The 115,343-nt window shown below is 54.4% G+C and carries 103 protein-coding genes and 1 riboswitch (2 of these 104 only partly in view); of the genes, 53 read left to right on the top strand and 50 right to left on the bottom strand.

Annotated features, from left to right (window positions below; genetic code table 11):
* Positions 1–642 carry the 5' portion of an alpha/beta fold hydrolase gene (locus tag HFD94_RS09120; protein WP_181955361.1) on the bottom strand. 210 nt of this gene lie to the left of the window's left edge, so 642 of the gene's 852 nt are visible here — the first part of the coding sequence; it begins with the start codon at positions 640–642; its stop codon lies off the left edge, out of view.
* 101 nt (positions 643–743) lie between these two features.
* Here HFD94_RS09120 and HFD94_RS09125 point away from each other — a divergent pair, with 101 nt between their 5' ends.
* The gene (locus HFD94_RS09125) at positions 744–1,607 is read left to right on the top strand and encodes a LysR family transcriptional regulator (protein ID WP_167433051.1); all 864 of its coding nucleotides are present in this window, start codon (positions 744–746) and stop codon (positions 1,605–1,607) included.
* 167 nt (positions 1,608–1,774) lie between these two features.
* Here HFD94_RS09125 and HFD94_RS09130 read toward each other — a convergent pair whose 3' ends face one another.
* Positions 1,775–2,947, bottom strand: a complete 1,173-nt coding sequence (locus HFD94_RS09130; RefSeq protein WP_167433052.1) for an EAL domain-containing protein — start codon at positions 2,945–2,947, stop codon at positions 1,775–1,777.
* Positions 2,948–3,765: 818 nt separating this feature from the next.
* Between HFD94_RS09130 and HFD94_RS23145 the strand changes: the two genes are divergently transcribed.
* Positions 3,766–4,941, top strand: a complete 1,176-nt coding sequence (locus HFD94_RS23145; RefSeq protein ID WP_167433053.1) for a PAS domain-containing protein — start codon at positions 3,766–3,768, stop codon at positions 4,939–4,941.
* A gap of 514 nt (positions 4,942–5,455) precedes the next feature.
* Here the strand turns inward: HFD94_RS23145 and HFD94_RS09140 are convergent.
* Positions 5,456–6,055, bottom strand: a complete 600-nt coding sequence (locus tag HFD94_RS09140) for a hypothetical protein (RefSeq protein ID WP_122889403.1) — start codon at positions 6,053–6,055, stop codon at positions 5,456–5,458.
* Positions 6,056–6,360: 305 nt separating this feature from the next.
* Here HFD94_RS09140 and HFD94_RS09145 point away from each other — a divergent pair, with 305 nt between their 5' ends.
* The 4 genes from HFD94_RS09145 (at position 6,361) to fetB (ending at position 10,371) form a co-directional block, all read left to right on the top strand.
* Entirely contained in the window at positions 6,361–7,719 is a 1,359-nt protein-coding gene (locus HFD94_RS09145; protein ID WP_060679398.1) for an esterase-like activity of phytase family protein, read from the top strand.
* 430 nt (positions 7,720–8,149) lie between these two features.
* Complete coding sequence (locus HFD94_RS09150) at positions 8,150–8,638, top strand: hypothetical protein (protein WP_033787078.1); 489 nt, start codon at positions 8,150–8,152, stop codon at positions 8,636–8,638.
* Between the two features lie 298 nt (positions 8,639–8,936).
* Positions 8,937–9,605, top strand: coding sequence for an iron ABC transporter ATP-binding protein FetA (gene fetA, locus HFD94_RS09155; protein ID WP_122889402.1), 669 nt, complete (start codon positions 8,937–8,939; stop codon positions 9,603–9,605).
* Positions 9,592–10,371 carry an iron export ABC transporter permease subunit FetB gene (fetB, locus tag HFD94_RS09160; RefSeq protein ID WP_111534218.1) on the top strand — a complete coding sequence of 260 codons (780 nt, stop codon included), beginning with the start codon at positions 9,592–9,594 and terminating at the stop codon, positions 10,369–10,371. Before fetA ends, fetB begins: the two co-directional genes overlap by 14 nt.
* 205 nt (positions 10,372–10,576) lie before the next feature.
* Here the strand turns inward: fetB and HFD94_RS09165 are convergent, their stop codons facing one another.
* On the bottom strand, positions 10,577–10,978 hold the full coding sequence (locus HFD94_RS09165) for a VOC family protein (RefSeq protein WP_033773415.1): 402 nt from the start codon (positions 10,976–10,978) through the stop codon (positions 10,577–10,579).
* Between the two features lie 175 nt (positions 10,979–11,153).
* Here HFD94_RS09165 and HFD94_RS09170 point away from each other — a divergent pair, with 175 nt between their 5' ends.
* The 4 genes from HFD94_RS09170 to HFD94_RS09185 all read left to right on the top strand — a co-directional run bounded on the left by HFD94_RS09170 (position 11,154) and on the right by HFD94_RS09185 (position 13,432).
* Positions 11,154–12,020, top strand: coding sequence for an alpha/beta fold hydrolase (locus HFD94_RS09170; protein ID WP_122889401.1), 867 nt, complete (start codon positions 11,154–11,156; stop codon positions 12,018–12,020).
* Positions 12,021–12,131: 111 nt separating this feature from the next.
* Complete coding sequence (locus HFD94_RS09175) at positions 12,132–12,443, top strand: antibiotic biosynthesis monooxygenase (protein ID WP_052270719.1); 312 nt, start codon at positions 12,132–12,134, stop codon at positions 12,441–12,443.
* A 171-nt stretch (positions 12,444–12,614) separates the two neighbouring features.
* Positions 12,615–13,253 (top strand): TetR/AcrR family transcriptional regulator, encoded by a 639-nt coding sequence (locus HFD94_RS09180; protein WP_010247041.1) that lies wholly within the window; start codon positions 12,615–12,617, stop codon positions 13,251–13,253.
* Positions 13,250–13,432: a hypothetical protein gene (locus HFD94_RS09185; protein ID WP_122889400.1), complete on the top strand. Its 183-nt coding sequence runs from the start codon at positions 13,250–13,252 to the stop codon at positions 13,430–13,432. The genes HFD94_RS09180 and HFD94_RS09185 overlap by 4 nt, the downstream gene beginning before the upstream one ends.
* Positions 13,433–13,607: 175 nt before the next feature.
* On the opposite strand, the gene HFD94_RS09190 is transcribed toward HFD94_RS09185, so the two are convergent.
* On the bottom strand, positions 13,608–13,829 hold the full coding sequence (locus HFD94_RS09190) for a hypothetical protein (protein WP_010247042.1): 222 nt from the start codon (positions 13,827–13,829) through the stop codon (positions 13,608–13,610).
* A 293-nt stretch (positions 13,830–14,122) separates the two neighbouring features.
* Positions 14,123–16,297: a TonB-dependent siderophore receptor gene (locus HFD94_RS09195; protein WP_167433122.1), complete on the bottom strand. Its 2,175-nt coding sequence runs from the start codon at positions 16,295–16,297 to the stop codon at positions 14,123–14,125.
* Between the two features lie 306 nt (positions 16,298–16,603).
* Between HFD94_RS09195 and HFD94_RS09200 the strand changes: the two genes are divergently transcribed.
* Positions 16,604–17,710 carry a site-specific integrase gene (locus HFD94_RS09200; protein ID WP_122889398.1) on the top strand — a complete coding sequence of 369 codons (1,107 nt, stop codon included), beginning with the start codon at positions 16,604–16,606 and terminating at the stop codon, positions 17,708–17,710.
* A gap of 18 nt (positions 17,711–17,728) precedes the next feature.
* Here HFD94_RS09200 and pagP read toward each other — a convergent pair whose 3' ends face one another.
* Entirely contained in the window at positions 17,729–18,298 is a 570-nt protein-coding gene (pagP, locus tag HFD94_RS09205) for a lipid IV(A) palmitoyltransferase PagP (RefSeq protein WP_033768928.1), read from the bottom strand.
* A gap of 444 nt (positions 18,299–18,742) precedes the next feature.
* On the opposite strand from pagP, the gene fhuE reads away from it, so the two are divergent.
* Positions 18,743–20,965 carry a ferric-rhodotorulic acid/ferric-coprogen receptor FhuE gene (gene fhuE / locus HFD94_RS09210; RefSeq protein ID WP_029519197.1) on the top strand — a complete coding sequence of 741 codons (2,223 nt, stop codon included), beginning with the start codon at positions 18,743–18,745 and terminating at the stop codon, positions 20,963–20,965.
* 70 nt (positions 20,966–21,035) lie between these two features.
* Here the strand turns inward: fhuE and HFD94_RS09215 are convergent, their stop codons facing one another.
* From HFD94_RS09215 to HFD94_RS09270, 12 genes are all read right to left on the bottom strand, one after another.
* Entirely contained in the window at positions 21,036–21,881 is an 846-nt protein-coding gene (locus HFD94_RS09215; protein WP_122889397.1) for a VOC family protein, read from the bottom strand.
* Positions 21,882–21,901: 20 nt separating this feature from the next.
* The gene (locus tag HFD94_RS09220) at positions 21,902–23,041 is read right to left on the bottom strand and encodes an amidohydrolase (RefSeq protein WP_089414757.1); all 1,140 of its coding nucleotides are present in this window, start codon (positions 23,039–23,041) and stop codon (positions 21,902–21,904) included.
* A 2-nt stretch (positions 23,042–23,043) separates the two neighbouring features.
* Entirely contained in the window at positions 23,044–24,144 is a 1,101-nt protein-coding gene (locus HFD94_RS09225; RefSeq protein WP_167433054.1) for an alkylhydroperoxidase domain protein, read from the bottom strand.
* Positions 24,141–25,148: a putative FMN-dependent luciferase-like monooxygenase gene (locus tag HFD94_RS09230; protein WP_167433055.1), complete on the bottom strand. Its 1,008-nt coding sequence runs from the start codon at positions 25,146–25,148 to the stop codon at positions 24,141–24,143. Before HFD94_RS09230 ends, HFD94_RS09225 begins: the two co-directional genes overlap by 4 nt.
* Positions 25,145–26,764 carry an ABC transporter ATP-binding protein gene (locus HFD94_RS09235; protein WP_122889395.1) on the bottom strand — a complete coding sequence of 540 codons (1,620 nt, stop codon included), beginning with the start codon at positions 26,762–26,764 and terminating at the stop codon, positions 25,145–25,147. Before HFD94_RS09235 ends, HFD94_RS09230 begins: the two co-directional genes overlap by 4 nt.
* Positions 26,761–27,612, bottom strand: coding sequence for an ABC transporter permease (locus tag HFD94_RS09240; RefSeq protein ID WP_062758884.1), 852 nt, complete (start codon positions 27,610–27,612; stop codon positions 26,761–26,763). Before HFD94_RS09240 ends, HFD94_RS09235 begins: the two co-directional genes overlap by 4 nt.
* The gene (locus tag HFD94_RS09245) at positions 27,609–28,550 is read right to left on the bottom strand and encodes an ABC transporter permease (protein WP_122889394.1); all 942 of its coding nucleotides are present in this window, start codon (positions 28,548–28,550) and stop codon (positions 27,609–27,611) included. The genes HFD94_RS09240 and HFD94_RS09245 overlap by 4 nt, the downstream gene beginning before the upstream one ends.
* A 12-nt stretch (positions 28,551–28,562) precedes the next feature.
* Positions 28,563–30,197, bottom strand: a complete 1,635-nt coding sequence (locus tag HFD94_RS09250) for a TIGR04028 family ABC transporter substrate-binding protein (RefSeq protein WP_010247057.1) — start codon at positions 30,195–30,197, stop codon at positions 28,563–28,565.
* A 221-nt stretch (positions 30,198–30,418) separates the two neighbouring features.
* Positions 30,419–31,645, bottom strand: coding sequence for an MFS transporter (locus HFD94_RS09255; RefSeq protein ID WP_122889393.1), 1,227 nt, complete (start codon positions 31,643–31,645; stop codon positions 30,419–30,421).
* A 77-nt stretch (positions 31,646–31,722) separates the two neighbouring features.
* On the bottom strand, positions 31,723–34,077 hold the full coding sequence (locus tag HFD94_RS09260; RefSeq protein WP_167433056.1) for a GNAT family N-acetyltransferase: 2,355 nt from the start codon (positions 34,075–34,077) through the stop codon (positions 31,723–31,725).
* 1 nt (position 34,078) lies between these two features.
* Positions 34,079–35,371 carry a lysine N(6)-hydroxylase/L-ornithine N(5)-oxygenase family protein gene (locus HFD94_RS09265; RefSeq protein WP_010247061.1) on the bottom strand — a complete coding sequence of 431 codons (1,293 nt, stop codon included), beginning with the start codon at positions 35,369–35,371 and terminating at the stop codon, positions 34,079–34,081.
* Between the two features lie 10 nt (positions 35,372–35,381).
* The gene (locus HFD94_RS09270; protein ID WP_010247062.1) at positions 35,382–36,935 is read right to left on the bottom strand and encodes an aspartate aminotransferase family protein; all 1,554 of its coding nucleotides are present in this window, start codon (positions 36,933–36,935) and stop codon (positions 35,382–35,384) included.
* Between the two features lie 440 nt (positions 36,936–37,375).
* Here HFD94_RS09270 and HFD94_RS09275 point away from each other — a divergent pair, with 440 nt between their 5' ends.
* Both HFD94_RS09275 and HFD94_RS09280 read left to right on the top strand, forming a co-directional pair.
* On the top strand, positions 37,376–37,687 hold the full coding sequence (locus HFD94_RS09275) for a type II toxin-antitoxin system HigB family toxin (protein WP_010247063.1): 312 nt from the start codon (positions 37,376–37,378) through the stop codon (positions 37,685–37,687).
* Complete coding sequence (locus HFD94_RS09280) at positions 37,684–38,097, top strand: type II toxin-antitoxin system HigA family antitoxin (RefSeq protein ID WP_010247064.1); 414 nt, start codon at positions 37,684–37,686, stop codon at positions 38,095–38,097. The genes HFD94_RS09275 and HFD94_RS09280 overlap by 4 nt, the downstream gene beginning before the upstream one ends.
* A gap of 115 nt (positions 38,098–38,212) precedes the next feature.
* On the opposite strand, the gene HFD94_RS09285 is transcribed toward HFD94_RS09280, so the two are convergent.
* The 3 genes from HFD94_RS09285 to HFD94_RS09295 are packed head-to-tail and all read right to left on the bottom strand — an operon-like array spanning position 38,213 to position 40,396.
* Entirely contained in the window at positions 38,213–39,586 is a 1,374-nt protein-coding gene (locus HFD94_RS09285) for a PTS ascorbate transporter subunit IIC (protein ID WP_010247065.1), read from the bottom strand.
* A gap of 39 nt (positions 39,587–39,625) precedes the next feature.
* The gene (locus HFD94_RS09290) at positions 39,626–39,898 is read right to left on the bottom strand and encodes a PTS sugar transporter subunit IIB (protein ID WP_010247066.1); all 273 of its coding nucleotides are present in this window, start codon (positions 39,896–39,898) and stop codon (positions 39,626–39,628) included.
* Positions 39,899–39,946: 48 nt separating this feature from the next.
* Positions 39,947–40,396, bottom strand: coding sequence for a PTS sugar transporter subunit IIA (locus HFD94_RS09295; protein WP_010247067.1), 450 nt, complete (start codon positions 40,394–40,396; stop codon positions 39,947–39,949).
* A 576-nt stretch (positions 40,397–40,972) separates the two neighbouring features.
* Between HFD94_RS09295 and HFD94_RS09300 the strand changes: the two genes are divergently transcribed.
* The 15 genes from HFD94_RS09300 (at position 40,973) to HFD94_RS09370 (ending at position 56,787) form a co-directional block, all read left to right on the top strand.
* A complete protein-coding gene (locus tag HFD94_RS09300; RefSeq protein ID WP_010247068.1) occupies positions 40,973–41,707 on the top strand; it encodes a GntR family transcriptional regulator in 735 nt (244 codons plus the stop codon).
* Positions 41,708–42,260: 553 nt separating this feature from the next.
* Positions 42,261–43,259 carry an MsnO8 family LLM class oxidoreductase gene (locus HFD94_RS09305; RefSeq protein ID WP_033780263.1) on the top strand — a complete coding sequence of 333 codons (999 nt, stop codon included), beginning with the start codon at positions 42,261–42,263 and terminating at the stop codon, positions 43,257–43,259.
* A gap of 23 nt (positions 43,260–43,282) precedes the next feature.
* Positions 43,283–44,434, top strand: a complete 1,152-nt coding sequence (locus HFD94_RS09310) for an amidohydrolase (protein WP_122889391.1) — start codon at positions 43,283–43,285, stop codon at positions 44,432–44,434.
* Between the two features lie 80 nt (positions 44,435–44,514).
* The gene (locus tag HFD94_RS09315) at positions 44,515–45,828 is read left to right on the top strand and encodes an LLM class flavin-dependent oxidoreductase (protein WP_022624348.1); all 1,314 of its coding nucleotides are present in this window, start codon (positions 44,515–44,517) and stop codon (positions 45,826–45,828) included.
* Between the two features lie 11 nt (positions 45,829–45,839).
* Positions 45,840–46,781: an ABC transporter substrate-binding protein gene (locus tag HFD94_RS09320; RefSeq protein WP_167433057.1), complete on the top strand. Its 942-nt coding sequence runs from the start codon at positions 45,840–45,842 to the stop codon at positions 46,779–46,781.
* Positions 46,782–46,791: 10 nt separating this feature from the next.
* The gene (locus HFD94_RS09325; RefSeq protein ID WP_010247073.1) at positions 46,792–47,310 is read left to right on the top strand and encodes a GNAT family N-acetyltransferase; all 519 of its coding nucleotides are present in this window, start codon (positions 46,792–46,794) and stop codon (positions 47,308–47,310) included.
* A 9-nt stretch (positions 47,311–47,319) separates the two neighbouring features.
* Positions 47,320–48,246, top strand: a complete 927-nt coding sequence (locus tag HFD94_RS09330) for an amino acid ABC transporter permease (RefSeq protein WP_122889389.1) — start codon at positions 47,320–47,322, stop codon at positions 48,244–48,246.
* Entirely contained in the window at positions 48,230–49,024 is a 795-nt protein-coding gene (locus HFD94_RS09335) for an amino acid ABC transporter ATP-binding protein (RefSeq protein WP_010247075.1), read from the top strand. Before HFD94_RS09330 ends, HFD94_RS09335 begins: the two co-directional genes overlap by 17 nt.
* Positions 49,021–49,920: an ABC transporter substrate-binding protein gene (locus HFD94_RS09340; RefSeq protein WP_010670374.1), complete on the top strand. Its 900-nt coding sequence runs from the start codon at positions 49,021–49,023 to the stop codon at positions 49,918–49,920. The genes HFD94_RS09335 and HFD94_RS09340 overlap by 4 nt, the downstream gene beginning before the upstream one ends.
* A 156-nt stretch (positions 49,921–50,076) precedes the next feature.
* Positions 50,077–50,637, top strand: coding sequence for a non-canonical purine NTP pyrophosphatase (locus HFD94_RS09345; RefSeq protein ID WP_010247077.1), 561 nt, complete (start codon positions 50,077–50,079; stop codon positions 50,635–50,637).
* Positions 50,634–51,428: an SIR2 family protein gene (locus HFD94_RS09350; protein WP_010247078.1), complete on the top strand. Its 795-nt coding sequence runs from the start codon at positions 50,634–50,636 to the stop codon at positions 51,426–51,428. The genes HFD94_RS09345 and HFD94_RS09350 overlap by 4 nt, the downstream gene beginning before the upstream one ends.
* 158 nt (positions 51,429–51,586) lie before the next feature.
* A complete protein-coding gene (locus HFD94_RS09355) occupies positions 51,587–51,931 on the top strand; it encodes a YebG family protein (RefSeq protein ID WP_022624344.1) in 345 nt (114 codons plus the stop codon).
* 615 nt (positions 51,932–52,546) lie between these two features.
* Positions 52,547–53,380 carry a BglG family transcription antiterminator LicT gene (gene licT / locus HFD94_RS09360; protein ID WP_010670373.1) on the top strand — a complete coding sequence of 278 codons (834 nt, stop codon included), beginning with the start codon at positions 52,547–52,549 and terminating at the stop codon, positions 53,378–53,380.
* 137 nt (positions 53,381–53,517) lie between these two features.
* Complete coding sequence (gene bglF, locus HFD94_RS09365; protein WP_122889388.1) at positions 53,518–55,380, top strand: PTS beta-glucoside transporter subunit IIABC; 1,863 nt, start codon at positions 53,518–53,520, stop codon at positions 55,378–55,380.
* Between the two features lie 12 nt (positions 55,381–55,392).
* Positions 55,393–56,787, top strand: a complete 1,395-nt coding sequence (locus HFD94_RS09370) for a glycoside hydrolase family 1 protein (protein ID WP_167433058.1) — start codon at positions 55,393–55,395, stop codon at positions 56,785–56,787.
* A gap of 68 nt (positions 56,788–56,855) precedes the next feature.
* On the opposite strand, the gene HFD94_RS09375 is transcribed toward HFD94_RS09370, so the two are convergent.
* On the bottom strand, positions 56,856–57,983 hold the full coding sequence (locus HFD94_RS09375) for a Fic family protein (protein ID WP_167433059.1): 1,128 nt from the start codon (positions 57,981–57,983) through the stop codon (positions 56,856–56,858).
* A 522-nt stretch (positions 57,984–58,505) separates the two neighbouring features.
* Here HFD94_RS09375 and HFD94_RS09380 point away from each other — a divergent pair.
* Positions 58,506–60,446 (top strand): methyl-accepting chemotaxis protein, encoded by a 1,941-nt coding sequence (locus HFD94_RS09380; RefSeq protein ID WP_167433060.1) that lies wholly within the window; start codon positions 58,506–58,508, stop codon positions 60,444–60,446.
* 478 nt (positions 60,447–60,924) lie between these two features.
* Here the strand turns inward: HFD94_RS09380 and HFD94_RS09385 are convergent, their stop codons facing one another.
* From HFD94_RS09385 to HFD94_RS09405, 5 genes are read right to left on the bottom strand one after another with little or no spacing between them, the layout of a single operon-like run.
* Positions 60,925–62,007: an ABC transporter ATP-binding protein gene (locus HFD94_RS09385; protein WP_010247085.1), complete on the bottom strand. Its 1,083-nt coding sequence runs from the start codon at positions 62,005–62,007 to the stop codon at positions 60,925–60,927.
* A gap of 2 nt (positions 62,008–62,009) precedes the next feature.
* Positions 62,010–62,957 carry a carbohydrate kinase family protein gene (locus HFD94_RS09390; RefSeq protein ID WP_064690787.1) on the bottom strand — a complete coding sequence of 316 codons (948 nt, stop codon included), beginning with the start codon at positions 62,955–62,957 and terminating at the stop codon, positions 62,010–62,012.
* Between the two features lie 2 nt (positions 62,958–62,959).
* A complete protein-coding gene (locus HFD94_RS09395; RefSeq protein WP_022624335.1) occupies positions 62,960–63,799 on the bottom strand; it encodes a carbohydrate ABC transporter permease in 840 nt (279 codons plus the stop codon).
* Complete coding sequence (locus HFD94_RS09400) at positions 63,789–64,697, bottom strand: carbohydrate ABC transporter permease (RefSeq protein WP_022624334.1); 909 nt, start codon at positions 64,695–64,697, stop codon at positions 63,789–63,791. The genes HFD94_RS09395 and HFD94_RS09400 overlap by 11 nt, the downstream gene beginning before the upstream one ends.
* Before the next feature lie 9 nt (positions 64,698–64,706).
* Positions 64,707–65,954 carry an extracellular solute-binding protein gene (locus HFD94_RS09405; protein WP_167433061.1) on the bottom strand — a complete coding sequence of 416 codons (1,248 nt, stop codon included), beginning with the start codon at positions 65,952–65,954 and terminating at the stop codon, positions 64,707–64,709.
* A 297-nt stretch (positions 65,955–66,251) separates the two neighbouring features.
* On the opposite strand from HFD94_RS09405, the gene HFD94_RS09410 reads away from it, so the two are divergent.
* Complete coding sequence (locus HFD94_RS09410) at positions 66,252–67,421, top strand: ROK family transcriptional regulator (RefSeq protein ID WP_033787030.1); 1,170 nt, start codon at positions 66,252–66,254, stop codon at positions 67,419–67,421.
* Positions 67,422–67,463: 42 nt separating this feature from the next.
* Here HFD94_RS09410 and HFD94_RS09415 read toward each other — a convergent pair whose 3' ends face one another.
* The 3 genes from HFD94_RS09415 to HFD94_RS09425 all read right to left on the bottom strand — a co-directional run bounded on the left by HFD94_RS09415 (position 67,464) and on the right by HFD94_RS09425 (position 70,486).
* The gene (locus HFD94_RS09415) at positions 67,464–68,738 is read right to left on the bottom strand and encodes a Glu/Leu/Phe/Val dehydrogenase (RefSeq protein WP_010247095.1); all 1,275 of its coding nucleotides are present in this window, start codon (positions 68,736–68,738) and stop codon (positions 67,464–67,466) included.
* Positions 68,739–69,203: 465 nt separating this feature from the next.
* Positions 69,204–69,593 carry a DUF1090 domain-containing protein gene (locus HFD94_RS09420; RefSeq protein WP_167433062.1) on the bottom strand — a complete coding sequence of 130 codons (390 nt, stop codon included), beginning with the start codon at positions 69,591–69,593 and terminating at the stop codon, positions 69,204–69,206.
* 122 nt (positions 69,594–69,715) lie between these two features.
* On the bottom strand, positions 69,716–70,486 hold the full coding sequence (locus HFD94_RS09425) for a MerR family transcriptional regulator (RefSeq protein WP_167433063.1): 771 nt from the start codon (positions 70,484–70,486) through the stop codon (positions 69,716–69,718).
* Between the two features lie 361 nt (positions 70,487–70,847).
* Here HFD94_RS09425 and HFD94_RS09430 point away from each other — a divergent pair, with 361 nt between their 5' ends.
* Positions 70,848–71,243, top strand: a complete 396-nt coding sequence (locus tag HFD94_RS09430) for a hypothetical protein (RefSeq protein WP_010247102.1) — start codon at positions 70,848–70,850, stop codon at positions 71,241–71,243.
* A 45-nt stretch (positions 71,244–71,288) separates the two neighbouring features.
* Here HFD94_RS09430 and HFD94_RS09435 read toward each other — a convergent pair whose 3' ends face one another.
* Positions 71,289–71,762 carry a nuclear transport factor 2 family protein gene (locus HFD94_RS09435; RefSeq protein ID WP_167433064.1) on the bottom strand — a complete coding sequence of 158 codons (474 nt, stop codon included), beginning with the start codon at positions 71,760–71,762 and terminating at the stop codon, positions 71,289–71,291.
* A 55-nt stretch (positions 71,763–71,817) separates the two neighbouring features.
* A complete protein-coding gene (locus HFD94_RS09440) occupies positions 71,818–72,252 on the bottom strand; it encodes a 6,7-dimethyl-8-ribityllumazine synthase (protein WP_010247107.1) in 435 nt (144 codons plus the stop codon).
* 389 nt (positions 72,253–72,641) lie between these two features.
* Between HFD94_RS09440 and HFD94_RS09445 the strand changes: the two genes are divergently transcribed.
* Positions 72,642–73,349 carry a phage antirepressor KilAC domain-containing protein gene (locus HFD94_RS09445; RefSeq protein ID WP_010247108.1) on the top strand — a complete coding sequence of 236 codons (708 nt, stop codon included), beginning with the start codon at positions 72,642–72,644 and terminating at the stop codon, positions 73,347–73,349.
* A 132-nt stretch (positions 73,350–73,481) separates the two neighbouring features.
* On the opposite strand, the gene HFD94_RS09450 is transcribed toward HFD94_RS09445, so the two are convergent.
* Positions 73,482–74,279, bottom strand: a complete 798-nt coding sequence (locus HFD94_RS09450) for a MetQ/NlpA family ABC transporter substrate-binding protein (protein WP_010247110.1) — start codon at positions 74,277–74,279, stop codon at positions 73,482–73,484.
* Positions 74,280–74,563: 284 nt separating this feature from the next.
* Between HFD94_RS09450 and HFD94_RS09455 the strand changes: the two genes are divergently transcribed.
* Together HFD94_RS09455 and HFD94_RS09460 are read left to right on the top strand one after the other, a co-directional pair.
* Complete coding sequence (locus HFD94_RS09455) at positions 74,564–74,947, top strand: cupin domain-containing protein (protein ID WP_010247112.1); 384 nt, start codon at positions 74,564–74,566, stop codon at positions 74,945–74,947.
* A 151-nt stretch (positions 74,948–75,098) separates the two neighbouring features.
* Positions 75,099–75,680: a DJ-1/PfpI family protein gene (locus HFD94_RS09460; RefSeq protein WP_167433065.1), complete on the top strand. Its 582-nt coding sequence runs from the start codon at positions 75,099–75,101 to the stop codon at positions 75,678–75,680.
* A 70-nt stretch (positions 75,681–75,750) separates the two neighbouring features.
* Here HFD94_RS09460 and HFD94_RS09465 read toward each other — a convergent pair whose 3' ends face one another.
* Positions 75,751–76,437, bottom strand: coding sequence for a molybdate ABC transporter substrate-binding protein (locus HFD94_RS09465; RefSeq protein ID WP_167433066.1), 687 nt, complete (start codon positions 76,435–76,437; stop codon positions 75,751–75,753).
* The gene (locus tag HFD94_RS09470) at positions 76,437–77,486 is read right to left on the bottom strand and encodes an ABC transporter substrate-binding protein (RefSeq protein WP_167433067.1); all 1,050 of its coding nucleotides are present in this window, start codon (positions 77,484–77,486) and stop codon (positions 76,437–76,439) included. The genes HFD94_RS09465 and HFD94_RS09470 overlap by 1 nt, the downstream gene beginning before the upstream one ends.
* Positions 77,487–77,774: 288 nt before the next feature.
* Positions 77,775–77,873, top strand: a riboswitch (guanidine-I (ykkC/yxkD leader).
* A gap of 60 nt (positions 77,874–77,933) precedes the next feature.
* Between HFD94_RS09470 and HFD94_RS09475 the strand changes: the two genes are divergently transcribed.
* The 6 genes from HFD94_RS09475 to uca all read left to right on the top strand — a co-directional run bounded on the left by HFD94_RS09475 (position 77,934) and on the right by uca (position 85,758).
* A complete protein-coding gene (locus HFD94_RS09475; protein WP_010247121.1) occupies positions 77,934–78,989 on the top strand; it encodes a putative urea ABC transporter substrate-binding protein in 1,056 nt (351 codons plus the stop codon).
* 24 nt (positions 78,990–79,013) lie between these two features.
* Positions 79,014–79,829: an ABC transporter permease gene (locus HFD94_RS09480; RefSeq protein ID WP_167433068.1), complete on the top strand. Its 816-nt coding sequence runs from the start codon at positions 79,014–79,016 to the stop codon at positions 79,827–79,829.
* On the top strand, positions 79,826–80,611 hold the full coding sequence (locus HFD94_RS09485) for an ABC transporter ATP-binding protein (RefSeq protein WP_167433069.1): 786 nt from the start codon (positions 79,826–79,828) through the stop codon (positions 80,609–80,611). The genes HFD94_RS09480 and HFD94_RS09485 overlap by 4 nt, the downstream gene beginning before the upstream one ends.
* Positions 80,608–81,336 (top strand): urea amidolyase associated protein UAAP1, encoded by a 729-nt coding sequence (locus tag HFD94_RS09490; protein WP_167433070.1) that lies wholly within the window; start codon positions 80,608–80,610, stop codon positions 81,334–81,336. Before HFD94_RS09485 ends, HFD94_RS09490 begins: the two co-directional genes overlap by 4 nt.
* 10 nt (positions 81,337–81,346) lie before the next feature.
* Positions 81,347–81,982, top strand: a complete 636-nt coding sequence (locus HFD94_RS09495) for an urea amidolyase associated protein UAAP2 (protein WP_129063358.1) — start codon at positions 81,347–81,349, stop codon at positions 81,980–81,982.
* A 164-nt stretch (positions 81,983–82,146) separates the two neighbouring features.
* Entirely contained in the window at positions 82,147–85,758 is a 3,612-nt protein-coding gene (uca, locus tag HFD94_RS09500; RefSeq protein ID WP_167433071.1) for an urea carboxylase, read from the top strand.
* A gap of 98 nt (positions 85,759–85,856) precedes the next feature.
* Here uca and HFD94_RS09505 read toward each other — a convergent pair whose 3' ends face one another.
* Positions 85,857–86,765, bottom strand: coding sequence for a LysR substrate-binding domain-containing protein (locus HFD94_RS09505; RefSeq protein WP_033773944.1), 909 nt, complete (start codon positions 86,763–86,765; stop codon positions 85,857–85,859).
* Between the two features lie 99 nt (positions 86,766–86,864).
* Between HFD94_RS09505 and HFD94_RS09510 the strand changes: the two genes are divergently transcribed.
* Positions 86,865–87,638 (top strand): 2OG-Fe(II) oxygenase family protein, encoded by a 774-nt coding sequence (locus HFD94_RS09510; RefSeq protein WP_033780229.1) that lies wholly within the window; start codon positions 86,865–86,867, stop codon positions 87,636–87,638.
* A gap of 2 nt (positions 87,639–87,640) precedes the next feature.
* Here HFD94_RS09510 and HFD94_RS09515 read toward each other — a convergent pair whose 3' ends face one another.
* From HFD94_RS09515 to HFD94_RS09525, 3 genes are all read right to left on the bottom strand, one after another.
* On the bottom strand, positions 87,641–88,714 hold the full coding sequence (locus tag HFD94_RS09515; RefSeq protein ID WP_167433123.1) for a DUF2817 domain-containing protein: 1,074 nt from the start codon (positions 88,712–88,714) through the stop codon (positions 87,641–87,643).
* Positions 88,715–88,751: 37 nt separating this feature from the next.
* Positions 88,752–89,522, bottom strand: coding sequence for a transporter substrate-binding domain-containing protein (locus HFD94_RS09520; RefSeq protein WP_167433072.1), 771 nt, complete (start codon positions 89,520–89,522; stop codon positions 88,752–88,754).
* A gap of 453 nt (positions 89,523–89,975) precedes the next feature.
* Positions 89,976–90,887 (bottom strand): LysR family transcriptional regulator, encoded by a 912-nt coding sequence (locus HFD94_RS09525; protein ID WP_167433073.1) that lies wholly within the window; start codon positions 90,885–90,887, stop codon positions 89,976–89,978.
* A gap of 126 nt (positions 90,888–91,013) precedes the next feature.
* Between HFD94_RS09525 and HFD94_RS09530 the strand changes: the two genes are divergently transcribed.
* The 3 genes from HFD94_RS09530 (at position 91,014) to HFD94_RS09540 (ending at position 94,307) form a co-directional block, all read left to right on the top strand.
* Positions 91,014–92,393 (top strand): MFS transporter, encoded by a 1,380-nt coding sequence (locus HFD94_RS09530; protein WP_167433074.1) that lies wholly within the window; start codon positions 91,014–91,016, stop codon positions 92,391–92,393.
* On the top strand, positions 92,390–92,782 hold the full coding sequence (locus tag HFD94_RS09535; RefSeq protein WP_167433075.1) for a DUF4440 domain-containing protein: 393 nt from the start codon (positions 92,390–92,392) through the stop codon (positions 92,780–92,782). Before HFD94_RS09530 ends, HFD94_RS09535 begins: the two co-directional genes overlap by 4 nt.
* Before the next feature lie 487 nt (positions 92,783–93,269).
* Positions 93,270–94,307: an AraC family transcriptional regulator gene (locus HFD94_RS09540; protein ID WP_061703463.1), complete on the top strand. Its 1,038-nt coding sequence runs from the start codon at positions 93,270–93,272 to the stop codon at positions 94,305–94,307.
* Here HFD94_RS09540 and HFD94_RS09545 read toward each other — a convergent pair.
* Both HFD94_RS09545 and HFD94_RS09550 read right to left on the bottom strand, forming a co-directional pair.
* The gene (locus tag HFD94_RS09545; protein ID WP_082787936.1) at positions 94,249–95,304 is read right to left on the bottom strand and encodes an alpha/beta fold hydrolase; all 1,056 of its coding nucleotides are present in this window, start codon (positions 95,302–95,304) and stop codon (positions 94,249–94,251) included. The two genes, HFD94_RS09540 and HFD94_RS09545, sit on opposite strands and share 59 nt — an antisense overlap.
* A 250-nt stretch (positions 95,305–95,554) precedes the next feature.
* Positions 95,555–96,763 carry an aldose 1-epimerase family protein gene (locus HFD94_RS09550; RefSeq protein WP_167433076.1) on the bottom strand — a complete coding sequence of 403 codons (1,209 nt, stop codon included), beginning with the start codon at positions 96,761–96,763 and terminating at the stop codon, positions 95,555–95,557.
* 366 nt (positions 96,764–97,129) lie between these two features.
* Here HFD94_RS09550 and HFD94_RS09555 point away from each other — a divergent pair, with 366 nt between their 5' ends.
* The 4 genes from HFD94_RS09555 (at position 97,130) to HFD94_RS09570 (ending at position 100,207) form a co-directional block, all read left to right on the top strand.
* Positions 97,130–97,687 (top strand): peroxiredoxin, encoded by a 558-nt coding sequence (locus tag HFD94_RS09555; protein WP_010670341.1) that lies wholly within the window; start codon positions 97,130–97,132, stop codon positions 97,685–97,687.
* A 24-nt stretch (positions 97,688–97,711) separates the two neighbouring features.
* On the top strand, positions 97,712–98,953 hold the full coding sequence (locus HFD94_RS09560; RefSeq protein WP_061703460.1) for a protein-disulfide reductase DsbD: 1,242 nt from the start codon (positions 97,712–97,714) through the stop codon (positions 98,951–98,953).
* A gap of 71 nt (positions 98,954–99,024) precedes the next feature.
* Positions 99,025–99,579 (top strand): sigma-70 family RNA polymerase sigma factor, encoded by a 555-nt coding sequence (locus HFD94_RS09565; protein WP_010247151.1) that lies wholly within the window; start codon positions 99,025–99,027, stop codon positions 99,577–99,579.
* Positions 99,566–100,207: an NrsF family protein gene (locus HFD94_RS09570; protein WP_061703459.1), complete on the top strand. Its 642-nt coding sequence runs from the start codon at positions 99,566–99,568 to the stop codon at positions 100,205–100,207. The genes HFD94_RS09565 and HFD94_RS09570 overlap by 14 nt, the downstream gene beginning before the upstream one ends.
* Before the next feature lie 82 nt (positions 100,208–100,289).
* Here the strand turns inward: HFD94_RS09570 and HFD94_RS09575 are convergent, their stop codons facing one another.
* Positions 100,290–101,441: an MFS transporter gene (locus HFD94_RS09575; RefSeq protein ID WP_061703458.1), complete on the bottom strand. Its 1,152-nt coding sequence runs from the start codon at positions 101,439–101,441 to the stop codon at positions 100,290–100,292.
* Between the two features lie 120 nt (positions 101,442–101,561).
* Between HFD94_RS09575 and HFD94_RS09580 the strand changes: the two genes are divergently transcribed.
* Positions 101,562–102,332 carry a DeoR/GlpR family DNA-binding transcription regulator gene (locus tag HFD94_RS09580; protein WP_033760386.1) on the top strand — a complete coding sequence of 257 codons (771 nt, stop codon included), beginning with the start codon at positions 101,562–101,564 and terminating at the stop codon, positions 102,330–102,332.
* A gap of 156 nt (positions 102,333–102,488) precedes the next feature.
* Entirely contained in the window at positions 102,489–102,899 is a 411-nt protein-coding gene (locus HFD94_RS09585) for a GFA family protein (protein ID WP_033769017.1), read from the top strand.
* 16 nt (positions 102,900–102,915) lie between these two features.
* Here HFD94_RS09585 and HFD94_RS09590 read toward each other — a convergent pair whose 3' ends face one another.
* The gene (locus HFD94_RS09590; protein WP_060679143.1) at positions 102,916–103,401 is read right to left on the bottom strand and encodes a DUF1641 domain-containing protein; all 486 of its coding nucleotides are present in this window, start codon (positions 103,399–103,401) and stop codon (positions 102,916–102,918) included.
* The gene (gene fdhF / locus HFD94_RS09595) at positions 103,401–106,373 is read right to left on the bottom strand and encodes a formate dehydrogenase subunit alpha (protein WP_167433077.1); all 2,973 of its coding nucleotides are present in this window, start codon (positions 106,371–106,373) and stop codon (positions 103,401–103,403) included. The genes HFD94_RS09590 and fdhF overlap by 1 nt, the downstream gene beginning before the upstream one ends.
* A gap of 821 nt (positions 106,374–107,194) precedes the next feature.
* Between fdhF and HFD94_RS09600 the strand changes: the two genes are divergently transcribed.
* Positions 107,195–107,815, top strand: a complete 621-nt coding sequence (locus HFD94_RS09600) for a response regulator transcription factor (protein ID WP_033760375.1) — start codon at positions 107,195–107,197, stop codon at positions 107,813–107,815.
* Positions 107,816–107,844: 29 nt separating this feature from the next.
* Here the strand turns inward: HFD94_RS09600 and HFD94_RS09605 are convergent, their stop codons facing one another.
* The 5 genes from HFD94_RS09605 to HFD94_RS09625 are packed head-to-tail and all read right to left on the bottom strand — an operon-like array spanning position 107,845 to position 115,042.
* The gene (locus HFD94_RS09605) at positions 107,845–113,385 is read right to left on the bottom strand and encodes an AAA family ATPase (RefSeq protein WP_167433078.1); all 5,541 of its coding nucleotides are present in this window, start codon (positions 113,383–113,385) and stop codon (positions 107,845–107,847) included.
* Entirely contained in the window at positions 113,385–113,768 is a 384-nt protein-coding gene (locus HFD94_RS09610; protein WP_010670332.1) for a response regulator transcription factor, read from the bottom strand. The genes HFD94_RS09605 and HFD94_RS09610 overlap by 1 nt, the downstream gene beginning before the upstream one ends.
* A gap of 43 nt (positions 113,769–113,811) precedes the next feature.
* Entirely contained in the window at positions 113,812–114,066 is a 255-nt protein-coding gene (locus HFD94_RS09615; protein ID WP_010247172.1) for a XapX domain-containing protein, read from the bottom strand.
* A 2-nt stretch (positions 114,067–114,068) separates the two neighbouring features.
* Complete coding sequence (locus HFD94_RS09620) at positions 114,069–114,290, bottom strand: XapX domain-containing protein (protein ID WP_010247175.1); 222 nt, start codon at positions 114,288–114,290, stop codon at positions 114,069–114,071.
* Between the two features lie 59 nt (positions 114,291–114,349).
* Complete coding sequence (locus HFD94_RS09625) at positions 114,350–115,042, bottom strand: hydrolase (protein ID WP_010247179.1); 693 nt, start codon at positions 115,040–115,042, stop codon at positions 114,350–114,352.
* A 287-nt stretch (positions 115,043–115,329) separates the two neighbouring features.
* Here HFD94_RS09625 and HFD94_RS09630 point away from each other — a divergent pair, with 287 nt between their 5' ends.
* Positions 115,330–115,343: the beginning of an amidohydrolase gene (locus HFD94_RS09630; RefSeq protein WP_022624300.1), read on the top strand. 1,864 nt of this gene lie beyond the right edge of the window; 14 of the gene's 1,878 nt are visible here — the first part of the coding sequence; its start codon is at positions 115,330–115,332; its stop codon lies beyond the right edge, outside the window.

Genomic DNA, 115,343 nt, shown 5'->3' on the forward strand with positions numbered 1-115,343 from the left:
TTCTGCAAAGTCACTGGTGTAACACTCATTATAGTGCGCAACCTGATGCTGATAAAATGAAGGTTGCCCTACCACACCACAAAGCGGTGCAAGATAATTTTCCAGCCGCTGCTCAGTCATACGATCCTTATTAAAAACCGCCATCTTTAACTGGTGCCACATCGCGCGGTAATGCTCAGTGGCGGGGATCAGCGCATAATCCGCATAATTATCCCGCATATCTCTCCATGTGGGCGAAGGCCAGGAGTTGTAGCTGGGAATATCGGCAATCGTAAGCGTCTTCAGAAGGGATGGGTTGTCGAACGCCAGTCTGAGTGAAATGGCCCCACCGATATCGTGACCAAAAAGATCTGTTTTTTCGATCTGCCATTGTTCAAGCAGCCTTATCAGATAACCCACTTGTGCGGCAACCGAGGTATCAGCAGTCAAAGGGCGCTCTGACGCGCCAAACCCAGCCAGGTCATACAGATGAACATGAAAACCCGCATCGACAAATACCGGCACCAGTGACTGCCAGATTATTGAGTGTGCGGGCGTGCCATGAACCAGCACCAGAGGTCTTCCTGAACCATGGACTCCGGTCGCAATGCGACAACCATTTATCAGAACGTCGTCATTCAGTAATGGGTTATTAGCGGGCATCTGCTTTCTCCGTTATGTTTGTTTCAGTCAGGCTATCCGTTGACTGAATATGACACCAGTGACATTCTTTCCCGCTGTAATCCTACTTTTGTCATACAAAAATGAACAAACGACTCTCCGTTGACTCACTCAGAGTGTTCCGGACCGTGCTGCAAACGGGCAATATGAGTAAGGCCGCATTACTCCTCAACCTGAGCCAGTCCGCTGTAAGCTGGAAGCTCAGACGGCTTGAGGATCAACTTCAATGCCAGCTACTAACGCGCATCGCCGGAAAAGCCGTTCCGACAGAAAAGGGCAGCGTTCTGCTTCAACATGCGGAAAAAATACTCACTGAACACGATCAAGCTGTAGCCTATTTTTCGCCTTCGGCGCTGCGTGGCAAGCTGCGAATCGGGGTCACTGAACACATCTCAATGACTGAAATATGCGGGGTGATTTCAACCTTCACTCACCACCATCCAGAGGTGGATATACAACTGGTGGTGGAGCAAAGTCATCTCCTGCGTCAGCATTTTTCTGAAGGAAGTCTGGAGATCATTTTACATCAGGATTTCACGGGCACGGCATCGATGGAAGATACGGTATTGTGGAGTGAAAATTTATACTGTTACGCAACGCCTGCCTGGCGACATGAATCGGATAAGAGCCTGAAGCTTATTACCTGGGGACCGGATTGCTATTACCGTAACCTGGCTGAGGAGAAACTTCGCCAGGCAAACATTCCATTTGCTGTGATGCTGGAGTGTCCTTCAGTAGCAGGTATGCTTGCGGCAATAACTACGGGGCTGGGGGTGGGAATACTCAATCAATACAGCGTTGATAAAGCGATTTGTAGCGTGTCTGAACTTGAGAAATTGATGCCTCTGCCTTCGGTTGATTGCCTGCTACGCCTGAACAAATACCGCGTTAACCCAGCAAGCGAAGCCTTCTGCGAGATGCTGACCCGGCTGATGCATAAAGATTGAAAGTGAAGTGGCTGCAATTAGTTGATGAAAAGAGGCGTTGTTAATAATGTCCGCTTCCGACCAGGCGGACATTTTCCCCATCTTCAGCTAACAACCTGAAACTGAAGCCTGCACCGTTAAGGTTATTTTAGCGACAGGGAAGTATCATCTGATGTCGTAAACTGGCACTAAGGCTGAACAAGGCTGTTCTGACGGTCAATGTTAAAGCCAAACACACAAAACCCCAGTAAATCTTTTGCCTCATCCTCCACCCGCGTAATCATAACCAAATCGGTGCTACCGCCGGGCAGCTTTACTTCAAACGGAGGGTAAGGAAGACCTTTTGTCCTGAAATCCTGCAACCAAAGCAGCTTCTCAGCTTGAGATGGTATCACTTCAAAAATATGGCGATGGGTAATGTCCTGCATTGGCCAGCCAACCCGCGCTGCAAAGGTATCACTTGCGTCAACAATCATCAGTTCAGGGCTAAGAAAGCAGATAGAGGTGTCAGGCGCAGCAAACATCGATGAAATTTGATGCGCGCGCTGCTCAAGAGACATTCGTGCCACACGACTATGAAATTTACGGCCAGAGCCAGCGGTGAGAAAATTATGTGTTTCTTCAGCCGGGATCGGCCTGCTGAATAAGTAGCCTTGTGCATAAGCGCAGCCGATACCCCGCAACATCTCAGCTTGTTCCTCTGTTTCAACACCCTCAGCAATGACGTCCATATCCAGGCTGCGGCCCAAACCGACTACGCTGGAGATAATTTTCCGGCTATCCTTTTTCTGAAGCATTGAACGAATAAAACTGCCATCAATCTTAATCGTGCTGGCGGGAAGCTGGATAAGCCAGGCAAGGCTTGAACAGCCGGTGCCAAAGTCATCCATAGCAATCATACAACCCATTTCAGACAATGCTTCGAGTTCTGCATGAGCCGTCTCAATATCATCGATCAATGCTGTCTCGGTGATTTCTATCCTGAGCCGCGAAAGGCTGAACTGATAACGTTCAGCCAGTTTTCTTAAAATTTCGGGAAGGTGCTTACCGTTCAGTTGTGAAGGAGAAACGTTTAAAGACAGAAACTGGTGTTCTGGCCAGGTGCTCGCTGTCATGAATCCCTGAGCGGCCAGACTTGTCATCAGCTCATTGAGTAACCCATGATGTTCCATAGCCGGAATGAACTCAGCCGGAGATACGATAAGCCCTTCGGGCAAAATACGCCGTGCCAGCAATTCAAAACCTACTACGCGCTGATCCTCAAGTGAGACTATCGGCTGAAAAAAAGGTTTAAACTCGCCCGATTTAATTAGCTGCTGATAAGTTGCACGAGCATCAGCATCTTTCAATTTTTCATTCATTTAAATATCCTGAAACGTATTTCTGTAAGGCATTGATGACCTGAGCGGGAACGGAATAGAAAACCTTTTTTAAAACCCTGTTTTGTTTGCGGCGGGAAATTAATCTTTTGCAAACGTCGTTTTTCCGGAGGCCTTAAATTGTCTACGGTTATTAAGTACGAGATACATAGCTATGATGTCAGTGAGCGGGCAAGTTTCATGAACATAAAATGCCATATTTATTTAACTCACGGGTCTGCATGAGGCTGATGGTATCTGGTATGGTAAACCAGAAACAAATTGAAACCAATCCCATAAAAATATCGCTTAAGTTAAATATTAAACCCTGTTAATGCATTTAATATGATCAGCAGCCAGGCTCTCTTATGCGTTGACGAATTATACTTATGGATATCAATAAGTCATGTCCGGACTTTTGTCTGCAGGCAGAGGTGGCAGCTCAAAGCTAAGCCACTCATTTAATACCTGCGATAGCCGGAAAATATAAACTCACAACCGTATGTCAAAACTCAGCATAACAATTCACTGTGAATCTTCATGGGGGATCGGAGCGTCGGGATTATAAGGCCTGAAATTTTTCAGATATCATAGACCAAAGATAATTTCGCGCCACATGATTTCAAAAAAATAAATTTAGCCCGCTGGCGGTGAGGCTCATCCATCACATCAGCTCCGGTAGTTGTCGCTGGCGAGCTATCTATAGCATCTTGTTACAGTATTAATTTAAACCAGCGACCTTTAACTGAATATCCAGAAAGTTCTGCCGATAACCCTTTCAGGCATATTTTTATGCCTGTATATGCTCACCAGGAGAAATAATGCTGAATTTATTCCGGAAACAGTCCGCCAAAGAGCCGACAACAATGGATATCTCTGAGAAATTTATCGATGAAACGATGGATGTGGATCATAGTGATGCCACGCTGCTGAAATGTATTATGAACCTCAGCCAGAAAGGCTACTGGTATGTTGAGACGACCGATCTTAAAAGTGACGCGCCTGCATTTGTTTCACCTGAAGCACGCCAGCTTATGGGATTGCCTCTGCAGAAGGAGGTCGGGCTCTCTTCGCTGATCCAGATGATCCATGCGGATTTCCGGGAAGCGTTCAAAGGTTTGATAAGTCATACACTCAAACATAGCGGTGATGAAAAGCTGTTACGCTGCCTGATCAAAACTGGCGCAAATACCTTTCAGTGGTTTTGCATCCGTGCATCATACGGTCGTGAATTTACGCCGCCGCGCCTGGTTGCCGTTATAGAGAATACAGAAGAAGAAACGTCACAGTCCCGCCAGTTTGATATTGTCTCCACCCGTTTTGACCTGTCGCGCGAAATGCTTAATGACGGCCTCTGGGATCTGGATATTATTGGCGGAAATCCCCTGAATCCCGACAACGTATTCTGGTGGTCACCGCAGTTCAGGAAGCTGCTGGGTTTTGAAACCATTGAAGAGTTTCCTGATGTGATGGACAGCTGGGCATCACGCCTTCACCCGGATGACAAACAGAACGCACTCGATGCTTTCGTCAACCACCTGATGGACTTCAGTGGTAAAACCGGTTTTGATATTGAATATCGTCTTAAACTGCGAAGTGGTGAGTACCGGTGGTTTCAGGCCCGCGGGCAGACTAAACGTGCACCTGATGGAACCCCTTTGCGTGCCGTCGGCGCGCTTATTGATATTCAGGGCCGTAAAGACCGTGGCAGACATGAGGAAAGCGAAGTCAGGCGAAACATTCAGACCGCCGAAACCGCAAAAGAAATTGCCGAACTCGTCTCTGAAAACGGGATTATTGCTGCGCAGATCAAACTCATTTCACTGAACGCCAGTATCGAAGCCGCGAGAGCAGGTGTACATGGCCGTGGGTTTTCTGTCATCGCCAGTGCTATCCGGGGATTAGCAGAAAGGACGGCAGATATCACCGGACACATTTCTCGTCTTCAGATGCGAATAAGTAATTCGGCTAGCGGCATAGAAAAATCGCCTGAATAATAAACATCACACATTGATGAACACTTACCACAGGTAAATACAGGGATGTACAGCCTGTCTTTGATTTACTGTAACCATAACATCAGTTCAGTTCGCAGTTTCACCCTATGAAAATTCTCCCGGAGCGAGTACACATTTCCGTATGCAAACTTGCTCTGGGAGTTACTCACCACCTCAGAGCAGAGAGTATGGCCTTGTCATCTTTTATCAGCCTGGGCTTTAAGAAATCATGTGTCTGATAGAGGTTTGTTAAGGGCGCAAGGCATACGTTGAGTCAGGTTAAAGTCATTAGAGAATGTCAGCCTGCTGGTGGCTGAGGCTCTGTGTGTGTTTATGAAAATTTTCAATAAGGACTGAAAGCTTATCTGAGCTGGCTTTGTGCAGATCTGTCCCGCATCACGTTTGATAATCATCTCGCCTGAATATCACCTGCTGCTCTTCAGCCTTTGTCATAAAACCATGATCAGCGTCTGGCACTTAGCCGCCAGAAGATCATCTGGCGGCATCAGTCACTTTAGAAACCAGGTGTGCGGGTTTGTTTACTGTCCATCATTTTAATACGGGCATTCGTCCACGATGGGTCATTCATCTCCAGGGATGTACCTGATAATTTCAGTACCGGCTGCTCAGGATCCGGGCCGCATGCCATGGTTGCCATCTTGCCGGGCGCTTTACACCAAACCATCGGTGTGTAAGGTGCATTTGACTGGACACCATATTTTTCAACGGCGGCTTTGGCCATGGCATTTTTATTTTCAGTGGAGTATGGGAGCTCGTAAGAAATCTGAGACACAGCCAGCGCATGTCTCGGATCTGCAGGAACACGGCCTTCAAAATGTGCAACCAGTTTGACGCCGTTTTTTTCGTAAGCAATATACTGTGGCTGCTTATCCCCTGTTACCACATTTAGAGCCGGGTATTTATCAACGTCTAACGATGATGCTGGCACATGAAAGTGCTCAGTCATGGCTTTTACGGCCTCATCATAATCCATACCGGTTTTTACCCCGGCAACATCAAAGGTGATTACATCGGCAGCCCGCAGGTTAGCAGCATGGGCCTGGGATATAGCCATCATTGACATTAAAAACAGAGAAGCACGGCGCATAAACATCTCAAATCCTTTTTTTGAAAAGTGAGTAGCCCGCAAGCTTTCTCATCTGTGGTTCACATCCGGAAGTGCATAACGATAGCAATATGGTGATGAATAACAATCATTTTTCTGCCAATGTCAGCTCCTGGCACTGAGCAGACAGCGTTGCGCACCAGGCAACGTTCACTCTACGTTCACCACCTCACCAGCCGGCGCCTTAACGGTGGAAAAATCAACCTGTTAGCAGTCCGTTTTTACCGCAAATATCATTTTCCTGTCATTTATCGTCTTTACGCTGTCAGCTTTCCCTCATGGATTTTAATATTATGAAAATAAAAACGATTTCTTTGATTATCAGTTGTGCGCTCTCTTTTTCTGGTCTTGCGGCGCAACCTCCGGCTGAGCACTATATCGTCAGTTTTCCGGAAGGTACGCGCGTGAGCTACAGCGGCGCGTTCGCCAGTGCGTTTCCGGATGGTTTGCCGGTGGGAATCGGCTCCGGTTTGCTGTTTACCGGTAAGCAGGGGGATGCGCTCACCTTCGCGACCGTCACCGATCGTGGGCCGAATGCCGACTCACCCGATGTGGACAAACATGAGTCAAAAATTTTCGTCACGCCAGATTTCGCTCCGCTGCTGATGAATATTCGGGTGCAGAACGGCAAAGCAGAAGCCACGGACGCCCGACCGCTGCATGACGACAAGGGCAATATCAACGGATTGCCGCTACAGGATGGTGTCATCGGCTCAACCAATGAAGTCGCGTTAAGCGACACACTGAAAGTGCTGAAGGGCGATAACCGTGGTCTGGATACGGAAGGCATTACGCCGGACGGGAAGGGCGGGTACTGGTTGTGCGACGAATATGGCCCGTTTCTGATTAACGTTGATCAACGCGGCAAGATTCTGGCGATTCACGGGCCGCAGGCCATGGCAGGGGAAAAATCCATTGCGGGCGGACTGCCTAATATTCTTAAGTGGCGTCAGCCTAATCGTGGTTTTGAAGGGCTTACCCGTATGCCGGACGGGCGCATCATCGCCGCGGTGCAGAGTACGCTGGATATCGACGGTAAAAGTAAAAAGCAGGCGCGCTTTACCCGGCTGGTGAGCTTCGATCCGGCGACCGGTAAAACCGCGATGTATGGATACCCTATCGACAGCGAGGCTTATAGTAAAAACAGCGACGCCAAAATTGGCGATATCGTGGCGCTCGATAATCAGCATATTCTCTTGATTGAACAAGGCAGCGATAAAAACGACGCGATGCGCAACCTTATCTATAAGGTGGATCTCAGTGCGGCTACCGATCTTGCCGCATTCGATAAGCCTGGTGAGTATCCGGAGTCGGACGACGAGAAAGCGCTGGCGCAGCGAGGCATTAAGCTCGCAGCTAAAACGCTGGTGGTCGATTTACGTCAACTCGGCTGGCAGCAGGAGAAGGCCGAAGGACTGGCGCTGATCGACAGTAAAACGCTGGCGGTCGCCAATGACAATGACTTCGGCGTGAAAACGGTCATGCAAAATCCGGTGGAAGGTAAGAAGCGCAAGGATTATCGGCTGAACGAAAAGGGGGAACTTACTGTAGAGGGTGAGCCGGTTGCAACGACGATCGGCGTGAAGCCGCTGAAGAAACCGGAGTCGGACAGCGAGTTGTGGATCGTAACGCTGCCGGAACCGCTGAAATAAACGTTCCCCTTGCCCTGGGCTGTCTGCGCTTAGTGCCTGACTTTCTGTAAAAGAGCAGGATACAGCCCGGATTTACCCGCGAAAGATCGGTCTGCGCCGTTTTGTTATAGCGGCCGGCAGCAGACCGATATTCGTTTAAGCAGTTAAACAGCTTTCCACCGCGTTGCGGCATTAAGCGTCACTGGCGAACTTTAAACGTCAGCCTGGCGTTTATTTTTTATTTTCAATGCGATAACCGCTTCCTTCTGCATCCGAGCGCTTTCGATATCGGGCAACCCGGTCAACTACGGCTCAAGTCGCCAGGTTACAGGGCGTGATTATAACATTGTGTAATAATGTGTTATCTGCCTCTTCAACAGATACTCACCACCGTGTAAGTTCTGGGGTCTTATACGCTTGTTGTCCCCATAATCCGCTGAGGAGAAAGAGAGTGAAAGCAACCGCAATGGCCGCTACAAGTCTGTTAATGCTGATGAGCAGTGTTCACGCTGAAGGTCTTACGACGTCGGCAGAGGGTAAAAACCTCACCGTCAGCTTCGGCCAGCCCACCATCAAACAGGTGCTGCACTACCGAAAAATGTATGACAAAAAGCCGTTTCCGGATGCGGAGATTTATTATTACGACAACGGTACCTATAAAATCATTTCTCAGGGCGAAAACCACTACGGCGTTTACGTTATGCAGGGCAAGTTTGATGATGAAACTTTCACCGTGCGTTTTATCTCTCTGCCTTCTGCTGACTGGGGCAATAAAACCGCTTTTCATCAGTTAACCTTTGTCAGGGGGGACGGGCAGAACGTCTTTATTCAGAATGCCATTGTGGACACGGGTGAAGCCATTGCGCAGCAGAACGGCACCTATACTCAGGAAAAAAACACCGTAACCAACCCGGTTTCAACCAGCTGGGAAAACAAATAATTGTCGGGTGGCAGCGGGTCTGCCACTCTGATCCAAACCCGGTACCTGCCACGTTCCTCGCGCAGGATCGTATTAAGTTTTGGCTGGCGCACACCTTCACACATTTATTTTTTTACTCAGAAAATGCATAGCCGCAATTAAATGCCTTATATTTCATAGTCTGATGTACATTTGCCGCGCCCACGACAGCAGTGCGATCGCGCTGCAACATGCAGTACCGGTAATCTGACTGTGAAGGGTAACTCCTGCTTTTTTTGATACTGACAACACTCAATTTGTCAGGTCCTGAGGCGTAAATATGGACAGAGTTTCACTCCTGCTGGATGTGCAGGACGTCGCTTTTTCAGTCGGGGATCGTCAGCTACTGAAACCGGTCTCCCTGCAGTTATATCAGGGTGATTGCGTCTTGCTGACCGGCCCATCCGGAAGCGGAAAAAGTACCTTCCTCAAAATCCTTGCTGCGCTGATTACCCCCACCTCCGGGCAACTTTTCTTCAGGAACAGTGATATCACCACGCTGAGAGCAGAGGCCTATCGCCAGCAGGTCTCGTACTGTTTTCAGACGCCGCAACTGTTTGGTCAGACGGTATATGACAACCTGGCGCTGCCATGGCAGATTCGCCGTCAGAAACCTCAGCGGGACAAACTTGTTGCTGCGCTGGAAAGCGTAAATCTCTCTCCGGATATGCTGAATAAACCTGTTGAACAACTATCAGGCGGAGAAAAACAGCGTGTCGGACTACTGCGCAATCTGCAGTTTATGCCTGAGGTGCTGTTGCTGGATGAAGTCACCAGCGCCCTTGATGAAGAGAACAGACTGTCAGTACTTTCATTGATTAACCGGATCGCAGCTGAAGAAAAGGTAGCCGTGGTGCGGATCAGCCATGATGTTAACGATATTCAGCAGGCTGAGCAGGTGCTTCGCCTTGAGCCGCCAGAAAAGGAGAATAAGCGTGAATCAGCATAATATCAGTGACACCTCGCTGTTGCTGTCACTGACGCTGGTGGCTATAGCGCTGCTTATCAGCCAGAAAGAAAAGCTCGGCATGAGCAAAGATATTCTCTGGAGTGTATTCCGGGCGATAATTCAGCTGGTGATTGTCGGCTTTGTATTGAAGTCGATCTTCGATGTTAATAACAGCTGGCTGACGGTACTGATGGTGCTGTTTATCTGCGTTAATGCCGCGATCAACACCCGTAAACGCGGTCGAAATATTGATAACGCTTTTACGATATCGTTTGTCGCTATTTTTAGTGGCACCGTTATCACGCTGACGATTCTGGTGCTGAGCGGGGCGATAGCGTTTGTTCCGATGCAGGTCATCCCCATCACGGGCATGATCGCCGGTAATGCCATGGTCGCAGTAGGGCTCTGTTACAGCAACCTGAACCAGCGCTTCAGCGACAACCAGCAGAAAATTATGGAGATGCTGAGCCTTGGCGCATCGGTGAAGCTGGCATCGGGCCGCATCATTGCCGACAGCATTCGTACAGCCATGATGCCGACGGTGGACGCTGCCAAAACCGTCGGACTGGTCAGCCTGCCAGGGATGATGTCCGGACTGATTTTCGCCGGAATAGATCCGCTCAAGGCGATTAAGTATCAGATTATGGTTACGTTTATGCTGATAGGAACTGCCAGTCTGTCAACGATCATTGCTGTCTATTTATCCTATCGTCGTTTTTATAATGCCAGGGCGCAGCTAAAAATATCGGATAGATCGCTGGATTAGCGAAACTGATTGGCGGATCTGAAGGTTATAGCTGGTGAGGAAAGTAAGTCTGTTATCAGACGCGCTCGGTTGCTTGCGAGCGCTTAACTGACAGCTGAGTGCTCAGGGGATGCTGCAAAAAACTCCCCGCTGATCTGAAATATCCCTGCAGGGTTCGTGCTTTGATTGTTCATCTGAATGCCTGATACACAACTGGCTTTGGTGTTTAATTCTGCCTGTTCTGATAAAGGTCCCAGCGGTTGCCGTACAGATCTTCAAAAACCACCACGGTTCCGTACTCCTCTTCACGAGGCTCCTGGGAGAATGTAACGCCTTTCAATTTCATGGCTTTGTAGTCTCGCCAGAAGTCATCCGTCTGCAGAAAAAGGAATACTCTTCCGCCGCACTGATTGCCAATAAAACCTTCCTGTCTGTTATTTGAAGCGCGAGCCAGAAGAAGATTGCAGTCGCTTTCAGGGTCAGGTGTAACTACAACCCAGCGTTTACCTGGCTGCGGTGTATCCTCAACAAGGGTAAAACCCAGCTTTTCGGTGTAATACTCAATTGCCCGATCATAGTCATCAACCACGATGGCCACATATCCCATACATCGCTTCTGCGTTCTCATTTCTGCTCCGTCATGTTTCAGGCCTGGTTGCCTTGAAACATTGTTTTAACACAAACGAGTATCCCTGGTTTAAGTGAATTGATTCAGTCATCACAGTATTCAGCCGTTGCAATAAAGATACATCAGCTGACATCAGCCTATAATTTTTATAAATTCATGGCGCGGGTATAAAAAAATGTTTGAGGGATTTACTCATACACAAATCAGACTTTCTGAAGCAGTGCTAAATGTTCGCTATGGAGGTAATGGTCCTCCGGTTTTGCTGTTGCATGGACACCCCCGCACCCACGTAACCTGGTCAAAGGTGGCCCCGCAACTTGCCGAATCTTTTACCGTGGTTTGTCCCGATTTAAGGGGATTTGGCCGCTCATCTAAACCTGCAGATGAGCCCAATCATGCTGGTTCTTCTAAGCGAGCTAAAGCGAAAGATTGTATTGAGTTGATGAGCCAGTTAGGTTTTGATCAATTCGCGCTTGTGGGACATGACAGAGGTAGTTATACAGCATATAGGGCCGCACTTGATTACCCTGAGCGAATTACACGACTTGCTGTACTGGATTGTATACCCATACTTGAAGCGCTCAACCGATGTAACGAGAAGTTTGCCCGACAGTGGTATCACTGGTTCTTCTTCGCTCAGCCTGAAAAACCCGAAATGGCAATTTTAGCCGATCCGGACAAGTGGTATGGAGGCCAGCCCGAAACAATGGGGAATGATGAATACATTGAATTCAGACGAGCTATACACGATCCGGAGACTGTACATGGGATGATCGAGGATTATCGTGCCGGTCTTACTATAGACAAAGAGCATGAGCTTTATGATCGTCGGAATGGGCGATTGATTGAATGCCCGACGCTCTGTTTATGGTCAAAATATGATGATCTGGAAGATATTTACGGCGACCTATTGGGCATCTGGAAATCCTGGGCACCGCATGTTCGGGGTAAAGCGATAGCCAGCGGTCACCATATGGCTGAAGAAGCACCAGAAGAAGTTACCACTGAGCTCCGGCATTTTTTGTTGCATGAGAATCCTTAACTGGCCGGTGCGCAGTAACATAACATCCCATTCTCCACCACAGAGAACGAATCGTTGTTCCTGCATTGTCATGTTATGGTTAAAACTCTTCAACAACATGAGGATAGCAACATGATTGTCAGAACATGGCACGGATGCGTACCGGTCAGGCACGCCGAAGGTTTTGCAACTCACTTGCAGAAGACTGGTGTTGAACATTCAGAAGCGACGCCAGGGAATCTGGGAGCCTATGTACGCAGAGAAACGCAGGGCGAATGGGAACATTTCTTCCTTGCGACGTACTGGGAAGATTTAGAAGCCATCAAAGCCTTTGCAGGCGACCAGTATAAGATTGCCGTTACCTATCCGGATGATGAACAATATGAGTTGTTATCAGATCCCTACGTTTTTCAACATCAGGTCCAGACTGTAATCCCATTATAAGTATTTGCCTGCCGCCGCCAGAAGGCGGCCAATCTCTCACCTGTGTTAGTCCGCTGACTCAGCATTAAATTTTACCAGGCGAAAAGCATGACTTTTAACACAAGGTTTAGATAAAGCCTTTTAATTGTAGATTGATCGATCTACAATCAATCGTCAGCACAGGAGAACCTTATGAAAGCATCAGCAGGCAGACCCAGAGAATTCGATCCAGAGACCTTCCTCAACACCGCACTTGAATGCTTCTGGCAGACGGGATATCAGGCAACATCTATGGCTGACCTAATGAAAGCATCGGGTCTGGCAAGTGCCAGCATCTATAAACTTTATCCCGATAAGCGCGCTATCTACCTGGCTGCTTTGCAGAGATACATGGATGAAGGCATTTCAAGGACAGTGAAACGAAATGCAGAAATGTCGCCAGAAGCTGCCTTGCGAGAAACGCTCGAATTTGTGGCTCAGTTATCATCTGCTCCTGCCGGAGAGAAAGGGTGCTTTACTATTGCGGCAGCCAGTGAACTTTTACCCGGAGACGAAGAGGTTAAAGGCAAAGTTTCCTTTAAATTTAACCGTTTAATTAACGAGTTAGAGAATATCTTAAAAAGAGGCCAGGATCAGCGGGTATTTCGCCAGGATGAAGATGCGCGAGTAATGGCTCACAGCATTTTCATGATGATGGAAGGTATGCGGATATATGGAAAACTCCAGCCAGAGATTGGAGATCTGAGAAAAAGTAATGACTTCATTGTCAGAACGATACTTTCAGACAACCATGACGTAACCGGCAATAGTGCGGTTAAGGCATCCGCATGATTGAAGTGGGCACCATTGTTCGGCGAAAAAAAAGAAGAAGAATAATGGTGGTAATTGAATATTCAGATGGCATGGCATTGTGCGGCTGGGTCGATAAAGGACGTTTTTTCAAAAGAAGTTTTCCACTGTCTGAATTAAAAATAGGCGTGCCTTATTCAAATTTCTGGTCACTCACCTAAATCACTGCACCTTTAAAGACATCGGGTTCAAATAAATATAATTAGCATAACCGGCTGCCCTTAATTCGCCGTGCTTTTGTGAGTCAACAGACTCAGGATGGTTATCACTCAGCGATCACCGGACATCATCATTGCCCGGTAATCGGCTGATTTACATCGGTGCTACCGCCTCAGCTTATTTTTGAGACTGCTGATTTTGCTCAGCCTCTTTCTGTTTTTTCTTCGCCATATGATGACCGACTGCGCAGCCCGCTGCGGCACCGGCCACACCATGATGAGCAACATGACCTGCGACGCCGCCTACTGCGGCTCCCTTAAGACAGCCCTGGGCATTAGCCTGTAAATTCACCGACAAAAACAGTCCGGTAGCAATAACGATAACTGATAATTTTTTCATCACTTAATATCCTGATAGTTAGTTATAGTTGCAGGTTGAACCCGACAGAGCATAGCCGCACTCTGGGGTGTTTCGCTGGCCGGGATACAGGAATCACGACATTAGTTACCTGTCGTTACGCTTTCCAGAGGGAATGTAAGTATTTAATGCCATACCCGTGAGCCAGATACTTTCCGGCTCGTTAAGCGGCAGCCAGAGATTAGCACTGAGAAGATTAATAGGGGGAGTGTAAACAGAGGGTTTTTCGACGACGACGAAAAAACAGCGCCTCCACCGGGAAGCGCTGCTGCAGATCAGAAGGACATTGTCAGCCCGGCGTAATATGCGCGTCCCGGTTCGTTATAGGTTGATGCACCATCAGCTTCGCGATATAGCTGCTTATCCAGCAGGTTATTAATCCCGGCATTGGCACGCAGATTTTTGGTGATGTCATAATTAAAATTGACCCCAAATACTGAATAAGCGCCGACTTCGCGATTCGACATTGAATTGCTTTCTGTGCGGGATTCCGCATACTGGCGTGGTTTCTGACGGCCATACATCGTCCAGTTCAGATTAGTGGAGAAATCCTGCGTCACCTGCCAGTCCAGCATCGTATTGATCGTGTATTCAGGAATAATCGACAGCGGATTGCCGGTCTTTTTATCCTTCGACTCGATCATATAAGTTGCGTTAGTCCGCCACTCCAGCTCGTCACTGACCAGCGGGATAGTGAAATTGCCTTCCAGACCTTCCACTACCGCTTTGCCGCCGTTACTCCATTGCAGGATATTGTTACCATTAGAGGCGTAACCCAGCACCTCCGTCCCGGAGACGATTTTGTTTTTATAGTCATTGCGGAACCAGGTGATACCCGCAACATAGCCATCCTGGCTGAACTCGATACCCAGCTCTTTATTGATGCTGACTTCAGGATCGAGATTTTCATTGCCCAGCAGATAGCAACTGCCACGGGTAACGTTGATCGGACAGCCATTTCCCCGCGTCGCCAGTAAATAGCCTTCGCTGGACTGATAAAGGTTAGGGGCTTTAAACGCACGGGCGATACCCGCTTTCAGGGTAAAACTTTCTCCCAGAGCCTGAGAAATATTGAGCGACGGACTCCAGTTCGCACCAAAGGTGTCGTGATAATCAAAACGCAGACCGGGGATCACTTCAGTGCTATCGGTCGCAGCAATATTATCTTCAAAATAGAGTGAGCTCAGCGTTGCGCTGTTTTTACTGTTGCGGCTGCCCGCATCACCACTGACACCGTCGATGGATACGCCAGGCGCACTGGTGCCGTTCATTGAATTTGGATCGTTCAGCTCATCACGGTTCCACTCGGCTCCCAGCGTAACGGTCTGTTCACGCAGCAGTTCCAGCGGGAAGCTGACTTCGCCTCCTGCCCGGTAACTTTCAAAGCGACTGGTTGAGAACGTGTTGCTGTTGATCCGGCCTTCACCCGCACCCGCCGTGCCTTCATTCAGGCGGGTGTTATTGGTTTTTTCATAGTTAAAGGTGAGCTTAGATTGTCCCCAGTCCCAGATGCCATTATGCGCAAGGCCCCAGGTCTGACGATACAGACGGTTGGTTTCTGAACCATCGAGAGATTCGATCAAGGCATTACCGGCACCGTTGCTGTACTGGGTATCACCGGTATAAATGTTGCCCTGACGGCTGTATCCGTAGCTGAAATCCAGCACCTGTAATGGCGTGATCTTCCACGACAGCACGCTGTTGATGTCTTTATTGCGAACGCCTTCGCGACCGGCGGCGCCGGAGCCATTGTGCGACTGGTTAATGTCGAAAGCATCGCTGTCGGTTTTGTTGATGTTGCCATAGAGCCGCATGGTCAGAGCATCGCCCGCCAGCGGACCACTCAGGTTAAAGTTAGCGCGGCGGGTTGCGCCTTCTTTATCATCTTCCGGCTGGTTAGTGTAGAGCGACAGCGATCCGCTCCAGTCATTGGTCGGGCGTTTGGTAATGATATTAACTACGCCACCGGCCGCGCCGGAACCGTAACGCGCTGCCGCCGGTCCACGAATCACTTCAATCCGCTCAACCATTTCTGGTGGTACCCAGTTTGAGTCACCGCGGGAATCGCGCTCGCCGCGCCAGCTATAACGCACCGAATTGCGCGAGGTGGTCGGCACACCATCGATCAGAATCAGCGTATTTTCCGGCCCCATGCCGCGAATATCGATCTGACGATTGTTGCCGCGTACGCCGTTGGCGCTGTTGCCGGTAAGGTTAACGCCTGGCATTTTACGGATAATGTCGGAAAGGTCGTTGACCGGCGGGTTTTTCTCAATGTCCTGCGAGGTGATCACCGAAACGCCAGGCTGCTGTTTCAGCTCCTGTTCAGCGGTGACCAGCATCGTCTCATCATCAGCCAGCTTTTCTGTCTCTTCCTGATTAGCGCCGTTAGCAGAGGTACTCAATAAACCGGCCAGCAGTAGCGCAACAGGGCGCTTATGGACACGCATGGTTACATTCACTTAGAAAATCTCCCTGAAGTATTAAGGCATGTAAGCAAATGCGTATGATAATGATAATAGTTATCATTGTATATCGCGGTAAGCCACCTTTACATTCCTTAACAATGGGCTATTTATTCGCCATAACCGTGACCAGAAGGGAGAAGTGACGTTAGTTTTACTTGTTGGTCATCACCCGAAAACTTCCTCAGATTTCATCAGAACGCGTCTTTATGACTCCAGACTTATTAGGTCTGGAGTCATAGATAAACAATGGATAGAATGGCCCGCTCTTCATGTCTAACAGGTATAAATGTGACCCCAGATCTGACACAGATCCCTGCGCGTTCAGCCCACGTAGGCCGCCATGTATTGCTCTGGCTGGAGCAGGTTAAAAAGGCTTCACTTAGTGAGCTGGATAATTTTGGCGATGAAGGCACGGTGGAGCAGGTAATGAAGGTCTGGGTAAAACTCTCGCTGCTGATCAGCCGGCGTCGTCCTGAGATCGCCATCTCCTCATTGCTGAAACATGTCCTGCCGAACATCGGTTCGCAGCCACTCAAAACGCTGAACCGCTTACGCCTTAACCGGCTCTATAACATTCTGATCGCCGACGGTAAAAAAGAGGAGGCGCGGCGGGTGTTCGCGCTGACCAAACAATTTCTTGCCTGGGCCGAGATGCAGGGCTATCTCGATCATTCACCCATCGCTTCAATGAAAAAGCGTGATGTCGCGGGTCGCGCTACGCCGCCGCGCAGTCGGCAACTTACCGATGCAGAAATCTGGGTGTTCTGGCACGGGCTGGATAACTGGGCACTCTCGGAACAGGCGCGCTGGGCGCTGCGTTTATGCCTGGTCAGCGCCCGGCGGCCGGATGAAATTGTGCAGGCGCAGAAAGCGGAGTTCGATCTGCAATTAGGATTGTGGATGCAGGGTACGCGCAATAAATCGCAGCGGGAGCATGTGCTGCCCATTTCACCGCTGATGCGTCAGTGCATCGAAGCGTTGCTGCGCGCCGCCGAACCAGCCTCACCCTGGCTGGTGCCCGCGCCACGCGATCCGCAACAGCCGCTGTCAAAAGGCGCGCTGAATCAGGCACTTCGCCGGATGATCCGCGCTCCCCGTGGGCTGGGACTGGAGGCGTTTACCCCGCGCGATCTGCGCAGGACTGCACGTTCAAAACTCTCAGCGCTCGACACGCCTAATGACGTCGCCCGAAAAATCATGAACCATGCGCTGGAAGGAATCGATCGGGTCTATGACACCCATGACTATCTGAGCCAGATGCGCAGCGCCATGACTATCTTTTCGGACGCGGTTGAGCAGATTATTGAATGCGAAAGCTACCATCTGCTGCGTCATCGCTATGATGGCGAAACCCTCACGCTGGACGATCTCTCGCTCATGGCGATGTCACGCTAACGCTTATATCGGCAACTGTCAGAAGTGGTAGCGCAGCCAGGCAAAATAGACGTTACCGTTGTTATGGGTGCCGGGAATATAGGTCATCTGGAAATCGAGATCGCCATAGCCGACAGAGGCCAGCGGCAATAGCGCTGGCACCGGAATATAATCCCAGTTGTGCCGTGCGGTAAAGCCCGCCGTGTAACCCGCGCCCCAGTGAAAATTCTGGTCGGCCAGCGGACGCCAGGTTGCCACCCAGCCATAGCCACCAAAGGGTTCCCATTTATTAAAGGAGTCCTTAAACGCCATTAAGTAGATGCCGTTCCAGTTCCCTTTTTCATCGTAGCGGGAGATACCTCCGCCCGCGCCCCAGGGTCTTTCATTATATTTATTGATGTGTTCACGATCGTAAGTGGCACGGTTGTGCCAGGTAATCGCGGGCAGATAAAAGTCGTAACCTTCAGGCTGCTGCCAGGTTGTGGCGACTTTATCACTGAAATTATCCCAGCCCGCACTCACGGTCTCCACAAGTGTGGCGGAGTGGGCTGAAAAAACACTGAAAACGGTGGTCGTTATCAGCGCTTTAAGCATTGAAATTTTGCGCACGTACGAATTCCTGCAATATCTGGTGTTAAATAAGGTGATAAAAGATTTAAGACGGATATTGTGGCATCAGGAGTGACAACTACAGTTCAATGAACGGCCATTACAGGATTTTATCTTTATCAAAAAATGATGCAGCAGCCCTGCTTCTCCGACAAGTCAGCGGGCGCGCTGACCCCATAAACGCCTCCTTGCCTTTATTACCCTCCAGCCGCCTTTCACGCGCAGACAATTTCCTGAAAAAATTCGTATTGTTTGCTAACAAAATCTTGCAATGATAATCGCAATGCGTATATTTCTCATTTTTTTTAGAAGTTCATCACACCCGCGCGCAGGCGCTCAGGGAAAGGTTTCTGGTTCCTCAAACCATAAGCAGGGCAGCGATGTCCGCAGGAAGCATGGTCGTGACAGTGGCAGCATAAAAACATAAAGATAATTGAGGAATTAATGAACGCTTTCGATCTTCAACACCCCAGGGCAACGGACACTTCTGCTCTGCAACGTCCATTCCGCTTCTCCTTGCTGGCTGTCATCGTCGCCTCGTCGCTGGCGCATAACGCTGCTCATGCCGCAGAGACCGGCGCACCCGCTGCCAGCGATAACCAGACTATGACGGTCAGCGCGTCAGCCGATGATGCCGTAGCCGCTTCGCCCGCCACTGATTACAGCGTACCGGTTACCCGTGCGGGCACTAAAATGCTGGGCACCGTACGTGATGTCCCGCAGTCAGTCAGCATCGTCAGTAAGCAGCGTATGGCCGATCAGCAACTCCAGTCACTGAATGATGTGCTCGCAAATACCACCGGTATTCGCGGTATCAGTGGTGATATGGATCGCACCAACTACTATGCGCGCGGCTTTATGATCGACAACTACATGGTCGATGGTATCCCTACTGCCTTTGCCGCTCGCTGGAACCTGGGCGATGCGCAGACCGATATGGCAATGTATGAGCGCGTTGAAGTGGTGCGCGGAGCGACCGGTCTGTTAACCGGACCGGGCAATCCATCAGCTGCCATCAATATGGTGCGCAAACACGCCGACAGCAAAGAGTTCGGCGGCACCGTCTCCGCCAGTTACGGCAGCTGGAATAAGCAGCGTTACGTGGCCGATCTCTCTGCTCCGCTCAGTGACTCCGGCAATGTTCGTGGCCGGCTGATCGCGGGCTGGCAGGATAACAACAGCTTCATAGAGCGCTACGGCGCCAAAAAACAGTTTATCTATGGCGTGGTTGACGCTGACCTGACCGACTCTGCCACGCTTTCGGTCGGCTATGAATTCAGCCAGGTCAATACGGATTCCACCATGTGGGGTGGCGCGCCGCGCTGGTACACAGACGGCACGCAGATACATACCCGACGCGGCTACAACACCGCACCTGACTGGGCCTACAACGATAAAGAGAACCGTAAAGTCTTTGTGAACCTGAAACAGGACTTCGATAACGGCTGGAACATCACGCTGAACGGCGCGCACAACGAGATGCGCCTCGACAGTAAGCAGATCTATCTTGATGGCTATTTCGATCGTAACACCGGGGCGGGCGTCTCTTCGTATGCCAACTATCCGGTGGTAGGCGGGACCGGTTACAACACCGGTAAACGTAAAGTGGATGCCGTTGATGCCTTCGCCAGCGGTCCTTATGAACTGCTGGGTCGTCAGCATGAGCTGATGGTCGGCGTCAATTACACCCGCCAGGATAACAAGTACTTCAGTACCTTTGAGAATATCTCATCGGAGTCGCTGGGCAACTACAACGAGTTTAACGGTCAGTATCCGGAATCGGCCTGGACGCCGCGTCTGCCAGCAAGCGATACCCAACTGGTTCGCCAGAAATCGACTTATATGGCGACCCGTCTGTCGCTCGCCGATCCGCTGCACCTGATTATCGGTGCTCGTTACACTAACTGGAACCGTGAAACGCCAGGCGGTGAAATGGAAGAAAATAACACCACCCCTTACGGCGGATTGATTTATGACTTCGCTGAAAACTGGTCGGCTTACGCCAGCTATACCTCGGTGTTCCAGCCACAGGACTATCGCGATGCCAGCGGCGCTTTCCTGTCGCCCGTTATCGGCAAAAACTACGAGGCAGGCCTGAAATCTGACTGGATGGATAGTCGCTTCACCACCTCGATTTCGGTGTTCCGCACCGAGCTGAATAATGTCGGTGAAGCAACCACTCAGACGGTTCAGGGGTCAGGTGATGTCGCGTACATTGGCCGTAAAGGCGTGGTGAGTCGTGGCGTGGAGTTTGAAGTCAACGGCGCATTAACCGACAACTGGCAGATGACCCTGGGCGGCACGCGCTACATTGCGGAAAACCGCGATGGCAGCACCTTTAACCCGCAACTGCCGCAGACCAGCTTTAACCTGTTCAGCAGCTATCGCCTGCCGACGTTGCAGCAGCTGACGCTGGGTGGCGGTGTGAACTGGCAGACACATATCTGGAATGATGTCGGTGGCCCGGAAGGCAATGGCACCTGGCGTGCCCGTCAGGGCAGCTATGCGCTGGTTGATCTCTTCGCCCGTTATCAGGTGAACAAAAATCTGTCGCTGCAGGGCAACCTCAATAACCTGTTCGACAAAGAGTATGACACTAACGTGGCCAGCTCCGTAGTCTACGGCGAACCGCGTAATTTCTCAGTGACTGCCAGCTACACCTTCTGATTTGTGTCGTTGTAAAGCCTGTGAAAAACGCCTCACTTGAGGCGTTTTTCATCCCCTCCTAAATCTGTACTCAGGTAAACCGCAGTGCCAGGTTAAAACCTTCTGAAGACTCCACCACAATCGCCTCGGGCTGCTCATGAAAGGCAATTTCACCCGTCACCAGCGCGCGTTTCACCAGGTCGAGATCTTCCGTCTCAAAACCCAGCGCAACCATGCGGGCGCTGCCATCATAGTCTTCCGGCAGCGGGCCAAATCGCTGCTGCGCATAGTCTGCCGAAGCAAAACGAACCGTGGCAGCACCCGCGCGCAGGACAAAGGCGCCTTCGGGACAGGCGAGCACCTTAGCGGCCCCAAACAGGCGGCTATAGACCAGCGCTGAAAGCGCCGGATCCTGCGCGACAATCACAAACTCACTGATATTACGCACGCCATTGGGGTGACGCTGCCATGCCGGCTGCCATACCGCTTCGGGCGTCAGATGCTGGCAAAAAAAGCTGCGGCCATTGGGTACCAGCGAAGGGCGAATCCGTACGGTCCTAAAGTGCGCTTCACTCACCGAACCGTCGGGCAGGGTAACCGGACGATGAAAAGCCGCTGGCGGATCGCCATCCAGATCCTGCCGTTGCAGATGCTGAAACTCACTCTCTGCATCGCTGCTTTTCCACACCAGACCGCTCAATCCCAGCGGCGATTGCCAGAGATCGGCGCGCTGGCTCCCTTTGCCCGTCTCATAGCCCAGCAGTTCCAGGTAGTTCTCACCAAAAATAGCCAGGTGATTACTCGATCCCAGCGAGTGATGACCCCGTTCAGTGAGCTGAAAGCCGAGCCTTCGGAAGCGCGCGCTGGCGCTGTCGAGCTGGTCGGCCACATTAATCACAGCATGATCAAGAATCGGTTGTGGAACCTGAACTGACATAGCAGCACTCCTTTTTTTCGTCATTTCGCCGCCACAATCTGCAACGCGCGTGGCACCAGCTGCGTGAAGTAGTCCACCGCCGGGCCAATCAACGCTTCATCAGGATCGAAGGCGGCGTGATGCAGACCAAATTCGCTGGCACTGCCGATGCTGACAAACGCCCCCGGCACCTGCTGCAGATAGAAGGCAAAATCTTCTCCTCCCATTTGCGGCGACTCAGCGTGCTCCGCGAGATAGCCACTCTGTTGGGCAACGTCCAGCGCAACATCCACCCAGCCTGGCGTATTAATCAGGGCCGGCGGTCCTTCAGTCCACTCCAGTTCGGCGGTCGCACCAAACCCGGCGGCAATACCCTGAATCAGGGATCGCATGCGGTGCGGGATCTGCGCCCGGATTTCGGTGTTGTGGGTGCGCACGGTGCCCTCCAGCTCAACGCTTTGTGGCAGCACATTCCAGGTATTACCGGCGGTAAAGCGCGTCACGCTCAGCACCACCGTTTCCAGCGAGCTGAATACCCGGCTCGGCAGGGTCTGCAGAGCCGTTACGATATGGCTGGCAATCACAATCGAATCGATGCCCTCCTGCGGTCGTGCGGCATGGGCGCCTTTGCCCTCAATGCGGATAACAAAGCGGTCTACGTTGGCATAAAACGCACCCGCCCGGCTACGTAGTGTGCCCAGCGGCAGGTCGGGCGCGTTGTGCAGGCCAAATATCGCCTGAACGCCTTCCAGCGCACCGGCATCAATCAGCTGACGTGCGCCATTAAAGGTCTCTTCAGCGGGCTGAAACAGAATCCGTACCCGGCCTTGCAGTGCGTCTTCCTGCTGTTTCAGCCGTAACGCCACGCCGAGCATCACGGCGCTGTGAACGTCATGACCACAGGCGTGCATCACGCCCGGCTGCTGTGATCGCCACGGGCGTTCGGTGGTTTCTTCAATCGGTAACGCATCGATATCCGCGCGCAGGGCGATCAGGGGTTCGCCATGACCGATTTCTGCCACGACGCCGGTTTTCAGCCCCAGCGGCAACAGCCGGATCCCGGCCTGCTCCAGCCAGCGGGTAATACGTTCCGTGGTGGCAAATTCATGATTCGAAAGTTCCGGATGCTGATGCAGTTCGCGACGCCACTGCACCAGTTGGTCGGTTAAAGGCAAAGTCATGATTATCCCTGTTGTTCCGGCAGAAAAGGTTCGCCCAGCGTCAGCATCAGGCGATTAGCCCAGGCAAAAAAGGCGGTTGATTGAATCAGGTCGAGCAGGGCGAGCGTATCCAGACCCTGTTCACGCAGTGCAGAGAGCTGCGACTGTGTCGGCTGGACAGGGGTCAGCGACAGCGCTGCTGAGAATGCGATGATCGCCTGCCAGCGCGCGGTGTGTCCGTGAGATAACACCGCGCCGGGTGCAACATTCAGCAGCTTCTGTACCGCTTCATCCTGCTTTGAGAGCTGGCTGGCTTTACGCGCATGGACTGAGGCGCAGTAAATGCAGCCGTTGACCTTACTTACCACGGTGGCAGCCAGTTCGCGCTCGGCGCGTGGCAGCCCTCCTGCGGTATAAAAAATGCCTTTATCGGTCAGGGTGCGCTGCTCCAGCAACGGCAGATTGCGCGCCAGCAGGCGAAAATAGTCGGAGTCGGTGTGACCGAATTTTGCCAGTGTCGCCTGCTCTTCCTCGCTGAATTCCGTCAGCGGCTTTGCCGGCAGCCATGGCTCCCAGCCGAGTTCCTGTTGCGTAAACGCGGTCAGGGCAGTTTTGCCGCTGGCGGTATGTAAGGCCTCGTGCCAGTGACCGGCGACTACCGGGGCAACCTCACCCGACGCCTCATCGCCCTGTAAGCTGCGCAGACCCGTCAGCAACCGGCTCTGAAAACTGACAAACGCCACCAGCTGTGCCAGTGTGACAATGCCGCGCAGGCTCCAGCCCGACTGTTTTAAAGCCTCCAGATGCGCGGGAGCAGCAGTAACCGGCTCAAAGGTCAGGCGATGGGCAAAAGCCTGTGCCGCGTTGATCCGATCACTCCCGGCCAGACTCTCCTGTGGCTGGTAGTGCGCCTGCAGGCCGGGTTGTGCATGCCAGCCGGCAACCTGTGCGGCCAGCAGACGGCGCTCCGACAGCGGAAAATCTTCATCACCCTGGCTAAACAACAGGGTGTAGCTACCCTGAGCATGTTGTGTGGCGGCGTGACGTGTCTGGCGCGCATGGGCCAGTTCGGAATCGGGATTGATATCTGCCAGTGTGGCGATCAAATCGTCAGGTTGATTCATGAAATTCTCCTGTGAGGTTCGCCAGCGGCACGAAGCGCGGGCGCAAGATGTTGGGCAATCAGTTCAATCGAGCGCAGCGTGTCGGCATGCGAAGGCTCAACCGAATGCACCTGAAATGAGATGTCGGTGACGCGCGCCAGTGTGCTGTCCTGCGCCAGCGAGTGCTGCACCTGATCGATGCCGCCAACATGGGCATCAAACTGCGCCAGCAGGTCATCAAAGCGTTCACCGCGTAATTCGCCACGATACTGCGCAGCCTGCTGACGAATTCCCGGTTCAGCTACCTGACGGGCATAGCGGTCAGAATCGGCCACGAATGCGGTACGGGAGGCGAGGATGCGCGGAGGGGATCCCGCTGGAAGTGCCGCAAGATAGGCATCGATCAGCGGATTCTGCAATGCATCCAGCGGCAGCTCAGACTGGCCCGCCGGGCGCGGCTGGGTGCGGGACAGCATCAGGCCATGGCCGCCCTGAGCGGCACGGATTGCGCCCTCAACCGAGAAGGTGGCGATCCACACCCGTCCGGCAAGCTGCGGCGCGGCGGGATAGAGATGATTATCAGGATGCCCCAGTGAATCCCCGCGCCAGGCGCTGAGCAGCGTATGCAGATGGTCGGCAAAAGCGGCACCGCGCTCGGTAAAGGTCAGACCAAACGGCAAAAACGAATCCGGCGTGCCACCGGAGCCCAGCCCGATCTCCAGCCGCCCATCTGCCAGCAGATCCAGTACTGCGGCATCTTCAGCCACCCGCAGCGCATTTTCCATCGGCAGGGTGATGATGGCGGTGCCGAGCCGGATGGTGCGGGTCTGCGCGGCGACATGCGCCAGGAAGAGCAGCGGCGACGGCAGACCACCCTCATCCTGATGAAAATGGTGCTGAGCAATCCACGCATTATCAAATCCGCAGCGTTCGGCATGCTGGATCTGTTCGGTGGCCAGCTGGTAGCGCTGTTTCGCCGGCACCTTATCCAGCAGCCGGGTAAAAAATCCGAGACGTCGGCTCATGCTGACTCCTTGTGGGTTAAGGGAATAAGCGGAGGAATGGCAGCCATTAATTCCCGGGTATAAGGATGCTGTGGCGCACTGAAAATCGTGACAACGTCACCTTGCTCTGCGACCTCGCCCGCTTTTAACACCGTGACGCTGTCGGCAATCTGCCGCACCGTCGCCAGGTCGTGCGTGATAAACAGATAGGTCAGACCCAGTTCGGCCTGGAGCTGCTGCAACAGGTCGAGGATTTGCGCCTGCACCGTGACATCCAGCGCCGAGGTCGCCTCATCCAGTACCAGAATCTCCGGCTTGCAGATCAGTGCCCGCGCAAGCGCCACACGCTGCCGCTGTCCGCCGGAAAGTTCGTGAGGATGACGTGACAGAAGAGAGAGCGGCAGCGCCACCCGCGTGGTCATCCCTTCTACGCGCTCACGGCGCTGACTGCGGCTCAGTCGCTCAAAATTACGCAGTGGCTCTTCAATAATTGCATATAGCGTCTGACGCGGATTGAGCGAGGCAAATGGGTTCTGATAGACAAACTGGATCTTCCGCCGCAGCTGACGCAGCGCCTCGCCGCGTAATCCGTTGACCACGATGCCATCCAGCGTCACCTCGCCGCTGTCGGCGGTTTCAAAACCCATAACGATGCGCGCCAGCGTGGTTTTGCCTGAGCCGGATTCGCCTACCAGTGCATGCGTAGTGCCGCGCGCCACCTGAAAGCTGACCTGGTTCAGCGCCTGCAAACGCTGCTGTTTGCCCAGCGAAAAGCTTTTCATCACGCCGGTTGCCCGGATGGCGGGGGCAGAAAAACGGGCGGTTGCAGATTTAACTCTGGCGGGTCGCTGTAGTGCCGCATCATTCAGTAACTGACGGGTATAAGGATGAGCAGGCGCGCTGATAACCTGTTCAGTGCGGCCCGATTCCTGAATCTCGCCGTGACGAAACACGATAATACGATCTGCGCGTTGCGCCGCCAGCGCCAGGTCGTGGGTGACAAACAGCACGGCGGTGCGGGATTCCTGCCGCAGGTTGTCCAGCAGATCGAGAATGCGCTTTTGCACCGTGACATCCAGCGCGCTGGTCGGCTCATCCGCAATAATGATCTCCGGCTGCAGGGCGAGAGCAATGGCGATCAATACCCGCTGCTTCATGCCACCCGACAGCTGATGCGGATACTGCTTAACCCGCTGTTCCGGATGGCTAAGGCCGACGCGATTCAGCAGGTCAACCACCCGCTGCTGGCGCTGCGCTGACGGTAATTTCAGGTGCAGTCGCAGGATCTCTTCCACCTGTTCGCCGACCGTTTTCACCGGATTCAGGGAATTACCGGGATCCTGCGGTACCAGACTGATGCGCGCACCGCGTAGGGTATCGAAACGCTTTTGCGACCACTGGCTGATATCCACGCCGTTGAGCAGGATTTCGCCCCCTTCGCGGCGGCCATTTTCCGCCATCAGACCCATTATCGCCTGTGCGGTAGTGGTTTTACCGGAGCCGGACTCCCCGACCAGCGCCACCATCTCACCGGGCTGCAGCTCGAAGCTGACGTTATGTACCACCGGCTGCCAACGGTTGCCGCTGTGATAGCTTAGCGTCAGATTATTGACCGCGAGTAACGGCTGAGCGCTCATCGGCGTCCTCCAGAAAGTTGCTGGCTGATGCGGTTGGCTGCGAGCACCACAGCGACCACCACCACACCAGGAAAAGTGGTCAGCCACCAGGCGGTAGCCAGATAATTACGCCCTTCAGCGATTAACAGACCCCATTCCGGCACCGGCGGTGGGGTGCCGTAGCCGAGGAAGCTCAGAGTCGACAGCGCCAGAATCGCCTGACCAAATTGCAGGGCGGCATAGGCGATCACCGGCGTCAGCGCATTGGGCAGAATGTGACGCCACAGCACGCTGAAAAAGCGGCCGCCGCTGCCGTAAGCCGCTTCGACATACTCGCTGTGACGGATGCGCACCACTTCGGCGCGTGCCAGTCGGGCGAAGCTGGCGATGGAGGCGATGCCCACTGCTAATGCGGCATTCAGGGTGCCGAAGCCGAGTAAAATCAGCACGCTCAGAGAGAGCAGCAGCGCCGGAATCGCCAGCAGGACATCCACTGCGCGCATCACAATTGATTCAGTTTTGCCACCGATAGACCCTGCCACCAGACCCAGCGCGGTACCTGCCAGCAGTCCGATCGCCACCGCCATGACGGCGGCGGAGAGCGAATGGGACGCGCCGTAAACGATGCGGGCAAAGAGATCGCGGCCGAGCTGATCGGTGCCGAGCCAGTGTCCGGCCTGCGGTGCGAGTCGCTGTGCACCCGCAACGCCTTCAATCGGGCTGGCCTGGGTAAAGAGGGCCGGGAACAGGGCCGCCAGTACGGCCAGCAGCATGACTGAAACGGCAAGCCACAGGCCCGGCGAAAACTGTAAAGTGCGCCTCTTTGCCGCCACGGGTTGCCGCGCGGCAGCGTAATCAACCAGACTCATGTTGCACCTCGTAACAGCTGTAAGCGCGGGTCAAACAGCGGCATCAGCAGATCCACCAGCAGGTTGATCACCACAAAACCCAGCGCGGAGATCATCACTACCGCCTGCAACACCGCCACATCCTGATTGTTCACCGCCTGCTGCGTCAGCTGACCGAGACCGCCCAGGCCAAACACCGTTTCGGTGATCAGCGCACCGGCAATCAGTTCTCCCAGCAGCAGGCCCGCCACGGTGAGCACCGGCAGCATGGCGTTGCGCAGGATGTGCCGCCACAGCACAGAGTGCTCGCTGGCTCCTTTGGCGCGCGCCACCGCCACAAAAGGCCGGGTTGAAACCTCATCGATGCTGCGCAACAGAATCTGAGCCAGCGGCGCAGAGATCGGAACGGCGACCGTAATAATGGGCAGAATCAGTCCCTGCCACGGTGAGGGATTGATTACCGGGATCCAGCGCAGCTGGAATGAGAAGAGCTGAATCAGGGCTATGCCGAGCCAGAAGGTCGGCACTGAGATAAACAGCGCGGGCAGTGACTGCAGCAGATTACGCAGGCGGCGCAGGGCAGGCAGCCGCGACAGTGTCGCCAGCACGAATGCCAGCAGTGTCGCCAGCAAAAAGCCGCACAGGGCCAGTCGCAGCGTGCCAGGCAGATTGCTGGTCAGCAGTTCACTGACCGGCACGCCCGCCTGCACCGAATAGCCGAAGTCGCCGTGCAGCATCGCCACCAGCGTGTGCAGATATTGCTGCCACAGCGGGCTGTCCGCGCCATAGGCCTGACGCATCTCAGCAATCTGCTGCGGACTCAGGCCGAGATCCGGATTCTGAAATTTGATCAGGACCGCATCGCCTGGCAGCACCTGCTGCAGCACAAACGACAGGGTAAACGCGGCCCACAGGACCAATACACCCAGGCCAGCGCGTTGCAGCAGATAATGACGCATCCTCACCTCCGGTTACTGTTTTTCCAGCCAGGCGCCATAGAGTGCCGGACGGCCCACCGCTTCAAAACTGACCCCTTTCAGCCAGGGCGCACCGGCATAGACCTGCGGCTCTTCGAAGATCGGAATCACATAGGCCTGGTCCAGCAGATAACGCTGAACGTCACCGGTCAGCTGTAAACGTTTTGCCGGGTCAACTTCAGCGGAGATGGCTACCAGCAGCAGGTTCAGCTTGTCATCGCGGAAGTTTTTCACTTTGTCGCTGGAGCCGCCTTTCTGCAGCAGGTTGTCGCGGTTAGCCGGGTAGAAGCTGCTTTTGATCACGTCGGGATCGGCGCGGCCGACTTCGGTGACGTTCAGCGGGGTCTTTAGGGGGTCGAGGTTATCCAGCGTTTTGCTGCCGGCATCGCCCGCTTTAACGCTGAGGGCGACGCCCGCCTGGCGCCACTGCTGCGCCACCAGTTGCAGCACCTCTTTGTTTTGCGGTTGCGGCAGTGATTCATAAACGGTTAACGCCAGCCGCTGGCCTGCTTTTTCACGGATACCATCGGAACCCGGTTGCCAGCCCGCCTGGTCCAGCAATGCCTTCGCTTTTGTCAGATCAAAAGTGAGTTTGTCCGCCAGATTGACGTAGCCGGCGGCGGTGGTGGCCACGACCGAGGTTGCCTGCGGATAGTTCGGCGAGAAGAGCGTCTCAACCACCTGTTTGGCATTGGTGGCGTGCAGCAGCGCCTGACGCACCCGGATATCGCTGACCAGCGGATTATCCGGACGGAAGCTGAGGCTGTCGTTTACGCCACGGGTCGGCGCGGCATAAACCGGGAAGTTCTGATCTTTAGCCTGCTTCTCATCGTAGGCCTGCACCTGACGGATCAGGCCTGCCTGGCCCGCCAGCAGTGCACCGATACGCACGCTGTCTTCCGGCGTCACGATCACTTTTATCGCATCCAGATTGGCCGGACCTTGCTGCTGAATGTTTTTCGGTCCCCACTGATAATCTTTACGTGCCACCAGATCCACTTCCCGACCGAGCTTCTCATCACTGACCACAAACGGGCCGGAGCCGATGATGTGACGGGCATCGCCCAGCTGATCGAAACTGCGCGCCAGGGTACTCAGCGAGACCAGGCCAGAGCCAATGGTGGCGGTGCCCTGCAAAAATCCGGGTGAGGGCTTTTTAAAATAGAATTTCACCGTCAGCGGGTCGATCACCTCGCTGCGTTCATAGTTATTAATCACTTCCGATACCGGCAGGCGCAGCGCTTTATTTCCCAGCCCGTAGGTATCAAAGTTTTTCGCCACCGCATTCGCATCTAATGGTGTGCCATCGGAAAAAGTTACCCCAGGCCGTAATTTAAAGGTGTATTCGGTTTTGTCGGCATTAGTGGTCCAGCTTTCCGCAATCCAGGGTTCAACCTGCAGCGTTTCGGGATTCTGCCAGGTTAATTTATCGGTGATCTGATTGAGAATGCCGCCATTAGGGTAAAAGCCACCGGCAGGTGGATAGAGGTTGGTATGTGCCTGCTGTTCAAGATAAATCAGCGTACCGCCTTTGACCGGTGCAGCCACCGCGTTAAAGGTCAGAGTCCCGGCAAGTAAAGTAAAAACCAGCGTTTGTGCGCGTGGTTTAAGGGGAAATAACGTCTTCATGGTGAATTCCTTTGTTATCAATTGCCTCAGCAGGCGGAATCATCATCGAATGACGCAACACACAGATAAAGTAACGATTTGGTCAAAGCTTATCTGAAAAAAATAAATGCGGGATTGGGTGGGATGTAACCTCTATTTCAGTTGCAGGATGGCAAATAAATTTCTGCCATCCTGCTGGGTTATATTTTATCAACGGCACACAGCGGATTCATAAGGGTCCGCTATTCCGTGCACAATTTCCGCTGGCCTGCACGCAGAAAAGCGCTGACCAGAACCAGCCACAGCAGACCGCAGATCAGGTTCACCACACTGAAGCCGCCGGTGCCGTAACTAAAATAGGCGGTTTTGGCTGCTTCAATGCCCAGCGCAATAATCAGAATACTCACCATGCCGAGCATCGCCGCCACGCTGCCTTTTCCGGCGCTGCTGGAAAAAAGCGTCATGCGATAGAGTCCGGCGCTGACCAGCCCGGCGCCGAAGCCGTAGAGGCTAATTCCGGCAGTCAGCCACAGATAGCTTTGCGGATTTAGCACGGTAGCGGTTACTGCGATTGCCAGCCCGCAGACCACCGGCCAGGCCCCGAGCCGTAACGGCTGTTCAATGGGCAGACGGCTGGATAAGCGTCCCAGCGTCAGGTTGCCCGCAATCATGGCGGCGAAGACCGGCAGCTGTAATAACGCATAGTCGATGCGGCTGAGTCCCGCATCGTGGATTAATATCACCGGCGACAACGCGACCCATGCTATGCAGGGCACAGTGACCAGTCCGATGGCCAGCGAGCCACGCATCACCTGACGATCCTTCAGCAACGCCGCGTAACCGCTGATAATCGATCGCAGCGACAGCGGTTTCTGCCGGTCGCCTGCGGTTTCGGGCATCGCATACCACAGACCCGCCAGCGCCAGCGCCGCGACAGCGCCAATCAGCCAGAACAGGGTGCGCCATTCACCTACGGTAAGAAAAGCCGCGCCCGCCAGCGGACCGGCCAGCGGGGCCAGCAGGGCGACGTTGGCCATCAGCGCCATCATTTTGATGCTGAGCGATTCCGTAAACGCCTCCTGCACCGCCGCGTAGCCTACCGCGCCAATAAAACAGAGGCTGACGCCCTGCAGAAAACGCAGCAGGACGAACTGCTCAATGCTTTGCACCCAGTGCGTCGCCACACACGAGAGCATAAAAAAGGCCACGCCGCTAAGTAGCACCGGACGCCGCCCGATACGGTCAGAGAGGGGGCCAAGCAGCCATTGCAGCATAATGCCACCGGCCAGATAGGCGGTGAGCGAAGTAGAGACCCACTCCGGCCCGACCTTAAATTCCTGAGTCACCAGCAGCATGCCGGGCTGGATCATGTCGTGAGCGATATAGGTAGCGAACTCAAACAACACCAGCGACAGCGGGAAGATCAGATGTCGTCGGGTCAGTTGCGCGATCGGTTCGAAAGAAACCATTACGGATACCTGCGATAAAGCCATTAAAAAAGCGGCCACCAGGGTGACCGCATAATTTCAGCGTGACGGTGTAACGCTTATCGCCAGCGGGCGATCGGGTTATTCAGCGTTCCGGCGAACTTGAGGTTCTCAGCGGGATCGGCGAGGTTTATCATCTGCTGGTTATTCGCCAGCTGCAGGCGGTTCAGACAGGAGCGGGTAAACTCCGGCGCGAACATGTCATAGCGCGCGAACTTAGTGGCATGCTCCGGGTGCGCCTGCTGGTAATCCTTCACGCACTGCGCCACCGCCTGCCAGAACTCTTCCTCCGGCAGCGTTCCTGACTGATGCAGAATCGCGCTGATAAAGCGGAAGATGCAGTCAAACACATCGGTGAAGATCGAGAGCAGCTTCAGGTTCTCCGGCACATCCACCGCCAGACGCTGCACGCCTTCCGGCAGCACCGCATCCGGATTCATCACGGCGATCTCTTCGCCGATATCCTTCATGTATGCACTGACCGGCACGTTGTTCTCCAGCAGCATGATGAGGTTTTCACCGTGCGGCATAAACACCAGGTCATGCTGATAGAAGCAGTGCAGCAGCGGGCTGAGATAGCAGGTCAGGTAGCGTTCTATCCACTGCTTCGCGGGCAAACCAGAATCCGCTATCAGCGCTGGCAGCAGTGCCTGCTGATGGTGATCGACGTGCAGGAAAGAGGCCATGGTCATCAGACGCTGGCCGGGCTGCAGGCTGGCCGCAGGATTATCCCGCCACAGCGCAGCGAACATCTTTTTATAGGCGGAGTCGCCTTTGATCGCCTGCTCATAGTAGCGGTTGTGATAGCCGACCGCCGCGACTTCGCGCAGGATGCGGAAATCACAGCGATTCAGCCACGCATCGCCAGCAACCAGTTGTTCCAGCCAGCCGTTTATCGCAGGCGTTGTCGCCATATAGTAGGGGGACAGTCCGCGCATAAAGCCCATGTTCAGCACCGACAGGGCGGTTTTCACGTAGCGCTTCGTGGGCTGGCTGCGGTTAAAGAAGGTGCGGATCGACTGCTGCGCCTGGTAAGCATCGTCTCCGGTGCCGAGATAAACAATATCGTGACTGGCGATGTCCGCCGCAAATACGGTCAGCAGTTTGTTCTGCCACTGCCACGGATGCACCGGCATCAGGATATACTCCTCAACCGCCAGCCCTTTATTCACCAGTTGCGCAGTAAACTGCTTCAGGGTGGTGTCGCCCAGTTCATCACGCATCAGTTGCTCATAGCTCAGCTCGCTGAGGCTGGAGAAATGGGCGTTGCGGCGATGAACCGCGACCCAGATGAGGTGAACGGGCGCGGCGGCCTCGGGCGCATACGCCAGATAATCATGGGCATCGAAGCCAATACGCCCGTTGTTGGCAACAAAGCAGGGATGGCCTTCGGTCATCGCCGCTTCCACCGTCTGGAAATCGGCTGAGACCAGCGCCTGGCTGTCAGGATTATTCTTCTGCAGCTTATAAACGCTGCTGCACAGCGTGCTGCTGATCTCTTCCATGTAGGTCGCCAGCAGTGCCTGTGTAATACAGATCTCCCCGTTAAACTCCACGATAAACTTCAGCGCATCCAGCGGCAGATCACGACCGTTCTCCTGCTTGCGTAGTGAGCCGTCGTCGATTTCCCAGTGATCCAGCGCCAGCCGCGACGCCCGGAAATGGTAGCTCGCTTCACCGCCTGGCACCGCAAGCTGATAGCTGCCGTCGCCCGACTCCTGTGGCGTAATGATTTTCTCATGCGCGAACTCGGCAATCGCTTTACGGATCAGCATGCGGTTTGCCTGCGCCCATTGGTCGCCCGTCAGATGTGTACCGTTCATCAGCGAAGAGGGGGTGTTCATAGTCTGCGACTCCTGCAGTAACGCGTGTTGATAATCTTCCCGCTGGCAAAAGGCCAGCCAGGCGGTTTTATGACCCATGTCGATGGTGTGCTGATAGCGGAACCCGGCACGCTTATTCAGCACGTGAATCTTCTCATTGCGCACATCTGGCTCTACCACCACGCGGCGCACCTCGGGGCGGCTGAACATGTAGTCCATCACCAGCGTGAAGACCTGCCAGCTGAAGGCTCTGATCGGCTGGCTGGCGGGGGCAATCAGAATATGCATGCCATAATCATCGGGTGCGGCAGGATAAAATTTGCCGACCTCGTCGTCGCAGGCGCGATAGCACTCAATCAGGCAGACCGGCTGGTCGTTGCAGCAGCCAATCAGCGCAGCATGGGGATCGGCAGCGGTCAGTGTCTGATAGAACTCAGCGACCTGATTCAGGCTCTGCTGCTGCATACCCCAGAAGCGGGCGTAATCGCGGGTGACCCAGCTATGAATCAGCGGCGCATCGCTGGCGAGCATGGGCCTCAGGGTGAACTGGCCTGCGGGGCGGGCTGCGCTGAACAGTGTTTGTGAACTCATCTCAGTGCTCCGATTTAGCCGGGAAGGTCTGGAAGGCAATCTGACGCTCGATCGGGTAGACCTCGCGTCCGGTCAGTTCGCGCAGCAGCACCGAGTTGCGGTAACAGGCCATGCCGAGATCCGGCGTAACAAAACCGTGGGTGTGCAGTTCGGCGTTCTGCACGAAGATCTGATTGTGATAATCGATGCTGTAGTTGCGCTGCACGTCGTAGCGGCCTTTGTCATCCCAGCGCAGGCGGGCGTTGATGCCCTCTAAAAACATCGGTGGCTGGTAGTGATAGCCGGTCGCCATCACCAGTCCTTCGGTGCGACGGGTGAAGGTGCAATCCTGCTCCTCCTGATGCAGCGTCAGCTCGAACTCTCCCTGTGGCAGCCAGCGCATAGCGGTCAGCGCCGAGTGAGTAAACAGGTTAACGTTCAGATCGCCGTCGAGCTGTTTGACATACATCAGGTCATAAATGTCGTTAATCAGGCTGCTGTTGATGCCTTTGTAGAGATTCTTGTGGCGCGCATTCAGTTCGTCGCGGGTGCTGGCGGGCAGCGCGTGGAAATAGTCGACCCACTCCGGCGAAGTCATCTCCAGCGTGAGCTTGGTGTACTCCAGCGGATAGAAGCGCGGCGCGCGGGTGATCCAGTTGAGCTGATAGCCAAAGCGGTCGATATCGGTCAGCAGGTCGTAGTAGATTTCTGCCGCGCTCTGGCCGCTGCCCAGCACGGTGATGGAACGCTTCTGCTGCAGTTCCGCTTTGTTGACCAGATAGTGGCTTGAGTGCGTCAGGCGCTGGCGGTGCGGCTGGCTGCACTCCGGCATCCAGGCTTTAGGCCCGGTGCCGAGGATCAGATGTCGTGCCAGATAGTTCTGTTTCTGACCATTCCGGGTGTCGGTCACCTGGAGTTGATAGACGCCAGCCGCCTCATCGTAGCTGACATACTCAACGTGGCTGTTCCAGCGCAGATTAGAGAGCCGTGAACTGGCCCACTGGCAGTACTGATTATACTCTTTGCGCATCAGGAAGAAGTCTTCACGGATATAAAAAGAGTATAATTTCCCCTTTTCTTTCATGTAGTTAAGCAGGCTGTAAGGGCTGGTCGGATCGGCGAGTGTCACCAGATCGGCCATAAACGGCGTCTGCAGATGGGCATTTTCCAGCATCATGCCGGTGTGCCAGTCAAAGCCTGGGTTCTCATCCAGGAAAAGACCGTTCAGTCCCTCAACCGGCTCACTCAGACAGGCCAGACTCAGGTTGAAAGGGCCGATACCGATACCAATAAAATCGTAAACGGAATTATTCATTTCAGAGCTCTCACTGTTTCGCCGCGTTCAGCGCAGACGCACGTACCTGCTCGCGGCCATAGTGCGCGATCAGGCTCAGCACATCTTCGATGTCGGCGATGGTCGTGGTGGGATTTAACAGGGTGAATTTCAGGTACTGACGCCCATCGACTTTGGTTCCGGCAATCACTGCGTTGCCGGAGCGGAAGAGCGCTTTACGGATAGCGGCGTTGATTTCGTCGATCTGTGCGTCGCTGGCGTTTTTGCCGGGCACGTAGCGGAAAATCTGGGTGGTCAGCTCAGGCGCGTGCAGCACTTCGATAGCAGGATGCGCAGTTAACCGCTCATGAGCCGCCTGTGTCAGCTCTATCAGCGTATCGAAAGCGTCACCCAGCGCCGCCGGACCCATCACGCGCAGGGTCAGCCACATTTTCAACGCATCAAATCGGCGGGTGGTCTGAATGCTTTTGTTGACCAGGTTCGGTGTGCCTTCCTGCTGGGCACTGAGCGGATTCAGGTAATCTGCATGGTGCGTGACATGCTTCAGATTGTGGCTGTCCCGCACAAAGAACGCACCGCAGCTGACGGTCTGGAAGAAAGATTTGTGATAATCGACGGTGACGGAATCAGCCCGTTCAATGCCATTCAGGCGTGAGCGATGATTCTCAGAGACAAGCAGCCCACAGCCGTAAGCGGCGTCAACGTGCATCCATAAACCATAATCGTCACAGAGACGGGCAATCTCCGGTAGCGGATCGATGCTGCCAAAGTCCGTGGTGCCGCTGGTGGCAACCACAGCAATCGGGATCAGCCCTTCACTGCGACATTTCTCGATCTCCTTAGCCAGGCACGCTGCGTCCATACGGTAGTGGGCGTCGTGATCAACGGCGATAACTGCGTCATAGCCCAGCCCTAAAATCGCCATCGATTTCTGGATGCTGAAGTGGCTGAGTTTGGAGGTAAACACTCGCCATTTCGACGCGGTCTCAGGCAGGCCGCGATGTTTAATCAGATGCCCCGGATGATGTGCCGCGCACCAGCTATCACGCGCCAGCAGCATTGCCATCAGGTTGGACTGGGTGCCGCCGCTGGTGAAGATCCCATCAGATCCGGCAGGCAGGCCGATGCGGCCAAGCGTCCAGTCGATCACCTTCTGCTCAATCAGCGTACCGCCTGCGCTCTGATCCCAGGTGTCGACCGAGCTATTCACTGCCGCCATAATCTGCTCAGCCATCAGAGAGGGCAGCACGACCGGGCAGTTCAGGTGCGCCAGATATTTAGGGTGGTGAAACCAGACGGCGTCACGCAGATAGAGCTGACTCAGCTCTGTCAGGGCGTCATCGTTGTTACCCAGCGGACGATCGAGATCGACCTCACTGAATTCCGCCGCCAGTTCATGGGGCAGGATACCGCTGAAAGGCTTCTCAACGCCGGTAACGGTACGGGTCATCAGCGCCAGTACCTCCTGAGTCTGCTGCGACCAGGCCGCCAGTTGCTGATCGTTAAAAATAGCCGTTTCGGCACCGCTGGCATTGGATGCTGGCGCGAGATCCTGTGCCGCCTGAGTGGATGAGCGTAAAAGCATGTTCAGTTCCTGTGCGTTAATACCAGTGACCCTGCCGACGTAAGGTCAGCAGCGTTGGATGTCCGCTCAACAACTCCAGTAAACATAAAACTAACTAACCAGATAAAAACCCTGACCATTAAATGGATTAGTGTTTTCACCTTAAAAAGAATAAATACCGCATATTATTTGTGGATTTGGCAGCGTTAAACGCTTTGTTATATGCGGATGAGAGTGTAAATGTTAATCATTATCATTCAAATGTTTTGTTGTTAAATTTTATTTATTAGTATGTCTAATGTTGAAAATGTGATGTTGATCACTTTTCTGGATCGGAATAATCCTTTTTTTACTAGGTTTAGCGCCAGCAATTCATTCAGAACTCATCTGCGTGTGTTCCATGTTGGAAACATTAGCTTTGTGGGTTAGAATGTTTCCAACATGGAAAGTTTGAGAGAAAAATGCATATCATCTCAAGAGGGCCGTTCAGGGAAGCGGCAATAATTTATCCAAATCATGCCTCCGCACTGGATGCGGCTTATCTGGTCCTAAGGGACGAAAACTTTGCCACGCCAGATGCGCTGAAAATTCGCTTTCAGAGCCTTGACCGCATGAAGTACCGGGAAAAGTGGTGGGTAATCGATGTGGGCGGAAACAGCCTGAGAATCATGTTTTATGCTGACTTTGATCGCGGCAAAATTTTTATCAAACACATCGTGACGCATGCGGAATATGACAAGCTGGTGAAGAAGTACCGGGAGAGTAAAGAATGATTACCGAAGCAATCCAGGCGACCAATGACCTGGTCAGAATTGTTCCCTTTCTGGGAGGCAGTACCGATAAAAGGGACTACGAGCAGGCGCTGGAACTGGTTGAATATCTGGTTGAGCACCAGCCGGACAGCCCGTTAGTAGAGATACTGTCTGATAAAGTCGCCCGATACGAAAACAGCGCCCCTGAGTTCGCTGCGTTTAACGCGCGTACTGATGCTATTCCGCGCGGAGTAGCACTTTTGCGAGTCATCATGGATCAGCACGGCCTGACTCAATCCTCTTTTGCGGATGAAATAGGGCAGCGCTCTTATGTCAGTCGTATCCTGCGTGGTGATCGTCCTTTGACGGATAAACATAAAGCCCGACTGGCAGCGCGTTTTAACCTGCCGTTTGAAGCATTCGCTGAATAACTTAGCCTGAACTTATATGAGTGCGGTTTTTTTTCTGGAAACTGAATGATGAAGGTATTCCGCAAACAACCAGAAAGCGCTCATTGCCCTTTCTGGTTGCCATTAAGCGTTACTATTACCCTGCATTCGTTTCTACAGGCACCTTCTTTTTAGCCGTAAAGTTATAAATCACTAACAAGCCAAAAATGCCGGTGATAATCATAGTAATGGTTCCCTTATCCATAAAGTGAGCCATATTACCCAGCAGGATGCCGGTGACGCCGAAGTCGGTATCCGAGAAGGTGGTGTTGGTCAGCCCTATCTGTCCGAGTACCGGCAGCAGGGCGACAGGCAGGAAGGTAATTAACAGGCCATGAGCAAAGGCACCGCAAATCGCACCACGCTTGCCGCCGGTCGCATTACCAAACACGCCAGCCGTAGCGCCACAGAAGAAGTGAGGAACCACACCCGGCAGAATCAATACCCAATGCAGCTGACCGAGAACAAACAGCCCCACCAGGCCACCGACAAAGCTGGAGATAAAGCCAACCAGCACCGCATTCGGGGCGTAGGGGAAAACAATCGGGCAATCCAGCGCCGGTCTGGCTTCCGGAACCAGTTTTTCTGAAAAGCCGGTAAAGGCAGGGACAATTTCAGCCAGGATTAAGCGCACACCCTGCAGAATGATAAAGACACCCGCCGCAAAGGTAATAGCCTGGATAAAGGAGTAAACCAGGTAGTTCTGACCATTGCTGAAATTAGCCTCTACATAGTCTTTACCGGCAGACACCGACAGGATTAAGTAGATAATCATCATCGTCAGAGATATCGAGATGGTACTGTCACGCAAAAAACTGAGGTTTTTTGGCATGTTCATCTCTTCGGTGGATTTAGATCCTTTGCCTACCAAAGAGCCGATCCAGCCTGATAAGACATAGCCAATTGTCCCGGTATGCGCCAGCGCGACATGGTCGCCACCAATGATCTTACGCATATAGGGCTGGGCGATCGCCGGGAAGGTGGCCATCAGAATGCCCAACAGCAGTGACCCGGTGTAAATAAGATGAATACCTTCAAAACCAGCAACCGATAAAATAATCGCGATCATACAGGCCATATAAAACGTCACATGCCCTGAGAGGTAGATATATTTCAGTCGGGTGAAGCGGGCGACAACGATGTTGGCGACCATGCCGAAGGCCATGATCATCGTGGTAGGCGCACCATATTTTGCCAGAGCGATAGAGACCATCGCTTCGTTATTAGGAATGATGCCCTGAACATCAAACGCATGTTTGAAAATGTCGCCCAGTGGCGTCAGTGAACCGACCAGAACGGTTGCGCCGCCTGCCAGTACCAGGAAGCCCAGAATAGTTTTTACCGTGCCCTTGATAACATCAGGAAACGGCTTCTTCTGCGCAATCAGTCCGAAAAATGCCACCAGTCCGACTAATATAGAGGGCACTTTCAGCACGTCGACGACGAACTGCAAAAGATTTTGAGTAAACATATTAACCTCGAGGGTAAGGTGTTTATCTAATTATTAGCGTCACTTTTTCTCAAAATACTCACGTATTTTCTGCTCCACTTCTTTCAGGTCAATGATGTTATTAATGATGATGACCTTCTGTTCAGGAAGGTTTGCGCTATAAGCAATGTCTTTGGCCATAACAAAAACATCTGCCACATCGGGGGTGACAGAGCCGAGATCCGAATGTTCCACTTCAGCTTCAACACCGATCGTTTTAAGCACTTTCTTGATGTTCATTTCCATCATGAAGCTGCTGCCTAAACCTGAACCACACACCGCCATAATTTTCATATCAAACCTCATTAACTAATGATTAAAAGTCGCGTTTCAACGGGCAGACTAAACGCCTGATAAAATCGTCATGAGCGCTTCTTTGCTGCTCGCATTGAATATCTGCGCCATGATCTCTTCATCGGACAGCACTTCCGCCAGCTGGGAGATCATTTCGATATGGCTATTACTGTCCGGTGCGGCAAACATGAAAATAGCCTTTACCGGATCGTTTTCTTCGGAGTCAAATTTCACTGCTGTACCCAGCAGCACAATCGACAACCCCAGTTTGTGTGCGCCTTGTTCCGGGCGTGCGTGGGGCATGGCAATCTGGGGCGCGATGACAAAAAAGGGGCCGATCTCCTCTTTTTGCTGAATAATCGCATCAATATAATCCTGCGATATTGCGCCCTCACTGAGCAGAGGACGTCCCGCAATAACTAACGCTTCCTGCCAGTCAGTCACGCTTTCGACGTACTGGATTTTCTCGTTATTTAACCACTTAGCCAGGTGTGACATCGTCTTACTCCTCCTGTTTAAATGCGCAATAAAATTTAACTAAACGCATAAACCGTGTGGCGTTTGCCTGCTCCCGGTTACGCATAACCCATCTCATATAAAATTTTCTCAACCGGAACAGGGCCTGTTATGCATTCCGATTTTTCATAAATTCCTGAGTATGTACAGTCAGTTTCCCTCAAAACCCCCGTTATCACTTTTTTAGATAAACTTTCTGTCAGCAGAGCGAGACAAAAATCGAATGTAGTAAAAGGAGGTAACATCCTTAAAAGTCATGATTTTCATGTAGTTATTAAAAAAATATTTTCTCATTGTTCAGATGGGGTTATATTTCACAACGGTCATCACATCTGTACATGTTAAAGGTGTCTAGTCATCCTGATGATGTCCTTCGACGTGTACGGACACAACATGTAAAGTTAAAATATTGCTTATCAGGCTTAACATCAGTGCCAATTTGATAAGTTGATCACATATTCAGCTAGCGGAAGTGGTACTTATCCGGCAATGTCAGGCAGAACTGTACTGACACGGATTAGAGGGAGTCTGTCCTTCACTCAAACGGGAAGAAAGCCAATGGTTGATGGCATTACTGAAAAACAAAAAGAGGTTGTTGATTACATCCTCAATAAAATTAAGGATGATGGCCTTCGACCCGGAGAGAAACTGGATACCGAAATATCAATTGCCAAAAGTATCGGCATTACTCGCGCAACGGTGCGTGAAGCCACACGCATTCTGGTGGAGCAGCAGAGAATTTACCGGGTTAAAGGGTCGGGTATTTTTGTCGGTTCCACGGAGATGAGTAGCCAGGCGAACCGATATCATGTGCTTTCACCTTTTGATTATCAGGCGCAAAGAAATGGTCATAAAGGTGTAAGAAAAATCATATCGGTCAGCATAATCAAGGTTCCTTCTGCTGATATCGCTCAGGCGCTGCGTATTAAAAACAGCGATCAGATCTATAAAATTTTACGCCTGATGTGTTTCGATGACATCCCGGTAGCTCTGGAACATATTCACCTGCCGGTTAATATGTTTAGCAGCATGGAGTTCAGCAAGCTGGAACTATCAAAATATGCCTACATTGAAGAAGTTACCGGTAAGAAAGTGCAGCTAAGGGACCAGCATTTAACGGCCGTCAATCTTACGGATACACAGTCGCTTACTCTGCTTAATTTAGCAGAAGGGGATGCTGTCATTCAGCTTAATGAAACTGTTTATCTCGACGACGGCGTTCCATGTGAAGTGAATGTGGCGCTTATCAACACCCGATTTTTCCCGTTGAAACAAAATTCGCAACGGCCTTAGAAAAATAATCTTGTTTCTGGGCTCAATGCTTTGCTGTGCGCAGATATGACCCTATCAGACAGATTGATGCCCGGTTTACACCTCTCATTACAGTAGAGGGTCTTGATTCCGGATAATGTATAAGGTCCTGTAAATCATCTGGCAGTTGCAATGAGTTATCTCTGACTCAATTACATTCTTCATATGCTTATTTATCTATCTGGCGACCCGTGCTTCAACATCCTGTGAAGAATGTATTTCAATGCCATGAATTCAGGCTGTCTGAATTTCTGCAGTCGCGGCTAACAACAGCTGTCATCTCTCCATACGTAAGACGATTTTCTGCAAACCTTTGCCAGTTCGCCGATTTTACTCACCTGAATATCAGGCAACAAATAGCGTTATACGCAAAATATCTGCCTGATTCCCTGTTTCAGAGCCCGTTTTCCCTCTTTCACTTCTCACTGTTCTCCATTATGACGAAATCAATAATGCATAAAACAATATGATGTTTTACCAATGATCGACTGCGCAGCACACTGGTCTGCAACCGGAATAAACAAGGACCAGGTGAATGGCATATCGATTAAGTCTGTTAGATAAAGCGCCCGTGCTGCAGGGTGAATCACCCACCGCGGCGCTGCAGCGCACGCTGCAGATGGCGCAGCGGGCAGAGGAGTGGGGTTATCACCGCTTCTGGCTGGCGGAACATCACAACACCGCGCAGCTGGCCAGTCCTTCACCTGAGGTATTGATTGCCTGGATCATTGCCCAGACACGACATATTCGCGTCGGATCGGGCGGCGTGATGTTGCAGCACTACAGCCCTTATAAAGTGGCAGAGAATTTTAACCTGCTCGCTTCGCTGGCACCGGGCCGTATTGACCTCGGCGTGGGCAAAGCGCCGGGCGGACTTCCACTCTCCACCCATGCGCTGCAACAGGGTGTTGATGCCGCTAAAAAAGGGAGCTTTGCCGAACAGCTTCAGCTGCTGGATAGCTGGCTGAAGCCCGGTCAGGCTGATCCTGACGATGAGGGTTTAGCCGCCACGCCACTGCCGTCACGTCCGGCGAACCGTTTTCTGCTGGGTGCCAGTGAAGAGAGCGCCCGCCTGGCCGCCAGTCTGGGCTGGCAGTTTGTCTTTGCCGCTCACCTTAATGGCGACCGCCAGTTGCTGGAGCATGCGCTGAGTACCTACTCCCGCCTGAGCCAGGGTCAGCGCGCCCTGGTGGCCGTGCAGGTGGTGGTAGCCGACTCACCCGCCGGGGCTGACCTGCTGGTAGCCAATCTTCGTCACTATCATGTAGCGGTGAAAGATGGCCCGAGCGTCAACGTTGCCAGTCTGGAACAGGCGGAGCGCTATGTGCGTCAGGGTGGATACCGCGATTATCAGATTGAGCCGCGCACGCCGTCACTTCTGAAAGGCACGGCGGCGCAGGTTCATGCCCAGCTGGACGCGCTGCATCATAATTTTGACATTGATGAGTTTGTTATCGACACGCCGATTACCGAGCCGGTTGCACGTCTGCAGTCACTTGAACTGCTGGCCACGCATCATCTGGTCGCAGCCTGAACCCCCGTCAGTGGAGAGTCATCATGAACCCTGAGTCACAACTGATTGAATGGCGACGCGAACTGCACACCTGGCCGGAGCTGTCGGGTCAGGAATTTGCCACCACCGCGCGACTGCGGGGCTGGTTGCAGGCGGCGGGCATCCGGCTGCTGGACTATCCACTGGAAACCGGCCTGGTGGCAGAAATTGGCAGCGGAGAGACGGTGATCGCGCTGCGCGCCGACATCGATGCGCTGCCGATCCATGAGGCGAGCGGGGTGCGTTTTCACTCCCGCCATCCTGGCGTGATGCACGCCTGCGGCCATGACCTGCACAGCGCGGTGATGCTGGGTGCGGCGTTACAGCTCAACGCACAAGCCGATCGGTTAGCTGGCCGGGTGCGCATCCTGTTCCAGCCCGCTGAAGAGATAGCGCGCGGGGCGCGTCAGTTCATTGAGGCAGGCGTACTGGATAAGGTGCAGGCTATCTTCGGGATGCACAACGAGCCTTCGCTGCCCGTCGGCACCTTTGCCACCCGCAGCGGGGCGTTCTATGCGAATGCTGACAAATTTATTATCCGCGTCACCGGCAAAGGCGCACATGCCGCGTATCCGGAGCAGGGTGTCGACAGCATTGTGACGGCCAGCCAGATTATCCAGGCGTTACAGGGACTCACCAGCCGCAGTTTCAGTGCCCTGGACAGTCTGGTACTGAGCATTACCCGCATCGACGGCGGCAAAAGCTGGAATGTATTACCCGGCGGCGTTGAGTTTGGCGGCACGGCCCGAACCCACGATTTACAGGTGCGCGCCGAACTGGAACAGCGGGTGCGCACGCTGGTTGAGCACTTCGCCGACGCCAATTGCGCGCAGGCAACCCTGAGCTGGCATCCTGGCCCGCCAGTGCTGATCAACGATGCGCACTGGGCGACCTTCAGCAGCGAAGTGGCGCAGCAGGCAGGCTATCGGGTGCAGACCGCCGATCTCCATCTGCTGGGTGAGGATTTTGCCTTCTATCTGCAACAGGTGCCGGGGGCGTTTGTCAGCATCGGCAGCGCCAGTGACTTTGGTCTGCACCATGCCAGCTTTACCCCGGATGAGGCGCTGATTGCGCCCGCCGCCGACTACTTCGCCCGACTGGCCCGCCAGGCGCTGCAACATCTTAACGCGCGATGTCGGGAAGCCATTCTGAACTGAATTCATCTGCAACCCGCTAAAGCACGACGGTTCTGACCACCGTCGTCGGGCATCGCTACGACTAAAAAAGAGAGAGCATCATGACCACAAGACAACTTCGGCTGGGTACCATTCTGCATGGCGCATCGGGAAACATGTCTGCCTGGCGCCATCCGGCGGCGCAGGCCGATGCCAGTATTAATCTGGATTACGCCAAAAAAATCGCCCGCAAGGCGGAGCAGGGCAAACTCGATTTTCTGTTTGTCGCCGATGGGTTGTTTATTAACGAAAAGTCGATCCCGCACTTTCTGAATCGCTTTGAGCCGCTGACGCTGCTCTCGGCGCTGGCGGGCGTCACTGAACATCTGGGGCTGGTTGGCACGGTATCGACCTCTTACAGCGAGCCCTTCACCGTGGCGCGTCAGTTTGCCAGCCTTGATCATCTCAGCGGCGGGCGTGCAGGCTGGAACGTGGTGACGTCACCGCTGGAAGGCTCGGCCAAAAACTTCTCACGCCAGCAGCACCCGGAGCACGCATTGCGTTACCGCATTGCCGATGAGTATCTGCAGGTGGTGAAAGGATTGTGGGATTCGTGGGAGCAGGATGCTTTTGTGCGTGATAAGGCGAGCGGACAATTTTTCGATCCGGCGAAGCTGCACACGCTCGATCATCACGGTGATTTCTTCCAGGTACAGGGGCCGCTGAACATCGCCCGCACGCCGCAGGGTCGTCCGATTATCTTCCAGGCGGGCGCGTCCGACGACGGTAAAAAACTGGCGGCGCGTCATGCTGACGCCATCTTCACCCATCAGCCGACGCGTGAAGAGGCGCAGGCATTTTACCAGGATGTGAAACAGCAACTGGTGGCGAATGGCCGTCAGCCAGACGATTTGCACATCTTCCAGGGTGTCAGTGTGATTGTTGGCGATGATGCAGAGGACGTGGAGCGCCAGTATCAGACCACGGCGGCGCTGGTGTCGATTACCGATGCGCTTAACTACCTCGGGCGTTTCTTCGACCATCACGACTTCTCACAGTATCCGCTGGATCAGCCGTTCCCGGATATCGGTGACATCGGTCAGAACAGCTTCCGCAGCACCACCGACGAGATCAAACGCAAAGCTCAACAGCATGGGCATACCCTGCGTCAGGCCGCGCTGGAAGCGGCAACACCACGCCCGCTGTTTCACGGCACGCCGGAAGAGGTGGCGGATGGCCTGCAGCTCTGGTTTGAAACCCAGGCTACTGACGGCTTCATCATTAATGGCGGCACGCCCGATACCTTTGAACGTTTTGTCGACCGCGTGGTGCCGATTTTGCAGGCTCGCGGCCTGACGCGCCGCGACTATCCGGGCAGCACGCTTCGTGACAGCTTCGCCCTGAAACAACCCGTTAATCAGTTCACCTCACAATAAGAGCACAAGCCATGAAAAAAACATCGCGTCTTATCGCCCTGCTTATTCTGGCGGCCAGTAGCCATGCGCTGGCTGAAGATACCAGCGTCTCCTATAACGGCCAGCGCGTCAGCCTTGAAGCTAACAAAGCGCCGATCAATACCGTGAAGAATCCGGAGGCGATCGCGCAACTGCCTGCGGGTCACCATTTTGTGGTGCCGGGTTCTTTTACCGTGGCAGTCGCAGCGCTGAACTCCCCGCCGTTGACGGTGTTTTCCGATGACAATAAAACCCTGCTTGGCAGCGAAGTGGATATTGCCCGGCTGGTGGCTGACAGCCTGGGATTAAAACTCAACGTGGTGCCAGCTTCATGGGAAGACTGGCCGCTGGGCGTGGCCTCGGGCAAATATGACGCGGCGATCTCCAACATTACCGTGACCAAAGATCGTAAAGAGAAGTTCGACTTCGCCACCTACCGCAAAGATTCACTGGGTTTTTATGTCAAAACCAGCAGCCCGATAAAGTCACTGACCAAAGCAGAAGATATTGCCGGGCTGAGGATCATTGTGGGATCCGGCACCAATCAGGAGGCGATTCTGCTGGCGTGGGATAAAGAGAATCAGGCAAAGGGACTGAAAGCTTTTACGCCGGTTTATACCAAAGATGATGCCGCACAGACGCTGGCGCTGCAGGCTGGCCGGGCTGATGCCTACTTTGGTCCCAATGTGATTGGTGCCTGGAAAGCGGCACTGACCGGTAAAACCCGTCTGGTCGGCAGCGTCGATGGCGGCTGGCCCAAAGCGGCGCACATTGCCGTTACCGTGAAGAAAGGCAGCGGCCTGGCGGAACCGATCAGCACCGCGCTGAACGGCGTGATCGGCAACGGTGACTATCAGAAGGTGCTGAACCGCTGGGGTGAAGGTGTTGAGAAGATCGATCGTTCTGAAATCAATCCCGCCGGGCTGGGCGACTAAGGAGCTGACCATGAGTGAATCCACTTTTCGCGAAGTTTCACCCGACGCGCCGGAGTTGCAACCGATCCTGGGCGGCCTGTTTGGCGAATATTCCGCACGCTATGGCGACTATTTTTCCCGTCGTAACGAGCTGGAACAGGAGCTGACCGAATGGTATCTGCCGCCGCAGGGGCTGTTTATCGTGCTGGAGCGTGACGGCGAGATCATCGCGATGGGCGCTTATAAACCCTATGACCCGCAGACCGCCGAGCTGAAGCGCATCTGGACCCGCAGCGATCTGCGGCGTCAGGGGCTGGCGCTGGTGGTGTTACAGGAGCTGGAGCGTCGCGCCTTACAGGCGGGCTATCAGCGGCTGTTTCTCACCACCGGCTTCCGTCAGCCCGAGGCGGTGCGGCTCTATACCGGTCACGGCTATCAGCCACAGTTCGATCTCAGCGGGGATCTGGAGCGTTATGGCCAGCCGCCGCACGACGGACGACTGCGTTTTATCAAAGTGATCGGCGTCTATAACGTCGCCGCGGCGAGTTAAGAGGTGACCATGAGCAAACATCAACATCTGCAGGTGGTGCCGGCACGCTACCCGGCACGCACCGCAGGGGCTATCGTTGCGCTGTTTATTCTGGCAGGCGTGGTGCAGTCAGTGGCCTTTAATCCGCGCTGGGAATGGAGCGTGTTTGCCCACTGGTTCTTTGACCCGGTGATCCTGCACGGTCTGGGCCAGACGCTGCTGCTGACGCTGCTGGGTACGATATTCAGTCTGTTTCTGGGTGGTCTGCTGGCGCTGGCACGTCTCTCCTCATCGTGGCTGCTGAGCACGCTGGCATGGGGTTATATCTGGCTATTCAGGTCACTGCCGCTGATTGTGGTGCTGATCATTCTTTATAACTTCTCCTATCTCTACGACACCCTGTCTGTCGGCATTCCGTTTACCGGCCTCTCCTGGGGGGCGTATCAGACGATTAACGTGCTGGGGCAGTTTCAGGCAGCCGTTATCGGTCTGACGCTGGTGCAGGCAGCCTACAGCGCGGAAATTATTCGCGGCGGGATCCTTGGCGTCGATCACGGTCAGGTGGAAGCCGCGTCCGCGCTGGGTCTCTCTGCCACACGCCGCACCTTCCGCATCATTCTGCCGCAGGCGCTGCGCGCCATTATTCCCACCGCGTTCAACGAGATCATCAGTCTGGCGAAAGGCACGTCGGTTGTTTATGTGCTGGCGATGCCGGAGCTGTTCTACACCATCCAGATGATCTACAACCGCAATCAGGAAGTGATCCCGCTGCTGATGGTCGGTGCCGCCTGGTATCTGATTATCACCACCGTGTTGTCCGTGATTCAGTACAACGCCGAACGCTGGATGGCCCGCAGCGTCACCCGTGAACCGCAACCGTCGCGCTGGCGACAATGGCGCAACCGCGTTACGCCACTTCATCCGACCGAGGAGATCAGCCATGTCCGAAGCCATTGATTACCGCACCTCACACACTACCGGTGCCATCAGCATCACCGGCGTCAGTAAACGATTTGGTAAACATAAAGCGCTGGATGATGTATCGCTGTCACTGGCACCGGGGTCCGTCACGGTGATCCTCGGGCCGTCCGGCTCCGGTAAATCCACGCTGCTGCGCACCATCAATCATCTGGAACGGGTCGACGAAGGATTTATTCAGATTGATGGCGACTACATCGGCTATCAGCAGCGCGGCAATAAGCTGTATGAACTGAAAGAGAAGGCGATTCTGCGCCAGCGCATCAATGTCGGCTACGTGTTCCAGAACTTCAATCTGTTCCCACACCTCAGCGTGCTGGATAACCTGATTGAAGCGCCGATTGCCCATCGTCAGTTAACGAAACCGGAAGCGATACAGCGTGCAGGCGAACTGCTGGATATTGTGGGCCTGCGGCATAAAGCCGATGCGTGGCCGCGTCACCTGTCGGGCGGGCAGCAACAGCGCATCGCGATTGCGCGTGCGCTGATGCTCAATCCACGGGTCATGTTGTTCGATGAGCCAACCTCGGCGCTGGATCCTGAACTGGTGGGCGAAGTGCTGGATGTAATTAAAAAGCTGGCGCGTTCCGGCACTACGCTGGTGATTGTGACGCATGAGATCGGCTTTGCCCGGGAAGTGGCGGATAACGTGGTCTTTATGGTGGATGGCCGGATTGTGGAGCAGGGCAGCACCACCCAGGTGCTCAATAATCCGCGTCATGAGCGCACCCGCCGTTTTCTGGCGCGCGTGTTATGAGGGCATTAACGTTAACGGTTCTGACGCTGCTTCCGGCGCTGGCCTGTTCTGCGGCTGAGAAGCTCGATGTCCTGCAAAACGAGACGCCGATTCATGCCCCGGCCAATCCGCAGGCTATTGCTCAAATTCCGGACAATTACCGCTTTATTGAACCGGGCACCCTGACGGTCGCTACCTCGGCGACCAACTCGCCGCCGCTGTCGCTGCTGGCGTCTGATAACGTCACGCGGATCGGCAGCGATCCCGATATCGCCCGACTCCTTGCTGATAGCCTGGGGCTGAAACTCAGGCTGGTTCCGGCTTCCTGGGAGGACTGGCCGCTGGGCATCAGCGCCGGACGCTATGATGTTGCGATGTTCAATATTGCCGTGACCGAAGAGCGCAAGAAGAAGTTCGATTTTGCGACGTATCGCGCCGACAACCACGCTTTTGCGGTGAAAAGCGACAGTCATATCAGCAAGATTAATAGTCCGGCGGATATTGCCGGTAAGCGGATTATCGTCGCCTCGGGCACCAATCAGGAGCGTATTTTACTGAGCTGGGATGAGCAGAACCGGGCTAAAGGTTTGCCTGCGGTAACGCCGATTTACCTGACTGATGATGCCTCCGCGACGCTGACGCTACTGTCGGGACGGGCAGATGCGATGTTTGGCCCTCACTCGATGGCGGCCTGGAAAGTGGCGTCACGCGGACAGACAAAGCTGGTTGGCAGCGGACCGTTTCGCGCCTGGGTAGCCGTGACCACCAAAAAGGGCAATGGCCTGGCACCCGCGCTGCAGGCTGCGCTGGATGGCACCATCGCAGGCGGGCAGTATCAGCAGGTGCTGGCACGCTGGGGCGAACAGGATGAGGCCATCACTCAGTCCACGGTGAATCCACCCGGCATTGTTTACTGAGTCTGCAGAACCGGCTCGCCTGCTGCGGCCTGTTCTGCGCACTTCAACCTGATGAGCACAGAATTGAACTACACTCTCCAGCGTTAGTGATTTATCCTGCCCGCCTGTTTCCGTAAAATCCTCACTGCGTGGCGGAGTAATTGACCTGGAAGCCCCATGAAAATCAGATTCCTTTCTGCCAATGAGCAAAAGCTGGCGGAGGTGCGCAAAATACTCGAACCTGTCGGGGTCGAAGTTCTGCCCATCGCCCGTCGCATCGAAGAAATTCAGACTGAAAACGAACTCGACCTGGTACGCGACAAACTGACCAAAGCCTTTTCGCTGATTGGGCGACCGCTATTTGTAGAGCATACCGGCCTCTATCTGGATGGCCTCAATGGCCTGCCCGCCGGTCTGACCCGCATCTTCTGGAACCGCCTGGACGCTGAGCGCTTTACCGCGCTGGTGCAGGGGCTCGACAGCCAGGCCGTGACGGCCAAAACGGTACTGGGCTACTGCGATGGTCGCAAAATGTACCAGTTTTCGGGTGAACTGCGCGGCACCATCGCCGCGAAACCTGCCGGAACGCGTGGCTTTCAGTGGGACTGCGTCTTTATTCCTGAAGGCTATGAGCAGACGTTTGCTGAAATGGGCGAACTCAAGAATGAGATCTCGATGCGGCGCATCGCGCTGGATCGCTTCGCCACCTTTTTAAAAACCTCGCGGGGCATGGCATGAAACCTGAACTCAAACGCGCCTATGATTCCGGCAAACTGATTCTGTTTGCCGGTGCCGGTATTTCGCGCAATTTTGGCCTGCCCGAGTGGCATGAACTGATTGCGCATCTTGCTAATGAGCTGGGTTACGATCCAAAAATCTTCAATACCTATGGCACGCACCTGTCGCTGGCGGAGTATTACAAACAGAAAAAAGGTTCGCTTGGCCCGCTGCGCAGCTGGATGGATCGCGAATGGCATCGTCCCGATATTGATGTCCGCTCTTCTGAAATTCATACCATGATTACCCAGGGTAACTTCTCGCGTATCTACACCACCAATTACGATCGCTGGCTGGAAGCGGCGCATGAAGCGCACGGCGTACCCTATTATAAAGTGGCCAACGCCGCGGACCTGGTCTCTCTCACCGAAGATAAGCGTCACATCATCAAGCTGCACGGTGATTTTGATGATGACACCTCAATCGTGCTCGATGAGAGCAGCTATTTTGAACGCCTCTATTTTGATTCGCCGCTCGACATCAAACTGACTCACGATGTGATGGGCAACTCAGTGCTGTTTGTCGGCTATAGCATCAGTGATTTCAATATTCGCCTGCTGTTTTACCGTCTGACCAAGATGTGGGGCCGCACCGGGCTGGCAACCGCCCGGCCAAAATCGTACCTGTTCACTAACCGGAACAACCCGGTGGCCAAAGAGGTGCTGGGGCAGTGGGGGATCGAGGTGATCGTCTCGGAAGAGGACGATCCCCGTAAGGCATTGGCGATGTTTCTTGAAGAGCTGCTGGTGTAGCCGCCGGCCCTCGCGGCGGAGAATGTGTCAGGAAAAATGAAAAAAGCCTGTGCCAGGTTAAGGTTAGCCCGTGCACAACCGATAAACTCTATTCTCTGCTGGCAAAGCAGGATCGGCATGATATACTGTATGTATACACAGTACCTGAGGGCGAAAAGATGGCTGTTGAAACAAAATTTGTAGTAGTCAGAAAGGGTGAAGAGAAGATGACGTTTGCCAATAAGAAAGAGGCCGATGCCTACGACAAAATGCTCGATATGGCCGAAGCCTTCACCGACTGGCTGTTACAGCATCAACCTGCACTGGATGAATCTCAGGCAGAAACGCTGGGCCTGCTGATTGCAGAGCAGAAAGATGCGGTTCAGCATATTCTGCGCACCAGCAAACTGCCGGAAGCGGCAGCAGCACCCGTCTCTCAGCCAGAAGCTGTCTCAGACGATAGCGCGGATGAGCCGCAGGAAGAGCCTGCTGCAAAGAAAGTGCGCGCCGTTAAAGCCGCGTAATCTCAACAGCGCCGGAAGCGAACCTTCCGGCGTTGCTGTTTCTGAATAGCGGTTTGATCTGCTCTCTTGCTAACTTCTTTACAGATAGTCTTCCTTCCACTCTTTTACCCTGCATAACGGGCTCTGACGCTCAACAGAACGATTTCACACATTAAGGGCTTTTCGTCCGATAAATCAAAACATTGTGATCAGTGACAAAAGCGTTCAAAGCGGTGTGTTTTTAATCGCTAAATGGCAGTTAATGAACGCTGCAGTCCATTAGTCGATTTTTCAGACGACCTTCCTCGCATGACTATCTTCCTCCCATAACGTGAGTTTTCATTCCACTGAGCGTCATACCCCTTTTGCTGCCCGGAACCGCACCCCCGGCTTTAATACTGGTCTCGTCCGGCGGGTATCGCCACACGCAGGATGCCTGGGTGACTGAACTCAACACGGTAGTCACTTTTTAAGTTAATAAGAGGATTTCGATCGCTGTCACGCTTTTTGCCCTGACAGATTGAGGTCACGACTAAAACTGATAGAGTTCCCGAACTGGATTGTTACTGCTTAGGCAGGCAAAACCTGACTTCTGGCCTCTGTCGGATGTCAGGTTTTTTTGTTTCTGGGGTTCCGATGAAAATCGCCAAAATTCTTAATAACAACGTGGTGATGGTTCAGGATGAGCAGGGACGCGAACAGGTCGTGATGGGGCGTGGACTGGCTTTCCAGAAGCGCATCGGTGACAGTCTCAACGCTGCGCACATTGAGAAGGTATTTGCGCTGCAAAGTGATCTGCTGGTACGTCGTCTGGAGGAGTTGTTACACCAGATCCCTCCTGAAGTGATGACCACCTGCGACCGCATTATTGATCTGGCAACACAACGTCTGGGGACATTGCAGGAGAGCTTGTATATCACGTTGACCGACCACTGCTACTTTGCCATTGAAAGGCAGAAAAAAGGTCTGGCAATTAAAAATGTGTTGCTATGGGATATCAAACGCCTCTACCCCAAAGAGTTCGAACTGGGTCAGGAGGCCAGGGCTATCATTTCACGTCGTCTGAATGTCGAACTGGCGGAGGATGAAGCCGGCTTTATCGCGCTACATCTGGTGACGGCGCAGCTCAATAATGAAATGCCGGAAGTGATGCATGTCACCCGGGTTATGCAGGAGATTCTGCAACTGGTGAAGTATCAACTGCAGCTGGAGTACATCGAATCGTCGCTGAGTTACCAGCGTTTTGTCACTCATCTGAAGTTTTTTGCTCAGCGGATGCTGACGCGTACCGTGGTGAACGATGACGATGTATCGCTGCATACAGCAGTAAAAGATAACTATCCCAAAGCCTGGAAATGTGCGGTGAAAATCGCGCAGCATCTGCAACAAAGCTATCAGCGTGAGCTGACCGCGGAAGAGATTATGTTTCTCGCCATTAACATCGAACGGGTGAGAAAAGAGGGGCAATAAGCTCCATAAACCGGATTGTTACTGCTTAACGCAGGCAAAACCTGAGCGCGAACTCTGAAAGGAGGACGTTCTCAGGTTTTTTTCATTTTTGGCTCAGTTGACTGATGTCCGAAGGCATCGGTTGTAAGGAAATCGAGATGGAATATCACACGCTGGCGCAGGATATCCTCAGCCATATTGGTGGCCGGGAGAACATCGTAAGTCTGGTTCATTGTGCCACCCGGTTACGCTTCAAACTGAAAGATAACCATAAAGCCGACGCTGAAGGACTGAAGAAAAATCCGGGCGTTATTATGGTCGTTGAAAGCGGCGGGCAGTTTCAGGTGGTGATTGGCAACCACGTTCATGATGTCTGGCAGGCTGTGCGTAGTGAAGCGGGGCTGGCTGATGAGCTTTCTGCAGCAACAGAAGGGGAAAAGACCGGGGGTAATGTTTTCAATCATCTGATCGACATTGTGTCAGGCATTTTTACCCCGTTTATCGGCATTCTCGCCGCCTCCGGGATCCTAAAAGGTTTACTGGCGCTGGCCGTGGTCTGTGGCTGGCTCTCTGTTGAAAGTGGAACGTATAAAATCTGGTTTGCAGCCAGTGATGCCCTGTTTTTCTTCTTTCCTCTGGTGCTGGGCTACACCGCCGGGAAGAAATTTGGCGGCAATCCCTTTATTACCATGGTGATTGGTGGGGCGCTGACCCACCCGACGATGATTGCAGCTTTTAATGCCAGCCAGCAGTCAGGTGAAATGACGGACGCGTTTCTCGGCATCCCTGTAACCTGGTTTAATTACAGTGCGTCGGTTATCCCGATTATTCTCGCTGCCTGGGTAAGTTGCTGGCTGGAAAAACAGAGCAGCTGGCGACTTCCCGCCTCCATGAAAAACTTCTTTGCGCCACTGATCTGTCTGAGCGTCACCGTGCCGCTGACCTTCCTGGTGATTGGCCCACTGGCCACGGGCTTAAGTCAGATACTGGCGAACGGTTACCAGTGGATTTATGCGCTGGCACCCTGGCTGGCTGGTGCCGCCCTGGGCGCGTTGTGGCAGGTCTGTGTGATTTTTGGTTTGCACTGGGGACTGGTGCCACTGATGATCAACAATCTTGCCGTACTGGGGCATGACTCAATGCTGCCCATGCTGTTGCCTGCTGTCATGGGCCAGGTTGGCGCGGCGCTGGGGGTGTTTCTGCGCAGTCGGGATGCACGACAGAAGATGCTGGCGGGTTCATCCGTGACCGCAGGGATCTTTGGTATCACTGAACCGGCTGTCTATGGCGTTAATCTGCCGCTGCGCCGTCCCTTTATCTTTGGCTGCGTGGCGGGCGCTATTGGCGGTGCCATTGTCGGCCTCAGCAGCACCCACGTTTATTCATTTGGTTTTGCCAACATCTTTACCATCGCACAGATGATCCCACCTGGCGGTGTGGATTCCACGTTATGGGGCGGTATTGCCGGGACGCTACTCGCGCTGATAGTGGGTTGCGGCATGACGCTGGTAGCGGGTATGCCCCGAAACACGGCGCCAGACGCAGCGCTCCCGATTACCCCTGGCGAAGATGACATTCTGTCACCGATGACGGGCACCGTACTGGCGCTCGATCAGATTCCCGATCCAACCTTCGCCAGTGGCCTGCTGGGACAGGGTGTGGCCATCATCCCTTCCGACAGCAAAGTGATTGCGCCTTTTGCGGGTGAGGTGGCCTCCCTGTTTCAGACCCGACACGCAATAGGACTCCTGAGTCACAGCGGGATTGAGCTGTTGATCCATGTGGGTATCGATACCGTCAGGCTCGACGGCAAACCTTTCACGGCACATGTACAAGTGGGCGACGTGTTCAGGGCCGGCGATCTGCTGCTGGAGTTCGATCGTCAGGCCATTCTTGATGCCGGATATGACCTGGCAACACCGATCATTATCACTAACAGCGATGAGTATCCTGAGGTGATGACTGTGGCAGGGACCGCGGTCACTGCAGGTACGCCTTTACTCAGCGTCACTCGTCAATAAAAGGAGAACAGGATGAAAACTTTCCCGGATTCATTTTTATGGGGCGGTGCTGTTGCCGCTAATCAGGTTGAAGGCGCATGGCGGGAAGAGGGCAAAGGCCTCTCAACCTCCGACGTTCAGCCACAGGGAATTTTTGGCCCGGTATCGGAGCGCGTTGAGGGCAGCCAAAGCCTCAAAGACATCGCGATCGACTTTTACCACCGCTATCCGGACGATATCAGGCTGTTTGCAGAGATGGGGTTCAGCTGTCTGCGGGTTTCCATCGCATGGACGCGCATCTTCCCGAACGGAGACGAGCAACAACCTAACGAGGCCGGTCTGGCCTTTTATGACCGGTTATTTGATGAGCTGGCCGCACATCTCATTACTCCACTTGTTACGTTGTCACATTATGAGATGCCCTGGCACCTGGTGAAGCAGTATGGTGGCTGGGGTAACCGCCAGGTGATTGGCTTCTTTGAGCATTATGCCCGTACGGTGTTTGCCCGCTACCGGCAGAAAGTCAGACTCTGGCTGACCTTTAACGAAATTAACATGTCGCTTCACGCGCCGATGACCGGTGTGGGTCTGCCGGAAACCAGCAGCAAAGCTGAGGTGTATCAGGCAATTCATCATCAACTGGTCGCCAGTGCGCTGGCGGTGAAAGCCTGCCGCGAGATTAACCCGGACGCCAGCATTGGCAATATGCTGCTGGGAGGGCTGGTCTATCCACTCAGTTGTAAGCCTGATGATGTGCTGGAAGCGCTGCAGGAGAACCGGAAATGGCAATTTTTTGGCGATGTTCAGTGCCGTGGTGTTTATCCGGGCTATATGTTGCGGTTCTTTCGTGAGAATAATATTCAGCTGGATATCACGGATGCCGATCGTCAGATACTCCATTCGACCGTCGATTTTATCTCGTTCAGCTATTACATGTCCGGCTGCGTTACCGCCGATGAAGCACTGAATCAGCAGATGCGGGGTAACATTCTGAGCATGGTGCCAAATCCTCACCTGCAGAGTTCTGAATGGGGCTGGCAGATTGACCCGGTGGGCTTGCGGACCTTACTGAATCTGCTGTGGGATCGTTATCAGAAGCCGCTGTTTATTGTTGAGAACGGACTGGGCGCCAAAGACATACCGGATGCAACGGGCGTCGTGCAGGATGACTATCGCATCAGCTACCTTAACGATCATCTGGTTCAGGTGCGTGAGGCCATTGACGATGGCGTGGAGGTCATGGGTTATACCAGCTGGGGACCTATCGATCTTGTCAGCGCATCAAAAGCCGAATTGTCTAAGCGTTACGGTTTTATTTATGTTGACCGCGATGATACTGGTGAAGGTTCGCTGGCCCGCAGCCGGAAGAAAAGCTTTTACTGGTATAAAGAGGTCATTGCGACCAACGGGGCTTCACTTAAAGAGTAATTCCCGCACTCAGGAGTACATCACAACGATCGCGATGTACTCCCGGTTAGCAGTTAAAACAGCCTGGCTCAGGGCGTCTCGCGGGAGTTAACCTGATAGCGGGTACTCCTGCCTCCGCCTTCGAGCCGGTAAAGGCAGCCTTTTTCAACCAGATCGGCCAGATGACGGGTCGCGGTGGCTTTACTCACTTTGGCGACCTTCTGGTACTGACTGGCGCTGATCCCCAGTTCGAAACCCTGCTCGCCGCCATCCAGCAGCCGGTTCAGCACTTTCACCTGTTCCGGACTCAATCCCATTCCCTGATGCCGCAGCCAGAAACGCGCTTTCATCTGAGTGCGATCGATGACGTTCATCGCCTGTTGCAGACTCTCATCCAGGATATCAAGAAACCACACCAGCCAGTGGGTTATATCCAGGCCGCCTTTCTGCGTCTGCTCAAGGATGCGGTAATAACCGGCACGCTGCGTCAGAATGGCGGGTGACATGGCATACAGCCGGATGCTCTGACTGTCGGCCTGCGCCAGCGCCAGATCGGTTAACGCACGCGTGATACGACCATTACCATCATCAAAAGGGTGCAGGGTGACAAACCAGAGGTGGCAGATGGCTGCGCGCAGCAACGGGTCCAGCATCACATCATGCTGACTGCTGTTGAACCACTCAATAAACTGCGCCAGCTGCGGTTCCAGTCCCTGTCGCGGCGGCGCTTCAAAATGCACCGTGGGACGATCGATGCGACCTGAGATGACCTGCATCGGCTCACTGCCGCGCAGTGTGCCGACGCTCAGGCGCTGCACCGTCCACTCATCGGCCGGGAAAAGCCAGCGATGCCACTGACAGAGACGCTCAGGCGTCAGCGGCTGGCTGCGGTTGTTGATGGCATCGAGCATCATGGCGGCCAGGCCTTCTGAACGATCGGAGACCGGATAGGGCTGCTCTTCCGTCACGCCTAACCGACGCGCCAGCGATGAGCGGACCGATTGCACGTTGACCCGCTCCTCTTCAATCGCGGAAGAGGAGAGGATATTGCTGAGCAGGGTATCCAGCGTCTGGGTTTCACTGTCTGAATGCAGGCTGGCACGGCCCAGCAGCAATCCGCGCTGCTGCTGCAGATGGCGCAGGCGCGGTAACAGCACGGCGTCCTGCCACTGAAAACGGGGCCAGTCCGGCTGTTGCCAGATCCAGGTAACGCTCATAATCGGCTCACGCTAAGGGTGGATGAGCCGAATAAAGAAGGTTATTCGGCTCACATAATGAGTCGATAATAGCGAATATTTGGCTCACAGGCCAACCCGGCTGAAGTGAGGGCAAAAAAAAGGACCCGAAGGTCCTGTTTGCTTAGCGGGAGAACTGCATAAAGGTGTCTGAATAGTAGTGAACGATCCAGGCGACATATGCCAGCCAGACAACCATCCCAACAGCTAATCCTGATTTACCGATCATTGTTCTATCTCCACTGCGATAAGGGGGCTACAGCAACTGTTGACATAAACTGACAGTAATGGCGGGCACCAGTATTGTTGCAGATCAAAAAAAGGCCGTTCATTCGCAGCGCGATAATCCCTTTGCGATCAACTTCCCGTAATCACGCGCTGTGAGACCCCCATCACGGCGGGGAAATGGCCATTAAAGTTCAAAAAAACGCCGCCGATAGATGATCTCAGGAGCACCATAACTACAAGGAGGTATTGAGCCAGGTAAATTTCAGGGGAAGCACTATGGTCAGTCAGTTAACACATAAGAAAAGAATGAGTACCCGTGCCCAGATGCTGATCATGGGTGGTTTAACGATAGTGCTGGGATTTACCGTGACGATTGGGGTTCTCAGCTGGCAATCCGGTAAAGAGCAGAAGGCGCTGGCCGAACAATATCTGCAGCAGATTGCGCAGAGCCGTGCCTTACAGGTACAGCAGGAATTGAGCCATGCACGTGATGTCGCGAGTCACCTTGGACAAAGTCTGATTGCCTTGCCCCACGCTGGTATTACCGATCGCAAAGCGGCCGATAAGGTGATGGAGTATGCGCTGCGTGCTAACCCTGACTATCTGTCGATGTCAGTGATATTTGAACAGAATGCGTTTGATGGTCGTGATGCCGAGTTCGCTTCACAGCCGGGTCAAGCACCGCAGGGCCGTTATGCCTTTTTTGTCGATCGTGACGCGGCAGGAAAATACGCGATGCATCCGCTGCTCTCCTATCTGACACCGGGTCAGGGCGATTACTATCTGATCCCGCAAAAAACACAAAAAGATACGCTCACAGAACCCTATAGCTATGCCTATAACGGCGTGCCAACATTGCTCACCTCCGTCGCCGCCGCGATTATCGATCAGGGCACACTAAAGGCGATCGTTACCTCTGACATTTCACTGGCATCACTGCAACAGAAAGTGAATCAGATCAAACCCTGGCAGGGAAGCGGCTATGCGCTGCTGCTTTCTCACGGCGGGAATGTGGTCTCTTCGCCGGTGAAAGATGAAGCCGGGAAGCCCTGGAAAGGCGAAAAAGAGGGTTTTACGTCAAAAGTCGTCCAGCGATTTGATGCCGTGCTGGGTGAAGACGCTTTGGTCACCTGGCAGCCGGTGATGATAGGTAACAGCGACAAACCCTGGTATCTGGGCGTGGTTGCACCGGTCAGTCAGGTGATGGCCGCCTCAAACCGGCAGCTGATGTGGGCGGTGATCCTGATGGTCGTGAGCGTTCTGCTGGTCGGGACGGTGCTGGGCATGCTGTTCAGCCGTAAAGTGTTGCGTCCGATTGGTGGCGAGCCGGCTGAAGCGGCGCATATTGCGCTGGCCGTCGCCGATGGCAAACTGGATAACGCGATTGTGGTGAAAAACGGCGATCGCAGCAGCCTCTTTTTCGCCCTGGATACCATGCAAAGCCAGCTCCGGCAGATTGTCGGGCAGATTAAAGATTCCAGTGAATCAGTACGCCAGGGGGCGGGTGAAATTGCCAGCGGAAACCTCAATCTGGCGTCACGCACCGAACAACAGGCCGCCGCGCTGGAGCAGACCGCAGCCAGCATGGAGCAGATCAGCGCCACGATTCGCCTGAATGCCGATAACGCGCAGCAGGCGACCAGCCTGACTGAAAACGCTACCCACATCGCCAGTCGTGGTGCCTCGCTGGTGGGTGAAGTGGTGCAGACCATGGCGCAGATCGATGACAGTTCGAAAAAGATCGGCGACATTACAACCATGATCAACAGCATTGCCTTCCAGACCAATATTCTGGCGCTGAACGCGGCTGTAGAAGCTGCACGTGCCGGTGAGCAGGGACGCGGTTTTGCGGTGGTGGCTTCTGAAGTGCGTAATCTGGCCCAGCGCAGCGCGAACGCGGTGAAAGAGATCGGCGCACTGATTGAAGAGTCGAGCGTGCGGGTCGAGAGCGGCGTCCGGCTGGTAAACGATGCCGGTAAAACCATGCAGGAGATGATGCAGGCGGTGAATTCGGTGCAGGGGATTATCGGTGAGATTGTTACAGCATCAAGCGAACAGGCGCGTGGCATCAGTCAGGTAACGATTGCCGTCAATGAAATGGATGGCGTCACCCAGCAGAATGCCGCGCTGGTGCAGCAGATGTCGGCTGCCGCCAGTTCGCTGGAGGATCAGGCGCAGCAGCTGTCACAGACGGTAGAGCAGTTTCATCTGGCGTAAGCAGGCGTATGTTTCCTGATCCAGACTCTGCTTCACAAAATAAAAAACTCGCCGCTGGCGCAATGCTGATCAGTTAAGATTGGATTTGTAAAGGCTGTCACGGTTAAACGTGACAGCCTTTTTTTCCGGGCGAGCGAGCCGCAGTGCGGGCCAGCGCACCTCTGCTGCTGCCGGGCCGTCCTCGCGCCGCTCACGCGGTACCTTCGGCTTTGACGTCGTGCCGACGAACCGTTCGGGGATCGGCCCTCCCTGGCCGGCCCCGAACTGTCCACGCTTCCCGGCGTGGACTTCTGGCCCAACGTCACGCCTCAGCGCTGCGGATAGCCCTTTCAGCAGCAGAGGCGTTCAGGCCTCCACTCTCGTGCCCTTTTTTAACAATACACACTGAAGTTTCAGAGCAGGCCCCTGCCCGGTACCAGACTGCGTTATCATCTGTCGCTTAACTGACTGGCATTAGCCGCTGGCGGGTTTATTTTTATCACTGCTCCGTCAGCCGCACACCGCTGCTGGCATCAAACAAGTGCATTTTATCCGGATTAACGGTCACCGGCAGCGTGCCGCCAGGCACGGCATCGCTGCGGCCGGTCAGTTGCATATGCAGCGGGAAACCCTGCCAGTTCAGATGTAGCAGGGTCGATTCGCCGGTGATCTCAACAATATTGACCGCCGCCGGTTGCCCGCTGGCATCAAAAATCAGATCGTGGGGTCGTACGCCAAGCGTGACCGGCTGATCGGCCTGCTGCTGTGCCGCACTGTGCCAGCGACGCGGCAACGGCAGCCACTGCTCGCCACAGCAGACGCCAGGCAGGCCATCGCGTGTCTGGAAACGGGCATCCAGCAGATTCATCGGCGGTGACCCGATAAACCGCGCCACGAAGGTGTTAACCGGGCGGTCATAAATCGCCAGCGGTGCACCCTGTTGCACAATGACCCCTTCTTTCATCACCACAATCTGATCCGCCAGCGTCATCGCCTCGACCTGATCGTGGGTAACATAGACCATGGTGGTTTTGAAACGCTGATGCAGCGACTTAATCTCGGCCCGCAGCTCCATGCGTAACTGCGCATCAAGATTAGAAAGCGGCTCATCAAACAGAAACACCTGCGGATTGCGCACCATGGCGCGGCCCATCGCCACGCGCTGCCGCTGTCCACCCGACAACGCTCTTGGATAACGCTGCAGCAGCTGATCGATGCCGAGAATGCCGGCAATGCGGGCGATTTTGCTTTTTTGCTCCTCGCGCTTCACCTTTTTCACCTGCATGTGAAACGCCAGATTCTCCGCGACGGTGAGATGCGGATAGAGCGCATAGCTCTGAAACACCATGGCGATATCCCGGTCAGCAGGATCGAGATCGTTAATGCGTTTTTTATCCAGCATGATCGCCCCGTCAGAGACGGTATCCAGACCGGCAAGCAGCCGCAGCAGGGTTGATTTGCCGCAGCCGGAGGGGCCGACCAGCACAGTGAAACTGCCATCAGGAATGGTTAAATCCAGCGGGTGCAGCACGCTCTGTTTACCGTAGCGCTTCGCCACCTGTACAAGTTCAACACTGGCCATGGTCAGCGCACCTCATTTGATAGTTGGAGTTGTTGCCAGCTGGGATAGCGGCGCGGAGAGCTGCTTATCGCCTGTGATGCCACTTCAATGCCCCAGCGCAGCGCCGTGTGCGATGGCTGGTGATAGAGCAGTGCAGTAAGAAAACCGGCATTAAAACTGTCACCGGCACCAATGGTATCTACCACCGTTACCGGCTGGGCAGCAGCATACTGTACAGAGGCGGCAGACCAGAGACGTGCGCCCTCTGCGCCACACTTAATCACACAGCCGCCGCGACCACTGAGCCGGGCTGCCAGCTGTTTACCGCTTTCATCCAGCAGTTCTGCGCCCGATAAGCCCAGCGCTTCCACCTCATTCAGCAGCAGCCAGTCACAGTCCGCTAACCAGTTGCCAATCTGTAAGCGAAGCGCATCGCTCCAGCCCGCAGGCGGCCAGCCGGTATCCACGGCGACACAGAAGCCACGCTGTTGCAGCGCGGCCAGCAGCGCCGGGTAGTGATCATAGAGTTCCAGACAGAGAAAGGTGCCGCACAGCAGTACGATGTCGCCCGACGTCGCCTGCGACGGCAACTGGGCCAGCACATCGTCCGCGGTCAGCACGGTAATATGGCCGTGATTGCTGAGAAACGAGCGTTCGTTATCGGGATGGGTCACGCCTACCGTCAGCGAGGTTTCACAGGCATAGCGCGGCCAGTATGCAGCGCTATGAGGAAAGTGACTGGCGAGCCAGTGACTGAAGCCATCGTCGCCCTGATTGGCAATGGCCCGATGCGGCACCTGCATCGCCTCCAGCGCCAGCGCACAGTTACCTGCGGACCCACCGGGACGTAACTCGCTGTGCTGCAGCATCACTTCCGTGCCGCGCTGCGGCCAGTCGCTGAGCGTACTCATGATTAAATCAACATTTATATTGCCCACCACATAGAGGGTGGGCGTGAGGGTAGTGACCATAATTATCCCTTACTTCCGCCGCTGGTGAGACCGCTGACCAGCGTCTTCTGCAACCAGATGGCAATAAACAGTGGCGGCACCGAAGCCAGAATGCCGATTGCCGCGATCAGCCCGTCATCGGTCGCGCGTCCTGCGGTAAAACCGGCAATGGCGACCGGCAGGGTCTGTGCCGAAATATTGCTGGTGAACAGCAGCGCGTAGAAAAACTCATCCCAGGCGAGCAGCCAGCCGAACAGCGCGGCAGCGCCCAGCACCGGCTTTGCCAGCGGCAGCGTAATGCGCAGCAGAACCTGCCAGAAGCGCAGGCCATCAAGCCGTGCTGCCTGTTCGATATCACGTGGCAGTGAGTCGAACTGGTTCTTCAGCATCCAGGTCAGAAACGGCAGGATCAGTGAGCAGTAGACCATCACCAGGCCGGGACGGGTGTTGAGCAGCCCCAGTTGTTGCAGCAGAAAGTAGAGCGGCAGCACAAACGCCACGGGCGGCACCATATAGATTGCCAGAGCGCCGGAAAGCCAGGCATCACGACCACTGTAGCGTGAGAAGCTGAACGCCGCAGGTATCGCCAGCAGCAGCGAGATCGCTGTGGCCACCGTCGCCACCAGCAAACTATTACCCAGCGCGTGCAGAAAAACGTTGCCGGGCTGATTCGGTGCCAGCGAAATCAGCCCCTGATAGCGGCTGAAATCCCACTGACGCGGCAGCCACTCCAGCGGCACGCGGGAGAGATCGCTGGCGGAACTGACGCTCATCAGAAACAGCCAGCCCATCGGGGCCAGGATGCTGACGGCGACCAGCAGTGCAGCCCCGTAACGCAGGACCCGTCGCAGTTTAGTTTTCATAAGCGGTACTCCGGCGGCGCTGATGCCATAACATCAGCAGATAGAGCGTGATCAGCAGGGCGCACATCAGGGTCATCAGTATCGCGTAGGCGGCACCGCTGCCGGCACGCAGATAGCTGAACGACTCCTGATAAACGAAAAAGCTCAGGGTTTTGGTGCTGTCCACCGGGCCGCCGCGCGTCATCACGTAGATGATGTCGAAGATTTTGAAAGCATCGATGGTGCGTAACACCAGCGCGACGCCGAGCGGTGCAACAATCGCCGGGAAGGTAATCGCCCGGAAACGCCGCCAGGCGGAGGCACCGTCCAGTCGTGCCGCTTCAAACAGATCCTCGGGGATCGACTGCAGCGCCGCCAGCACCAGCAGGGTGACCAGCGGATAGTTTTTCCAGATATCCGCAAACATCACCGCATTGAGCGCCGCCTCCGGCGATCCCAGCCAGCTGCGATAACCGTCAATGATACCGAGCTGGCTGAGCAGGGCATTGATACTGCCGTAATCAGGGTTGAAGTTGAGCCGCCACATCATGGCGTTGACGATGGTCGGCAGCGCCCACGGCAGAATCACCAGCACCCGCAAAACGTTGCGCCCGATGAATTTCTGATTCAGCAGCAGCGCCACCAGCACGCCGATAATCCCTTCAACGGTGACAGACACAAGGGTGAAATAGAGTGTGCGCCAGATCGACGCCCGAAAGTCGGGATCGCTAAGCGCATAGAGATAGTTTTCCAGCCCAATCCAGGCAGGCGTTTCACCACTGCCAATCAGCGCAGCATCGGTAAAGCTGAGCCAGATGGTACGCAGCAGAGGCCAGGCGGTTAACAGCAGCATCACCAGCAACATGGGTGCCAGCAGCACCCATGCCTGACGCTGTTCGCGTTGACGCAAACTCAGCATCATAACTCCTTAACGCAGCCGGGCGGCGCTTTTATCAACCGTCGCCATCGCGTCCTGCGCCGGGGCTTTACCCAGCAACACCTGCTGTAACTGCTGTTGCAGCTGGTTCGACAGACGGGAATAGTCAGCGGTCTCCGGACGTGACAGCATCACGTTTAGCGATTTGTCCGCCGCGGCAATCAGGCTCTCCTGATCCTTTTTCACTGCTTCATCCTGATAAGAGGATTTCCAGATCGGCAGGCTGAGCTTCGCATACTGATTCTGTACCGGCTGTGAGGTCATGTACTGAATGTACTGCCACGCCTCGTTGGCATGGGTGCTGCCTTTGGTGATTCCCAGCCCCATTGAGCCGTTTACCGCCCCCACTTTTCCTGGCGCATCGCCGGGCGCAGGCATGATCCCAACGTCGCCCGCCACTTTGCTCTGCTTCGGATCGTTCGCCATGTTGTACATGTAGGTCCAGTTCAGCGCGAAAGCCGCATCGCCATTAGAAAACGATTTACGCACATCCTCTTCCAGATATTCACGCGACGCCGGGTTACTCAGGCCCTCATCGAGCGAGCTTTTCATCAGGTTAAGCGCCTTGAGTGAAGCCGGGCTGGAGAAGTTAAGTTTGCCGTTCTGATAGAACTGACCACCAAAGCCTGAAACAAGCGTGGTGTAGTCACACACCAGCGCCTCAGCCTGGGACCAGCTCCAGACCAGCGGCCAGGTGACAATCTTTTTATCCTTGATGATCTTCGCGTCATCCAGCACCTGCTGCCAGGTCTGTGGCGGCGTGGTGATGCCCGCTTTAGCCAGCATCGCTTTGTTGTAGTAAAGGTATTTGGTGTCGAGGATCCACGGCATACCCAGCGTTTTACCTTTGTAAACCACGGTGTTCATCGCGCCCGGGAAGACCTTCTCTTTATCCTCTGGCGTAATGCGTGCGCTGACATCCTGCAGCAGATCGAAACGGGCGAATTCCGCTGGCCAGATGGCATCGAACAGCACCACATCATAGCCATTGCCGCCCGCGCCACGCGCCGCCACAATCTTGTCGTGCAGCGCCTCATAAGGAACAAACTCCAGATTGACGCTGACATCCGGGTGCTGCTTCTGAAAATTTTGCGTCATCGCGCGGATATCATTTTCGCTGTAAGCCGCCTGGGTCATAAACAGGGCATTGATCTGGCTGGCCGCCGCCGCGCTGCCTGCGCTTAACATCAGTAAGGCGGCAAAACAGGCTTTTAGTTGGGGTGTGTAACGCTGTGACATGGTCTTCTCCACTGTGCAGCAACAGGCTGTCGGTTAATTAAATCAATTTGATTGATTTAATCGGGGACGTAATTTTGGTCAGTGGGTGAACTGACCTGTCTGAATCTAAGCAAACGGCGTGCCACAGTGCCGGAGGGCATAGCAACAAAGCCGTAACAACGCTGAAACTCAGACTGCGCTTTTATGGCAAAATTGCCTATCCTGATGCGCGAGAATTGCGTGCAGCATCAAAGATATTGTTTGCCCGAATGCATTCGGAGACCAATACTGTCGGGTCCCGCTGAAATGGAAAACAACATGAAAACCTCGGGTACCAACCTTGAACATGCGCGGGCGCATAACCGACGTGTGGTGATTGAAGCCATTCGCCTGCACGGTGAACTGACCCGTGCCGAACTGGCCCGCATGACGGCGCTGACGCCGCAGACCGTCTCGAATATCGTGGCGGAACTGGAGCAGGCCGAACTGCTGACCAGCCGCCAGCCGCGCCGCAGCGGGCGTGGTCAGCCCTCAATTCCGGTTACGCTCAATCCCACCAGTGCCTGGTCGATCGGCATCCATCTTGATCACCAGACGCTGCTGCTGGTTCTGGTCGATCTCAGCGGCGAAGTGCGTTTCCGCCGCCTCGTTATGGTGCAAAAGCCCCAGCCTGCTGCCACCCTGGCGTGCATTGCCAGCGTGCTGGAGGAGATGCGCGCCTTCCTGGGTACTCAGTGGCAAAAAGTGCTGGGGATTGGCGTGGTGATGCCAGGGCCTTTTGGTGTGGAGGGCATTTCATCAGTGGGGCCGACTACGCTGAACGGCTGGGAGCAGGTCGATATCGAGGCTGAACTCGCCACCATCAGTGGTCTGCCGGTGACGCTGGAAAATGATGCTACGGTCGCCGCCATAGGCGAACGCTTTCACGGCACAGCGCGCCACCTGAACTCCTTTATCTATCTCTATATCGGCACCGGCCTGGGCGCGGGGATCTTCACCGATGGTCATATCTATACCGGCCACGCTCATAATGCGGGCGAAATCGGACACATTGTGGTCGAGCCGGGCGGTCGCGACTGCTACTGCGGAAATCAGGGCTGCCTCGAGCGTTACGTCTCGCTGCAGGCCGCTTATGAATTCTGCGGTCTCGATCCAATGCGGGCGCTGCCCGAAGATCTGTTGCAGATTGAACCCGCGCGTTTTACCGCATGGATTGAGAATGTGACGACGCCGTTGCGTCAGGCGATCAATATTCTGGAGTCGGTGTTTGATGCTGAGGCGGTGATTATTGGCGGGATGATGCCTGCGCCGTTGCTGGAGCAGATGGTGCAGCGATTGCCGCCGCTTTATCAGTCGGTGCGCGGACGTTATCTTAACGATATGCGACTAAAAATTGGCATGACCGGCAGCGATACAGCCGCTCTCGGCGCCGCCGCTTTACCGATTTTCGATGAATTTAATCCGAAGTTTCAGGTGCTGATGAAGTAGGCAGGGAAAAGGGCGCTGCTGCAGGCAACAGCGCCACAGGCATTAACCCGGGTAGATACCGCGATCTTTACGCGCCATCAGAATACGCTCACAGGCCACGATATAGGCCGCGGTGCGCAGCGAGCAATCTTTCTCCTTCGACTTTTCCCAGACGTGTACCATCGCTTCCGTCATGATCTTGTCTGAGCGACGATTGATCTCATCTTCGCTCCAGAAGAAGCTGGCCATGTCCTGAACCCACTCGAAGTAGCTGACGGTCACGCCACCGGCATTACAGACCACGTCCGGCACCACGATAATGCCGCGGGTGGCCAGCATGTCATCGGCATCCGGATAGGTCGGGCCGTTTGCGCCTTCCAGCACGATTTTGCAGCTCAGGACTTCAGCACGCTCGCGGGTAATCTGACCTTCCAGCGCCGCCGGGATCAGAATATCCATCCCTGTGGTCCAGAACGCCTCTTTATCAATGCTCTGCGCACCAGGGAAACCGGCAATCTGCTTATTGGCGATCTGCCATTCGGTCAGGGCAGCCATGTTGATGCCATCGGCATTAAACAGCGTCGCGGTGTGATCCTGAATCACTACCACACGAGCACCCGCCTCATCAAACAGGCGTGCCGCTTCGCTGCCGACGTTACCGAAACCCTGGACCGCAACGCGTGCGCCTTCAATTTCAATACCTGCACGGCGTGCCACTTCGCGTCCGGTAATAAACACGCCGCGACCGGTGGCTTTTTCACGCCCCAGTGAACCGCCCAGATGAATCGGTTTGCCCGTGACAACGCCGGTAATCGTTGTGCCGTGGTTCATGGAGTAGGTATCCATCATCCACGCCATCACTTTGCTGTTGGTCCCGACATCTGGCGCAGGAATATCTTTTTGCGGCCCGATGATGATGCCGATCTCGCTGGTGTAACGGCGGGTCAGTCGCTCAAGTTCACCGTCGGACAGTTTGAACGGATCAACGCGGATGCCGCCCTTAGCGCCGCCATAAGGCAGGTTAACCGCCGCACATTTGATGGTCATCCATGCGGAGAGCGCCATCACTTCATTAAGGTCGACATCCGGATGGTAGCGAATACCGCCTTTTCCTGGGCCGCGCGAAAGGTTGTGCTGAACGCGATAGCCTTCGAAATGGCGAATTGAGCCATCATCCATCTGGAGAGGAATATCAACAATCAACGCACGTTTTGGATGACGCAAAGTATCTATCCAACGTGAAAGATCGCCCAGATAGGGCGCAACCCGGTCGATTTGCTGTAAATAGGTGGACCAGGCAGATGTGCTGCTTTCAGACGCATAAGATAACTTATCCATAAAAAACCTTTCTTAATGAAGTTATTTATTGTGTGGAGCCGTGGATGGAGAGCGCATTGCATTGCGCCGACATAATCTAACACTCCTGAAACAAATAAGATGTGGCATCAGCCATGCCACATCGCTGTAATGCCCTGTTTTGGGGCAGGGTGAGTGAATAGATTAGTATTGCTGACCCCTTACAGACGAATAAAGATGCGCGTGGAGTGCGTATTTTCTGCATAGGACAGGAAATATCGCTATCTTTCAAATCTTTGAGGGCGTTCAAAAAGTTAAATAATTGATCGTAACCATGTTGACTTTGCTGCACCAATTAAGTGCATGAGAATAAGTAATCAAAGGATTACATAAAGTAATGGATTGGACGTTAATAGCGCAGGCTAATCAGGTATTTAGAAAGGAGAGAGGGTCAGGGCTGGGGAAGGGAGAATAACGGGCCAGCGCAGTGGCTGGCCAGAATGAGTTTTACTGATGCAGAGCCTGCTCGGCTTCTTTCAGTTCCTGGCGAGCGTCAGCCAGTTTATCTTCGCGCTTCTGGATCTTGCTGGCGCTGCGGCCTTCTGCTTTCGCTTTAGCCAGTTCCTGTTCGCGTTCCTGTACCTTCAACTTTTTCTCTGCCACTTTTTCCTGACGCTGCTTTAGCAGACTGCTTTCGGTACAGTTCTGATTTACTTCTCTCAGCGCTTTTTCAAGGCCGGCAACCTGATGGGTATTATTGTGCTGGCGGGCAAAAGAGAGCTGGGTCTCAATCTCCTGCTTTTTGGCTGCACAACCGGTCAGGCCAGAGGCCGCGTGAGCAGCAGTAAAAGTGAGTGGTAACAGGAGAAGGCTGAAGGTCAGTAAGGTCTTTTTCATCTTAGTCTCGTCAATGAGTCAGGGTTGTGGCACCAGTATACGGAACCACCTTAAGAGATTCTTAACGAAAAAAATTATTTACTGGCGCGGAAAAACAGGGGTAAAGAAGGCGCTGCCTGCTGTCAGGCGGCGCTGGAGGCGTTGGATTGGGCAAATTGCAGGTTACAATCAGGTCCACTGAGCATTACCGGATGACCATCCAGACTCTGCTGTTCAAAATAGTCCTGCATCTGCTGGCTGATGCCGGCACCACACCACATCACATGATGCTGATGGAGGTCAGTTTTAACGGCTGGCTGTCCGGTTGCACGCGAGTCAACCTCGACATTAAAGCCCATCGCAGTAAGACGAATGGCTTCAAGCCAGATTTCGGTTTTATCAAGTACGCTCACCGCTTCCAGAAACAGAGGAATAGAAGATTCCTTGCGCGATGAGGCGCGCATGACTTTATCCGCCTGCTGCTGCACGGTTTGCTCAAAACGGTTGAGGCGACGTGACGCTCCCCGACGGAGATCGGCGTAAAGCCAGGCGCTCAGCGGCCGCAGCAGATTAATGACGAAATCATCACCGCTATAATGGCTGGACATCGTGTGCATCTGGCGTGAAAGCGACAGCGGTGTGCCAAATTCCAGTTGCCAGAGCAGGTCGCCTTTGCGCGCCGCCCAGCCATAGGTGGTGACCGTCGAAGCAGCCTGCTGACCTTGCCAGATTTCGTCGAGCGTCGCGCCAGTCGCTGTTAAGCCAACCAGGGTCTGGATTTCACTGAGGTGATGATCACTCCAGCGTTCCTGATACTGCTGCGGCGTCAGTAATCCCTGCTTCATCCAGCTCTTCAGGTTAGCGGGATGGGTGCCGGTTATGGCGCAAACAGTATCGGTGGTATAAGAATGCATATCGTGCCCTCTGTAGAGGGGAAGGCCGCCGGGATTAACCGGGGATGAACCACCACTATGAACCTTATAACAGTCAATTAACAGAGGCAGAGTTAAGGCAAATCGGCGCTATGTGCCTGTGACGCTACGCTTATTCGTTGTTATTCTCCGATTAAATTTATGCTGATCAGCAGGTTAAAAGCGCTGCGATCAGGCAATAAAAATACTGTGTATTTATTCAGTAAATATTCTTTACGCAAATATACCGGGAAATCGGTACTTTTAAGCCTATTTTAAGAGCATGCCGACTCTTATCCCCCTTACATCCTCCCGCTAAATCGCTAAAATAGCGGGTTCTGATGATCAGGAGAAAGAGTGCCCAATGCGTTATCGTTTTAGTCTCGCCGTTGTAACGGTTGCTGCTGTACTGACTGGCTGTGCAAAACATGCCGCCAGCGATGCGCCAGATGAATTTGCTGCTGGCCCGACGCAGATTGATGTCTCACACATCAAGACCCGCGCAGATGATGGCTCCAGTGTATTCCTGACTGTAGATGGTAAAGACGCCGGCAGATTGCCTAACGGCGAAAGCATGCTGCTGCATGTTCCGGCCGGAAAACACCAGGTCGGTGGCTATGTACCCACTCTGTTTGGTATGGGTCGGGTGACCATTGCACCGGTAGAAGTGACCACGTCACCGGAAGATGTTAAAAAAGTGGCTTATACGGTCACACGCAACAAAGCGACCTTTGTTGAGAACAAGGACGAGCAGGGCTGAGTGGATGACGGCGGAGAGCTGCGCTCTCCGCTGGAAGGGCTGGCGCTATAAGCCCAGTTCGCTCAGTGAAGGATGGTCGTGAGGGCGTCGGCCCTGCGGCCAGTGAAACAGCCGCTGTTCTTCACTGATTTTCAGATCGTTGATGCTGGCATAACGCTGCTGCATTAAACCCTGCTCATCAAAGGCCCAGTTCTCGTTGCCATATGAGCGATACCACTGCCGCTGCTGGTCATGCCATTCATAGGCGAACCGCACCGCAATCCGGTTCTGGTCAAAACTCCACAACTCTTTAATCAGTCGATACTGCTGCTCCCGCTGCCATTTTTGCTGAAGGAAGGCGATAATTTCTGCCCGGCCGGTCAGAAAGGTATCGCGATTGCGCCATTTGCTGTCCGCTGAATAGGCCAGAGCGACCCGCTCCGCATCCCGGCTGTTCCAGCCATCCTCAGCCAGCCGGACTTTTTCAATCGCCTGTGCAGCCAGGGTAAATGGCGGTAGAGGCGGACGTGTATTTTCCAACTTTCTCTCCTTAACAGCGCAGGCAAACGCATTGTCAGCATTCGTTACAGTCGTATCAGAGTTCCAGGGCGTGAATCTGGCAGACGGCACGCGCCGCTTCCTGACCTTTTTTCACGAAATGCTGAGTATAGAAGTCGATAAACTCGGCCGATGGCTGGAAATTATGCGGCGTGAGTGACACCGAGAAGACGGGCACATTGGTTGCCAGCTGTGCCTGCATCAGACCACTTACCACAGCCTGCGCGACGAAATCATGGCGATAGATGCCGCCATCCACCACCAGTGCTGCACAGACAATCGCATCGTAGTTGCCGGTCTGCGCCAGGCGTTGCGCCAGCAGCGGCATTTCAAAAGCGCCCGGAACATCCCATGTCTTAATCTCATATGAGGTACCGCGGCTTTCCAGTTCCTGTTCGAATCCTGTCAGAACCTGAGAAACGATTTCGCTGTGCCAGTTAGCTTTAATAAAGGCGACTTTCAACGGCTGCATGACTTACTCCAGTAAAAGGTGACATTCAGTGGTAACGGGCCAGATTTCGCCCCTGCACCCCGAATCAAAATAGTGAGCCCGGCAGGCCAGTAACCTGCTGACAGCCTTCACTATACTGTAATGTAAAGAGTCTGTGTCCATCATTGTGATTATATGTAAATAACTTAGCGATGGCTTACCCGCTTATGCTGCCGCAAAAGCCCGCAACGCCTCCTGCAAGGCATTCAGCACGCACTCTTCAGCCCGCCAAACCGCCTCACACCCTGTTGTTTGCGTAACAGCTTCCAGTTACGTTATTGCTTAAATAAAATACTGGATATTTGAACAGGTGTTTGTATAATTAATCGACTGCCCGCCGGGTATTGGTAGCGTTAGCGAGGGGTGAACCCATGATGATTTCAACTGAAAGCCTCAAATCTCTGGAACAATCGGTCACAATGAGCAGTCGTGAACTGGCTCAGATGACCGGTATTACACACGGAGAAGTGAAGCGGTTAATCAAAAGTCTGGAGACGGCTCAGCGTCTCTCCCAGCCGCTCAGCGTGAATGAGTATGAGCGGGAAGGGGAAGTGCGTCAGGAGTACCGTCTGTGCAAGCGTGACTCGCTGCTGGCCGTGGCACGCCTGTCGCCAGGCTTCACTGCAGAAGTGCTGGATCGCTGGCAGGACCGCGAGAAGACGACCCATCTGCCTGACTTTACCAATCCGGCTGAAGCCGCTCGCGCCTGGGCTGAGCAGTTTGAACAGCGTCAGGCGGCGGAGCAGCAGCTGGCTCTCTCGGCACCCAAGGCGGCGTTCTTTGATAACTTCGTTGAGGTTGATGACTCGCTGGGCTTTAGGCAGCTCTGCAAAATGCTGAAAGTGAAAGAACCGGAGTTTCGCCAGTTTCTGCTGGAGCGCAACATCATGTATCGCGCAAAAGGCACCCTGACGCCGCAGCACTACCATATGCAGGCCGGCTACTTTACGCTGCATACCGGCACGGGCGAAAATCAGCACGCTTTCTCTCAGGCACGTTTTACGTCTAAAGGGGTGAAATGGGTCGCCAGTCTGTGGGCAGGGCACCTCTCTGCTCAGCCAAAAGGCGCAGCTGCGTAACCGTTCCTCTGATCTTGCGGGCTGGCGCGGATGTATAAGTGCTGGCAGATGTGCCTGTAAAAGTGCAGATATAAAAAAGGCCGCAACAGAGTGCGGCCTTTTTTGATCGTTAATGATCGATTATCGGGCAACTCACCAGCCTTTAATCGCATCACCCTTGTAAACTTCTTCGGCTTTGGCCGCCACCTCCGGTGACTGCAGCGCTGACTTCAGCTTCTGAATTTTATCGCTGTCTTTATTATCTTCACGTGATACCAGCGCATTGACGTAAGGCGATGAGGCACTTTCCATAAATAAGCCATCGCGGTGCGCTGATAATCCAGCCTGAGCCGAGAAATTAGTATTAATGATCGACAGGGTCACGTTGGGATCGTCTAAGGTGCGGGTCAGCTGTGGGGTGTCCACTTCAACCAGCTTCAGATTTTTTGGATTTTCGATGATATCCAGTGAGGTCGGTAAATAACCCACATCCGGTTTAAGTTTAATCAGACCCTGCGCCTGCAGCAGCAGCAGGCTGCGTCCCAGCGTGGTGGCTTCGTTAGAGATGGTGATAGTGGCACCATTCTGCAGCTCACTGATGTTCTTGATTTTGTGCGAATAGGCAGCAATCGGGAAGACGAACGTTTTACCCACTACCGCAAACTTATAGCCGCGCTCTTTAGACTGTGATTCCAGATAAGGCAGGCTCTGGAAAGCGTTAGCATCAACTTCTTTGTTATTCAGCGCTTCATTTGGCAGCACATAGTCATTGAAGTTAAGCACTTCGACATCCAGCTTGTATTTATCTTTCGCCACCTGCTTTACCACCTGCCAGATTGCTTCATCAGGCCCGGTATTAATCGCAACTTTAACTTTGTTATCGTCATCTTTTGAGCAGGCGGATAATAGTAGAACAGAACTGGCGAGTAATGCCGTAAACAGACCTTTCATTATCAGAAATCCCTCAGGTGGTTGATGGCTTCAAAGATAATACAGAACTCACAGGTTGCGTACTGACTGAGGAATATATCTTATAACCACAACGCAAATATTGAACATTAATTAATCAGTAATTCAGCCAGTCCGCTAATGGCCGGTTTTCATCCCTCTGTTCGCTGGCGGAAAATTCCTGTTAACAGGCTTATTAAAACGCAGGCGGGCATCAACACAGTTTTCTTCTAAGCTTACTTATCGGTCACTACTGGCATTCTATTGATTATTAACAGGGATTAACCATGTCGAAGCAAGATAACGGGATTAACGCGGTTGAAGTGATGCGCAGCAGCCAGGCCTGGAACGGTGACGTTCTTGAGGCCTATCCCACCGGCGAACCTGAGCTGACCGTTATGCGGCTGTCACTGCCTGCCCATACGTCATTGCCCTGGCATACCCATCCAATGCCGAATGCGGCGTTTATTCTTTCCGGCACCCTGATTGTTGAGGATAAAGAGAGCGGCGAACAGCGCACCTTCCATGCGGGTGAAGCCCTCAATGAGACGGTCAACAGCGCGCATCGCGGTTACACCCTGGATGAGCCAGCCGAACTGGTGATTACCTATGCCGGTGTTAAAGGGCAGGAACTGACCGAGCCACTGCCGGGCGAGCCGGAAGAGTTTTAAACGCACTTACTTCATGACGCATCACGGTAGTGTCGCCCGCTGCCGTTTAAAAACCCTGCTCAGACTTGATTCGGATCAGTAAAGGGTGCGCCTGCACAGACCAGGATTAAACGCTCTCTGCTTCATCCACACCAATTAAAAAGGAATTTTCATGGATAAGAATGTTGCTCTGCTGCTTGCCCCAGGCTTTGAAGAAGCTGAGGCTATTATCACTCTCGACATCCTCTCACGCCTGGGCGTTCAGGTTACAACCCTGGCCTGTCAGCCCTATCGCGAAGTGAACAGTTATCATCATGTGAAGGTTGTCGCCGATGAGCTGCTGGAGGCGAATCGGGACAGGCTGTTTGATGCGGTGATTGTGCCGGGTGGTCCTGACGGCAGCAAAAATCTGGCGGCAAATGCGGCAGTGATAGATTTTATTCGCCGCCATGATGAGGCGGGCCGCCTGGTCTGCCCAATCTGCTCCGCAGCGGCCAGAGTGCTGGCGCCACAGGGTCTTTTAAGGGGGCGTCGCTATGTCAGTTCTGGGACGTCATCAGAAGGTGTTACCGATGGCGTTTACGTTAATGCCTCGGTAGTGAAAGATGGCAATTTGCTGAGTGGACAGGATCTGGGCGCGGCGTTTGATTTCGCCTTCGCGATCGCTTTTATCCTGACTGGCGAGGCTGATAGTGTTACCGAGCAGGCTGAACATATCAGTCACAAGCTTAAGGTGGATTTCGCTAAGCTTTAATGAGCTGTGTTTCGCGCCCTTAAAGCGACATGCTGACAGGGCGCAAAGTCATCCGCGACAGAAAAGGCATTTACTCCCCGCCAAACCCCGCTTCCCGCAGTACCTTTTTTGCCTGCTCCGATTCTAAAAAATCCGCCAGCCGACGCGCCTCTGGCGTAATGACTGCACAGGCGTAGCGCGCAACAGAATTGAAAGCCGCAGGGATATCAACGACTGTCAGTCCGCCAATCTGGCTCAGGGCAGCCCGATGGCTGGCATAACCGATAAACAGATCCGCCTGATCCTCCAGGATAATCCATTCTGCCGCCAGCCTGCCTGCGGGAATGGGTGCAGAGTCACGCCCACCCACCAGTGCTTTTGCGCGCTGGCGCACCGCTTCACCAGCGTTGCCCATCCGGGTGAAAAGGGCCTGCGCGTAGTCGCCAGAGGGATCGGCTGTGGGTGTAGAGGTTGCGATCCGCAGTGTGTCGCGGGTGAGTAGCTGATACCAGTTGTCTCCCGCCTGTAGCCGATCGCTGCGAACCGTGATGCAGAGTTTATTAGTCGTGAACGGTATGACTGCCAGCGCTCGCCCAGCGTTCAGCAAGTTTTGCGGATGCTCCTCACTGGCTGAAGCAAAGAGATCGCAGGGCTCACCGGCTTCAATCCGTTCGCGAAGCAAACCGGCGGGGCCAAACCGGGTTTCAACTGGCTCAGGAAAGTACGCCATCAGGGCGGGCCAGACGGCTTTCAGGCTGCCCGCCGCCAGTACGCGCATCACTCTGTTCCCTGATAAGCGGTGCGATAGAAGCGCTGATACCACTTATTGGCCAGCTTATTCATGTCCACATCCTGAAATTTCTGCGGATAGAGTTTTTTCGCCATCCACAATTCGCCAATCCCCATCGCTTCCGGCATTGGATAACCCCAGGCTTTGGCGTAGTCCGGCATCAGCCAGACGCGATGATTTTTTACCGCGTCGATAGCCTGCCACTGTGGTGAACTGTTGATTTCATTCACGACGGAGGGATAACGGTCCTGCACAAAAATCACCTGTGGATCCCAGGCGATGACCTGCTCCATCGACACGGTTTTAAATCCCTTTACGGTCGCTGCGGCGACGTTGACCGCGCCCGCATGCAGCATCATCAGGCCGGTATATTTCCCTGAACCGTAGGTGGTCAGTTCCGGGTTCGCCATATAGGCGCGAATGCGTTTTTCCGCCGGAACATCCTTCAGGCGGTCGCTGACGATTTTGCGGCCCTCATCGATGGCCGTAATCAGCGCTTTTGCTTCTGCCGGTTTATTGATGATCTCGCCGATAAGCGTAATCCCTTCACGCAGTCCTTTGTCATAGGCCATTTCCTCGTCGCGGATAGAGGGGTTCATTTTTGCCTTTTCACCCGGCTCGTCATGACGCAGTGAGATAGCCACCACCGGAATGCCCAGCGCGGTAATGCTGTCGATCATCTCATGCGGCGCATAGTTGGTCACAAACACCACCTGCGGATGCAGCGCCACCAGTTTTTCGGGATCAATATGCGTCAGATCCCCCAGTGTCGCTTTCTGGTTCAGCTCAGGAACCAGGCGGGCATAGCTGTCGCCAAGTTGCTGCTTCCAGTTCGCCATCACACCAACGATTTTATCGGTCGCGTTCATCTGCACCAGCAGGTTCAGCGTCTGATGCTGAAGCACCACAATACGATCAACACGGTCAGGAATCGTGACCTGGCGGCCTGTCTGATCGGTTATCTGGCGCGATGCCTGGGAAGAGAGCGGAAGGAGTATCAGTAAACCGAGTGTGCATGCCTGCCAGAAACGCTTCATTAACTATCCTCAAAATTCGTTATGCAGTGGATTATATAGCGATAAGTGATGGGCGTCACGGTCCGGGTCTGCATTCCGGTATAGATGTGAGTACGAAAAGAGACTGACTGAGGGTTCTGATATCTCTTGCCTGTCCGGCACTGATAATGTGCAACGCCCGTTACTGACTCACCATCCCGGTGCCTTCTGGATTATGCTCTCTCTATTTCTCTGATTTTACGTAAGTTAATTTCTGGCACGCCATTTGCTGAAGTCTGAACAGTAAGCAGCGTTCGACACAATTGATAGCAAATAGCTGGCTAGGGTTCCGGTTCACGCAGGTGAATGTCTGGTCCGAGAGCTGGCGACCTCTGCGAGGTTACACGGCGGGACAAAAGCCCGGGAGACAGCGGCACCAAATGGTGTCTTGCGCTGCTCCCGTTTTTTTGTGCCAACCAGAGGTCAACCATGAAGAAATCACCCCTCCTGACGCTTATTCTGTCGCTAACGCTGCTGGTCAGCGCGCCATCTTTCGCCGCGGTTAAAAAAGAGTTCAATATCTGCTGGACTATCTATGCGGGCTGGATGCCGTGGGGCACCATCAGCAACGAGAAAATCATCGATAAATGGGCCAGCAAATACGGCATCAAAATTCATATCACTCAGCTCAATGACTATATCGAGTCGATCAACCAGTACACCGCGGGTCAGTTCGACGGCTGCACCATGACCAACATGGATGCGCTGACCATACCTGCGGCGGGCGGCATTGATTCCACGGCGCTGATCACCGGCAGCTTCTCCGATGGCAATGACGGTGTGGTGCTGAAAGGCGCAAATAAAAAACTCAGCGACCTGAAAGGGATGTCTGTCTATCTTCCTGCGCTGTCGGTTTCGCACTATCTGCTGGTTCGCGGTCTGGAGAAGGCCGGTTTACAGGAAAAAGACGTTAAGGTCGTGAACACCTCCGATGCCGATATTGTCTCCGCCTTTGGTACCAGCGGCGTGCAGGCGGCGGTTGCCTGGAATCCACAGCTTTCAGTGATCAAGAAAACCCCGCAAACCACAGAGGTGTTCAGCTCTTCGGCCGTGCCGGGCGAACTGATTGACATGATGGTGGTGAACACCGAGACCCTGAAAGATAACCCCGCGCTGGGTAAGGCACTGACCGGAGCCTGGTTTGAGATGATGGCGAAAATGCAGGCCGGAGATGCGCAGGCGCTGAGCGCGATGGCTGCCGATTCCGGTACTGACCTCGCCGGATACAAGGCGCAGCTGAAAACCACCCACCTGTTCTGGACCCCAGCCGAAACCCAGACATTTGTTTCTTCCCCCGATCTGGCGAAAACCATGCAGCGCGTCGCCGCGTTCTCCTTTGATAAAGGATTGCTGGGCGAGGGCGCACAAAGCGCTGACTTCATCGGTATGAGCTTCCCTGGCAACATCACCGTCGGTGATACAGCGAACATCAAACTGCGCTTTGACGACAGCTATCTGAAGATGGCCGCTGCGGGCAAGCTGTAATCACCGATCTCAGGAGTATTTGCCATGCGCCACATCAACCGCTATCCCCGGCAGGGAATGCGCCTGACGCTGATGCTATTACCTTTTGTGCTGCTGATCGCCGTCTGGTTTATCAGTTCGGCGGTGCGTCTTGAAGCCAACCCACACGACAAACTGCTGCCCGGCCTGTCACAAATGATCGCCGCCATTGATCGGATGGCCTTCACGCCGGACAAGCGCAGCGGCGAATATCTGCTGTGGGCGGATACGTGGATTAGCTTAAGCCGTCTGCTGACTGGCCTGGCGATCTCTTCACTGATTGGTCTCTGCATCGGTGTTGCTGCGGGCGTCTTCCCGATGAGTCGCGCGGCGCTGTCACCCTTTATGACCGTGGTGTCGATGATCCCACCGCTGGCGCTCCTGCCGATGCTGTTTATCGTCTTCGGGCTGGATGAGCTGTCAAAAGTGATGCTGATTGTTATCGGGATTACGCCGATGCTGGCGCGCGACCTTGAACATCGGGCGCGGGAAATCCCCGCAGAGCTGTTTATCAAAGCACAAACCCTGGGGGCGAACAGCTGGACGGTGGTGCTGCGGGTTGTGCTGCCGCAGCTCTTGTCGCGGCTGATCACCTCGCTGCGCCTGTTGCTGGGATCCGCATGGCTCTTTCTGATCTCCGCCGAAGCGATTTCCGCAACCGCCGGACTGGGCTATCGCATTTTCCTGGTTCGTCGCTATATGGCGATGGATGTGATCATTCCTTATGTCATCTGGATCACGCTGCTGGCGTGGCTGATGGATCTCGCCCTGCGTCAATTGCACAAAGTCTGTTTCCCCTGGGCGGAAGGAGGCCGGGAATGAGTTTTATCGATATCAAAAATATCTGGCAGGAGTATGGCGACCACGTGGTGCTGGAACGCATCAATCTGCAGGTCAAAGAAGGTGAATTCTGCTCGCTGGTGGGGGCGTCCGGCTGTGGTAAGTCGACGTTTTTACGCCTGCTGCTGGGGCAGGAAAGGCCGACACGGGGAACAATCACGCTGGATGGCGAACAGCTGCGCGCGGAACCCGATCGCAGCCGTGGCGTGGTGTTTCAGCGTTATTCGGTTTTTCCTCATCTCAATGTACTGGATAACGTCGCCATTGGCCTCGAACTTCCGGCTTCACCGTTTACTGGCCGGCTGTTTGGCACCCGAAAACGCCATGCCCGTGAGCAGGCAAAACAGATGCTGGAGAAAGTCGGGCTGGGCCATTCGCTCGATAAATATCCGGCGCAGCTTTCGGGAGGGATGCAGCAGCGGCTGGCCATTGCGCAGGCTTTTGTGATGCAGCCGCGCGTACTGCTGCTGGATGAGCCCTTCGGCGCGCTGGACCCCGGCATCCGCAAAGATATGCATGCGCTGCTGCTCCAGCTCTGGAGCGAAACCCGCATGACGGTGTTTATGGTCACTCACGACCTTGCCGAAGGCTTCAATCTTGGCACCCGGCTGCTGGTTTTCGACAAAGTGCGCATCGATCCTCAGGCCCCCAATGCCTGGGGCGCGCGTATCACTTACGACATCCCGCTTAATGAAACGCGGCTGTCGCAGCTGGCAACCCGCAACAAAAACAACATTTATCCCCTCAAGGAGACCGCTCAATGACCGCACTTTTTCATTCAGCTCCGAGCCTGCGCGAAGAGCAGCTGCCTGGCGGAGGGCACACCTCGCTGATTCTGCGCAAAGGGCAAATCCTGCGCCTGACCGACATCGAGGGCGGCGCGAACGTCAGCATGATGATGCTCAATCCCCACGAGAAAAGTGAACGCCTGAATCTGCCGGATACCCTGAAAGGCCAGCATACGGCTCGCCTGACCACCGGGCACTGTTTCTACTCCGACATGGGACGCGTACTGGCCGCGATCGTGGCGGATAGCTGCGGCTGGCACGACCCGTTTGGCGGCGTTCTCAACGCGGCGGAAGCGCACGATAAGTATGGAGCCGGACGCTATCAGGAGCTGCGCAACGGCTTCTACCGCAACGGCACCGATAATCTGCTGGTTGAGATGGGCAAATGGGATCTGGGCCTGGAAGATCTGCTGATGGTCGTCAACTTTTTCAGCAAGGTCACGGTTGATGAGGAGGGCCGCTTCCGGTTTAGCGCGGGCAACAGCCGCGCCGGCGATTTCACTGAACTGTTCGCACCCATGGACGTGCTGATGGTGCTGACCGCGCTGCCACATCCGCAGGATCCCGCCGCTGACTATCTCCCGCGACCGGTTCAGCTGAGCTGGTATCAGGCCGACGATATGCAGGCCGTCAGCGAAGCGATGGTCACGCGCGGTGAAAACCAGCGCGCGCTTCATAACACCCAACTTTTTGCCCTGTAAGGAGGCTGCGATGACCCTTATTAACTCTGATCGTCGTCCTGAAGATGCCGTCTATCGCCACGTGATACCGGCAGGCGAGCCGTGGCTGTTCGAAGTGAAAAAAGGGCAGACGCTGCGCCTGCTCGACCTCGAAGGGAATCAGGCAATTGATACCCTGTTCTATAACATCGATAACCCGCGGGAACGCTACGATCCTCAGCGCACGCTGCGTCGTCAGGGAAACGTCTATCTGACCACCGGCAGCGTGCTCTATTCGAATCTCGGCAATCCGCTGCTGACTATCGTCGCCGACACCTGCGGTCGTCACGATACCCTGGGCGGAGCCTGCTCGCAGGAGAGCAACACCGTGCGCTATGCCCAGGATAAGCGCTACATGCACAGCTGTCGGGATAACTTTCTCTGTGCCTGCCTGCACGATGGCCGCCTTCACAAACGCGATATCGGTGCCAACATCAACTTTTTCATGAACGTTCCGGTTACGCCGGAAGGCGGTCTGACCTTTGAAGACGGGCTATCGGCACCCGGCAAATACGTTGAGCTGGTAGCCGAATGCAATGTGATGGTGCTGATCTCCAACTGTCCGCAGCTGAATAACCCCTGTAACGGCTGGAACCCGACGCCCGCCGAAGTGCTGGTGTGGAACTGAGTCAGCGTTGCCATGGCGACAAGCGGGACTGAGTTTCTCAGCCTTTTGCGTCAGACCTCTCAAAACACCACCGGCGCACGCCTGTTACGTGCCGGTCAGCCCCGGGGACGGCCCCAGGGAATATCGAATTTTGCGGGACGACCCGCATCCCTGAGAGTTCGCTTATGTTTGATACCTTACTGATTGCTAATCGCGGTGCTATCGCCTGTCGCATCCTGCGCACGCTGCGTGCCATGCAGGTGAAAGGGGTCGCCGTTTACTCCGAAGCCGATCTGAGCAGTTTACATATCCGCGAGGCGGATGTGGCGCTAAGCCTTGGCGAAGGCCCGGCTGCACAAACCTATCTGGTGACGGAAAAGATCATCGCCGCCGCGCAGCAGAGCGGGGCGAAAGCGATTCATCCTGGCTACGGTTTCCTTTCGGAAAACGCCGCCTTTGCTGAGGCGTGCGAGGCTGCTGGTCTGATTTTTGTCGGCCCCACACCGCAGCAGTTGCGGACCTTTGGCCTGAAGCACACGGCCCGCGCGCTGGCGGAAGCCGAAGGGGTGCCGTTGCTGGAAGGCAGTGAACTGCTGGCGGATATCAGCGAAGCCCGCCGCGCCGCAGAGAGGGTCGGCTATCCGGTAATGCTCAAAAGCACCGCGGGCGGCGGTGGCATCGGTATGCGCGTCTGTCGTGATGCGAATGCGCTGTCAGAGGCGTTTGAAACGGTCCAGCGCCTCGGCCAGAACAACTTCAGCGATGCCGGAGTATTTCTCGAAAAATATATCGAACGCGCCCGTCATCTTGAAGTGCAGATTTTCGGTGACGGAAAGGGCGAGGTAATCGCGCTGGGCGTACGCGACTGCTCGGTACAGCGGCGTAACCAGAAAGTGATCGAAGAGACGCCAGCGCCGAATCTGCCCGCAGGTATGGCGGAGGCTTTATGCGCGGCGGCTATCGCGCTGGGAAAAGCGGTGAACTATCGCAGCGCCGGAACGGTTGAGTTTGTCTATGACAGCGTGGCGCAGCAGTTCTATTTTCTTGAAGTGAATACCCGTCTGCAGGTTGAACATGGCGTCACGGAGCAGGTGTGGGGCGTTGACCTGGTGCAGTGGATGATTGAGCTGGCAGCAGCCGATCTTCCTCCGCTTCATGCGTTAGCCGCCGCGCTGAATCCTCAGGGCCATGCCGTGCAGGCGCGAATTTATGCGGAAGATCCGGGGCGGCAGTTCCAGCCTTCGCCCGGGCTGTTAACCGAAGTCCTCTTTCCGACAGCCGAGGGTAAAACCCTGCGTATTGACCGCTGGGTGGAAGCCGGCTGTGAAGTCCCGCCATTCTTCGACCCGATGCTGGCAAAAATTATCACCTGGCGCCCCACTCGCGAGGAAGCCATCGCCACCCTGGCACAGGCGCTGGCGGAGACCCGTTTCTATGGCGTCGAAACCAATCGCCTCTATCTGTTGCAGATTCTGGCCTTCGCGCCCTTTACGGCTGGCGAACCCTGGACCCGCTGCCTGGAGCAGCTCGCCTATCAGGCGGCAACGGTTGAAGTGGTGAGTGCCGGAACCCAGACCAGCGTTCAGGACTATCCCGGACGTCTGGGATACTGGGCGGTGGGCGTGCCGCCGTCGGGGCCGATGGACGATCGCGCACTGCGTCTGGGCAACCGTCTGCTGGGCAATGAGGAGGGTGACGCCGCGCTGGAAATCACCCTGAATGGACCTACCCTGAAATTTAACACTGAGATTCAGGCGGTGATCTCAGGCGCGCCGCTCACTGTCACACTGGATGGCGTCGGACAGTCAATGAATTCTGTTTTTACCATTCCGGCCGGGGCAACGCTGAAGCTGGGCGCGATAAGTGGCGCGGGCGTCAGAAGTTATCTCTGTCTGAGCGGCGGCATTCAGGTGCCGGACTATTTAGGCAGCAAAAGCACCTTCACCCTTGGTCAGTTTGGCGGACATGCCGGACGGGCACTGCGTAGCGGTGACGTGCTGCATCTCGCTCCGCGTTCTGCGAGCGCAACCGGAACGGAACTGCCCGTCGGACTGCAAACAGAGCTTGCCACGGTGCGCACGCTGCGCGTCATTTATGGTCCGCACGGTGCGCCTGAGTTTTTTGCGCCGGAGTATATCGAGACGTTTTTTGCCACAGAATGGGAAGTGCATTTTAACTCCAGCCGCACCGGCGTTCGCCTGATCGGGCCAAAGCCAATCTGGACCCGCGACAGCGGCGGTGAAGCAGGGCTGCACCCCTCAAACATCCATGACAACCCGTACGCGATCGGCGCGGTCGATTTTACCGGTGATATGCCGGTGATTCTGGGGCCGGATGGCCCGAGCCTTGGCGGGTTCGTCTGCCCGGTGACGGTAATCGAGGCTGACCTCTGGCAACTGGGACAGCTCAAAGCCGGTGACAAAGTACAGTTTGTCGCGGTGGATATCCCCACCGCCCGCCGACTGGCAGAGGGCCGACGCACCGAGCTGACCACGCTCCAGCCACAGGAAACAGACTGGCAGCCTGCACCGCTGATTTCGCCCATCGTGATGACCTGCGGCGAAGCGGATAAACGCCTGGTGGCGCGCCTCTCTGGCGATACGCATCTGCTGCTGGAGGCTGGCGAGCCGGAACTGGATCTGGTGTTACGTTTTCGCATTCATGCGTTGATGCAGGCGCTGGAAGCGCAATCCCGCAACGGCATTATTGATATCACGCCGGGGATCCGCTCGCTGCAAATCCACTTTCAGCCGGAGATGCTGACGCCCGACGTGCTGCTGATGTGGGTGCGCGTTGAGTGGGAGAGGGTCTGCATGAGTGATGACCTTCAGGTTCCCACACGCGTGGTGCATCTGCCGCTCTCCTGGGACGATCCGGCCTGTCAGAAGGCCATCGAAAAATATATGACCACCGTGCGGCAGGATGCGCCGTGGTGCCCGAGTAATCTGGAATTTATCCGCCGTATAAACGATCTGCCAGATGAGCAGGCTGTCTGGAACACGGTCTTTGAAGCCAGCTATCTGGTGATGGGGCTGGGCGATGTCTACCTCGGCGCGCCGGTCGCCACGCCGCTGGATCCCTGTCATCGGCTGGTGACGACAAAATATAATCCGGCCCGCACCTGGACGGCGGAAAACTCGGTTGGCATCGGCGGTGCCTATCTGTGTGTGTATGGCATGGAGGGGCCAGGCGGCTATCAGTTTGTCGGCCGCACGCTGCAGATGTGGAACCGGTATCATGAAGTCGCCGATTTTGGCGGTAAACCCTGGCTGCTGCGCTTTTTCGATCAGATCCGTTTTTATCCGGTTTCAGCCAGTGAGCTGTTGCAGATTCGCCGCGATTTTCCCCTCGGTCGCTATCCGCTGCGCATCGAGCACAGCACGCTGCGGCTTGCGGAATATCAGGATTTCCTCGCCCGTGAAGCGGAGAATATCGGTCGGTTTCGCGATCACCAGCAAGCCGCGTTCAATGCGGAACGTGATCGCTGGATCGCCAGCGGACAGGCCCATTTTGACAGTCAGGAAAGTGTGGCCGATGAAGGCGGCGACGCGCCGCTGCAGCCAGGCGAGCAGGGGGTTGAAAGCCCGGTTTCAGGCAATTTATGGCAGGTGCAGGCGACGGCGGGCAGCCGGGTGCGGGAAGGCGATATCCTGGTGGTGCTGGAGTCGATGAAGATGGAGATCCCGCTTCTGGCGCCGTGCGACGGCATTGTTCAGCAGGTCAGCGTGCAGCCAGGCAGCGCTGTACGTGCAGGGCAACGCGTGGCGGTGATTGTTGAGGATAATGCGGAAGGATGATGACAACTGGTCGCCTGGTGGCGCAGTAATAATCTGACCCTGCGCCTGCTGATGGTTCCAGACTGGCGGACGCAGGCGAGTCCGATCACGGCGACAGGCTATCCGCCGCTCGCGCCCAGTTGGCTTAACCAGCTAATCATCGCCTCACTGCCTGGCTGGCTCAGGGTGCGTTGCGGCCAGACAAGGTAATAGGGTTTGCTCAGCGGCAGGCAAAGATCATCCACTACCACCAGATCGCCCCGTGCCAGTTCCGCCGCGATAAGGCGTCGCTGCCCCAGCAGCACACCAGCACCCGCGACGGCCGCATCAATCGCCAGCGAGGTCAGATTAAAGCTGAACGCGGGCTGCGGCAGAGGTTCGTCCATGCCTTTAGCCTGAAACCAGCTTCGCCAGTCCGGCAGAAAACGGCCTTCATTACCCCAGTCGAGGTGGATCAGCGGCGCCTGGCTTAAGATCGTTTCCGGTGTAAAGCGATGTAACAGAGCAGGACTGGCCACCGGCAGCACGTCATCATGAAACAACTTCAGCTTATCTGACTGCGGGTAACGATCCTCACCAAAGCAGATCACAAAATCGGCGGGCATCGCGGTGAAATCGACCTGAGAATGCGTACCGTGTAACGAGAGATCGATATTCGGGCAATGGTCGCGCCAGCTCGCCAGCTGGGGCAACAGCCATTTGGACGCCAGCGCCGGTAATGTGTAAACCGTGAGTTTTGGCGCGCTGGCCGCATGGCGGATGTTTTGCTGACCGAGATGCAGAATATCAAACGCCTCAGTGACATAGCGCAGATACTCTTTTCCGGTTTCGGTCAGCATCACGCCGCTCTGCGTACGTAAAAACAGGGCGCTGCCGAGTTGCTCCTCCAGCTGGCGAATCTGCTGACTGACTGCCGCCGGGGTTAAGGCCAGTTGAGCGGCCGCTTTTGCCAGGCTGCCCAGTTCGGCAGCCACTTTAAATGACTGTATGACGCTGATCTTTGGCAACCTTGGCAATTGGGCAGGCATTAACACTTCCTTATCAGGGCATTAAGTTTTTATCGTTACGCAGCGTTGCAGGCGACCGGTAGAGTAACATCACACCTGCTCATCATGAGAATTGTTGCTATGTCTGGTTCCCTTGTCCGTCTCGATCTTCATCCACTGGCCGATCATGGCTGGCGTCAACGTTGTCGTGAGCAGTTAAACCAGTCCGGCGCGCTGGTACTGCGTCAGTTTTTAAAACCACACGCTTTAGAGGCGATCATCGAAGAGGGCAATGCACAACGTCACCAGGCTTATCACACCCGCAGCATGCACAATGTCTATCTGATGAAACCTGATGACGCTTTCAGTGCTGAGCATCCGCGTAATCGGGATGTGATCAGCACCAAAGGCTGCATCACTGATGATGTTATCGCTGCCGACTCGCCGCTGCGCCAGCTTTATAATGATGAGTTGTTCAAACATTTCCTGTGCGATGTACTGGGTGAAAAAGCGCTCTATCCCTATGCTGACCCGCTTTCCTCGATCAACCTGCACTATGCATCACACGGTCAGGAGCTGGGCTGGCACTTCGACAACTCCTCATTTGCCATCACTTTACTGGTACAGAAACCGCTGGCGGGCGGCGTGTTTCAGTATGTGAAAGATCTGCGGGATGCTGATGCCGGTGAGATGAACTTTGCCGGTGTCGACGCAGTGCTGGAAGAACGCCAGACCGTTGACGCGCTGGAGATAGATGCCGGGGATCTGGTGCTGTTTCGTGGCCGTAATTCCCTGCACCGTGTGACCCCAACTGAAGGCGAGGTCACCCGTATGCTGGCCGTGCTGGCTTACAATACGCAGCCGGATATTGCGTTGTCAGAAACCGCGCGTATGACCTTTTACGGCAGACTATGACATCATGGCGTGTCTGCAAGGGCACGCCAGCCGCGCAGAAAGATTTGCTGCGTGCGGAAAGCCACCAATGCACGCCAGTCCGCATCTTCTGGCCAGAACCCCTCGACCAGTTGCTGCTTTATCACATGGCCGCCCTCACTGGCAGGATCGCCATAGAGGTGCAGCCAGTGATCTTCACGCACCCGCTGATGCATATCCTGACCCTCGTAAGTCCCGCATTCCACCACCAGAGGCAAAATCCGGGTGTCAGCCAGCGACGTCAGCAGATAGTGCGACAGATAGCCGGTTGCCGTTGCTGTAATTCCAGTTACACTGTCACGTCCGGCACCAGTAAACAATAAGGTCAGCCACTCACCGTAAATGGCTTTGCCCCAGTCATGCGCCGGATAACGCTGCTCCGCAATAGAGAGCAGCACCGGATGCCCCCATGCGCCAGCCCCGGTATGAAGGTCAAAGCTGATGATGGTTTTCGCTACAGAGAGATGCTGGTCAACGATCGCCGCCATCGTAAGGTGTGACCAGCAGGGCTTCTCACCGCCGAAAAAAAAGCCGTCAGCAAAACTATACTGTCCGGCTTCTGTGACACGTTTAACCGCCTGCCAGCCTGCGCCCTCGAGTGCGTCGGCCAGTTGCCGATCGGCGCTGGCACGGTCGCCATGATAAATACCGTGCCACTGTGCATAATCCGGGTTAGCAGGAGGTGGCTGACTGAAATCGATAAAGTTACGGTTCAGATCAATATTGTCTTCGTTCACGCGCCGTAAATGCGCCGCGCCCCATGGATTGAGCAGATGAATCAGCAACAGCGCGGTATCAGCGGGCAAGGCTTTTTCATCCAGCGTCTCGAGCCAGGCTATCTGGCAATCGGAACCATAATAGCCTTCAACGCCGTGAGTGCCGGAAACGACCAGCATCAGACGTGATGCGCTGGCCGGTCCTATCCGTGCCACGTCTGTATACAGAGCTTCTCCCAGAGGACCAGGCAGAGGATGCGGATAAGAGGTCGTTTCAGCACCTTTGCTCTGCGCCGCTGCCATAAACCGCGCGCGCTGAACGTGGTAGTCGGGCAACGCCATAGTCTTCATACTCCTGCGATTCTTCACGTTGTGCGGATCAGGGATAAACATTGAATTTAAAATATTTTTTGGTGAGCTGGTCATAAGTCCCGTTTTTATGCATCTCCGCCAGTGCCGCATTAATCATCTTCAGGTTTGCCTCATCTCCTTTGCGTAGCGCGATACCCACGCCATCACCAAAAATCACTTTATCCACCAGGGTCCCTTTGATGGCGTACGGCTTGCCTTCGGTTGAGGTCAGGAATCCCTGTTCAGCAGAGACCGCATTGGCCAGGCTGCCATCAAGACGCCCGGCGACCAGATCCGGATAAACTTCCATCTGGTTAGGATAGGAGATGACTTTAACGCCCTCCGGCTCCCATTTGGTTTTGGCATAGGTTTCCTGGATGGTGCCCTGTGCCACACCGATCGTCTTACCGCGCAATGAGGCAACATCGGTCGTCAGCGTGCTGGCAGCCGGTGCCAGTAAAGCACTGGGCGTGTTGTACAACATATCGCTGAAAGCCACCTGCTGACGACGCTTATCGGTCATCGACATCGCTGACAGGATGGCATCAAATTTCTTCGCCTGAAGGGCAGGGATGCTGCTATCAAAACCCATTTGCACCCACTGGCACTTCACCTTTGCCTGAGCGCAGATGGCATTGCCCAGATCAACATCAAAGCCCTGCAATGATCCATCAGCCGCCTTGAATTCAAACGGCGGGAACGTAGGGTCAACGCCAAAGCGCAGGGTCTGCTGCGCCAGTGCCGCGTAACTAACTGTTGTGAGCGAAAACAGTAATGCGAGGGATAAGCTCTTTTTCATGTTTTAATTCCCGGATGCAAATGAATTTAAGCGCGACATTCAAATTTAATAACATGCGACCTGTTTTCCTGCCAGCGAATAAACCGCAATCATCCAGATTAAAATCTTATGTTATTAAGTGACTGTGCGAATTATTTATACGGCGTTAATTTTTACTTAATACTGTGCATCAAATGACTGAGCCATACCAGGGTATGGCGCAGGTCCGGGCCTGAAGCCGCAGGCGCTGGGGTTGGGATAACAAGACAAGCCCCAGCGCCAGTTTTACAGGTTATCGCGCAGCAGTGATTTATCAGGACAGGGAATTAAGTAATGCGCCTGCGTTAAACTCAATTGTCATTAGCCAGACAGTAAATATTTCCCTTCCCGCGCTGCATAAAATAAAGTTTATGGGATTTAAATCAGTTGAGATAAATTAACGGTTAGCCCATCAGAATAATGTGATGGATGCGATTATTTTCTGCTGGAGTGCGCCAAACGTTCATGCAGGAAATCTATAAACGCGCGTACTTTTTCTGGCACATGACGAGTATTAGGGTAGAGCGCGTAAATTCCCTGACGGGGGAATTGATGATCGGGCAGTAGCCGTACTAATCCACCTTTTTCAATCTCATCCTGTACCAGCCAGGCGGGGAGAATCGCCACGCCAGCACCGGCTAAAGCAAAAGCGAGCAAAGAAGAGGCACTGTCAGCCGTGATCATGGCAGGCTGAAATGCGCTCATCAGCACAGACTCGCCTTCGGGCGTGATCACCTGCCAGCTGAGTGGCGTCGATAAACGGCTATGCGCAATCCATTTTGCTGACGCGAGATGTGAAAGATCCCGGATAGACGCTTCATTCAGGCTGTTGAGATAACAAGGTGCAGCGACCGCCAGGATATCAAACTGATCGATAAGGCGGGCGTGATGACTGGAATCGGCAAGATGCCCAAGTCGTATCGCCACATCAAAGCGGCCGGCAATCAGGTCGTCGTTTTTTGACGATGAGACGTGATGTATGCGTAATTGTGGGTGTTGGGCTGCAAAGCCAGCCAGGGCAGGGACGATAACACGAGCGCCATATTCCAGAGTGGTTGTGATCCGGAGTGTCCCGCTTAATCCAGCGTGATCACTTCTCACATCCTCTAATACGCTTTCCGCATCCTGTAGAAGCTGAAGGCAACGATGATAAAATCTTTCACCCGTATCCGTGGCTGAAACGCGTCTGGTGCTCCTGATAAGGAGCGAGACACCCAGCTCCTCTTCGAGATGTTTAATATTGAAACTCACAACGGCTTTAGTTAACCCGAGTGTCTGAGCTGCACCTGTAAAACTGCCTGCCTCGACAACTGCGACAAAGATCCCCAGCCGTTGCATATTGATCATCCTGAACTCCGTTAACGACATCTCATTGTCAAAATATCTTTGACAGTGTAACAACAGAAAGTGAATTTATCCCGATAATTTAAGCACCTATACTGCGCGCCTTACGCTGATCTGTCTGGGAAAAAAATGAGCTATCGTGTGCGCGTAGCCAGTGTCTATTTGCTGGGATTTTTTATTGATCTGGTCAACATGTTTATCGCCAATGTTGCTTATCCAGAGATTGGCAGACATTTTGATGCCCCCGTTAGCCAGCTGGCATGGATCAGTAATGGCTACATCTTAGGCCTGACGCTGGTCATACCGCTCAGTAGCTGGCTGGTACGGCGCATGGGCGCAAAACGTCTGTTCATGCTCTCACTGCTTATTTTCATTGCGGGCACCTGTGGTGTGGGGGCATCAGCGACAGTTTCTCAGCTCATCGCCTTCCGATGGATACAGGGCATCGGCGGCGGACTGTTGATACCCATCGGTCAGACGATGACCTATGCGTTATACAGGAGCAATGAACGTGCGAAGTTATCGTCAGTCGTGATGTTAATTGCATTGCTGGCACCCGCCTTGTCGCCAGCTATTGGTGGAATAGTGGTTGAGAGCCTTAGCTGGCGCTGGGTTTTTCTTGTGAGCCTGCCGCTCGCGGTTGCGGCATTGCTGCTGGCGGGATGCTGGCTCAAAGCAGACAAACCGGCGAACTCATCTGACCCGCTGGACATGGTGGGTTTAGTCAGTGGTTGTACCGCGCTCACGCTGATCCTTCTCGGGCTGACTTACCTGGGCGATGCTGACAGGCTTTATCAGGGGGCGATGATGCTGCTTGCTGGCATCCTTACTCTGGCGGGCTATGTGTGGGACGCACTTCGAAAAAGCCATCCACTCATTAACCTGCATCTGATAAAGGATCCGCTCTTACAAACAGCAATGCTGATCTATCAGTTTATACCAGGCGTGTTCACCGGCGTCAGTATGATCACTATGCTATACCTGCAAAATCAATTAGGTATGCATGGCAGCATTGTCGGTGCGCTCATGCTGCCATGGTCTCTGGCTTCCTTTGCGGCAATTAGTCTGACAGGTAAGACGTTCAACCTCTGGGGACCACGCCCGCTATTTATCACCGGCTGTCTGTTTCAGGCGCTGGGTATTGGCCTGCTGGCGCTGACTGGCCAGACATCGGACACCTTAGTCTTTGTACTTGCTTTCGCCTTGATGGGATTTGGCGGCAGCCTGTGCAGCAGCACGGCTCAGAGTTCTGCTTTTATTCACATCACCGACAGCGAACTTGCTGATGCCAGCGCACTCTGGAATATCAATCGCCAGCTCAGTTTTTGTCTCGGCGTTACGCTGGTCAGCCTGCTGTTCAACCTGATTGCGAATAGCGGCATGCCTGAAGAACACGCTTATCACCTCTGTTTTGTTATAGCGGCATTCAGCGCTGTGATTCCGCTTCTGTGCTGTTTACGCATTTCAAATCAGAAGGTTATTTCTATGCTTAAAGGGGACCAAAAATGAACCGTTATTTTAAGGAAGTACTGGACGCCCACGAATTGATTCGCAACTGGCTGGGTAACAAAGAAGCACATGATGAGGTATGTGAGGAACTTTTAGCGCGTTTTAGTCCTGCATATTCTATGGTGACACCGGGCGGTGCCTTACTGGATTTCACGACACTAAATGGTTTTTTCCGCACTCAGCGCGGTGCACGTCCGGGTTTAGCGATTGATATCTGCGACATGCAGATGGTTGCTGAGAGTGAAGGAAACGCCATTGTGGTATATAAGGAGTTGCAGCAGCTTCCGGGCCAGGATGCCACGCTGCGGTTTTCTACGGTTGTCTTCGAGATAAATGATGCTGGCAAGGTTTTGTGGCGACATCTGCACGAGACTTCATTGCCGCAGTGATAGAGGCTGACGATTCGCAGTGTGTCAGGGCGCGACGGGTTGAGAGCAACAGCGTGCAGGCTGAACCGCGTTTCTTAAACCAGCGATGCTCGCCGCTGTCTATGCTGAACCGATCGCCGTGAGAGCTACAGTGGTGGTGAGGCGACGGCTTTATTGATCGTGAAAATTCCGCACCAGAGGCCGTCATACTCATACAAGGGGCTTCAGCAGGTTGTCTGAAGCGCCCGGATAAGGTTAGATTAGAGCTTTAGCCTCTATGTTACCGCCTTGTCTTAAGTGCGCATAATCTATCTTATGTTAAATTAACACTGACGAAGTCATCCCCTCTTATCCTGTCTGCTGCTAATCAGTTTGATAGTGCTGAAATAATGGCGAAATCTCGCTTTATGAAAGCACCAGCTCCGCATTTGACGCCCCCTGTCAAACAAGACAACCCGCGGGCAATTGTGTAATCATTCAGGAAATTTGCTGCTCTGGTTCTGCACCCATGCTCTCAGTGCCTTTTCCTGTCATTACACTTCTTTCTCTGCTGTTGCTGATGGCAACAATCTATTCCGGAAAACAACGTAACAACGGCACGCTGCGTTTTCTTTCTGCCTGCATCGTTCTTATTTCGATTAATACGATCCGCTGGGAGTATGACTCTGAGATTTTGAGAAATGTGCAGAGTGTGTTTGCAATGCTTTTACCTGCCATTGCATGGCACAGTTTCGTCCCGCTAAGTGAAGAAAGACGTAAACATGACTTACTGATTTTGCTTGTACCCGCAATAGTATCGCTAGTGATCAGGCTGGTATGGGCACCTGCTACTGACTTCATCCTCAGTATGCTTTTTTTCAGCTATGGATTCGCCCTGCTAAGAAAAGCAGTGATTAGTGGAAAACCTATAAGGCTCAATACTCTTGGCGCAATAGCTCAGCATCATACTTTGACTTTTTTCGCAGGCAGCTTTCTGTGTCTCTCCGCGCTGACAGACCTTCTCATTGCAACTGACTTTGGTATCAGCGGTGGAAAACATGCCACTTCGATCATCCTCATCACTCAACTTGCGCTCTTGCCCATTGTCGGCACGATTATTTTCGGCTTTTTAAACTCATCCCAGCGCTTTGAACCTGTTATCGGGCAAAAAACAGACAAGATCGATGATCAAGCTCCAGCGGCAGATATGACTGAGTTATATATGATGCTCGAAAAACAGGTCCATGAAACAGAGCTCTACCTGAATCCCGATTTGACGCTTGCTCTACTGGCAAGGAAAACCGGCATACCCGCCCGTAATTTCTCTGCAGCCGTTAACTCGGTTAAACAGTGTAATGTATCGCAGTGGATCAATGGTTTCAGGGTTGAACGGGCAAAAGAGCTACTGCTTAACACTTCTTTGCCCGTTACTCATATCATGCTGGAGTGCGGATTCATGACTAAGTCTAATTTCAATCGTGAATTCCAGCGCCTTTCAGGCCTCTCCCCTAGTCTATTTCGTCAGCAGGCGCGTGATAACTCAGTGCAGAATCCAGAAAAAGTGTGATTTTAGTCGTTATCAGTTGATGTAGTTCTGATCGGCTAGCACCCTTGTCGTCCTGACAAACAATGCCATCGCCCGGCGTTTCATCGTCAATAAGTTTCTCTGCACCTGGTTTACATAACTGCATAAAACTGAAATGAGTCGCCCCCTTGATGATACTGAATTGTCGCAATGATCCGCGCATTTTATCAGCAAGATACTCAGATTCCTCAGAAGCAGGCAACTGACCCAGCTTGTCATTACTGGCCGCGAGAATAAGCACGGGTATGTTAATTTTGCTCAGGCTAGCAGGGGTAAAACCTGGCGCTAATCCAGCATCAAGTGACACGACGGCTTTGATTCTTGTATCAAGATTGTCAGATGACAAAAGTTTATGCGCAGTAACGTCATCTATTCCAAGTTTGGTCGTCAGCTTACAGTCCCCGCGAAGGACATGCTGCTGACAGTCATTCAGGAACAACGAAGGATCAAAACGCGCTCCAGCCAGCGACATGACTGTCCAGCCTCCAAGAGAATGCCCAATAGCCGCAATGCGCTTATCATCTACTGCGCCAGATAAGTCAGAAGATCGACCGACGAAATCAATTACCCGGGATATTTCACCAGGACGACGCCATAGTTTTCTGGTGTCTTCAGGATTCTGATTAAAGATTGTCGTACCGGGGTGATCAGGCGCAGCCACAATGTATCCCTGAGCGGCCAACGCTGCAGCAAGCCAGGAAAGATTTTTCCAGCTTCCATTAAATCCATGTGAAATCACTACAAGTGGATGCGTTCCCGAAACGGGTGTGGCGTTACGGATAATCTCAACGCCGACAAAAGCGACATTTTCTCCAACAGTTTCACTTACTCCATTCTGAATCGCCGGGTACCACACCGCTACTTTCAGAGGATCTCCCTTGGTGTCTGACACTGTCATCTGGCGAAAACCCGGGGATGCCTGGACCTGCCAGCAGAAAAGTAATACCGATGCTGCTATAAACACTGTTCTGAACATCATTGATGCCTTACTGTGATAAATGAAGACATATTTGTAATCTGCCACAACGTACGAATGCGTCCTCTTACACGATCCAGGTCTTCAAATTTGCAAAATCAGTGATTATTTATCCGTCTGCTTCAGTTTTATGGTGCCGCTCACGACCAGCAATATCCATGGCGCGGCAGCCTGTAAGTCATAAAATCCGTTCTCAAATCTAAAAAAAATCCCGACACGCGACTTCACGTCATCGGGATTTCATTCATTCCAGTTACTCTTTCGCTATCGGCGTCTCGCTTACATCAATCTTCGTTTCACCCTGAATGCCCTTAATGCGTTTCTCAACGTCATTAACCTGCTCGCTGCTGTGCAGCAAGGTGTACGTCAGATCAAATGTTGTGCTCGCACCCGGCTGCAGCTGCTTCACACGTTTTTGTTCACGTTCAATGGTGACCGGATAGGCGTAACTGGTACCAGGTTCGATGCCGGTCACGTAGCCCTGTTTCAGGGTGTCGGTATTTTTCCATAAGGTCAGCATCGGGAGCTGACGCGTATCGAACTGAATGGATGCGCCGCTGTTGCCCGCTTTATTTATCACCGCAGCGACGGTCTGATGATTGCTGTCTGAAAGTGGCTTGATGTTGAACACCATCTCATCGAAGTCTTTGGTCGGACCTTTATAGGTCTGCCACTCTTTTAACCCGGCTTTCGCGTAGTCATTGAATGGGCTGATGCCGGACATCGGCGCCAGGAAGCGTGCGCCCTCTTCCAGAATCGGTTTGCCGAAGTTGCTGTGATAGATGATCTGGTAATCGTGCGGATAGTCGGCGTGGTTGGTTAACACATCATGCAGGCTGAAACTGTTGCTGCCTGGCACGTAACGCAGCTCGGTCATGGTCTGCAAATCAGCTTTCTTAAAGGTGCTCTCTTTAATCAGGCCGCGAATACGAATTTCGTGTGGTGCCGCATCTGCCACTTCAACTTCCAGCTGAGAAACCGGCGTATTCCCCGCTTTACCGTGCAGCGTATAGATTCGGCCTTCATCGGTGACCGGATGGCCGGTCCATTCGTAGCCGCAGCGCACCATCATCTCGTTGAAACCATCCAGCCAGCCCAGACCGTTGCGGCTCTCAAGATTGATGTAGGCAGGATTGACGACCTCTTTAACCGGTGAATCCCAGCCCATGCGGGTGCCAAAGCCTTCAACACGCAGTAAGTTCATGCCACGTGTCGGGCTTAGCGTAATCGTCAGGCCATCCTCACTGCGGATCGTCAGTATTTTACTGCCTTCCTGCTTGCCGCCATGCAGGACTTTCTGTTCGATGCTGAACGGTTTGCCCTGAGACTTCAGCTCACTGCTGGAAATCTTCCAGTTTCCCTGCTCGGTGCCCTGTTCAGCACTCGTCAGCACCCAGGTTTTCGCCGCTGCAGAACCTGAAACCAGCACTGCCAGTACCGTTAACGCCAGTTTAATCTTCATATGTCATCCCATTGGCTGAATCGTTTTTTCATTCCGTAAGGGAAATTTACTTAATGGGACTGAAGATAAACGTGATGATGCTCACCTGTTGAGAAAAGGCAGTGAGTTAGCCCTATTATTGTGGGCCAAATCACAGTGGTTACGGCCAGAGAGGAATAAATACAGCGAACCAGATGAAATTTGCTGACATTAGCTTTATTCGATTCAGCTCAAAATGAGGGATCTGATAAAAGATGGCTGATGAAGCACAATTAAAAAAAATTTAAAAAAAATCTTCAACCGCGCAACTTTTTCTATTTTTAAACGAACCTGTTATCAGGGACGTCAGACAACTCCGTCTGTTCGTCAATGGAGAGAGTAAAGCCAATGAAAAACACCCTGAAAACCCTGGCCGTCGCTACACTGCTGGCACTGAGTGTTCCGGCAACATCTGCTTTTGCAGCGTTACAGGTCGGTGAAAAAGCACCAGACTTTAAACTGGAAGCCGCGCTGGCCGGTAAATCGACCACCTTCTCATTGCAACAGGCGCTGCAGAAAGGCCCGGTTGTCCTCTACTTCTTCCCTGCTGCTTTCAGTGCAGGCTGTACGCTGGAAGCACACGATTTTGCTGAAGCGACCGATGAATTTAAAAAGCAGGGTGCGACCGTCATTGGCGTGACGGCGGGTAATACCGATCAGATTGCGAAATTTTCGCAGCTTGAATGCCGTGACAAATTTACCGTCGCAGCCGATCCCGGTGCCAAAGTGGCGGCAGAATATAAGAGCACCATGGAGATGAAAGGTCAGAAACTCTCAGACCGCACCTCTTACGTGATTGCGCCCGATGGCAAAATCCTGCTGAGCTTCACCGATAAAAATCCTGATACGCATATCCAGAAAGCGATGGATGCCGTTAAAAAATACCGTCAGGCCAATCCGGCATAACTTCATCTTCAGAGCAGGTACATCATGCTGACTGCGATTGCAGCCGCCTTCCTGGGCGGCATTATTCTGAACCTCATGCCCTGCGTGTTTCCGGTGATCTCGCTGAAAGCACTGAGCCTGATCCGCCATCACGAATCACCTTCCCACGCCAGAGCCGAAGGCCTGGCCTTTCTGCTGGGCGTAGTCGTGACGATGGTCGCTCTGACCGCAGTTCTGTTGCTGGCCAGGGCGGGCGGTGCATCGGTGGGCTGGGGATTCCAGCTGCAATCGCCGCTGGTCATCGCCGCGCTGATTCTGGTGATGCTTGGGTCGGCACTGAACCTGCTCGGTCTGTTTGAAGTAGGATTATCGGTTCAGCGGGTTGGCGAAGTGGGAGGCGATCGCGGTGGTTTAGTCGGTTCAGCTCTGACTGGCGCGCTGGCCATCATTGTCGCCACTCCCTGCAGCGCGCCCTTTATGGCCAGCGCGGTAGGCTATGCGCTTACCCAGCCTCCGCTAATCAGTCTGGTGATCTTTATTTCACTGGCGCTGGGCTTTGCTGCGCCCTTCACTCTCATCTCATTCTTCCCGGTGCTGGCGCGGATTTTGCCAAAGCCGGGTGCCTGGATGATTACGTTAAAGCAGGGGCTGGCGTTTCCCATGCTGGGCGCGGTGGGCTGGCTGATCTGGGTACTTGAACGCCAGGCGGGATCGGCGGCGCTGGCTGCCATTCTGGCCTGCTGTTTACTGTTTAGTTTCGCCGCCTGGCTGTATGGCATGGCGCAGAAACGCCGTATGATGGGACAGCGTCATTGGGTGCTGCATGTGGCGACCGCATTCTTCCTTGCGCTGGTCGTGGTGCCGTTACTGAACCTGAACAGGTTTGCCGAAGCTCCGGCTGAAACGGCAACCGCCTCAAAGGCTGCCGCCGCTGTGGCGTGGTCGCCTCAGAACGTTGATGCCATCAAAGGTCAGGGCAAGCCAATACTGGTGAACTTTACCGCATCATGGTGTATTACCTGCCAGGTTAACGATCGTACTTCGCTTTCGACGCAGGCGGTAAAAGCGGCGATGGCGCGAACCAACACCATTTATATGGTCGCGGATTCCACCAAATACAATCCCGATGTTGAACAGGCGCTGAGCGATTTCGGACGCGGTGGATTACCGCTCTACGTGGTCTATCCGGCTGACGGCGGTAAACCTGAGGTACTGCCCCAGGTGCTGACGCCTGGCATTGTGATTTCAGCGCTGAATCAGGCAACAGAAAAAGGAAATAAATCTTGAGATTACTGATGAAACGATTGCCTGGCGCGTGGCCAGGGCGCGGCGACAGCATGCTGAACTGCTGATGATCGATGCCAGAAACTGATCAACGCGCACAGCAGTGGCCAGCATTAATGGCCCGGGCGCAGGCGGGTGACAGAGCTGCCTATAACCAGTTACTGAAAGCGATGGTTCCTGCCATCCGGGCATTGGTATGCAAAAAAATCCGTGATGAGGGACTGGTTGAGGATGTCATTCAGGAGACGCTGCTGGCGATTCATCGGGTGCGGCATACCTACGATCCGCAGCGTCCGATACTCCCCTGGGTTGCTGCCATCGCCTCTGCCCGGGCCATAGATGCGCTGCGCCATCGCGGCCGTCGCCAGGAAGTACAGGATGAGGAAGAGCTGCAACGACAACCCGCTGCAAGTGCAGAGTCCTCAGCCGATACGGATATCCTCTCCGGTTATCTGGATAACCTTCCGCTGCGCCAGCGGGAGATCGTCGAATCTGTGCATCTGCGCGAGCAGAGCCTGGCGCAGGCAGCAGCTGAAACTAATCAGTCGCTCTCTGCGGTTAAATCTCTGTTGCATCGCGCAATGGTCAACCTTCGTAAATATGGACGGGGTCATCATGAGAAATCATGACCAGTTAATTAATCAGCTCAGCGCGTCTGCCCAGCCGGTGCAGCGCGTCTGGCCCACCGCCTGGCGCGTTGCGGGTTGGATTGCCCTTGCCCTGCCCTGTGGCGCGCTGACCAGCTGGGCATTTCACAGCCGTTTCACTGACTGGTCGCAGCCTGGCGCGTTTTTCGCGCTGGTTGCCCTGCTGCTGTCACTCATCATCGCGGGCAGCACGCTGGCGGCAGCCTTTACGCTGAGTATTGCAGGCAGAAAACCGATCAGCCTGCGCTGGCCGCTGCTGATGGCGATGATGTGGCTGGTGCTGAATCTGATCAATATGTCATCTTCAGCACCGCCATCGGGCGCGAACCGGTTGGGTGAAGGGATGCACTGCTATCTGTTTATGCTGTCGGCCAGTGTCCCGATGATGCTGATGTCCGTGTTCGCCCTGCAGCGCACCCGATCCCTCTATCCCGCGCGCAGTCTGGCGCTGAGCGGCTGCGGCAGTGCGTTTACCTCATCGATGCTGCTGTCGTTGTGCCACGATACCCATCTGCACGCCATCGATTTTTCTATGCATCTGGCTGCGGGCATCACCATCGTGGCGATGACGGTGCTGGCAGGCCGCCGCTGGGTCAGGCTGGGAGAGTAATGGCACGCCGCTTCCGTTCCTCCTGAAGATGACTCCGCGCCCCGTTCAATCAAATTCTGTCAGGAGCGCGGACTGGGTAATTTTATGCATTCTCCCCCGCGCGGCTACGGCCCAGATCCAGGGTCAGAGAGACCGCACCGACAACCAGCATCAGCGCCATAATCAGTGAAAACGAGAAAGCGAGATGTGTGTAATGCGCCACGTAGCCAATCACGGCTGGCCCGCTCAGGACCCCCAGATAGCCCAGAGTAGTAATGGCAGGCACGGCGACCGCCTGCGGCATCACCGTCTGACGTCCGGCGGCGGAGAACATTACCGGCACGATATTGGCGCAGCCTGCGCCGACCAGGGTGTAGCCCAGCAACGCCATCGGCCAGGAGGCGATAAAGGTCACCATCGCCATGCCAGCGGCGGCAATCAGTGCGCCGCCCAGCACAACCGGTAAACGTCCCAGCGATGAGATAATCCGATCCCCGGTCAGACGCGCCACGGTCATCGCAATGGCAAAGCAGGTATAGCCCAGTCCGCCCAGTGATGCCGGAATGGCCCGGACGTCGGTCAGATAGACAGCACTCCAGTCCAGCACGGTGCCTTCGGTCAGGAAGACGGCAAAGCAGATGATGCCGATAATCAGTACGCTGCCGCGCGGAACAGCAAACACCGGGCCTTCAGCGGGGTTCGCGTAGGTCAGTAAGCCCGATGCGCTGACCAGCGTCATGATAATCACTGCCACAACTGCCAGCAAACAGCCGGTCAGTACGCTAAAACCCATCGCCAGCAGCAGCGTCATAAAGCCCGCCCCGGCAATGCCGCCCACGCTGTACATGCCGTGAAAGCCTGACATGACTGGCTTTTCCGCCTGCTTCTCCACCAGAATCGCCTGGATGTTCATGGCGCAGTCGGTTACTCCGATGCCGACGCCAAAAACCAGCAACGCCAGCGCCAGCAACAGCGGGTCGCTGAGCACCGACAGCCATGGCGTACTGATGATGACCAGCGCGACAGCGACCAGAATCACCCGGCGGCAGCCAAAGCGGCTGGTCAGCCAGCCCGTCACCGGCATCGCAATCAGCGCGCCGACGCCAAGACAAAGCAGCAAGGTGCCGAGTTGCGCCTCATTAACGCCGGTATTGCCGCGGGCGAAGGGCACAATCACCGCCCAGGTCGCGGTTATAAATCCGGCTATAAAAAAGATGATGCGTGTTGCCAGCGTGGAAGAGACGTTATTAGCCATTGCATTCCTTTCAGGGATGTCGGGGAGAGCTGACAGGACCGAGAGATCGCTATTGACTCCCTGCCCGGCAGTGAACGATTATGCTCACTATAGCTCGATTGTGAATATTTTGAGGTTTATATGCTCGATTATGCAGCTTTCCCGCAGCAGCGACAAGCGCTGATTCGTGAGATATTGCAGGACAAAGGACGGGTAGTCTGCGCTGACCTTGCAAGGCAATTGGCCGTGTCAGAGCACACTATCCGCCGCGATCTCCATGAACTCAGTAAAGAGGGTTTATGTAAAAAGGTCTATGGCGGTGCGGTGTTACAGCTGCAGGAGGCGGGCAGCTTTGTCAGCCGGAAAGCTCACGATCACGCAGCAAAAGCCCTGATCGCGCAGCGCTGTGCCAGCCTGGTGAAAGCCAATAGCTGCATCTTTATTGATGCCGGTACAACCAATCTGGCGCTGGCACAGGCGCTATCACCAGATTTGAATATCACCGTCGTCACCAATGCACCCGATATTGCTGCGCTACTGATCAACCATCCTGCTGCGGAGGTGATTATGCTGGGCGGGCAGATACAGAAGAGCACCGGCGGCGCGGTCGGGCAAACCGCGATCAACCAGATCCAGGGGATTCTGTTTGATCAGGCGTTTATTGGCGGCTGTGCCATGAGTCCGGAGGCCGGTCTGACCGGTTTTAACTATGCGGATTGCGAATTCAAGAAAGTTGCCATGGCGCAAAGCAATCAGATCATTGTCGGGCTGACAGCGGATAAAATCCCCGCAGTAGCGCGATTCAGCGTGGCGAAATGCCGTGAAATCTCAACGCTCGTCGTGGAAGAGAAGCTCGATAAAGAACTGCTTGAGGCGTTTGAAGCGGAAGAGATAACGCTTATTACTGTCTGATACGGGGTGATGAAATAAATCATGTCGCAGACGAACCCGATAAACGCACCCTGCCCTGGCTGTACTAATGGTCGACAAATCCGCAACCGATGCTGCCAAATCCCAGGCTTTGGCGTAGGCTGAAAGCTGGCGGGTTTCACTACACAGGAGATCACGATGCAAAATGAAATGACAGCACAATGCCACTGTGGCGCGGTGGCGTACCGGGTGACGCTGAAGGATGGATTTAATACGGTGCGCCGCTGCAACTGCTCGTTTTGCCGGATGCGCGGCGCGGTGGTGGTATTTGCGACAAAGGTGGAGCTGACCCGCGGTGAAGCGCAGCTCACAGAGTATCGTTTCAACAGCAAAGAGGTGGGCCACTACTTCTGTTCCGTTTGCGGCATTTACACCTTTCATCAGAGTCGCTCACAGCCCGATCAGTTCGGGGTGAATGTCGCCTGCCTTGAGGGGGTTTCGCCGTTTGATTTCACCGATGTCCCGGTCTCCGATGGTATCAATCATCCAAAAGATGGCGGCGCGGGCGGTGTAGCCGGTCATCTGATCTACACCCCCACGCAATCCTGAACGATCGCAGGCTGAACTACTCCCGTGTGGGCTTACCACTGAAGCGGGTAATCGGCTTCTGCTCTTCACGGTCGATCTGTTGTGAGAAGACTTCAAGCGCCGCGAAGATGGGGCGCAGTCCGCGCCACAGATCCTCATCATTGAGTAACCGGATAATGCCGCGGATGCCCGGCGCGGCTTTATCCTGACGGGCCTCATCGCGCGCCGGTTTAACGGCCATCGCGGCATCGCGAACGGCCAACAGCAGATGATTAAACCGTTCTGGCGGCACGCTGCCCAGCGTCATCATCAGTAGCGAGAGATTCTGCAGCGCGTTCTGCGTACCCGGCTGATTAAGGCCCGAAACCAGGATTTTCCCCACCTCGCTATTTGATTTAACCAGGTCGTTCGCCAGCCGCAGAAAACCGTGCTGGTGAAGATTTTCGATTAGCTCATCCATCGCCTCCCGGGCGGTCGGCTCAGTGCGTGTTGGCGGGACCTGATATTTCATCCGTTCTGCCATTAGAATTTCTCCGGTTTTTCGACATGTTCAGGCGGTTCCCGATAGCCTGCCTGCTGCCATTTTTGCTCTATCGGCAGGTGATCCAGTGGCGTACGACTGCCGTGACGGAAATTGTGTAGTGGCACCGGATTAGGCTGCGACCGGCGATCGACACGCTTCATATTTACGGCAATCTCTTTATAAGCCGGTGTGTTGACGTCGGGATCGTGATGTTCGCCGGTCAGGGCGTTGACGCCATCTTTGCCATGATGAATCGGCATAAACAGCACGTTGCCTGCCACACGCTCAGTGATCACGACAGGCACATCCAGCGATCCGCGCCGCGAGGTAATGCGCACCCACTCTCCTTCGTTTAGCGCGCGCTCGGCGGCCAGCTCTGGTGAAATCTCAACAAAGGCATTAGGCGACAGCGACATCATGCGGCCGCCCTGCCCGGTCTGATTCATCGACTGGAAATGCTCCAGCATCCGGCCATTATTCAGCAGCAGATTATACTGTGAATCCTCCTGCTCCGTGGGCGGCTGCCAGCTCAGCGGATAGAGTCGCGCTTTGCCATCCGGGAAATTAAACCGTTCCGTGTAGAGTCGCGGCGTGCTTTTGCCTGCGGCGCTGACGGGCCAGAGCTGGGACTGCCAGCCGACCAGTTGCTCATAGCTGACACCCGCGAAAATCTCTGCGATGCCTGCCGCTTCCGCCATAATCGCGCCTGGGTTCGGGTAATGCCACGGATGACCGAGACGGGCGGCGAGATCGGTAAAGATCTCCCAGTCGGGCCGACAATCACCCAGCGTCTTCATGGCGGGTGAAAAGTGCTGTATCCGCCGCTCGGTGTTCACAAACGTGCCCTCTTTCTCCACGCTGGGCGCACCGGGCAGCACCACATCGGCAAATTCGGCTGTGCGTGACATAAAAATGTCCTGTACGACCATAAATTCCAGCTTGCTGAAGGCGGCATGCACCGAAGTGGCATCGGCATCCGCAAACGCCGTCTCTTCACCGGTGATATACATCGCACGAATTTTGCCTTCACCGGCCTGCTGCACCATTTTGAAATTATCTGCACCAGGCTGATCGGAAAGCGCTTCAGGCGAGATGCCCCAGGCACGCGCCCATTTTTCGCGCACTGCTGGGTCAGTGACTTTTTCATAGCCGGGATAGAGATTACTGAGGCAGCCAAAGTCGCTGGCGCCCTGTACGTTGTTGTGTCCGCGCATCGGATAACCGCCGGTGCCAGGCCGGCCATAGTTGCCGGTGACCAGCAGCAGGTTCGACAGCGCTGTACTGGTGTCAGCGCCATGGCTGTGCTGGGTAATTCCCATCGCCCACAACACACAGGCGCTGCCCGCCTGGCCGATCATTTCCGCTGCTTCAATCAGTTCTGATTCACTCAGTCCACATGTCTCACTGGCAAAGGCCAGCGTAAAGGGAGCGAGTGACGCGCGGTACTCATCAACCTGGTTGACCCGCTGGGCCAGAAAAGCCTCATCCGCATAACCGTGATCGAACATATATTTTGCCATCGCCGAGGCCCAGACCAGGTCAGTACCCGGTCGGATGCGCAGATAACAGTCAGCACGTTCCGCCATTTCATGACGGCGCGGATCAACGACCAGCAGTTTCTGACCGCGATGTTTGTGGCTCTGTTTGATGTGAGAAGCAATGACCGGATGGTTCTCGGCCAGGTTGCTGCCGACCAGCACGATCAAATCGGTCTGTTGCAGATCCTTAATCGTCCCGGCATCTCCGCCGTAGCCCACCGTGCGGAACAGTCCTTCTGTGGCCGGGTTCTGACAATAGCGCGAGGAGTTATCAACGTTGTTGGTGCCAAAAATTAAACGGGCGATTTTTTGGGTCAGATAGGCTTCTTCATTGCTGGCCTTGCTGGAGCCGATAAAGCCAATCGCATCGCCTCCATAATTCTGAGCGATACCCTGTAATCCTTCGGCTACCCGCTGCAAAGCTTCATCCCAGCTGGCAGGCCGGAAGTGGCCATTCTCGCGGATCAACGGCGTAGTCAGGCGCTCAGGGCTGTTGACGAAGTCCCAGCCGAACTTACCTTTAACGCAGGTCGAGATGCCGTTGGCCGGGGCTTCGGCGACCGGCTGAACTTTCAGGATATGGCGGTCGCGGGTCCAGATCTCAAAGCTGCAGCCCACACCGCAATAGGTGCAAACGGTTTTGGTGCGTTTGATCTCCGACTGGCGCAGCGCCACATCGATTTTCGAAACGCCGGTAATCGGCTCCATGCCGATGCTGTTTTCCAGCGTTTTAACAAAGTCGATCAGCGGACGCTTCAGCCCTTCATCCATCGCGGTAAAGGGGCCTGCGTCTGGCTGCATGGTTTTTTCCAGCAGCGCATTGCACGGGCAAACTGTGACGCAATGTCCGCAGCTGACGCAGCTGGAACCGGCGATTTCCGTTCCGCCATCCCAGAGCACGCGAGGATGCGCCTGGGTGTAGTCAATCGACAGCGTCTCATTGACCTCGACATTCTGACACGCCTCGACACAGCGACCGCATAAGATGCACTGGTCAGGATCGTAGGTGTAAAACGGATTGGAATGATCTTTTGTGTAGGGCTTGGGCTCATGAGGATAGTACTGAATCGGAATGTGCATATCTGCCACGGCATTATGCAGCGTGCAGTCACCGGTGTTGTGTTCACAGACGGTACAGTAAAGCTCATGACGATTGAGCAGCCGATCCATTCCCTCCTGCTGCGCGGCCTTAAGCGCACTGCCTTCACTCTGCACCTCCAGCCCCTCTTCAGTGCGGAGCGTGCAGCCGCGAACCCGCTCGCCGTTGGCATCTACCCAGCAGACATCACAACTTTGCAGCGGCGGCAACGCCGGGTGGTAACAGACATGAGGTAGTTTTTTCCCTTGAGCATCCAGAAAATCGATTAGCGGTTGATCAGCTAACCCTTTTAACCGTTCACCATTGTAGATAATGGTGCAGTAATTTTGACTCATATAAGCCTCATGACGACATTGCGACGAGCTACCGAATGGAAAATCTCCCTCTATTTAAAGGGTTGCTTCACAAGCTTAGTGAGGATTAGCAGCCACGCCATGAATACCGCTACGCTTATCAAGGTTACTCGCTGACAGGTAAGGCTTTTTTAAATGTAATGACTTCTTACCGGGTAAAAACGGGTCAGGTTTTACCCGGCTAATCGTCAGAATCTGGCACAGAGGCTTCGCGTTGATAAGCATTGGCCGCACAATGGTGAAGTTTAGGGTTAATAACCAAACATAATGTATGTTGTAACTATATAATCAACTAGCTTATTTCGCTATAAGACGCAGGGTAAAGATCGGTACGCTTATCAATCCGTCGTTTTGCCCTCAGGCAAATTAATTATCAGGACCGCCGCGAGTTAACAGACTACTTCCGAATTAATTACGTACCGCCACTAACTTATTCCAGTGCATATCAGGCTGAAACGATTTAATCTGGATAACGGGTTTATGGATTATTTTAGCTATTAAACGGGACTATTCTCCTGCCCGTGAGTGAGCGAACAATTTATGGCATAGCTATGTCGATCAAATGACAGTTATCAGCATTTACGCCCAGAACAGTGGCGCTCCACCCCAGAGTTGACGCTCACATTTTAGTCATATCTATCAGCCATTTATCTTAATTTTAACAAGCTGATAATTATAAGATGATAATGATAACTGTTATGGTAATATCCTGTTAACCCTGCCCGACACTTTCTCATCAGGGCCTCTTTACGCGTCATGCTTAATTAAATTATCAGTAAATACCTGGCTGAAATGAGGTCCCTATGAATCCCATCGTTTATATCGTTGACGACGACGCTGCTGTGACTGCTGCACTGCGTAATCTGCTCACTGCCGACGATTACACGGTTATCTCTTTTTCTTCGGCTGATGATTTCCTGGCTCACGCTTTTACTCCCCTTCCCTGTTGCCTGATTCTGGATATTAATCTGCCTGGTGCAGATGGATTTGATGTCGCACAGGCATTGATCGATCGTGGCTACGCCATTCCCACTATCTTCTTAACCGGCTTCGGGACTATTCCGGTCACAGTGCGGGCGATGAAAACCGGTGCTTATGAGTTTCTGACTAAACCTGTCGATCCCGATCGTATTTTGCAGGCGGTTGCAGAAGCCTTACAGATCGCCGGGCAGAATATGGCCTCTTCCGAGGAGCGAAGGGAGATACTGGAGCGACATCAGACCCTGACACCGCGTGAAAGCGAGGTCATGCTGCTGGCGATTAGCGGCCTGCTGAATAAGCAGATCGCCGCCGAAATGGGCGTCAGTGAGATCACAGCTAAAGTTCACAAGCGGCGGGTGATGGAGAAGATGAAGGCGCGGTCGCTCACCGATCTGGTGCGGGCGGCAGAGCGGCTCAATATTGATCATACCCGACGCCGCTAAGGCCAGGCAGACACCTGGCCTCAATACGATTATCCCAGTGGCAGAGTGAACCAGAAACGGCTGCCGCCTTCCGCCCGGTTCTCTGCGCCTAATTCACCACAATGCTTTTTGATAATCCCTTTGCTGATGGTTAATCCCATGCCCATGCCACTTTTCTTCGTGGTGTAGAACGACTCAAAGATCCGTTCACGCACGCCATCCGGCAAGCCGCAGCCGCTATCCAGCACCTCAAAACGCAGCGTGTCCGGCGTCGGGTTCTCTGACGTCAGCCGCAAAAGCGCCGCGCGTGGTAAATCGTCGGACATGGCATCGATGGCATTGATTACCAGATTCAGCAGCACCTGCTGAATCTGAACGCGGTCGCAATAGATATCCGCCTTTCCGGCCCTCAGTTTCAGCTCCATCGAAATTCCGCGTCGCTCCAGCTCCACTCTGGAGAGCGCCAGGATATCGCGGGCGATCAGATGCAGGTTTTCCGAGGCAAAGCTCGATTCATGATTGCGGGTCAGCGCCTGCAGGCCACGAATTATCTCTCCGGCACGTTTTCCCTCTTTGATAATTTCATCCAGACTGCTGCTGGCATTCTCCAGCATCACCGGTTCACGCTTTAACCAGCGCAGGCTGGCACCGGCATTGGCCACGATCGACATCAGTGGCTGGTTAATTTCGTGGGCGATTGAGGCAGTCAGTTGCCCGACTGTGGTGGCGCGCGTTACACGGGCCAGATCCGCCTGTGCCATGCGCGCGGCATCTTCTGCCTGGCGCTGCGAGGTGATATCGGAAATGGTGCCGAAGTACTCTTTCACCTCGGGGAAGTTTTCTACCGGCTCTCCGATACCTTTGATGTAACGGCATTCACCATCCGGCCTGAGCACACGGAACTCAGCCTGCATACTACGTCCCTGACTGACGCTGTGCGTCACCAGTTCGCTGATGCATTCATAATCATCGGGATGAACGCGGGTCAGAAAATCTGCCATCGACAACCCTTTTTGATGGGCTGGCAGGCCCAGAATACGGCCATATTCTTCAGACACCATCATCATGTCCTCTGCCACTTCCCAGCGCCAGGTGCCGGTATGGCTGATCTTCTCGCCGAGCATCAGCGAGGTTTTGCTGGCGCGTAGCTGCTTCTCAACCCGTCGCCGATGGTTGTTCTCCTCCAGCAGTTCAGCGTAGAGGCGCGCCGTCTCCAGCGAAACTGCCGCCTGAGCACTCAACGTTTTAACAATGTGGGAGTGCTCAGCCGTGAACGCATCGGGCATCAGGCGATTCTCCAGATAGAGCACCCCAACCATATTGGCCTGCCTGAACATCGGAACACATAACACCGCAGCGCCCGAGGCCACCAGGTAAGGATCCTGACTGAACGGACTGAACTCTTCCGGCTTGCCAGTACGTATCTCCTGACCGGTACGGATCACCGCGGCCAGTACCGATAGCGGCAGGTCAGTTGCGACGGGGCGCTCTTTGACAATCTGCACCCGCACGCCATCAGCCGTGCTTTCTGCCCAGGCCTGCGTTTCCGGAAGCGTACCATCCAGAATCCGGATAAGCCGACAGCGCTGGGCACCGGCCCGCTCCAGCAGGATGCGCATCAGGGTATGAATCAACCGATCAAGGTTGATCTCCTCCGTCAGGGCGCGCACGGCGGTCAGCACACTCTCCATGTCGTAGAACGAGGCATCCTGCGTAAAGGGAATGGTCGCCACTGCACTGTTTTGAATCGGCGTGGTCAGATGCGGATAGTGCTGCTCAAGCTGGCGCACCATCGCCAGCGCGCCCCAGCTCTCCCAGCTTCTCATCGACGCTTTAACGTAGGCATCGGCGGCGGTATCTAGCTGTAATGCTTTGCAGTAGCGGCCAGCCAGCTGATTCGCCAGCGCATGAATGTGCAGATATCCCCCCTGGCGGGAGAGACAGATCGCATTTTCATACTGTTTCAGCGCCTCGCCCGTGTTGCCCGCAAGACGGGCACACTCTGCCCTGAGCAGGGCATATTTATCAGCAAAGAGTCCGGGATTGAGGTCGGCCCAGCCCGCAAATTTGTCCAGATCGCAGCGCAGCGTGTTGCTGTCAGCCGCACCGGGCTGCAGGCTTAGCGATAGTGCGCTGTAAAAATGCATATCCATCAGGTAGATGTAAGCGGGCACTGCGCTGGTCAGCGGACGAATTTCTGCAAAACAGCGCAGCGCCTCCCGGTATTCTGCCGCAAAGAAATGTGCCATTCCCCGATACAACCCCGCCCAGAACAGCACCATCGCTTTTGGGCCAGAGATCACGCCCGGCTCGCTGCCCGCCACCATCGGCAAAGCGCCATCGCGATCGCCTGCCCTGAACCCGTTGCTGTTCCGCAGTTGCATCACCAGTTGCTTCTGCATGACCAGCACGTTTTCAACATCGGGATAAAAGGTTTTGCGGGTAAAAGCGAGTCCTCGCTCAATGGAGGTCATGACCGACTCCAGATGATCGCCGCGTGTCAGCGTGTTCATGATCTGATGACGCAACGAGAGGCAGGCAAAGGAACGGTCTCCGTGCATCACCGCGACGCGAAAACTTTCACGGGCACTTTCTACGGCGACATCCAGCGGCTGCGTCCAGATCCCCAGCTGATCCAGAGGCAGCAGCGTGCGGGCTTTGTAGCGGGTAAAGTCATGCCGCTCCACCAGCTCACGGGCCACCCGACCACAGGCATAGCCAAAATGCCAGGCCTGATAGCGTTCGCTGATCAGTACGCTGAACCAGGCGAGACCAAACGCAGAAGCACCGGTCACGCCGTGATCCAGCGTCATCTCCAGCATCCGGCAGACCAGCAACAGATGCAGCTGCGGGCAGTCGTAGGCGGAGACAAAGATGGTGCTGGCCATCAGGTTCAGCACCGACTCAGTTTCCTGATCGGTGTTGCGTGGCAGGTGGAAAAAAGCCGCTTGCGGAGAATCGCCGATCCGCGCCCTGATCGCCTGCCAGGCGGCGTCAATCTCCGCGTCGTCCGGATCACGCCTGAGATGCACACCAAATACTGCCAGCCAGGCGAGCGCAGTTTCCAGCGCCAGATGGTTGTCGGACTGACGCATATGAATTTCAGCAGAGAGACAGGCTGCCATCGATTTTTCACTGAGCGTGCCTGGCTCACTCAGCAGTCGGGTACAAAGCTTTTGCGCGGTCGTGAGATTACCGTGCAGAAATTCGCACTCCGCCTCATCGATGCCCAGCATAAAGTCATTGCCGGTCACCATCCGCTGGCTGAGTTGCTGGGCGCTGCGCAGATAGCGCAGCGCCGAGAGATAATCTCCGGCACGTTTCGCTCCCTGCGCAGCATGTAAACAGAGGGGATAATAGCGTTCACGATCTGCGACACTTAGCGGCAGTTCAGCAATCATGCCGATGTGATAAGCCGCGCGGAACAGCGTCTCACTGTGATCGGCATTGACAACCGCGGCCGACAGCCATGCCGCCGCCTGCTGATGAAGAGAGTGTTGCTGCCGGAGGTCGAGCAGTAAAAACGCTGCGTTATGCACGCGGTCGTGGGTAAAGGCGTAGTTCCCGCCAGTCAGGGTTATAAAACGGCCGCTGACGGCAGGCTCAAGCTGCTGCTGAATCCGCGATACGGACGTCGCGTTGATATGACTTAACAGCGACAGTTCACCGCTGGCCCCCAGACAGGCCAGCGAACCCAGCAGCTGGCGTGTAGCCTCCGGCATCCGCGCCAGCTGATTTAATACCAGCGTCGCCACATTGTCGGTGTACTGACGCGCAATCAGCGCCTGGCTGTCGTAATGCCACTTCAGCGGGTTCTGACGATAGACAATCACCCCATCATCCACCGCCTGACGGAAGAACTCCTGCATCGAGAGTGGATTACCGCCGGTTTTCTCAAAGATAATCTGTGCCAGCTCACGATTGCCGCCGGGACGGGTATGCAGCATCCCCGCCAGCCAGCGGGTGATGCTTTTAACACTGAGCGGCTGCGGCGTCAGCGCCACGACCCGTGCCGCTGATGCTCTGAGGCGCAGCAGAAACCCGGCAATCATCGGACAGGGCATCGACTCACCCTCCCGGAAGGCGAGCACCAGCATAAAAGGCAGATGCTCATTACGGGTAATCAGATTTTCCAGCAGTTGCAGCGTGGCATTGTCTGCCCAGTGAACATCATCAATCAGCATCACCAGCGGACGGCCCGGCGTGGCAAAGGCCTGGATAAGCGCAGACGCCATCTGATTAAACTGCTCGCGGGCGTCCGGGGCATGGCGCACCACCGGCTGCACCGTCCGGATATTCAGCAGCTGTTTTAGTTCAGGCACCAGCTCAATGGCTAAATCGGTATAGCCACCCAGCAAGCGCAACAGGCGAACCCGCCATTTGCTTAGCTCCAGGGCTGACAATCCCAGCAGATAAAGCGTGACCGTGCGAAACGCTGAGGCGACTGCGGCATAAGGTGCTGCAGGCGAATGTTGATCGGCCTTGCTGGCGGCCAGCAGAATCTGTCGGTGCTGCAGGGTTTTCAGTGCGGAAGCGATAATGGCGGACTTACCCGAGCCGGGGGAACCGCTCAGCATCACCAGGCTCTGCGTGCCGGTACGGTTGACCGCATCCAGCGTCGTCAGCAGCACGCGAGCCTGCGGATGTTGCGTGAAGAGTGTCTCGGGCCGGAAACTGGTGCTGAACCGCTCCTGCAGACCGGGCGTGAACGGCGCAATGGTGTTTTCTGCGGTCAGCGTCGCCTGACAGCGGCGTAAATCAGCCATCAGCCCCTGCACGGTCTGATACCCGTCAGCAGGTGACTTTGCCAGCAGACGCAGCAGAATCACAGAGAGCATCGGCGGCACATCCTCTCTGACCTGTCCGGCTGGCCGGGGTGCACTGGCGATGTGATGATGAATCCACTCCGCCTCCCCCGCATCCGGTGAGCCAAACGGCAACTTACCGGTGAGATATTCATACAGCACGACACCCAGACTGTAGAGATCGCTGAGGCTACTGACCGGATGCGGCGTGCGGCCGGTATGTTCAGGTGACATATAGGCCAGCGTACCGCCAGAGACGCGCAGGCTGTTTTTTTCCGCCGATTGCGCTGCCAGCGAGGCGAGACCAAACCCGCCCAGCCGGAACCGGCCCTCGTCACTGATAAAAAAATGGCCCGGCTTGATATCCCCATGCACGATGCCCTGATGATGCGCCTGACCGAGCGTGTAGCAAAGCTGCAATGCAACCTGCAGGAAGTCAGCGATTTCATCGGGAGGGGTCGCGAGGTTATTCGCCAGGCTGCGAAACGGAAACGTGGGGTAGATCAGCGCATAGCGGTTGAGGTAACGGGTGGTGCCCGTCGCGGTGATGGCCCAGCGGGGCGAAAGATAAGCAGCCAGCGCTCGTTCATTTTTCAGCCGCTGCGTCGCCTGAAACGTGACGTCGTCACTCTGTCCAGTGGCGATTATCAGCGACTCACCTGAGTGACGGCGCGCCAGCATCCAGAGCAGGCAGCCATCCTGCGCCAGCGGCGTCAGCGTGTCGAAATCTTCAATCGCGATCCCTGCGTCATCACTCTCCTGAAAATTAACCGAAAGCATGCTCATCAGCGCACCTTTCCCTGAGATAACTCGCAACGGATCAGTGTCAGCAGCGTATCAACATCAATCGGCTTTCGCAAAAAAGTCACGGCACCCAAGGCAATGGCATACCACAGGGTGGTCTCTTCCAGATCTGCCGAGATAAAAATCACCGGTGGCAGACCTGCCCGCTGTTTCAAAATAGTGAATAGCTCAAAGCCGGACATGCCCTTGAGTCCGACATCGATGATCAGCATGCCTACCTCTGAAAGCGCATCGTCATCGCTCAGCAGCGCCTCACCTGACTCAAATAGTCGGGTCGAATAGCCGTCTGAATGCAACAGATTGCTGAGTCCACTGCGGACCGCGCGTTCATCGTCCACAATGACAATACGCTGTGACAGCGCCATGCAGTTATCCTCTGAAACGCCTCATCGTACGGCACGCGAGGACTTAAGGGTGGTCATCGCCATCGGGTGGCGGTGTCCCACTGATTTTTGGCACACACTCATGGCGAAACCACTTCAGCGTCACCGGCTGCCGGCGGAACAGACGCGTACCCAGCGGAATCAACTGCTCGCCCACCAGCATGCCAAACAGCCCCACTAAAGCAATAACCGGCGGTGCCGGAGAGTTCACGTTGATCAGGGCATAGATTACCCCGGCAAGCAGCCCCACCGTGAGAGAAATAATGTAGGATTTCAACATGTTCAGCTTACCCGCGAAACAGGTGTAACAAACGGCGCATCGGATCGCTGCAGGGTGGTCGCATGCTCTGCGGGCAAGACTGCATGAACCAGCGCCCCACCCAGCAACATCCCCAGCAGCCCCACCAGCGCAATCGCGGGCGGAGCCGGTGAACGCACCTTTAGCAGGCCGTAAAGCAGGCCAATCAATACCCCTGCAGCCAGAGAAAGCAGTAAAGGATTCATAACCGGACTCCTGTTATGCCTGCTGACCGGCAGACGTAAGCCGATCAGCAGGACGCCCCTTAGCGGACCGGTGCGTGAACCGGTGCCAGGGTACGGTGTTCACTTTTCTGACGTGACGGCGCTTTGTGTACCATGGTGTAGGCATAATCCACACCAATGCCATAGGCACCTGAATGCTCTTTGGCGATGTTCATCACTGCATCGTAAGTGTCACGGTTGGCCCAGTCACGCTGCCACTCCAGCATCACCTGCTGCCAGGTCACCGGCACCACACCCGCCTGAATCATGCGCTGCATCGCGTAGTCGTGCGCTTCTTTGGTGGTGCCGCCTGACGCATCCGCCACCATATAGATCTCGTAATCCCCTTCCAGCATTGCGCACAGTGCAAAGCTGTTGTTACACACTTCCGTCCAGAGACCGGACACCACCACTTTTTTCTTGCCGTTCGCGGCCAGCGCATCACGCACTTTCTGGTCATCCCAGGAGTTCATTGAGCTGCGCTCCAGAATGTCCTGACCCGGAAACACATCCAGCAGTTCAGGATAGGTGTGGCCAGAGAAGCTTTCGGTTTCGACGGTGGTAATGATGGCGGGGATATTGAAGACTTTCGCCGCCTTCGCCAGCGCAACGGTGTTGTTTTTCAGCACCTGGCGGTCAATCGACTGCACGCCAAAGGCCATCTGCGGCTGCTGGTCGATGAAAATAATCTGGCTGTTATGTGGCGTGAGGACTTCAAGCTTAGCGTTGGACATGCGTTCACCCATAGAGGTTATGTAACGGAATTTTCGCCAATTGGCGCGGAGCAAAAGGACGGTCAGTGCAGGTTTAACGTCCTGCTGCTGGCTGTCTGGTCGCAGTGTAGGGCGACGGGCGAAGGCAAACTATTATCTCTGCGTATAACTATACGAAGGTATAGGTATCCCTCTGTATAACTAGACGACGCATTAACCCGCTCACCATAATCCGGCTTATTCGTGCCCTGTTATCTGCGGCACTTCCTGTCCCGCACTACGTCGGACAACCCCGTTGAGGAGGATCTATGGTTACGCTGGG

It is taken from the genome of Pantoea sp. EKM20T, assembly GCF_011800485.1.
GTDB lineage: Bacteria > Pseudomonadota > Gammaproteobacteria > Enterobacterales > Enterobacteriaceae > Pantoea > Pantoea agglomerans.

Bases quoted from the DNA above. Each gene is read 5' to 3' on its own strand.
- HFD94_RS09405 (WP_167433061.1), bottom strand. From the start codon at position 65,954: ATGTCACAGCGTTACACACCCCAACTAAAAGCCTGTTTTGCCGCCTTA.
- HFD94_RS09615 (WP_010247172.1), bottom strand. From the start codon at position 114,066: ATGTTGAAATCCTACATTATTTCTCTCACGGTGGGGCTGCTTGCCGGG.
- HFD94_RS09605 (WP_167433078.1), bottom strand. From the start codon at position 113,385: ATGAGCATGCTTTCGGTTAATTTTCAGGAGAGTGATGACGCAGGGATC.
- HFD94_RS09230 (WP_167433055.1), bottom strand. From the start codon at position 25,148: ATGAGCCGACGTCTCGGATTTTTTACCCGGCTGCTGGATAAGGTGCCG.
- HFD94_RS09140 (WP_122889403.1), bottom strand. From the start codon at position 6,055: ATGTTTATGCGCCGTGCTTCTCTGTTTTTAATGTCAATGATGGCTATA.
- HFD94_RS09465 (WP_167433066.1), bottom strand. From the start codon at position 76,437: ATGCGCGTACTGGCGGCGGGCAGCCTGAAAGCCGTCTGGCCCGCCCTG.
- HFD94_RS09530 (WP_167433074.1), top strand. From the start codon at position 91,014: ATGAGCTATCGTGTGCGCGTAGCCAGTGTCTATTTGCTGGGATTTTTT.
- HFD94_RS09425 (WP_167433063.1), bottom strand. From the start codon at position 70,486: ATGCATTCTTATACCACCGATACTGTTTGCGCCATAACCGGCACCCAT.
- HFD94_RS09165 (WP_033773415.1), bottom strand. From the start codon at position 10,978: ATGAGAACGCAGAAGCGATGTATGGGATATGTGGCCATCGTGGTTGAT.
- HFD94_RS09370 (WP_167433058.1), top strand. From the start codon at position 55,393: ATGAAAACTTTCCCGGATTCATTTTTATGGGGCGGTGCTGTTGCCGCT.
- fdhF (WP_167433077.1), bottom strand. From the start codon at position 106,373: ATGAGTCAAAATTACTGCACCATTATCTACAATGGTGAACGGTTAAAA.
- HFD94_RS09415 (WP_010247095.1), bottom strand. From the start codon at position 68,738: ATGGATAAGTTATCTTATGCGTCTGAAAGCAGCACATCTGCCTGGTCC.
- HFD94_RS09235 (WP_122889395.1), bottom strand. From the start codon at position 26,764: ATGAGCGCTCAGCCGTTACTCGCGGTCAATAATCTGACGCTAAGCTAT.
- HFD94_RS09300 (WP_010247068.1), top strand. From the start codon at position 40,973: ATGGTTGATGGCATTACTGAAAAACAAAAAGAGGTTGTTGATTACATC.
- HFD94_RS09455 (WP_010247112.1), top strand. From the start codon at position 74,564: ATGTCGAAGCAAGATAACGGGATTAACGCGGTTGAAGTGATGCGCAGC.
- HFD94_RS09330 (WP_122889389.1), top strand. From the start codon at position 47,320: ATGAGCAAACATCAACATCTGCAGGTGGTGCCGGCACGCTACCCGGCA.
- HFD94_RS09505 (WP_033773944.1), bottom strand. From the start codon at position 86,765: ATGCCTGCCCAATTGCCAAGGTTGCCAAAGATCAGCGTCATACAGTCA.
- HFD94_RS09620 (WP_010247175.1), bottom strand. From the start codon at position 114,290: ATGAATCCTTTACTGCTTTCTCTGGCTGCAGGGGTATTGATTGGCCTG.
- licT (WP_010670373.1), top strand. From the start codon at position 52,547: ATGAAAATCGCCAAAATTCTTAATAACAACGTGGTGATGGTTCAGGAT.
- HFD94_RS09475 (WP_010247121.1), top strand. From the start codon at position 77,934: ATGAAGAAATCACCCCTCCTGACGCTTATTCTGTCGCTAACGCTGCTG.
- HFD94_RS09225 (WP_167433054.1), bottom strand. From the start codon at position 24,144: ATGAATCAACCTGACGATTTGATCGCCACACTGGCAGATATCAATCCC.
- fhuE (WP_029519197.1), top strand. From the start codon at position 18,743: ATGAACGCTTTCGATCTTCAACACCCCAGGGCAACGGACACTTCTGCT.
- HFD94_RS09410 (WP_033787030.1), top strand. From the start codon at position 66,252: ATGAAAACCTCGGGTACCAACCTTGAACATGCGCGGGCGCATAACCGA.
- uca (WP_167433071.1), top strand. From the start codon at position 82,147: ATGTTTGATACCTTACTGATTGCTAATCGCGGTGCTATCGCCTGTCGC.
- HFD94_RS09130 (WP_167433052.1), bottom strand. From the start codon at position 2,947: ATGAATGAAAAATTGAAAGATGCTGATGCTCGTGCAACTTATCAGCAG.
- HFD94_RS09585 (WP_033769017.1), top strand. From the start codon at position 102,489: ATGCAAAATGAAATGACAGCACAATGCCACTGTGGCGCGGTGGCGTAC.
- HFD94_RS09185 (WP_122889400.1), top strand. From the start codon at position 13,250: ATGATTGAAGTGGGCACCATTGTTCGGCGAAAAAAAAGAAGAAGAATA.
- HFD94_RS09470 (WP_167433067.1), bottom strand. From the start codon at position 77,486: ATGAAGCGTTTCTGGCAGGCATGCACACTCGGTTTACTGATACTCCTT.
- HFD94_RS09520 (WP_167433072.1), bottom strand. From the start codon at position 89,522: ATGAAAAAGAGCTTATCCCTCGCATTACTGTTTTCGCTCACAACAGTT.
- HFD94_RS09565 (WP_010247151.1), top strand. From the start codon at position 99,025: ATGCCAGAAACTGATCAACGCGCACAGCAGTGGCCAGCATTAATGGCC.
- HFD94_RS09580 (WP_033760386.1), top strand. From the start codon at position 101,562: ATGCTCGATTATGCAGCTTTCCCGCAGCAGCGACAAGCGCTGATTCGT.
- HFD94_RS09335 (WP_010247075.1), top strand. From the start codon at position 48,230: ATGTCCGAAGCCATTGATTACCGCACCTCACACACTACCGGTGCCATC.
- HFD94_RS09215 (WP_122889397.1), bottom strand. From the start codon at position 21,881: ATGTCAGTTCAGGTTCCACAACCGATTCTTGATCATGCTGTGATTAAT.
- HFD94_RS09420 (WP_167433062.1), bottom strand. From the start codon at position 69,593: ATGAAAAAGACCTTACTGACCTTCAGCCTTCTCCTGTTACCACTCACT.
- HFD94_RS09180 (WP_010247041.1), top strand. From the start codon at position 12,615: ATGAAAGCATCAGCAGGCAGACCCAGAGAATTCGATCCAGAGACCTTC.
- HFD94_RS09220 (WP_089414757.1), bottom strand. From the start codon at position 23,041: ATGACTTTGCCTTTAACCGACCAACTGGTGCAGTGGCGTCGCGAACTG.
- HFD94_RS09390 (WP_064690787.1), bottom strand. From the start codon at position 62,957: ATGGTCACTACCCTCACGCCCACCCTCTATGTGGTGGGCAATATAAAT.
- HFD94_RS09460 (WP_167433065.1), top strand. From the start codon at position 75,099: ATGGATAAGAATGTTGCTCTGCTGCTTGCCCCAGGCTTTGAAGAAGCT.
- HFD94_RS09560 (WP_061703460.1), top strand. From the start codon at position 97,712: ATGCTGACTGCGATTGCAGCCGCCTTCCTGGGCGGCATTATTCTGAAC.
- HFD94_RS23145 (WP_167433053.1), top strand. From the start codon at position 3,766: ATGCTGAATTTATTCCGGAAACAGTCCGCCAAAGAGCCGACAACAATG.
- HFD94_RS09310 (WP_122889391.1), top strand. From the start codon at position 43,283: ATGAACCCTGAGTCACAACTGATTGAATGGCGACGCGAACTGCACACC.
- HFD94_RS09195 (WP_167433122.1), bottom strand. From the start codon at position 16,297: ATGCGTGTCCATAAGCGCCCTGTTGCGCTACTGCTGGCCGGTTTATTG.
- HFD94_RS09400 (WP_022624334.1), bottom strand. From the start codon at position 64,697: ATGCTGAGTTTGCGTCAACGCGAACAGCGTCAGGCATGGGTGCTGCTG.
- HFD94_RS09340 (WP_010670374.1), top strand. From the start codon at position 49,021: ATGAGGGCATTAACGTTAACGGTTCTGACGCTGCTTCCGGCGCTGGCC.
- HFD94_RS09280 (WP_010247064.1), top strand. From the start codon at position 37,684: ATGATTACCGAAGCAATCCAGGCGACCAATGACCTGGTCAGAATTGTT.
- fetA (WP_122889402.1), top strand. From the start codon at position 8,937: ATGGACAGAGTTTCACTCCTGCTGGATGTGCAGGACGTCGCTTTTTCA.
- HFD94_RS09125 (WP_167433051.1), top strand. From the start codon at position 744: ATGAACAAACGACTCTCCGTTGACTCACTCAGAGTGTTCCGGACCGTG.
- HFD94_RS09145 (WP_060679398.1), top strand. From the start codon at position 6,361: ATGAAAATAAAAACGATTTCTTTGATTATCAGTTGTGCGCTCTCTTTT.
- HFD94_RS09625 (WP_010247179.1), bottom strand. From the start codon at position 115,042: ATGTCCAACGCTAAGCTTGAAGTCCTCACGCCACATAACAGCCAGATT.
- HFD94_RS09450 (WP_010247110.1), bottom strand. From the start codon at position 74,279: ATGAAAGGTCTGTTTACGGCATTACTCGCCAGTTCTGTTCTACTATTA.
- HFD94_RS09325 (WP_010247073.1), top strand. From the start codon at position 46,792: ATGAGTGAATCCACTTTTCGCGAAGTTTCACCCGACGCGCCGGAGTTG.
- HFD94_RS09270 (WP_010247062.1), bottom strand. From the start codon at position 36,935: ATGCTTTTACGCTCATCCACTCAGGCGGCACAGGATCTCGCGCCAGCA.
- HFD94_RS09385 (WP_010247085.1), bottom strand. From the start codon at position 62,007: ATGGCCAGTGTTGAACTTGTACAGGTGGCGAAGCGCTACGGTAAACAG.
- HFD94_RS09600 (WP_033760375.1), top strand. From the start codon at position 107,195: ATGAATCCCATCGTTTATATCGTTGACGACGACGCTGCTGTGACTGCT.
- HFD94_RS09545 (WP_082787936.1), bottom strand. From the start codon at position 95,304: ATGATGTTCAGAACAGTGTTTATAGCAGCATCGGTATTACTTTTCTGC.
- HFD94_RS09190 (WP_010247042.1), bottom strand. From the start codon at position 13,829: ATGAAAAAATTATCAGTTATCGTTATTGCTACCGGACTGTTTTTGTCG.
- HFD94_RS09350 (WP_010247078.1), top strand. From the start codon at position 50,634: ATGAAACCTGAACTCAAACGCGCCTATGATTCCGGCAAACTGATTCTG.
- HFD94_RS09275 (WP_010247063.1), top strand. From the start codon at position 37,376: ATGCATATCATCTCAAGAGGGCCGTTCAGGGAAGCGGCAATAATTTAT.
- HFD94_RS09540 (WP_061703463.1), top strand. From the start codon at position 93,270: ATGCTCTCAGTGCCTTTTCCTGTCATTACACTTCTTTCTCTGCTGTTG.
- HFD94_RS09440 (WP_010247107.1), bottom strand. From the start codon at position 72,252: ATGCAGCCGTTGAAAGTCGCCTTTATTAAAGCTAACTGGCACAGCGAA.
- HFD94_RS09590 (WP_060679143.1), bottom strand. From the start codon at position 103,401: ATGGCAGAACGGATGAAATATCAGGTCCCGCCAACACGCACTGAGCCG.
- HFD94_RS09285 (WP_010247065.1), bottom strand. From the start codon at position 39,586: ATGTTTACTCAAAATCTTTTGCAGTTCGTCGTCGACGTGCTGAAAGTG.
- HFD94_RS09555 (WP_010670341.1), top strand. From the start codon at position 97,130: ATGAAAAACACCCTGAAAACCCTGGCCGTCGCTACACTGCTGGCACTG.
- HFD94_RS09320 (WP_167433057.1), top strand. From the start codon at position 45,840: ATGAAAAAAACATCGCGTCTTATCGCCCTGCTTATTCTGGCGGCCAGT.
- HFD94_RS09175 (WP_052270719.1), top strand. From the start codon at position 12,132: ATGATTGTCAGAACATGGCACGGATGCGTACCGGTCAGGCACGCCGAA.
- HFD94_RS09295 (WP_010247067.1), bottom strand. From the start codon at position 40,396: ATGTCACACCTGGCTAAGTGGTTAAATAACGAGAAAATCCAGTACGTC.
- HFD94_RS09495 (WP_129063358.1), top strand. From the start codon at position 81,347: ATGACCCTTATTAACTCTGATCGTCGTCCTGAAGATGCCGTCTATCGC.
- HFD94_RS09535 (WP_167433075.1), top strand. From the start codon at position 92,390: ATGAACCGTTATTTTAAGGAAGTACTGGACGCCCACGAATTGATTCGC.
- HFD94_RS09245 (WP_122889394.1), bottom strand. From the start codon at position 28,550: ATGCGTCATTATCTGCTGCAACGCGCTGGCCTGGGTGTATTGGTCCTG.
- HFD94_RS09485 (WP_167433069.1), top strand. From the start codon at position 79,826: ATGAGTTTTATCGATATCAAAAATATCTGGCAGGAGTATGGCGACCAC.
- HFD94_RS09430 (WP_010247102.1), top strand. From the start codon at position 70,848: ATGCGTTATCGTTTTAGTCTCGCCGTTGTAACGGTTGCTGCTGTACTG.
- HFD94_RS09610 (WP_010670332.1), bottom strand. From the start codon at position 113,768: ATGGCGCTGTCACAGCGTATTGTCATTGTGGACGATGAACGCGCGGTC.
- HFD94_RS09345 (WP_010247077.1), top strand. From the start codon at position 50,077: ATGAAAATCAGATTCCTTTCTGCCAATGAGCAAAAGCTGGCGGAGGTG.
- HFD94_RS09525 (WP_167433073.1), bottom strand. From the start codon at position 90,887: ATGATCAATATGCAACGGCTGGGGATCTTTGTCGCAGTTGTCGAGGCA.
- HFD94_RS09380 (WP_167433060.1), top strand. From the start codon at position 58,506: ATGGTCAGTCAGTTAACACATAAGAAAAGAATGAGTACCCGTGCCCAG.
- HFD94_RS09510 (WP_033780229.1), top strand. From the start codon at position 86,865: ATGTCTGGTTCCCTTGTCCGTCTCGATCTTCATCCACTGGCCGATCAT.
- HFD94_RS09170 (WP_122889401.1), top strand. From the start codon at position 11,154: ATGTTTGAGGGATTTACTCATACACAAATCAGACTTTCTGAAGCAGTG.
- HFD94_RS09255 (WP_122889393.1), bottom strand. From the start codon at position 31,645: ATGGTTTCTTTCGAACCGATCGCGCAACTGACCCGACGACATCTGATC.
- bglF (WP_122889388.1), top strand. From the start codon at position 53,518: ATGGAATATCACACGCTGGCGCAGGATATCCTCAGCCATATTGGTGGC.
- HFD94_RS09480 (WP_167433068.1), top strand. From the start codon at position 79,014: ATGCGCCACATCAACCGCTATCCCCGGCAGGGAATGCGCCTGACGCTG.
- HFD94_RS09315 (WP_022624348.1), top strand. From the start codon at position 44,515: ATGACCACAAGACAACTTCGGCTGGGTACCATTCTGCATGGCGCATCG.
- HFD94_RS09550 (WP_167433076.1), bottom strand. From the start codon at position 96,763: ATGAAGATTAAACTGGCGTTAACGGTACTGGCAGTGCTGGTTTCAGGT.
- HFD94_RS09575 (WP_061703458.1), bottom strand. From the start codon at position 101,441: ATGGCTAATAACGTCTCTTCCACGCTGGCAACACGCATCATCTTTTTT.
- HFD94_RS09290 (WP_010247066.1), bottom strand. From the start codon at position 39,898: ATGAAAATTATGGCGGTGTGTGGTTCAGGTTTAGGCAGCAGCTTCATG.
- HFD94_RS09515 (WP_167433123.1), bottom strand. From the start codon at position 88,714: ATGGCGTTGCCCGACTACCACGTTCAGCGCGCGCGGTTTATGGCAGCG.
- HFD94_RS09305 (WP_033780263.1), top strand. From the start codon at position 42,261: ATGGCATATCGATTAAGTCTGTTAGATAAAGCGCCCGTGCTGCAGGGT.
- HFD94_RS09260 (WP_167433056.1), bottom strand. From the start codon at position 34,077: ATGAGTTCACAAACACTGTTCAGCGCAGCCCGCCCCGCAGGCCAGTTC.
- HFD94_RS09490 (WP_167433070.1), top strand. From the start codon at position 80,608: ATGACCGCACTTTTTCATTCAGCTCCGAGCCTGCGCGAAGAGCAGCTG.
- HFD94_RS09570 (WP_061703459.1), top strand. From the start codon at position 99,566: ATGAGAAATCATGACCAGTTAATTAATCAGCTCAGCGCGTCTGCCCAG.
- HFD94_RS09445 (WP_010247108.1), top strand. From the start codon at position 72,642: ATGATGATTTCAACTGAAAGCCTCAAATCTCTGGAACAATCGGTCACA.
- HFD94_RS09250 (WP_010247057.1), bottom strand. From the start codon at position 30,197: ATGAAGACGTTATTTCCCCTTAAACCACGCGCACAAACGCTGGTTTTT.
- HFD94_RS09240 (WP_062758884.1), bottom strand. From the start codon at position 27,612: ATGAGTCTGGTTGATTACGCTGCCGCGCGGCAACCCGTGGCGGCAAAG.
- HFD94_RS09395 (WP_022624335.1), bottom strand. From the start codon at position 63,799: ATGAAAACTAAACTGCGACGGGTCCTGCGTTACGGGGCTGCACTGCTG.
- HFD94_RS09375 (WP_167433059.1), bottom strand. From the start codon at position 57,983: ATGAGCGTTACCTGGATCTGGCAACAGCCGGACTGGCCCCGTTTTCAG.
- HFD94_RS09355 (WP_022624344.1), top strand. From the start codon at position 51,587: ATGGCTGTTGAAACAAAATTTGTAGTAGTCAGAAAGGGTGAAGAGAAG.
- HFD94_RS09265 (WP_010247061.1), bottom strand. From the start codon at position 35,371: ATGAATAATTCCGTTTACGATTTTATTGGTATCGGTATCGGCCCTTTC.